Origin of the sequence: Flavobacterium sp. TR2 (assembly GCF_025252405.1) — a bacterium.
In the GTDB taxonomy this organism is placed as follows: Bacteria; Bacteroidota; Bacteroidia; order Flavobacteriales; family Flavobacteriaceae; genus Flavobacterium.
The window spans coordinates 4,728,136-4,843,478 of sequence record NZ_CP104307.1 but is presented as its reverse complement, the minus strand read 5'-3'; the positions used below and the strand labels follow the sequence as shown (position 1 = coordinate 4,843,478).

At 36.5% G+C, this 115,343-nt stretch carries 79 protein-coding genes, 1 other RNA gene and 1 riboswitch (2 of these 81 only partly in view); of the genes, 62 read left to right on the top strand and 18 right to left on the bottom strand.

Annotation, left to right across the window (positions count from 1 at the left end; all coding sequences use genetic code 11):
• From N4T20_RS20540 to N4T20_RS20490, 11 genes are all read left to right on the top strand, one after another.
• Positions 1 to 367, top strand: partial view of an RNA polymerase sigma factor gene (locus N4T20_RS20540; RefSeq protein WP_260670924.1) — the 3' portion only. The gene continues 320 nt to the left of window position 1, outside the view; the window shows 367 of its 687 coding nt (coding positions 321-687); the start codon falls outside the window, past its left edge; the stop codon is at positions 365 to 367.
• Positions 368 to 523: 156 nt separating this feature from the next.
• A complete protein-coding gene (locus N4T20_RS20535; protein ID WP_260670923.1) occupies positions 524 to 1,672 on the top strand; it encodes a FecR family protein in 1,149 nt (382 codons plus the stop codon).
• 173 nt (positions 1,673 to 1,845) lie between these two features.
• Positions 1,846 to 5,166, top strand: a complete 3,321-nt coding sequence (locus tag N4T20_RS20530) for a SusC/RagA family TonB-linked outer membrane protein (RefSeq protein ID WP_260670922.1) — start codon at positions 1,846 to 1,848, stop codon at positions 5,164 to 5,166.
• Between the two features lie 11 nt (positions 5,167 to 5,177).
• Positions 5,178 to 6,623: a RagB/SusD family nutrient uptake outer membrane protein gene (locus N4T20_RS20525; protein ID WP_260670921.1), complete on the top strand. Its 1,446-nt coding sequence runs from the start codon at positions 5,178 to 5,180 to the stop codon at positions 6,621 to 6,623.
• Positions 6,624 to 6,638: 15 nt separating this feature from the next.
• Positions 6,639 to 7,412, top strand: coding sequence for a DUF4843 domain-containing protein (locus N4T20_RS20520; RefSeq protein ID WP_260670920.1), 774 nt, complete (start codon positions 6,639 to 6,641; stop codon positions 7,410 to 7,412).
• Positions 7,413 to 7,442: 30 nt separating this feature from the next.
• On the top strand, positions 7,443 to 8,939 hold the full coding sequence (locus tag N4T20_RS20515) for a PKD-like family lipoprotein (RefSeq protein ID WP_260670919.1): 1,497 nt from the start codon (positions 7,443 to 7,445) through the stop codon (positions 8,937 to 8,939).
• A 65-nt stretch (positions 8,940 to 9,004) separates the two neighbouring features.
• Complete coding sequence (locus N4T20_RS20510; protein ID WP_260670918.1) at positions 9,005 to 9,874, top strand: thioredoxin family protein; 870 nt, start codon at positions 9,005 to 9,007, stop codon at positions 9,872 to 9,874.
• 6 nt (positions 9,875 to 9,880) lie between these two features.
• Positions 9,881 to 11,353 carry a retropepsin-like aspartic protease gene (locus tag N4T20_RS20505; protein ID WP_260670917.1) on the top strand — a complete coding sequence of 491 codons (1,473 nt, stop codon included), beginning with the start codon at positions 9,881 to 9,883 and terminating at the stop codon, positions 11,351 to 11,353.
• A 27-nt stretch (positions 11,354 to 11,380) separates the two neighbouring features.
• The gene (locus tag N4T20_RS20500; RefSeq protein ID WP_260670916.1) at positions 11,381 to 12,763 is read left to right on the top strand and encodes a TlpA disulfide reductase family protein; all 1,383 of its coding nucleotides are present in this window, start codon (positions 11,381 to 11,383) and stop codon (positions 12,761 to 12,763) included.
• Between the two features lie 181 nt (positions 12,764 to 12,944).
• Complete coding sequence (locus N4T20_RS20495) at positions 12,945 to 15,755, top strand: M16 family metallopeptidase (RefSeq protein WP_260670915.1); 2,811 nt, start codon at positions 12,945 to 12,947, stop codon at positions 15,753 to 15,755.
• Between the two features lie 144 nt (positions 15,756 to 15,899).
• Positions 15,900 to 17,942 carry a protein-disulfide reductase DsbD family protein gene (locus N4T20_RS20490; protein WP_260670914.1) on the top strand — a complete coding sequence of 681 codons (2,043 nt, stop codon included), beginning with the start codon at positions 15,900 to 15,902 and terminating at the stop codon, positions 17,940 to 17,942.
• Positions 17,943 to 18,028: 86 nt separating this feature from the next.
• Here the strand turns inward: N4T20_RS20490 and N4T20_RS20485 are convergent, their stop codons facing one another.
• Positions 18,029 to 18,487 carry a DUF1810 domain-containing protein gene (locus N4T20_RS20485; protein WP_260670913.1) on the bottom strand — a complete coding sequence of 153 codons (459 nt, stop codon included), beginning with the start codon at positions 18,485 to 18,487 and terminating at the stop codon, positions 18,029 to 18,031.
• Between the two features lie 353 nt (positions 18,488 to 18,840).
• Between N4T20_RS20485 and N4T20_RS20480 the strand changes: the two genes are divergently transcribed.
• The 22 genes from N4T20_RS20480 (at position 18,841) to N4T20_RS20375 (ending at position 50,887) form a co-directional block, all read left to right on the top strand.
• Positions 18,841 to 19,245 carry a hypothetical protein gene (locus N4T20_RS20480; RefSeq protein ID WP_260670912.1) on the top strand — a complete coding sequence of 135 codons (405 nt, stop codon included), beginning with the start codon at positions 18,841 to 18,843 and terminating at the stop codon, positions 19,243 to 19,245.
• A 102-nt stretch (positions 19,246 to 19,347) separates the two neighbouring features.
• Entirely contained in the window at positions 19,348 to 21,003 is a 1,656-nt protein-coding gene (locus N4T20_RS20475) for a peptidase domain-containing ABC transporter (protein WP_260670911.1), read from the top strand.
• A gap of 2 nt (positions 21,004 to 21,005) precedes the next feature.
• Complete coding sequence (locus N4T20_RS20470; protein ID WP_260670910.1) at positions 21,006 to 22,358, top strand: HlyD family secretion protein; 1,353 nt, start codon at positions 21,006 to 21,008, stop codon at positions 22,356 to 22,358.
• Between the two features lies 1 nt (position 22,359).
• Positions 22,360 to 23,757: a TolC family protein gene (locus N4T20_RS20465; protein WP_260670909.1), complete on the top strand. Its 1,398-nt coding sequence runs from the start codon at positions 22,360 to 22,362 to the stop codon at positions 23,755 to 23,757.
• A gap of 402 nt (positions 23,758 to 24,159) precedes the next feature.
• The gene (locus N4T20_RS20460; RefSeq protein WP_260670908.1) at positions 24,160 to 24,963 is read left to right on the top strand and encodes a DUF2490 domain-containing protein; all 804 of its coding nucleotides are present in this window, start codon (positions 24,160 to 24,162) and stop codon (positions 24,961 to 24,963) included.
• A gap of 160 nt (positions 24,964 to 25,123) precedes the next feature.
• Positions 25,124 to 26,356, top strand: a complete 1,233-nt coding sequence (locus N4T20_RS20455; protein WP_260670907.1) for an ROK family transcriptional regulator — start codon at positions 25,124 to 25,126, stop codon at positions 26,354 to 26,356.
• Positions 26,357 to 26,683: 327 nt separating this feature from the next.
• Positions 26,684 to 30,118 (top strand): SusC/RagA family TonB-linked outer membrane protein, encoded by a 3,435-nt coding sequence (locus N4T20_RS20450; RefSeq protein WP_260670906.1) that lies wholly within the window; start codon positions 26,684 to 26,686, stop codon positions 30,116 to 30,118.
• 18 nt (positions 30,119 to 30,136) lie between these two features.
• Positions 30,137 to 31,600: a RagB/SusD family nutrient uptake outer membrane protein gene (locus tag N4T20_RS20445; RefSeq protein ID WP_260670905.1), complete on the top strand. Its 1,464-nt coding sequence runs from the start codon at positions 30,137 to 30,139 to the stop codon at positions 31,598 to 31,600.
• Positions 31,601 to 31,692: 92 nt separating this feature from the next.
• Entirely contained in the window at positions 31,693 to 32,613 is a 921-nt protein-coding gene (locus tag N4T20_RS20440) for a dihydrodipicolinate synthase family protein (protein ID WP_260670904.1), read from the top strand.
• A 71-nt stretch (positions 32,614 to 32,684) separates the two neighbouring features.
• Positions 32,685 to 33,803: a galactose oxidase gene (locus N4T20_RS20435; RefSeq protein ID WP_260670903.1), complete on the top strand. Its 1,119-nt coding sequence runs from the start codon at positions 32,685 to 32,687 to the stop codon at positions 33,801 to 33,803.
• 128 nt (positions 33,804 to 33,931) lie between these two features.
• Positions 33,932 to 35,167, top strand: a complete 1,236-nt coding sequence (locus tag N4T20_RS20430) for an MFS transporter (RefSeq protein WP_260670902.1) — start codon at positions 33,932 to 33,934, stop codon at positions 35,165 to 35,167.
• Between the two features lie 122 nt (positions 35,168 to 35,289).
• Positions 35,290 to 37,395: a GDSL-type esterase/lipase family protein gene (locus N4T20_RS20425; protein ID WP_260670901.1), complete on the top strand. Its 2,106-nt coding sequence runs from the start codon at positions 35,290 to 35,292 to the stop codon at positions 37,393 to 37,395.
• A gap of 116 nt (positions 37,396 to 37,511) precedes the next feature.
• Positions 37,512 to 38,699, top strand: a complete 1,188-nt coding sequence (locus N4T20_RS20420; protein ID WP_260670900.1) for an AGE family epimerase/isomerase — start codon at positions 37,512 to 37,514, stop codon at positions 38,697 to 38,699.
• A gap of 91 nt (positions 38,700 to 38,790) precedes the next feature.
• Positions 38,791 to 41,991: a LamG-like jellyroll fold domain-containing protein gene (locus N4T20_RS20415; protein WP_260670899.1), complete on the top strand. Its 3,201-nt coding sequence runs from the start codon at positions 38,791 to 38,793 to the stop codon at positions 41,989 to 41,991.
• An 8-nt stretch (positions 41,992 to 41,999) separates the two neighbouring features.
• Positions 42,000 to 43,118, top strand: coding sequence for an N-acetylglucosamine-6-phosphate deacetylase (gene nagA / locus N4T20_RS20410; protein ID WP_260670898.1), 1,119 nt, complete (start codon positions 42,000 to 42,002; stop codon positions 43,116 to 43,118).
• A 20-nt stretch (positions 43,119 to 43,138) separates the two neighbouring features.
• On the top strand, positions 43,139 to 44,053 hold the full coding sequence (locus N4T20_RS20405) for a DMT family transporter (protein ID WP_260670897.1): 915 nt from the start codon (positions 43,139 to 43,141) through the stop codon (positions 44,051 to 44,053).
• Positions 44,054 to 44,221: 168 nt separating this feature from the next.
• Positions 44,222 to 45,436 (top strand): hypothetical protein, encoded by a 1,215-nt coding sequence (locus N4T20_RS20400; protein ID WP_260670896.1) that lies wholly within the window; start codon positions 44,222 to 44,224, stop codon positions 45,434 to 45,436.
• Positions 45,427 to 46,455, top strand: a complete 1,029-nt coding sequence (locus N4T20_RS20395) for a hypothetical protein (RefSeq protein ID WP_260670895.1) — start codon at positions 45,427 to 45,429, stop codon at positions 46,453 to 46,455. The genes N4T20_RS20400 and N4T20_RS20395 overlap by 10 nt, the downstream gene beginning before the upstream one ends.
• A gap of 469 nt (positions 46,456 to 46,924) precedes the next feature.
• Positions 46,925 to 47,956: a methionine ABC transporter ATP-binding protein MetN gene (metN, locus tag N4T20_RS20390; protein ID WP_260670894.1), complete on the top strand. Its 1,032-nt coding sequence runs from the start codon at positions 46,925 to 46,927 to the stop codon at positions 47,954 to 47,956.
• Complete coding sequence (locus N4T20_RS20385; protein ID WP_260670893.1) at positions 47,949 to 48,602, top strand: methionine ABC transporter permease MetI; 654 nt, start codon at positions 47,949 to 47,951, stop codon at positions 48,600 to 48,602. The genes metN and N4T20_RS20385 overlap by 8 nt, the downstream gene beginning before the upstream one ends.
• 106 nt (positions 48,603 to 48,708) lie before the next feature.
• Entirely contained in the window at positions 48,709 to 49,521 is an 813-nt protein-coding gene (gene metQ / locus N4T20_RS20380) for a methionine ABC transporter substrate-binding lipoprotein MetQ (protein WP_260670892.1), read from the top strand.
• A gap of 586 nt (positions 49,522 to 50,107) precedes the next feature.
• Entirely contained in the window at positions 50,108 to 50,887 is a 780-nt protein-coding gene (locus N4T20_RS20375; protein WP_260670891.1) for a Ku protein, read from the top strand.
• Here N4T20_RS20375 and ligD read toward each other — a convergent pair.
• The 10 genes from ligD to N4T20_RS20325 all read right to left on the bottom strand — a co-directional run bounded on the left by ligD (position 50,884) and on the right by N4T20_RS20325 (position 69,566).
• Positions 50,884 to 53,448 carry a DNA ligase D gene (gene ligD / locus N4T20_RS20370; protein ID WP_260670890.1) on the bottom strand — a complete coding sequence of 855 codons (2,565 nt, stop codon included), beginning with the start codon at positions 53,446 to 53,448 and terminating at the stop codon, positions 50,884 to 50,886. The genes N4T20_RS20375 and ligD overlap by 4 nt on opposite strands.
• Positions 53,435 to 53,914: a hypothetical protein gene (locus N4T20_RS20365; protein WP_260670889.1), complete on the bottom strand. Its 480-nt coding sequence runs from the start codon at positions 53,912 to 53,914 to the stop codon at positions 53,435 to 53,437. Before N4T20_RS20365 ends, ligD begins: the two co-directional genes overlap by 14 nt.
• Positions 53,915 to 54,026: 112 nt before the next feature.
• Positions 54,027 to 55,511 (bottom strand): PLP-dependent aminotransferase family protein, encoded by a 1,485-nt coding sequence (locus tag N4T20_RS20360; protein ID WP_260670888.1) that lies wholly within the window; start codon positions 55,509 to 55,511, stop codon positions 54,027 to 54,029.
• A gap of 290 nt (positions 55,512 to 55,801) precedes the next feature.
• A complete protein-coding gene (locus N4T20_RS20355; RefSeq protein WP_260670887.1) occupies positions 55,802 to 57,073 on the bottom strand; it encodes an acyltransferase family protein in 1,272 nt (423 codons plus the stop codon).
• A 134-nt stretch (positions 57,074 to 57,207) separates the two neighbouring features.
• Positions 57,208 to 60,204, bottom strand: coding sequence for a glycoside hydrolase family 3 N-terminal domain-containing protein (locus N4T20_RS20350; RefSeq protein WP_260670886.1), 2,997 nt, complete (start codon positions 60,202 to 60,204; stop codon positions 57,208 to 57,210).
• 75 nt (positions 60,205 to 60,279) lie between these two features.
• Positions 60,280 to 61,788: a sodium:solute symporter gene (locus N4T20_RS20345; RefSeq protein WP_260670885.1), complete on the bottom strand. Its 1,509-nt coding sequence runs from the start codon at positions 61,786 to 61,788 to the stop codon at positions 60,280 to 60,282.
• Between the two features lie 173 nt (positions 61,789 to 61,961).
• Positions 61,962 to 62,789 (bottom strand): N-acetylmuramic acid 6-phosphate etherase, encoded by an 828-nt coding sequence (gene murQ, locus N4T20_RS20340; RefSeq protein WP_260670884.1) that lies wholly within the window; start codon positions 62,787 to 62,789, stop codon positions 61,962 to 61,964.
• 265 nt (positions 62,790 to 63,054) lie between these two features.
• Positions 63,055 to 64,254, bottom strand: a complete 1,200-nt coding sequence (locus tag N4T20_RS20335; protein ID WP_260670883.1) for a DUF1343 domain-containing protein — start codon at positions 64,252 to 64,254, stop codon at positions 63,055 to 63,057.
• A 258-nt stretch (positions 64,255 to 64,512) separates the two neighbouring features.
• Entirely contained in the window at positions 64,513 to 66,249 is a 1,737-nt protein-coding gene (locus tag N4T20_RS20330) for a RagB/SusD family nutrient uptake outer membrane protein (protein ID WP_260670882.1), read from the bottom strand.
• A gap of 32 nt (positions 66,250 to 66,281) precedes the next feature.
• Positions 66,282 to 69,566, bottom strand: a complete 3,285-nt coding sequence (locus N4T20_RS20325) for a TonB-dependent receptor (protein ID WP_260670881.1) — start codon at positions 69,564 to 69,566, stop codon at positions 66,282 to 66,284.
• Between the two features lie 225 nt (positions 69,567 to 69,791).
• On the opposite strand from N4T20_RS20325, the gene N4T20_RS20320 reads away from it, so the two are divergent.
• The 22 genes from N4T20_RS20320 to N4T20_RS20215 all read left to right on the top strand — a co-directional run bounded on the left by N4T20_RS20320 (position 69,792) and on the right by N4T20_RS20215 (position 101,314).
• Complete coding sequence (locus tag N4T20_RS20320) at positions 69,792 to 70,565, top strand: DeoR/GlpR family DNA-binding transcription regulator (protein ID WP_313771881.1); 774 nt, start codon at positions 69,792 to 69,794, stop codon at positions 70,563 to 70,565.
• A 331-nt stretch (positions 70,566 to 70,896) separates the two neighbouring features.
• Positions 70,897 to 73,812: an FAD-binding and (Fe-S)-binding domain-containing protein gene (locus tag N4T20_RS20315; RefSeq protein WP_260670879.1), complete on the top strand. Its 2,916-nt coding sequence runs from the start codon at positions 70,897 to 70,899 to the stop codon at positions 73,810 to 73,812.
• A 53-nt stretch (positions 73,813 to 73,865) separates the two neighbouring features.
• A complete protein-coding gene (locus tag N4T20_RS20310; RefSeq protein ID WP_260670878.1) occupies positions 73,866 to 74,693 on the top strand; it encodes an alpha/beta hydrolase family protein in 828 nt (275 codons plus the stop codon).
• 230 nt (positions 74,694 to 74,923) lie between these two features.
• Positions 74,924 to 76,759, top strand: coding sequence for a PQQ-binding-like beta-propeller repeat protein (locus N4T20_RS20305; protein ID WP_260670877.1), 1,836 nt, complete (start codon positions 74,924 to 74,926; stop codon positions 76,757 to 76,759).
• 153 nt (positions 76,760 to 76,912) lie between these two features.
• On the top strand, positions 76,913 to 78,394 hold the full coding sequence (locus tag N4T20_RS20300; RefSeq protein ID WP_260670876.1) for a glycoside hydrolase family 10 protein: 1,482 nt from the start codon (positions 76,913 to 76,915) through the stop codon (positions 78,392 to 78,394).
• Positions 78,395 to 78,407: 13 nt separating this feature from the next.
• Positions 78,408 to 80,909, top strand: coding sequence for a beta-N-acetylhexosaminidase (locus tag N4T20_RS20295; protein WP_260670875.1), 2,502 nt, complete (start codon positions 78,408 to 78,410; stop codon positions 80,907 to 80,909).
• 3 nt (positions 80,910 to 80,912) lie between these two features.
• Positions 80,913 to 82,217, top strand: a complete 1,305-nt coding sequence (locus tag N4T20_RS20290; protein WP_260670874.1) for a serine hydrolase domain-containing protein — start codon at positions 80,913 to 80,915, stop codon at positions 82,215 to 82,217.
• 396 nt (positions 82,218 to 82,613) lie between these two features.
• Positions 82,614 to 84,476, top strand: coding sequence for a TonB-dependent siderophore receptor (locus N4T20_RS20285; RefSeq protein WP_260670873.1), 1,863 nt, complete (start codon positions 82,614 to 82,616; stop codon positions 84,474 to 84,476).
• 252 nt (positions 84,477 to 84,728) lie between these two features.
• Positions 84,729 to 84,989, top strand: a complete 261-nt coding sequence (locus N4T20_RS20280) for a hypothetical protein (RefSeq protein WP_260670872.1) — start codon at positions 84,729 to 84,731, stop codon at positions 84,987 to 84,989.
• Between the two features lie 251 nt (positions 84,990 to 85,240).
• Positions 85,241 to 87,910: a PAS domain S-box protein gene (locus tag N4T20_RS20275; protein WP_260670871.1), complete on the top strand. Its 2,670-nt coding sequence runs from the start codon at positions 85,241 to 85,243 to the stop codon at positions 87,908 to 87,910.
• Between the two features lie 3 nt (positions 87,911 to 87,913).
• Complete coding sequence (locus N4T20_RS20270; RefSeq protein WP_260670870.1) at positions 87,914 to 88,360, top strand: response regulator; 447 nt, start codon at positions 87,914 to 87,916, stop codon at positions 88,358 to 88,360.
• A gap of 220 nt (positions 88,361 to 88,580) precedes the next feature.
• Positions 88,581 to 88,681: riboswitch (SAM riboswitch) on the top strand.
• A 251-nt stretch (positions 88,682 to 88,932) separates the two neighbouring features.
• Entirely contained in the window at positions 88,933 to 89,922 is a 990-nt protein-coding gene (locus N4T20_RS20265) for a TlpA disulfide reductase family protein (protein ID WP_260670869.1), read from the top strand.
• A 95-nt stretch (positions 89,923 to 90,017) separates the two neighbouring features.
• A complete protein-coding gene (locus N4T20_RS20260) occupies positions 90,018 to 91,496 on the top strand; it encodes an aminotransferase class V-fold PLP-dependent enzyme (protein WP_260670868.1) in 1,479 nt (492 codons plus the stop codon).
• 95 nt (positions 91,497 to 91,591) lie between these two features.
• Entirely contained in the window at positions 91,592 to 91,753 is a 162-nt protein-coding gene (locus N4T20_RS20255) for a hypothetical protein (protein WP_260670867.1), read from the top strand.
• Positions 91,750 to 92,226 carry a cupin domain-containing protein gene (locus N4T20_RS20250; protein ID WP_260670866.1) on the top strand — a complete coding sequence of 159 codons (477 nt, stop codon included), beginning with the start codon at positions 91,750 to 91,752 and terminating at the stop codon, positions 92,224 to 92,226. The genes N4T20_RS20255 and N4T20_RS20250 overlap by 4 nt, the downstream gene beginning before the upstream one ends.
• 363 nt (positions 92,227 to 92,589) lie before the next feature.
• Complete coding sequence (locus N4T20_RS20245; RefSeq protein ID WP_260670865.1) at positions 92,590 to 93,894, top strand: TolC family protein; 1,305 nt, start codon at positions 92,590 to 92,592, stop codon at positions 93,892 to 93,894.
• An 11-nt stretch (positions 93,895 to 93,905) separates the two neighbouring features.
• Positions 93,906 to 94,970: an HlyD family secretion protein gene (locus tag N4T20_RS20240; RefSeq protein ID WP_260670864.1), complete on the top strand. Its 1,065-nt coding sequence runs from the start codon at positions 93,906 to 93,908 to the stop codon at positions 94,968 to 94,970.
• 3 nt (positions 94,971 to 94,973) lie between these two features.
• The gene (locus N4T20_RS20235) at positions 94,974 to 96,542 is read left to right on the top strand and encodes an MFS transporter (protein ID WP_260670863.1); all 1,569 of its coding nucleotides are present in this window, start codon (positions 94,974 to 94,976) and stop codon (positions 96,540 to 96,542) included.
• 153 nt (positions 96,543 to 96,695) lie between these two features.
• The gene (locus tag N4T20_RS20230) at positions 96,696 to 97,400 is read left to right on the top strand and encodes an ion channel (RefSeq protein WP_260670862.1); all 705 of its coding nucleotides are present in this window, start codon (positions 96,696 to 96,698) and stop codon (positions 97,398 to 97,400) included.
• A 178-nt stretch (positions 97,401 to 97,578) separates the two neighbouring features.
• A complete protein-coding gene (locus tag N4T20_RS20225) occupies positions 97,579 to 98,670 on the top strand; it encodes an AI-2E family transporter (protein ID WP_260670861.1) in 1,092 nt (363 codons plus the stop codon).
• Positions 98,671 to 98,869: 199 nt separating this feature from the next.
• Complete coding sequence (locus tag N4T20_RS20220) at positions 98,870 to 100,090, top strand: DUF763 domain-containing protein (RefSeq protein ID WP_260670860.1); 1,221 nt, start codon at positions 98,870 to 98,872, stop codon at positions 100,088 to 100,090.
• A 45-nt stretch (positions 100,091 to 100,135) separates the two neighbouring features.
• A complete protein-coding gene (locus tag N4T20_RS20215; RefSeq protein WP_260670859.1) occupies positions 100,136 to 101,314 on the top strand; it encodes an MFS transporter in 1,179 nt (392 codons plus the stop codon).
• Between the two features lie 29 nt (positions 101,315 to 101,343).
• Here the strand turns inward: N4T20_RS20215 and N4T20_RS20210 are convergent, their stop codons facing one another.
• From N4T20_RS20210 to N4T20_RS20195, 4 genes are all read right to left on the bottom strand, one after another.
• A complete protein-coding gene (locus N4T20_RS20210) occupies positions 101,344 to 101,802 on the bottom strand; it encodes a hypothetical protein (protein WP_260670858.1) in 459 nt (152 codons plus the stop codon).
• Between the two features lie 11 nt (positions 101,803 to 101,813).
• Complete coding sequence (locus N4T20_RS20205) at positions 101,814 to 102,098, bottom strand: hypothetical protein (RefSeq protein ID WP_260670857.1); 285 nt, start codon at positions 102,096 to 102,098, stop codon at positions 101,814 to 101,816.
• Between the two features lie 186 nt (positions 102,099 to 102,284).
• Complete coding sequence (locus N4T20_RS20200) at positions 102,285 to 102,812, bottom strand: ankyrin repeat domain-containing protein (RefSeq protein WP_260670856.1); 528 nt, start codon at positions 102,810 to 102,812, stop codon at positions 102,285 to 102,287.
• 9 nt (positions 102,813 to 102,821) lie between these two features.
• The gene (locus N4T20_RS20195; RefSeq protein ID WP_313771880.1) at positions 102,822 to 104,342 is read right to left on the bottom strand and encodes a catalase; all 1,521 of its coding nucleotides are present in this window, start codon (positions 104,340 to 104,342) and stop codon (positions 102,822 to 102,824) included.
• Positions 104,343 to 104,435: 93 nt separating this feature from the next.
• On the opposite strand from N4T20_RS20195, the gene N4T20_RS20190 reads away from it, so the two are divergent.
• From N4T20_RS20190 to N4T20_RS20165, 6 genes are all read left to right on the top strand, one after another.
• A complete protein-coding gene (locus tag N4T20_RS20190; protein ID WP_260670855.1) occupies positions 104,436 to 105,374 on the top strand; it encodes a hydrogen peroxide-inducible genes activator in 939 nt (312 codons plus the stop codon).
• Between the two features lie 423 nt (positions 105,375 to 105,797).
• Positions 105,798 to 106,577 carry a hypothetical protein gene (locus N4T20_RS20185; protein WP_260670854.1) on the top strand — a complete coding sequence of 260 codons (780 nt, stop codon included), beginning with the start codon at positions 105,798 to 105,800 and terminating at the stop codon, positions 106,575 to 106,577.
• Between the two features lie 58 nt (positions 106,578 to 106,635).
• Positions 106,636 to 107,355: a hypothetical protein gene (locus N4T20_RS20180; protein WP_260670853.1), complete on the top strand. Its 720-nt coding sequence runs from the start codon at positions 106,636 to 106,638 to the stop codon at positions 107,353 to 107,355.
• Positions 107,356 to 107,517: 162 nt separating this feature from the next.
• The gene (locus N4T20_RS20175; protein ID WP_260670852.1) at positions 107,518 to 108,822 is read left to right on the top strand and encodes a hypothetical protein; all 1,305 of its coding nucleotides are present in this window, start codon (positions 107,518 to 107,520) and stop codon (positions 108,820 to 108,822) included.
• Between the two features lie 88 nt (positions 108,823 to 108,910).
• Complete coding sequence (locus N4T20_RS20170) at positions 108,911 to 110,347, top strand: autotransporter-associated beta strand repeat-containing protein (protein WP_260670851.1); 1,437 nt, start codon at positions 108,911 to 108,913, stop codon at positions 110,345 to 110,347.
• A 45-nt stretch (positions 110,348 to 110,392) separates the two neighbouring features.
• Positions 110,393 to 111,730: a gliding motility-associated C-terminal domain-containing protein gene (locus N4T20_RS20165; RefSeq protein ID WP_260670850.1), complete on the top strand. Its 1,338-nt coding sequence runs from the start codon at positions 110,393 to 110,395 to the stop codon at positions 111,728 to 111,730.
• A 77-nt stretch (positions 111,731 to 111,807) separates the two neighbouring features.
• Here the strand turns inward: N4T20_RS20165 and ssrA are convergent.
• Both ssrA and N4T20_RS20155 read right to left on the bottom strand, forming a co-directional pair.
• Positions 111,808 to 112,205: a transfer-messenger RNA gene (gene ssrA / locus N4T20_RS20160) on the bottom strand.
• Between the two features lie 181 nt (positions 112,206 to 112,386).
• Complete coding sequence (locus tag N4T20_RS20155) at positions 112,387 to 113,589, bottom strand: serine hydrolase domain-containing protein (protein WP_260670849.1); 1,203 nt, start codon at positions 113,587 to 113,589, stop codon at positions 112,387 to 112,389.
• Positions 113,590 to 113,830: 241 nt separating this feature from the next.
• Between N4T20_RS20155 and N4T20_RS20150 the strand changes: the two genes are divergently transcribed.
• Positions 113,831 to 115,033 carry an NAD(P)-dependent oxidoreductase gene (locus N4T20_RS20150; RefSeq protein ID WP_260670848.1) on the top strand — a complete coding sequence of 401 codons (1,203 nt, stop codon included), beginning with the start codon at positions 113,831 to 113,833 and terminating at the stop codon, positions 115,031 to 115,033.
• Positions 115,034 to 115,218: 185 nt separating this feature from the next.
• Here the strand turns inward: N4T20_RS20150 and fumC are convergent, their stop codons facing one another.
• Positions 115,219 to 115,343, bottom strand: the end of a protein-coding gene (gene fumC / locus N4T20_RS20145) for a class II fumarate hydratase (RefSeq protein WP_260670847.1). Its footprint extends 1,261 nt past the window's final position; only the last 125 of its 1,386 coding nucleotides appear in the window; its start codon lies off the right edge, out of view; it ends in the stop codon at positions 115,219 to 115,221.

The following is a 115,343-nucleotide window of genomic DNA, read 5'->3' as shown; positions in this document are numbered from 1 at the left end:
TATGTATGCCTGTGCCAGATATCAGGTTTTTAACCATTTAAGAAAAAATAAAGACAAAGTTCATGTCGAACTTTTTGATGATTTAGAAAAGCGTTTTTTGTCCACTACTCCAGAGACACAGTTAATGCACGACGAGCTTGTGCAGCAGCTGAATTTAATAATTGAATCGCTTCCTGAAAAATGTCAAGCTGTATATAAACTAAGTCGTGAAGAACAGTTGAGTCATAAAGAAATTGCCGAACGGCTTAATATTTCTACAAAAACAGTCGAAAACCATATTACCAAAGCACTGCATACCATACGATTTTCGATGGGAGAAAGCATGAGTATGGCGATGATTTTATGGCTTTCAAAAAATATTTTTTAGCGAAAATAAAAATGCAGCGGTTGGATTGATGATGTGTGGTTTTTCTTCTTTTTTAATTCTTTTTCAAAAAAAATCAAAAAAAATACAATTTGGACTAGGGGGTATATTCCTTTTTGGTTACTTATCTCATATACTCCCGAAATAATACAATAAAAAATGAAAAAAGAGGATTTCTTACTGTTATTAAATAGATATCTTTCCGGTGATACCAATCTCGAGGAGAATAATAAATTATTGAATTATTACGAAAGTTTTCAGACCGATCAGGATTGGGACGAGGCTTTGGGTTCTAAAGACGAATTGGAGTTTAGGATGAGAGCCCGCCTTCAGAACGCCATTCAATCTGAAGAATCTAAAATCATATCAATTCAGCCATTTTATACCAAAACATCTTTCAAATTGATTGCCATGGCGGCATCATTATTATTGCTGATTTCAATTTCGTTAATAATAAGCAAAACAAATCCGCTTAAGATTGAAACACCGCAAGTGGCGCACAAAGAAATCTTAATCGGAAGTGATAAAGCGACTCTGACTCTAGAAGACGGTTCTGTAATTGCATTAGAAAAAGGAAAATCGTACACAAAAGGTAATGCATCTAGCAACGGAGAAAAATTGGTTTACAATTCGAATGGAAAATCTGCGGCGATTGCCAATAACCTTCTAACGATTCCGAGAGGAGGACAGTTTTTTGTGCAGCTGGCAGACAGCACCAAGGTTTGGCTGAATTCAGAATCGCAATTGAAATATCCTGTTGCTTTTGTTGATGGGCAAACCAGACAAGTAGAACTGGTTTATGGTGAAGCTTATTTTGAAGTATCGCCAAGCACCAAACATAAAGGCTCAAGATTTAAGGTTAAAACTCAAGAACAGAATGTTGAAGTTATCGGAACCGAATTTAATATTAAGGCCTATAGAGACGAAACCGCAATTTATACCACTTTGGTAGAAGGTGTTGTTGCTGTAAGCAATGCCGCCAAAAAGCAAATTTTAACTCCAAGCCAGCAGTCTAAAATAACAGAGTACAATGGAAGTATCAGTGTTTCTGAAGTCGATGTTTACAATGAAATTTCTTGGAGAAAAGGATTGTTCGTATTCAAAGGAATGCCTCTAAAAGATATTGCAAAAGTATTGTCAAGATGGTATGATGTAGATATCGTGTTTGCAGATCCAGCGCTTGGCAATGTCAAGTTTAATGGGGTTTTAAACAAAAATCAAAAATTAGAAGACATATTAACCACGATCAAGAATATCAATTTTATTAATGCCTATGAGAAAAAAGACAATAAAATTATAATCAAATAAAAAAGAAAAGGGATTAAAGTTTAGACCTCTCACCGTACTGCGCTTTATCCCTTTCTGTGTATTAACCAGTAAGTCAGTTTTATTAACCAACCAACCAATTAACATGTAAATTTATGAAATTTAAATTAACCAGTGCCTATTTCTATTTTAGAAAGCGGCTAATTATTAACATTATGAGAACTTTTATCTTCTTGTTTTGTACTACAATTTTTGGTTTTTCTCCCGTAAATCTATTTTCACAAAACACGAAAGTTGTAATTGCAGCTGATAAAACAGTATCTGTTGACGAAGTTTTTGACATTATAAAAAAACAAACCAGCTATACCTTTATTTATCAGGAAGATTTATTTAAAAATTTACCTAAAGTACATTTAAAAAAAGGAAAAATTAAAGTGAATGATTTATTGGCGGCGAGTTTTCCTGATAAAGATTTTGATTTTAGTTTGTCAAACGGAAATACCATTTTAGTTCGAAAACTGCCAAAAGAGAATGCAGTAGTTTTTCAGTCAAAATTAATTGAAATTAAAGGTATTGTTACAAATGATAAGGGAGATCCTATTCCTGGAGTAAATATAAAAGTAAAAGGTACAGGCGCAGCCACTCAAACCGATTTTGATGGAAAGTTTACCATAATGGCTCCAGAAGACGGACAGATTTTGTTTACTTATATCGGACACAAAGCACAAATTGTGGATGTTAATAAAAGAAAAGTAATTAACGTTAAACTAGTTGAACAGAGAAACGAATTGGAGGGCGTTGTGGTTAATACCGGAGTTACTGTTCGTAAAAAAGAATTGATTACTGGAGCAGTTTCAACTTTTAGAGGTGAAGAATTAAGACAGATTTCGACACAAAATGTCGTTCAGGCTTTAAAAACTTTAGATCCTTCTTTTATTGTTTTGAGTAATAATATTGCAGGCTCTAATCCGAATGTGCTGCCTGTGATCGAGGTGAGAGGACAGACGAGTTTATCTGTGAATCAGGTAGACGATCAATTTAAAGAAGACCCAAACCAGCCGCTGTTTATTTTGGATGGATTTCCAACTACGCTACAGCAGATTGTCGATTTAGATATTAATAGAATTGCGAGCGTTACTTTGCTTAAAGATGCGGCTTCTACGGCATTATACGGTTCACGTTCGGCAAATGGAGTTGTGGTTGTGGAAACCAATAAACCAATTCCAGGAAAATTGCAGCTTTCTTATGTTTATAATTCTTCTTACGAGTTAGCAGATTTGAGCGTTTATAATTTAATGAATGCGGAGCAAAAACTAGAATTCGAAAGAATTTCGGGAGCCTATATTCCTAATGTAGGAACTCCTTTGCCAACCGTTTATAAATGGGATGAAGTTTATAACCAGCGTTTGGCTGCGGTGCGTCGTGGCGTAAATACGTATTGGCTTAACGAACCGATTCAGATGGGGTTAACATCTGGACACAGTTTGACCATTGGTGGAGGGTCTGAAGAACTTCGATTTAATTTGGCCGGAAATTACAAAGCGGTTTCGGGAACCATGAAAGGTTCTGAGCACAATACTTGGGGGTATAATGTGAACGTAACCTACAAACGAAAAAGATTAAGCATCAATAATAATTTATTTGTTGCAGGAGCTGACAATCAGGAATCTCCTTATGGTGATTTTGCTACTTGGGCAAAAGTGAGTCCTTACTACGAGAAATATAATGAAAATGGAGTGGCAACACGTTATTTAGACGGTTCTTCACTGCCGCTGTCACCAAGCGAATTGGTTATTAATCAGCCGGCAAATCCGTTGTACAATGTTAAATTAAATAGTTATGATAAAACTGGCGAATTTAATTTTACAAACAACTTTGCAATTAATTATGATGTAAACCCTCATATCAAAACAACTGCGGCCATTTCTGTTACAAGAAATGACAAACAGAGAATAGCATTTATTTCGCCAGATGATACGCAGTATATCAATGATATTCCATCTGAGAAAGGGCGATATAGAAGAAGAGATTACCTGACCAATAAATGGAACGCAAATATTGGAGGCACCTATTCAAATGTTTTCAATAATGTCCACTCTGTAAACTATACCATGCGAGCTTCGGCATACGAGACCAATTATAATGCTTATGGCTCAACTTTAAGAGGATTTCCGTTAGGGGTTCCTGGCGATCCATCTTTTGCTTTTGGATTTGAAAAAAATTCTCAGCCGTATGTAGATAATGAACTAGTGCGAAGCGTCGATTTGACTAACCAGGTGAATTATGCTTACAACAGAAAGTATTTGTTTGATTTTACTCAGACCATTTCTGGAGCTACAAACTTTGGAACAAATAAAAAATACTCACCGTATTGGGGTGTTGGTGTGGGATGGAACATCAACAATGAGTTTAAAATGAACGAAGACATTGTCAATATTTTTAAAGTTCGCGCCAATTTTGGACAAACAGGAAATCAAAATCTAGTTGGATATGCATCGCATGATATTTATGCATACGATCCTAACACAAATATTTTTGGCGCAGGATTAAACATTGTGCAATTATCAAATGCCGATTTGGAGCCTCAAAAAACTGAAGATTTATCTCTAGGATTAGATCTGGCTATGTTTAGAAACAGACTTACGATGACTTTGGGAGCTTATAAGCGTCAGACTTCGCCGCAAATTGTTGCCATAGATCTTGCGGCTTCTACAGGGGTAACTGCTTATCCGTTAAACGTAGGTTACATCACAACACGCGGTTTAGAGCTAAAAGCAAATTACAATATCATTAATAATTTTAAGCAAAACATCATTTGGGGCATTGGAGTAACAGCGACTACAAATGAAAATCAATTGGGAGGTTTTAATAACGCATTGGCTTCTTTAAATGATGCTGCTAAAAAAACAACCAGTCTAACAAGATTTTACGATGGAGCAAGTACAAATGACCTTTGGGCTGTACCTTCATTAGGAATTGATCCTGCAACAGGAAGAGAAGTTTTCTTGAAGAAAAATGGAGAACGCACTTTTGTTTTAGACAAAAAAGACGAGGTGGTAACGGGGAATTCTAGAGAAATTGCTACAGGAGTGGTTTCAACAACTTTTAACTACAAGAACTTTAATTTTGGAGTCTTCATCCGTTACAGTTTTGGTGCAGATAGATTTAATACGGCACTGTATAACAAAGTTGAAAACATTACTTCAGACAATGTTTTTGACAATCAGGATGCAAGAGCATTTTCTGATCGATGGACGACACCAGGACAAATGGCTCAATTCAAGGCTATTAGTATGACGAGCGTAACTCCTATTTCTTCCCGTTTCATTCAAAAAGACGACTATTTAGCTGGAGAATCTCTTCGTATAGGATACCGAGTGACCAACAGAGAATGGCTTAGCAAATCGGGTATGGCTGGATTAGGGATAAATGCATATGCCAATGATTTTTTCAAAGTTTCGACCATAAAAGCCGAGAGAGGAATTAATTATCCTTTTTCAAGAATCTTTTCTTTAAGTCTAAACGTAACATTTTAATACCACTTAGTATGAATCAGTATTTAAATAAAATTGCATTATCAATCCTGATGGCGTTTTCGGCGGTAAGCTGCAGCAATTTCTTGGATGTGGTGCCAAAAGATAAAATTTTAGAATCTCAGATATTTGAAAATGAAGCCGGAATGCAGAACGTGCATAACGGACTTTACCTAATGCTCGCATCTGACGACCTTTATGGCAGACAGCTTACAATGGATGCCGTAGATATTTTGGGACAGCAGTACAATATGCCGGCTTCGCATACCAAAGGGAAAATGGCTATTTATGCTTATGCAGAAGCCAATCCAAAAGACGTTTTTACAAAAGTTTGGCAAAAAGCTTTTACCACAGTTTTATCTGCCAATAAATTTCTGGAAAGTTTGGACGAACATAAGGGAATTGTCTCTCAAGAAAAGGCTGATCTTTTAAAAGGAGAAACAATCGCAATACGCGCTATGCTGCATTTTGATATGCTAAGATTATTTGGACCAATTTACAAAGTAGATCCTTCAATGCCTGCAATACCGTATTATGATGCGCCTGTGACTGCAAATAATCCAATCCTGTCGGCAAAAGATGCCATGAGCAAGATATTAGCAGATATTGATAGAGCTTTGGTGCTTTTAGAAAAAGATCCAATCCAAACGTCTGGAAAATACAAAGCCACGACAGCTTACGATTCAAACCCTTATTATTCTCAAAATAGAGGCATGAGAATGAATTATCTTGCTGTAAAATGTTTAAAAGCGCGTGTACTTTTGTACGCGGGAGATAAAACGGGAGCAGCGGCCGCAGCAAACGAAGTGATAGCTTTTACAAAATCGACTCCGTTTTTCCCTTGGACTCCATTTTTGGATGCTACCAATGCTGCAAATCCAGACAGAATTTTTTCTTCAGAAAACTTCTTTGCTTTAAGCGATTACACTTTGTATAAAACACAAGAAGACCTGTTTGATTCTAAATTGGCAGATCCGATGATTTATGCTCCATTATTGAACAGATTAACTGCTGTTTTTGAATCGAATGATAATGATTACAGAAGTTTGCCGAGTTGGAAAATCCCTGTGGTGGGAGGAAAAACGCAGAAAACATTTTTTAAATACGCAGATGTGCCAGATACTCGAATGACTTTTCGTATGCAGATTCCGATGTTCAAACTTTCAGAAATGTATTTAATCGCTGCAGAAACTGCACCAGTAGCAGCAGATGGAATTGCTTTATTGAATACACTTCGCTATAACAGAGGTTTGACAAATCTAGCCTCTACAGCAGTTTTGGCAACAGAAATAACAAAAGAGTACAGAAAAGAATTTATGGGCGAGGGACAACTGTTCTTTTACTACAAAAGAAATAATACGACAGCAATTCCTAATGGTTCTGCGGCTTCAGGAAACATAACGATGGGAGCACTTCAATACGTGGTGCCTTTGCCAGATGCCGAAATCAATTTTCAATAATTTAAAAAGATGAACATGAAAAAAATAGTGATTTTAAGCTTTGCATTTTTATTCTTTTTAGGATTTACTTCATGCAACCAAGATGAAATTGATACCTATCACGATACCGATAATATTTACTTTTCGCCATCTGTTTTTACAATTCCAGTAAACGGATCATTGATAACCACAGATAGTACAGGATTTAGTTTTGCGTTAGACAAACCCGCAATTGTAGACCGCATTTACAAAATTCCAATTCGGGTGCAAGGAAAAGTAACTGATGCTGACAGAAAAGTAAAAGTTGTAATTGATCCAAAAAGCACTGCCATAGCAGGCACGCATTTTAAGCTTCCAGATAATATTGTCATGCACGCAGGCAAAGCCGTAGATACGATCGACGTAAAGGTGTATAGAACTGCTGATATGAAGACAAATTCATTTTTACTGATTTTGAATTTGGAAGAAAACGAATCGTTTACCACTAATATGAAAAGTAAAGTAATCAATTCGCTTACGGGCAAAACCATGAGCCATATTTCTTATAAGCTGACATTTGATGATAAACTGTCGCAGCCTCCAGGATGGTTTGCTGGTTTTTTAGGGGTTTTTACAGCAAAGAAATTTTTCTTAATGTGCGATTTAATGCATTTAGATCCGAGTATGTTTAATCAGAAACTTGGATCGACAGGATTGTCAATTCCAGATATTCAATATTATCAAAACTTTATGAAGCGCTATCTGGCAGATCAAAAAGCACAAGGCAATATTATTTATGAAGAAGATGGAAAAGAAATGATCTTTCCTTAAAACGCATTTATTTAAACTAAAAAATATAACATGATGTTAAAAAATATAAAAATTCATTTAGTGCTTTCGGCATTGCTTGTTTTGGTTTACAGCTGTGCAGATGATGAAGGAAATTATGACTATAGCGAAATCAACGAAGTTCATGCAACCGGAATTCTAGAATCATACACCGCTTATACAGGAGAGAAACTTACCATTAAGCCAGATTTGAATCTGACTCAGGATGACAATAGCGATCCTGACCGTTACACCTACGAATGGGCAGCCGTTAATACCGCAAAATTGGTGATGGAGTCTAAAACGGTTATTGGCACAGACAAAAATTTTGATGCAGAATTAAAGCTTCCGCCAGCCAAATATTTAGTTTATTATTTTGTAAAAGACAAAGTTACTGGTGTGACTTGGCAGCATACACCTTTTACCTTAAACGTGGTTTCTTCCATTTATGAAGGTTGGTTGGTTATTGGAGATGTAAACGGAAAGCCGCGTTTGGATATGATATCTATGCTTCCAGGTATAGAAACCCCTCGTATTATTACAGATGTACTAGACGCGACGGGCTCAAGCCTTAAGTTAACAGGAAAAGCGGTAGATGTAGAATGTTTTAACCAGCCTATATCTTCTCCTTTAATTTATGGAGTTTATGTAACCACAACAGAAAACGGAACTGCCAGATTAGATCCAGATTCTTTCGGATGGACATTAAGCCAAAATTTGGCATATGAAACTGTAGGAGGATCGCTGCCTACAAATTTTGGAGTCGATTTTATGAAATCTACTGGATTTGGAGAAAATCTAATTTACAGTAAAGGAGATATTTACTATTTCTACAGAGTATTGCAGGTAAAATATGGGTTGCCTCAAAATAAATTAGAATCTGAAACCAAAACTTTTTACGCAGCACCATTTATAGCAGAGAACGGAGGTTCGCTTGGTACGCCTGTTTTTTATGATCAGAATGCGAGACGTTTTGTAAGATACACGACCTCAAAAGGAACTTGTTCGCCAATGCCTCCTGTTGCGGCCTCAGATAACTCTTTAGATTGGAATGATACTCACGCCGACTTGGTTTACATGACTACTTCGGGGTTCAATCAAAATGAGAATTTTGCGGTTCTGAAGAGCACAATTACTGGAAAATACCACCTGCTTCGTTTCAGTAAAGCTTTGGCGCAAGTGTATTACAAAGAAATATTAAATGCGCCAGATTTTGACAAAGCCACAAAATTTGCCGTAAGCCCAGATTCTGGCTACCTGTTTTATGCAGTTGGAGGAAAACTGTACGAATATGATAACGGAACTCGATCTGCAAAATTAATGCTGGATAAAGGCAGCGAAGAAATCACGTATATCGATTGCAATTTAAGAGCCAATAAATTATACAATAAAAAATTAATTGTTGGAAGTTACGGTACAACGGGCAAATTAGAATTATATACTGTTCCTCCTGTAAACGGAGATTTGGTGCTTGACTATAGCTACTCTGGTTTGTGCAAAATTGTTGATGTTGCTTACCGAGCGAGATAATTAAAAATTGTTAAATCAAAGCCGAATGGATTCGTAAAATTCATTCGGCTAAATAACCACATTTTATGAAACGATTTATTAGAATCGCAAGCGCAGTTTTGCTGCTTGCCTGTCCATCTATTGCCTTAAAAGCACAAGCGCAATCCACTCAAGAAAGTTGGGAAAAAACCAAAAAACAGGCGCAAACAGAGAAAAAGTTAATCTTTGTCGATCTGTATTTCACAGGCTGTATGCCATGCGCGCAAATGGACAAAGAAGTATTTCCAGACCCGAAAGTAACAGCAGTTTTAAACGCCGATTTTGTCACTTTCAAATCGGATATTTTAAAAGAAGAAATCGGTAAAAAGTTATGCATGAAATATGGCGTTACCGGATTTCCGACTTTTTTATTGATGAATTCTGATGGAAAAATAATTGACATTGCAGGTGGTTTTCATGATGTAGAGCAATTTACTGCCCTGCTTCAAAATGCTAAAGAAGCGGCTAAAAAAGGAATTTTTAAAAAGTATAGTACAGAAATTCAAGAAAAAGATTATCCTGATTTTTACAAGGAAGCATATTTAAACGGAAAAAGAAATGTTCCTTTCGATGTTATAGATACGTATTTAAAATCTCCAAATGTTTCTGACGAAATTTCTTTTGTGATCATTACAGGTTTAAGAGTGGGCAAGCAATATGATGACCCATTTCTTTTTGCAAGTAAAAAATTAGCGAAAGATTACGGGACATGGAATGTGACAACTCATGTATTTGGCATTTTGCAGCGCAAGAAAAAAGAGTTCGAAAAAAAGAACGATTTAAAAGGATTTACAGAATTGGTAAATGACTCGAAAGAACTTTATACGCCAGAAGAATTTACCAAATATTCAGGCATTTTATTGAAAGATTTTGGGGTTGAAAAAGTTGTAGTGAAACCAAATGCTGCGCAAAAATAATTCGAAATGAAAAAGATAGCATTCTTTTTAATACTGATTTTTGGCTGTGCAATTCAGGCTCAAACCAGCATCCAGAAATCTATTAAAACTTTCGAAAAAGCTTTTCAGAACAAAAATTACGCTGAAATGAAAGATCTTCTGGCGCCGCAGTTTACCGTTGGCGTTGGAGATTCTTCTTCAAACGAATTTTATCTGAATAGTATTTTCAAAGCATTTCCAGCTTTAGATTCGATTCAGATTGGGAAATCTGCGGTGCTTAAAAATGAAACTTTTGTCTTGGTTGATTTTTGTTTTAACGGAAAAGAAAAAAAGCCGTCTCAAATTGTTTTCAATTCTGAAAATAAAATGCTGTATGTAACTTTTTTCGATTCTTTGTATAAAGTTGACCGACACGCGCAAGTAAAACAAGTAGCAAGCATTCCGTTTGAAATTATCGAAAACGGAATCGCCATTAAAATAAAACTGAATAAAGCAGATCGCGAGTTTTTAATGCTTTTTGATACAGGCGCAGACGGAATGGCGCTCAATCCAGACAGCGCATACAAAGCCGGAGTTGTAGTGACCAAAACCAAATCGGCGTCTGTAGTTGGCGGGAGCCAGCAAGTGCAGTATTCTGCGGATAATACCATTTATATTGGCGATCAGGTTCTGAAAAATCAAGGCTTGGTTATTTTTCCGAAACATGGTGTTTACGACGGATTGTTTGGTGCAAACCTGCTTCGAAATTATATTACCTCAGTCAATTTTGATACCATGACGATCGACTTGTACAATTTTGGAAATTTTAATTACTGGGGAAAAGCAAAGCCATTGGTTTTTGACTATAAATCGGGACTTCCGGTAGTAAAAATGAATCTGACTTTTGAAGATAAAAAAACAGTCGAAGGCAGTTTCACTTTTGATACTGGAGCAGGTTACGATCTTATTGCTTACGGACCTTTCAATCATAAAAACAATCTCGAAGCAAGCCTAAAAACCGAGTATAGCTCGACTAATTTCAGTTTAGGAAAACAAACCAAAATTGTTGGAGGCGCTATTCCAAATGTTGCCATTAACGGAAACAACTTCCCAAACGTAACAATTGCAGTGCAGGAATACGATGAGGCCAATAAAAACTGGGCTTTCGCCGACGGATCTCTAGGAATTGATTTAATCAGACGATTCAATTTTACCATCGATTTACTGCATAAAACAGTGTATCTCGAGCCTAACAAAAATTTCAAAAAAGCTTCTTCTTTCTATTTAAGCGGACTTATTTTGGAGTTTGACGAAAAACAGAATCTTCTCGTAAAGAAAATTATCGATCAGGAAAATGCAGAGTTGAAAAATGTCAAAACTGAGGCAAAAGTCACTCAAATCAATGACTTTGAAGCCAAAGATTTACTGAATCCTGAAAATCTTAAAAAACTCAAACAAACCAAAGAAAGTAAAGATTTTATCATCGAGCAAGGTGATCAATCTATGAGAATTTCAATTTAAAACTATCAACCAAAAAACAGAGAAACTATGAAAAAAAACATTTTTTATTTCATTTTAACCTTTATCACGGTTCAAATGAGTTTTGCTGCCAATCTTTCTGAATATGCAGTAATTAGAGGAACAATTTCAATTCCAGATTTCAAAGCAAAAGAAGTTACGCTTTACAATGTCGAAGATGGAAAGCCAGCCGTTGCTGCTACCGCAAAAGTCAATTCGCTGGGGGAATTTGGCTTTATGACACCAGTTTCAGCTGCTGGCTTTTATTATGTCGATTATGGACAGTTTAAAGGAAAAAAACAGTTAATTCGTTTATATCTGGAACCTAAATTGGACATCAATTTAGCAGTCAATCCAACAAATTATGTTTTAAGCGGCAAAAACATCGGACAAAATGCTTTGGTGCAAAAAGCAAACGAAATCTACAACGAATTTGCGCCTTTTGCACGTTTGGGCGAAAATGTAACCTATGTAGAGTTTTATCCCTTCATTGATAAAGGAATTGCCAAAGCAGATGAATTTTCAAAATCAATTAAAACGAAAGATGCCAATTTCAATAAACTATTAAAATTAGCTGTAGCAACAGATGTTGAAGAATTGACTTATACTTTTTTTAGAATGCCAAGAAGCGCATTTCCTGACAAAGACGATCGTCCAGCGGTAATTAAAACTTGGATGGCAGACAAGAAGTTTACAGATCCAGATTTGCTAAAATTAGCGAATGGAGTTTCTTTAATGACAAATTATTTTTTCTACGTAAGCATCAATAGTGGTGAGAAACCAAAACGTTTAGATTTAACAGAATCAATTACTCATATTACAGATCCGGCCTTAAAAGATGTTTACCTTCGTGAAGAAGTGGCAACTTCAAGAATGAAAATTGAAGAATACGAAAAAATTGCGCCAAGCATTAAACCTTTTATGATTTCTGATGCGAGTAAAGCATTTTTATTGGAATATGAAAAAGTATTGCACAAAAGTGTAGGGCAGAAAGGATTAGATTTTACCTACAATGACATAAACAACAAACCGGTTTCCTTTTCAGATTTTAAAGGTAAATTTGTATACATCGATTTATGGGCAACTTGGTGCGGACCATGTAAAGCAGAGATTCCTCACATGAAAAAAATCGAAGAAGATTACCACGGAAAAAATATTGTTTTTGTAAGTCTTTCGTTAGATAAACCAAAAGATGCACAAAAATGGAAAGATTACGTTACCAAAGAACAATTGAAGGGAATTCAGTTAATGGCTGACAAAGATTTTAGTTCTGATGTGGCGAAAAATTATGATGTAAATGCGATTCCTAGATTTTTATTGTTTGATACAAAAGGAAACATCATCAATGCAGATGCGCTTCGCCCGTCAAATCCAGAATTGAGAGTGCAGCTGGATAAATTATTGAAGAGCTAAATAAATACATAAGAATATTTTAACACATAGAATCATAGATCAAAAAATGTAGAAAAGATATTTTTTAGCATCAAGATTTTACACATAATGACTATGTTTTTTAGAATTAAGTGAAACGCCTTTTTTATAGGTAGCTAAACTATGTTTCTATGTGTTTAAGAATATTTAAAACATCAAACAAATGAAAAAAATATCTGTAGTTCTTCTGCTTCTGACTGGTTTTATAAACTTGTCGCAAGCTCAAAACTTTAAATCAAGCGACCCGATTGCAGTCAACCAAAAAATAAAAAAAGGAGTGCTGCCAAACGGAATGACGTATTATATTTATCCGACAGATGTCAATAAAAATACGGCAAGCTATTACATCATCCAAAACGTCGGTTCGATTTTAGAAAACGATCAGCAGAAAGGTCTCGCGCATTTTTTGGAGCATATGGCGTTTAACGGAACCAAGCATTTTGAAGGCAAAGGAATCTTGAACACACTTCAAAAGCAAGGAGCTGTTTTCGGCAGAAACATTAACGCTTACACAAGCACAGACGAGACCGTTTACAACTTAGACAATATTCCGTCAAAAGATGGCGGAGTTATAGATACTTGTTTATTGGTTTTGCACGACTGGTCAAATTTTCTTTCGCTGACGAATGAAGAAATCGATGCAGAGCGCGGTGTAATCACCGAAGAATGGCGTACAAGACAAAATGCGAGAGCGAGAATTTACAATCAGTTAGCATCTTATTATTACAACAACTCGCTTTATGCAGACCGTATGCCGATTGGCGATATGGAAATCATCAAAAACTTTAAATATCAGGTCTTAAAAGATTTTTATAAAGATTGGTATCGTCCAGATTTGCAGGCAATCGCAATTGTGGGAGACATAAATGCAGACGAAATTGAAGCAAAAATCAAGAAGCTTTTTGCCGATATTCCGACGCCGGTAAATCCGAAAAAGCGTTTTGAAATTGCTATTCCAGAACGAGTTGAGCCTATTTTCAAACTGGCTTTAGACAAAGAAATTTCGGCTTCAAATATTAGCTATATGATTCGCCACGTTTCAGAAAAACCAACAGGAACTTATGCCGAATTAGAGAAATCTACTCAAAGAAGCCTTGCTTTTTCTATCCTAAATAATCGTTTGGGAGAAATGGCGCAGAAACAGGAATGTCCTTTTAAAGGCGCATCAGTTGGATATCAAAACTATACTCGTTTAAATGATATTTGGATTTTGGGCGTTTCTCCAAAACCAGAAAAACAAGCCGAAGCTTTTGCAATAGTTATGAACGAATGGGTTCGCGCCTATAAATTTGGTTTTTCAAAAGGAGAAATCGAAAGAGCCGTTACAGAAACGATTTCAGGTTACGAAAATTATCTGGAAAAATTAAATGAGATTTCGCATAAAGATGTCATCGGAATGGTAAAAGGTGATTATCTAAGTCACGAAATTATTGCAGATCCTAAAGCAGAATTTGAAATGGTAAAAAACATTCTGAAAAATGTTGACACTAAAATTCTTCAGGAGCAAATCAGTAAGTTATATACAGCACAAAATCGTGTGGTAACAGTTACCGGTGTAGAAAACGAAAACAACTTAACGCAGGAAAAAGCTTTTGATATTATTCAGAAAGCCGAAAACGATGCCTCGTTACAGCCTTATGTAGATACTTTTGAAGGAAAAACACTTTTAGGAAACCTGAAAATCAATTCAGGAAAAATTGTTTCGGAGAAAAAAGAAACGGCAATCGATGCGACTACTTTCGTATTGAGCAACGGTGTAAAAGTGCATTATAAATTTGCCGATAAAAACAAAAAAGAAGTAGAGCTGAAAGCCGAAAGTTTTGGCGGAACTTCATTATACGAGCCGCAAGATCTTCCATCAATTGGGCGCGCTACAACTTTGGCCTTGATGTCTGGAGTGGGCGAACTTTCGAATGTGGATTTGGAAAAAGTTTTGAAAGGAAAAATTGCCAATTCATCTGTAAGCATCAGTTCGCTTAAAGAAACAGTTTCGGGTTCGGCAAATGTAAAGGATATCGAAACAATGATGCAGTTGGTGCATCTGCGTTTTGTGCAGCCAAGATTTGATAATCAGATGTATGCCCTGTTAAAGCAAAGATTAGAAAATTCGCTTAAAAACAGAGCAAATGATATCAATGCAAAAATGGAAGATAGTTTAACAGCTGTGGTTTACGGAAAAAATAACCCAAGAATACAGCCATTCAATCAAAAATATATCGACGATTTATCTTTTGATAAAATGAAAGCTTTTTATCTGGATCGTTTTGCAGATGTTTCAAACTTCGAATTTTATATTGTTGGAGATGTTACGCCAGAAGTTCTAAAACCTTTGTTAGAAAAATATATTGCGAGTATAAGCGGAATTAAACGAAAAGAAAAATTCAAGACAGACATTCCGAAATGGACATCAAATAAAATTGACAGAGATATTTTCATCAAAATGGAAACTCCAAAAAGTTCTGTCCGCATCGCCTTTTTAAAAGACTTTGCTTTTTCTCAAAGAAACAGAATTTTGGCTTCCTATTTAAGCGATGTCCTGACGCTGCGCTATACGGAAAGCCTTCGCGAAAAAGAAGGCGGCACTTATGGAGCAGGAGTAAAAGCGAGCATGGACAAACTTCCGATTTCAAAAGCAAATCTTCAGATTACTTTTGACTGCGATGCCGATAAAGTAGAGCATTTGCTGCCAATTGTGTATCAGGAAATCGATAAAATCAAAAAAGGAGAAATTGCCGCTGAAGATATTGAGAAAACAAGAACGAACTATTTAAAATCGAGAGAAGACAGCAAAAACTTCAACAGTTACAGCATGAACTTGATTTATAATTATTTTGAGAACGGTTACGATATGAATGATCCCAAAAATTATGTTGCCATAGTAAAAAGCATCACAGCCAAAGACATTCAGGAATTTGCAAATTCGTTTCTAGACAAAGCAGATGCTATGGAAGTCGTTTTCAAACCATTAAAATAATCTGATCCCTTTTTATTTACTAGAGTTTAATTTGTATTTCCCTATCAAATAGTATTTTGAATTAGTAAGCAATTTAGTTTGTATAGCGGATTACCAAGAGGGTTGTTTTTTGCTATTCAACCCTCTTTTTTAAGATTTTTACCCATGAAAAAAAATGTTTTTTTACTGGGCTTTTTCCTGCTGTTTTCCATATTAGTAAAGGCTCAGATATACAATCCCATAAAATGGAAAACCAGTGTCGAGAAAATTTCCGATACTGAATACGAATTGCAGGCAAAAGCCATTATCGAATCGGGCTGGCATTTATACAGTCAGGAAGTTTCAGACGGAGGTCCGATTCCGACCCATTTTAATTTTATAAAAGGAGCCGATTTCCAGCTTATTGATGCTGTAAAAGAAGAAAAAGGAAAAACGGTTAACGATCCTGTTTTCAAAATGCAGATTAAGTTTTTTGAAAAAGAAACCACCTTTAGGCAGCGCGTCAAAATATTGTCATCAAAACCTTTTAAAATCAATGCAGAGGTTGAATTTATGGTTTGCAATGATGAAAACTGTCTTCCGCCAAGTTCAGACGAATTGGAGTTTAGCATAAGCCCATCCGCGAAAGCGAAAACTCTAATAGAAGCGGCCGTAAAAGAAGAAACAAGAATAATCGCAATAGATTCTTCAAGTACTGAAGCAAAAGAAAAAACAGAACAAATTGTTACGGCAGAAGAGGTAAAAATGCCTCAAGCAGCTTTCAAAAAAAACGAGCCTAAAACAACATCTAGAAGTTTATGGACCATTTTTTTATTGTCCTTTTTCTCAGGATTTGCAGCCTTGCTGACACCTTGCGTTTTTCCGATGATTCCGATGACGGTGAGTTTTTTTACCAAACAAAGCAAGACCAAATCGCAGGGAATCAGAAAAGCCGTTTTTTACGGAATCGCTATTATTGCCATTTATATCTTCTTGGGAGCTGTTGTAACTTGGGCTTTTGGAGCAGATTCTTTAAATGCGCTTTCGACAAACGTTTGGTTTAATCTGATCTTTTTTGTGCTTTTAATGATTTTTGCTTTTTCATTTTTAGGAGCATTCGAAATCATGCTTCCAAATGCATGGGCAAACAAAGTCGATTCGCAGGCTGATAGAGGCGGAATCGTAGGCATATTGTTTATGGCTTTGGCATTGGCAATTGTGTCTTTTTCTTGCACGGGCCCCATAGTGGGCACTTTGCTGGTCGAAGCCGCTTCGCGCGGAGGAATTGCGCCTTTTGTCGGAATGTTTGGTTTTTCTCTGGCTTTGGCTTTGCCATTTACTCTTTTTGCCGCTTTTCCGGGCTGGCTGAATTCCCTTCCAAAATCAGGAGGCTGGCTGAATTCGGTTAAAGTATTCTTAGGGTTTTTAGAAATGGCGCTTGCTTTCAAATTCCTTTCTAATGCCGATTTGGTTCTGCAATTGCACTGGCTGGAAAGAGAAACATTTTTAGCAATTTGGATCGCGATTTTCGGAACATTAGCTTTTTATTTATTTGGAAAAATTCAGTTGCCGCATGACAGCCCAGTTTCAAATATAAGTGTTGGAAGGCTTGGGTTAGGCGTTTTGGTTTTGGCTTTTACCATTTATCTGATTCCCGGAATTTGGGGCGCACCGCTTAAAATGATTAGCGGTTTTCCTCCGCCAATGCATTATAGCGAAATCCCAAATGGTTTGAACAACGTTTCTTCAGACGAAATAACTCAAAACTTGCCTGAAGGGGCAGAGCTTGGACCGCATAACATCATGGCTTTTACCGACTATGATTTAGGTATGAAGTATGCCAAAAAAATAGGAAAGCCAGTTATGATTGATTTTACGGGTCATGCCTGTGTAAACTGCCGTAAAATGGAAGACAATGTTTGGTCTGACGAAAAGGTTCAGAAAGTCTTAAAAGGCGACTTGGTTTTAATTTCGCTTTATGTAGATGACAAAAGAGAACTGAATCCGAACGAACAGATTACTTCTAAATTGACAGGCAAAAAATTAAAATACATTGGGCAAAAATGGAGCGAATTCCAAACGCTGACTTACAAAACCAATGCTCAGCCTTTTTATGTTCTGGTTGATCATAACGGAGAAACGCTCAACGAAACTTCTGCTTACAATCCAGATATCGAAGAATATTTGAATTGGCTTAAAAAGGGCGTTTCTAATTTTGAAAAAAGCTAATATTTAGGACGTACCAATGAAACATTCCTACGGAATGATTACTTGGCAAAAAAAGCGGTTAACACAAAATGTGATAACCGCTTTTTTTACATATTTTCTTGTTCCGTTAGGAACATTTCATTGGTTGTAAAATTTAAAGTCAATTGATCCAAATGTCCAAAGAAAAAAGTATCTAAAATCTCCTGAAAAACAGGATGCGCATTTTCTACCTGAACAAATAGGCTCATTGACGAATGTAATTTTCGAGCATCGAGTTCGCCCAAAATACCTTCAGCAGATTTCTTTTTAAAAGTTAAAAGAAGCTTCGAGATTTCAATTAAGTGCTTAGATAAAATGGGATGATTTAGAAATTCGGTTGCTTCTTTTAAATCCGCAACAGCATAATAATCAGAAATGGCACTTTTTCCTAAACCTTTAATCTGCGGAAAAATAAACCACATCCAGTTGGTCTCTTTCTTTCCTTTTTTAATTTCAGAAAGAGCAGTCAGATAAAGCTTATTTTGAGCATCTAAAAAACGGGTCAAATCATCTTTTGCGTAGATCATCTCTAGATTAGGTATTAAAGGGTTTGTAAATTGGGTTTCTTTAATTGGTAACACGATATTATTTCTTTTACTTAAACTTTGTCGAATTTTCGATACCCAAAAGTAAAGTGCCTATACGCATAAGAGTTATAGAATTGCCATCGGTCTTTACATAATTCCGATAAGCCTGTAAGAATGCCTTGTTAATATAATTTTAAAGTTTGTAATGATTCTAAATTCTAATGTTATTTTAATGTTCTAGAAAAAAATTGGCTCTAACTTGCGCGCTCATTAAAATTGCAGTAAACGCCTTAAATCATTGAGATTTTGATTCAAAATGATGTGATTTAATTAAACTTTCAGCCTTTTAGAATATGTTGAACAAAATTAAAAATAGCTTTTTATGCAAATGCCTTCAGGCGTTACTAGTCGGCTATTTTCTAATTAGCAGTTTAAACATTTCTAATAGTGTGGGCCGAATCTTAAGCGATAACGCTGAAACGTATACTGTAAAAGGAATTACCTGCAGCTTTCTGAAGAAAATCTTTAAATGTGACGGAATTCCAGAAGAACTGGATGATTATAAGACAAAAGATACCAAAACAGCCAAATTAGCCAAAGGAATTCCCTTAATGGAATATTTAGTTTCATCAGAATCTTTGATGCCTAACTTTTATTTTTTAATGGAATCTGAAGGGAAAAAATATATCGATAATACAATCTTCTCGTTTGGTTTTCATGGCAAGATAGACATACCGCCTCCTCGGTTCAATTCATAAATACTTGTTTTTTTAAGGATTAGGGCAAAAACTTAATCTATAAATGCGGTTTTTGCCGTATATTTATTCTATGTAATAATCTTGTATTTATACTTTAAATTCATGACACCATTCAAACGATTTTACAACTTATTGCAGCTCGATAAGCGCGATGTGTATCAAATTATCTTCTATGCTGCATTTGCAGGGTTAGTCAATCTTTCCCTGCCATTGGGAATCCAAGCTATTATTAATTTTATTCAAAGCGGACAGCTGAGCGTCTCGTGGATCGTACTCGTGATTCTGGTTACGGTTGGAGTTGGTTTTGGAGGCGTGCTGACGATTTTGCAGCTGCGTATTGTTGAAAATTTGCAGCAACGAATTTTTGTGCGTTCTTCTTTTGAGTTTGCCTACAGAATGCCTTTAATTAAATTTAAAGAAATGTACTCAGAGTATGCTCCCGAAAAAGCCAATCGCTTTTTTGATACTTTGATGGTACAGAAAGGCACTGCAAAACTGCTTCTAGATTTCTGTACAGCATTCCTTCAGGTTGGTCTGGGGATTATCTTATTGGTGCTGTACCATTCTTTCTTCATGGTAATCGGGCTTTTATTTATAGTCATATTATATGTCATTTTTAAATTTTCGTACAAAGACGGTCTCGAAACCAGTTTGAACGAATCAAAATTTAAGTACAAAGTGGCAGCGTGGCTTCAGGAAATTGCTAGAAATAGAGAAAGTTTCCGCAGGAAAGGAGCTTTTGAATATGCTTTGGAAAGAAATGACGAATACGCGACCAACTACGTTAATTACCGTGAAAAACACTTTCAGGTAATGAAAAAACAATACATTCAGCTTACTATTTTTAAAGTAATTGTTACTGCTGCCTTATTATCCATCGGTGGTTTTCTGGTAATTCACCACCAAATGAACATAGGGCAGTTCGTAGCAGCTGAAATCGTAATTGTATTATTGATCAATTCGGTAGAAAAAATCATCTTCGGGTTGGAGTCTTTCTACGATGTATTGACTTCTGTTGAAAAAATTGGTCAAGTGACAGACATGGAAATTTCGTGCATTCCTCAGACTTCAGACAAAACAGAAAAAGGAATCAATATCGAGACTGAAAGTATTAGCTACAATTACCCGGAGCATAATAAGAAGTCGCTTAAGAATATTAATCTGAAAATTTCTCAAGGCGAAAAAATTATTCTAACGGGAACAAATGGTGCGGGAAAAAGTACTTTGCTGCGACTTCTTTCGGGGGTTTTAGAGCCAGAAAGCGGAGCAATGTATGTCACAGATAATTACATGAATCGCCTCAACGAAGATACGTACAGAGCACAAGCGGGTACATTCTTGCAAGGCGATACGCTTTTTGCAGGGACAATACGCGAGAATATTATTTTTGGAAATGAAAAACTAAATAGCGATGATTTAAAATGGGCTTTAGACAATGTTGGGCTGACACCGTACATTAAAACTTTTGAGAACGGACTGGAGAATCAAATCCATCCTGGCGGTCGCGAACTTTCTGCTTCTGATGTGCAAAAAATTCTTTTGGCTAGAAGCATTGTAGGGAAACCAAATATCTTATTCTTGGAAGATCCGGTTGATAAAATGGACGAAATCACTTCGAGTAAAATTGTTGATTTTTTACTTTCCGAAGAAAACGACTGGACTGTAATTGTGACTTCTAAAAATGATATCTGGAAAAGCAAATGCAGTCGTATGATTACGATTGATGACGGGAAAATTATTAACGACATAAAGCTTTAATCATGCTCAATATATCTAAAGATAATAACGTACTTATAACGCCGGGCCATTACAAATCGATTACAAGCGTTGCCCGAAGACCTCATTATAAAATTTTAAACAGAGTCATAATCGGGTTTCTGATATTTTCAGTATTATGCCTTTTTCTGCCGTGGACGCAGAATATTTCGGGAACAGGTTCTGTTACGACTTTAAAACCAGACCAAAGACCGCAAACGGTTCATAATGCCATTGCGGGCAGAATTGAAAAATGGTTTGTAAAAGAAGGCGATTATGTAAAAAAAGGAGATACCATTCTTTATATTTCGGAGATTAAAGAAGATTATCTGGATCCTAATTTGGTTGGCAATACCAAACAGCAGGTCGATGCCAAAAAAATGGCTGTAGAATCGTATAGCGATAAAGTAAATTCTCTTGATGTGCAGGCGCAATCGCTCAACACAGAAAAACAGTTGAAACTGCAGCAGGCGCAAAACAAAATCCGTCAATCTCAGCTGAAAATAAAAAGCGACAGCATGGATTTGGTTGCAGTAAAAACACAGCTTCGAATTGCAAAAACACAATTTGACCGTTCGACGGCTTTAAACAAAGAAGGACTTAAACCGCTTACCGATGTCGAGCAGAAAAGATTAAAACTGCAAGAATCGGAAGCGTACGTGATTACGCAGGAAAATAAATTGCTGAGCAGTAAAAACGAATTGATAAATGCAAAAGTAGAAATCAATAGAATTACTGCCGAGTATGCTGAGAAAATATCGAAATCAAGAAGCGATAAATTTACCGCTTTGAGCACGCAGTACGACACAGAAGCTCAGGTTAACAAACTGGAAAACCAGTATACGAATTACAGACTTAGAAATGGTTTGTACTACATTACAGCGCCACAGAGCGGTTATGTAAACCGTGCTTTATTGGCAGGTATTGGAGAAACGATAAAAGAAGGTACTCCAGTTGTAAGCATCATGCCATCTAATTATGATATTGCGGTAGAAACTTACGTAGATCCAATCGATTTGCCATTGGTTCACCGAGGCGCAAAAGTTCGAGTGTGGTTTGACGGATGGCCGAGAATCGTATTCTCGGGATGGCCAGGCTTGTCTTACGGAACTTATGGAGGAAAAGTTGTAGCGATAGAAAACTTCATTAGTCCGAACGGAAAATACAGAATTTTAGTTTCGCCAGATGGAGAAGATCGCCATTGGCCAAAAGAATTGAGCATCGGGGCTGGCGCACAAAGTATTGCATTGCTAGAAACCGTTTCGGTATGGTACGAGATTTGGCGAAACCTGAACGGATTCCCACCAAATTATTATAATTCAGGAGAAAAAGTAGAAAAAGGAAAGGAGAAAAAGTAAAATGAGAAATCTTGTAAAATTGTTTTCTTTCTTAACGTTATTTTGTTTTTCTACACTGTACAGCCAGAATTTTAATCAAGAGGAGCTTACTTTTATCGAGTATTTGGGATACGTAAAAAAATACCATCCGCTGGTAAAACAAGCCAATCTTGAAGTGACAAATGCTCAGGCAAAATTAATGGCAGCGCGTGGCGGATTTGACCCGAAAATTGAAGTAGATTACAATAAGAAAGAATTTAAAGGCACAGAATATTATTCGTTGCTAAACAGCAGTTTCAAAATTCCGACTTGGTATGGAGTTGAAATTAAAGCAGGTTTTGATGACACAAACGGTGAATATTACAATCCGCAGAACAAAACTCCAGAAGCAGGATTAACTTCGCTTGGCATTAATGTGGCTTTAGGCCAGGGAATGTTCATCAACCAGAGAATGGCAGATGTTCGCGAAGGAAAACTTAACGTGAAACTGAGCGATGCGCAGCGAAAACTGAGAGCGATTGAAATCTTGTATCAGGCAAGCGAAGCTTATTTTGAATGGAGAAAAAGCTATAATGAAGCTGAACTGTATAAAAACTATCTTGGTTTTGCCAGCACTCGTTTTGAAGGCGTCAAAAAGCTGATAGCAGCAGGAGACGCACCGGCAATTGACAGTGTAGAAGCTAAAATTACAGTGCGTAACAGAGAGCTGAATGTTGAAAACGGAAATTTAAAATTGGCAAAAGCAAAGCTTAAACTAGCCAATTTTTTATGGATTGAAGATGTTCCGGTTGAATTGGGAGATTTGGTAAAACCAGAAGAAAATCTAGCTCAGACGATCGAAGAGACACTAAAAACAGATGCCATGATGGTCGATACAGAATCATTAGATTCACACCCGAAAATTCAGTCTTTGGAAACAAAAATGGGTATTTTGGAAGTCAACCGCCAGCTGAAAGCCAATGCATTGCTTCCAAAAATAAACGTAGGGTATAATTACATTTCAGAACCGAATTATTGGAATAATTTCAACGCCGATGACTATAAGTTTAATATCGATTTCAGTTTCCCGATTTTCTTAAGAAAAGAACGCGGAAGTTTGAAAATGGCAAAGCTGAAAATTCAGGATATGCAATATGACATAGGCCAGCAGCGATTGGAATTGAAAAATAAAATAAAAGCACAGCAGACCGAAATTGCGTCATTAAGAAAACAGAAAGTCGTAATCGACAATTTGGTAAAAGATTATATGACGATGCTAAATTCAGAAGAAAAACTGTTTTCGTTTGGAGAAAGCTCGATTTTCTTAATCAATTCGAGAGAGAATAATCTGGTTAGCGCTAAGCTTTCGCAAATAAGTTTAGAGAACCAGTTTTATCTTTCAAATGCCGAACTGTACAAGATATTGGCCAATCCAGATTAATGTTATGTCGCTCCGCTGGAATTTTTGACCTTGGGGCATCGTTTTTAGCTATAAATATTTCGCTCTTCCAGAGCTTTAGAATGTTTAAAAAATGTCCCATAGGGACAAAACATTGGTAGAAAAAAAATGTATGTACGGGTTATGCAATAGCCCCGTAGGGGCGAAATATGATGCGTGCACAAAAATAACAGTCAACTTTGTACCTGTCTGCATTATTGATTTTCAGAATTTGAATTTAAAAAGCTTTAGATGTTTTTCTAAAGCTTTTTTGTTTGGGAGAAATGTTTAAAAAAGCGGTTTCATATTATAACATGAAACCGCTTTTTTAAATGATGGAGTGCTTCTTTCTTTAAATTTGATAGAGCTTTTTATTTCGCAGCCGATAATTTAATAGTGACTGATATGAATGTATTAAAAAGAAATTTTCTCTTATTCGGTTTTATAATCCTATTTCAGGTTTTGAGGGCACAGGATGCACCTTATACAATGGGTTTTATTCCAGCATCTATTGAAGAGGCAGACGTTGCTTTTCCGTTAATTGAAAAATGGCATTTGAGCGGGCAGGCAGATATGCAGCTCGTTACACAAGGCGCATACACAAACGGAAATCCTTTTGAATATACGCAGCGTAAAGTCTTTAGGCCTTGGCTTATTTATTCGGGTTTTAAAAATATGAAGCTTTGGCTAGGATACGCACACAATCAGAAATACGCGATTGAAGAAGCAGGGAATTACAAAACTTTAGAAAATAGACTTATCGTTATGGGAACTTATACTCAAGAAATGCCCAAAGGATCTCTTTTCGAACAATTGCGCTTTGAAACCAAGTTTTTTGATGACAGAAACGGCAATCACCAAACGATTCCCAGAATACGAGCTCGTTTTGGAGTAAATCATTATTTGAGACAAAGTAAAGAAAAGCCAATTTTTCTGGCACCCAACATTGGCTATTATACAGAATTGATGCTGAAGTTTGCTTCTAAAGATTATGCCGAAGAACATTTTGATATTTTCAGATTATCGGTTTATTACACAGCCGGAATCACGCCAAACATTCATTTTTTGGCAGGCGTAATCGGGCAGATGCAGTTGCGCACCAACGGAACCCAATTTGATGTTTACTACGGACCGATGGTTTCATTAAAATACAGCGTGAAACCCAAAGAGCGAGAAACTTTTGATAGCGTTGATGGCGGGGCAGATTAATTTTTTTGGCTATCTGATATCTTTCGGAACTTTATCTTCCTTTTTTAGTTCGATTTTAAAAACTTTTCTAAATATTTAAAATAATTTAATAATAAAGGCTTGATTTTTATGCTGATTTAAAAAATAAATTAAATTTGTTGTGAACCAAACTAGGAAAGCAATGAGTTTAAAAGATTTATTAGATAATAGCAAAGACAAAACTTTATCTGAACAAAAATGGCATTTGCTTAGGCAGTCGATTGTAAAACGACTATTGTCTGGCGGAAATTCGACTATTGCAGAATTGAGCACAGAACTGCAATCTAGCGTGCCTACAGTAACAAAAGCAGTCAACGAACTGCTGGCTGAAGGTTATGTGGTCGATTTAGGAAAAATAACCAATAGTGGCGGACGCAGGCCTTCGCTGTTTAGCATAAATCCTACTTGTGCCTATTTTCTAGGTGTTGAAGTTGGGCTAACCAGTATGTCTATTGGCCTTCAGAATATAAAAAACGAACTCGTAAGCATTGAGCTTGGAACTTCTTTTGCTTTAGAAAACACACAAGAATCACTTCTTAAATTCTGTAATTTAATTAATTCCTTTATTGAAGACAGCTCTGTCGAAAAGAAAATGATTGTTGGAGTCTGCATCAACTTCTCTGGCCGTATCAATTCGATGGAAGGCTTTAGCTATAATTATTTTTTCAGCGAAAATAGACCCTTGACAGAAATTATTTCAGAACAGCTAAATCTTCCTGTTCACTTAGAAAATGATACGAGAGCGATGGCTTTTGGCGAATATTGCGAAGGTGTGGTAGTCGACGAGCAAAACATCATTTTTGTCAATTACAGCTGGGGAGTGGCAATCGGGATGATTACCGATGGAAAACTCTACTACGGAAAATCTGGTTATTCGGGAGAGTTTGGGCATAGCACGATTTTTAATAATGAAATCATGTGCCAATGCGGGAAACTAGGCTGTTTGGAAACCGAAATTTCAGGCTGGTCACTAGTCAATCAATTTAAAGAAGCAATAAAAGACGGCAAGCAATCTAAAGTCGTCTTGGATGAAAACTCACCTGTTTTGCAGCATCATGCTATTATTTCTGGAGCTGTAAATTTGGAAGACACCCTTTGCGTAGACCTTGTGACACAGCAAAGTGAAAAAATGGGACGTTACTTATCTATTCTATTAAACATATTCAACCCAGATCTTTTGGTGATTGGAGGAGATTTCGCACAACTTGGCGATTATGCGCTGCTGCCGATACAATCAGCTTTAAAAAAATATTCTCTTGGTTTGGTAAACCGAGATATGAAGCTTAAAAAGTCAACATTAGGGCGACGAGCGGGGGTTATAGGCGCTTGTTGCGTCATCAAAGAAAAGCTATTATTTCCGCTCATTAATAATTAAATTAAAAAACTTAAACATAGTTATTAAATTATTTTAATAACTATTGTTATTATTTTAAAATGTTTTATATCTTTACAAAATAATAATAAATTGTTTAAATAAAGTTTACATTTAATATTTAGCGATTAGCTGTTTAAAAGAAACTTTAGAATTAAGATTTGATGTTCAAAACCAAACTAACCATTTGGATAAAAATATTGTTTTTTGATCATAAAAAAAGCCAGTCAATGCTGTGAACATTGCTGGCTTGTTCTTCATAAGAACGGTGATTTAGGAATAAATAAATTGACCTTAACAAAGTTTTATTAACCAAACCATTACAAAAGTATGAAATTATTGCCTAAAAGTAAGCCTAAAAATTTTAGGTTTACTCCTAAACACGTAAAAGTTGTTAAACTTACTTCTACGTTACTTTTAGCTTTTACTATGCAATTAGCATCTGCTAAAACAGAAAAAAGCATTGTGTTTACGGATAAAAATGTAAAAAAGAACAACCCGGTTCAGAAGAAAGTTACCGGAAAGGTGACAAATGAAAAAGGAGAATCTCTTCCAGGTGTAAATATTGTTGCCAAAGGAACAAGTGTAAGTACTCAGACCGACTTTGACGGAAATTTTGCTTTTGAGGTTCCAGACAATGCGACTACTTTAATCGTAACTTATATCGGATTGCAGGATCAGGAAGTGGCTATTACAGGCAGCCCGTTAAATATTGTCTTAAAAGAAATAGGACAGCAGATGAATGAGGTAATTGTAGTAGGATATGGAGCTCAAAACAGAAGAACTTTAAGTACAGCGGTTTCTAAATTAGATAAAAAAGTACTTGAAAATGTACCTTATTCAAACGTTACCCAATCTTTACAAGGAAGCGTTACAGGTTTGGTGGTAAAAACTTCTTCAGGTCAGCCGGGAAAAGCTTCAAATGTAATCGTTCGTGGTGGTACTTCAATCGATAATCCTTCTGGAGCAACTCCTTTATATATTGTAGATGGTGTAATCAGAAGTCAGATTGATGATATTAACTCGTTGGATATCGCTTCACTTCAGGTGCTTAAAGATGCTGCAGCGACTTCTATTTATGGTGCACGAGCTTCAAACGGTGTAATCATTGTAACGACTAATACTGGTAAATCAGGAAAACTTAAGGTGAGCTATAATGTTTCAACGCAAAACAGTAGAATTGGCAAAAAGTACAATTTTATGGATGGAGGCGATTACATTAAAATGCAGCGTCAAGGATTGTATAATGCTGCCGAACTTGCGGGACTTTCTACAACGACAGGTATTGCGCGTTTAGGGCAATTGACCGGTGCAACGCCTGCAGGTACAGGAAACAATCTGGAAAATAATACTCCGTTTGCTACTTTATTAAAATCTAATTTATCGCCAGAAACAATAAGCACGCTTCAAGCAAAAGGTTGGCAGGAAGTTGCAGATCCTTTAAACCCAAACAGTACGATTATGTACAAAAGCACCGATTGGAACGATATTTTGTTTCAAGATGCCATTACGCAAAGCCATACGCTTGGTTTTAGCGGAGGAACAGATACAGGCGTATTCGATTTAAGTTTAGGATATTTAAAAGGAGACGGTATTACGATATTTACTGGATACCAAAGGTTTACAAGTAAGTTAAACGCATCGTTAAAAGTTGCAGACAATTTTACCATTAATGGGCGAGTGTTATTTTCTAAGGCGAGCAACAATCAGGTAGTCGCAAATAGTGTTGTTTTCAACAGATATTTAGGAAACTCGCCAACTACAAAATTATATTTAGAAGATGGAACTTTAGCTCCGGGGCAAAACAACATTAACGGAAATCCATTGTACCAGATGGGGAAAGTTAAAGGGAAAAATGAAAACGACAAACTGCAAATGAGTGTAGACGGTGAATTAAGACTTGCAAAAGATTTTACTTTCACGCCAGCCATTTCGTTATACAGCGAAAACGAAAATGACAATACTTTTCAGCAGGCATTCTTAAGCGGAAGCAGCGGTTTGGTTGATAATACTAGAACAGCTACGAGATTGAGCAATCAAACGTATCAAGTGCAATACGAAGGGGTTTTTGCCTACAAAAAAGGATGGGATAATATAGGAGATTTTGATGCCAAATTGGGACTTTCAAAATACGACAGAAGCATTAAATATTTTAATGCCGCAGGAAAAGGAAGCCCTTCAGATTTAGCGCAGACCTTAGATTCATCTCCAATTCCGGTTTCTGTGTACAGCAACAATACCAAGCTGGTTTTAAATAGTGTTTTCGGACGTGTTAATTACGATTACAAAAACAGATATTTCGCAACAGCTTCATTCCGTTATGATGGTTCGTCAAGTTTAGGTCCAGACAATAGATATGGATTCTTCCCTGGAATTTCTGCCGGATGGAATATGCAGGAAGAAAAATTCTGGGCCAACACAATGCCAAAATTCTTTTCTTCTCTTAAACTTCGCGGAAGTTATGGTGTAAACGGAAACTTAGGTACTTTAGGAGATTTTCAAGCAGGAGGATTGTACGCTGGAACTACAAACGGACTTCCAAATAGTTATAATGGACAATCGGCTATTATTAATTCGCAAATTGCAAATCCTGGTTTAAAATGGGAGCAATCTGAAACAATAAATGGTGGTTTTGATATCGGATTAAACGAAGATAGAATTAGAATCATCGGAGATTTTTACAACAAATTGACATCAGACTTATTGACCAACCTGACTTTGCCTTCAAATAGCGGTTTCTCAACTGTTTTGACCAATTTAGGAGGATTAAGAAGCAAAGGTTTTGAGTTGGAAGTTCAGGCAAATGTTTACAATAAAAATGATTGGAAAGTAAATGTTGGAGCAAACGTTTCGCACAATACCAATACAGTCGAAAAACTTCCATTTAATGGAAACGGAAATAACAGAATTGGCGGAACAGAGATCTGGGATGCAAAAAGCGGTAAATATGTTTATGTGGGAGGTTTGCAGGAAGGACAGAAAATTGGAAATTTCTACGCTCACAAACAATTATACATTCTTTCTACTCAAGCAGAAGCAGATGCATACAACGCAAAAGTGCATGATACTTATGTAACGAAAACGGCTGCAAACGGTGGTAATCCTGACGGAAGAAAATTTGCTGGTGACGCAGTTTTTGAAGATACAGACAATAACGGAATCATTGACAGCCGAGACAGACAATACATGGGGAATATGTTCCCGACATTCGTAGGAGGTTTCAATTTTGATACTTCATACAAAGGATTCTCATTGACTGTTAGAACAGATTACTCATTGGGAGCAACAATTTACAACGAAGCAAGAGCACGTTTCTTAGGACAGTTTCAAGGTAACTACGGATTATTGGCAGAAAGTGCGCAAGCATGGCAGAAAGAAGGAGATATTACAGATGTTCCTCGTTACCGTTGGGCAGACCAGACAAATCAGAATAACTTATTTAGATCTGAAGCGAGTGGAGCAGCTTACAACACCAATATGTTTCAAGGTAACAGCCGTTATTACGAGAGCGGAGATTATTTATGCATAAGAGAAATTACGTTTAGCTATAATTTTCCAAAAACACTTATCGAAAAAGCAAGTTTAACATCACTTCGTCTGTATGTTACAGGAAGCAATTTATACTACTTCACAAAATACAAAGGATTAAGCCCAGAGGTGCAAGGTATTGACGGAGGATCTAGTTTAGGATTAAACGCAGCTGGTTCTACAGGAACTTACCCAGTGCCTAGAAACATTATTCTTGGTTTAAATATCAGTTTGTAAATTTTTAATTAAAAAATCATGAAAAAGAAATTTCTTTTATACACAATACTTTTTTCAAGTCTTTCTCTTTTTAATTCTTGTCAGGATGATTTAGAATTAACATCTGATAGTGTTATTACGGCCGATAGTTTCTGGAAAACAGAAGATGACGCCAAAGCAGGAGTAAACGGAATGTATGTGAGCTTTAGAATCCAGACACAGCAAAATTACTACTTGTTGGGAGGAGCAAGAAGCGCCGAAATCACAGGTGGAGTTCAGTCTCCGCTGACATTGGCAAATTATTACAACAACAATCTTACGCCCCAAAATATAGATGTAGATTGGGCTGGCTTATACACCGTAATTCATTCGGCAAACTTGGTTTTAAAATATGTGCCGCAAATTACCTTTAGTCCATCAACCGTAAAAGAGCAGAAAAGATACATCGCTCAAGCGTATACAATGCGAGCCTTATGCTACTTCATTATGGCGCGCTCTTGGGGTGGAGTGCCAATTGTAACAGAGCCGACAGAAAATACAAACCAATCGCAATACATTATTCCGCGTAATACAATCGAAGAAACATTTGCATTCATTAAGTCAGATATTGATAAGGCCATTGCCAATTTTCCAGACTCAAGCAATAACAAAACGCAATTGGCTCTTCCATCAGTTTATGCTTTAAAAGCAGATGTGAATTTATGGACAGCAAAACAATTAAACGGAGGAACAGCAGATTTAAACACAGCTTTGGCTGCAATAAATGCAATTCCGGGAACACCGACTTTAATGCCAAGTTTTAAAGATGTTTTTGCTTTTGACAAAAAAGGAAATGCCGAAGTGCTTTTTGCAGTTCGCTATTCATTAGCCGATTTGACTTCGTCATTATTAGATAACTGGAATCAGTTTATGTTTGTAGGTCCAAGTGATTTTGCGCCATTGACATCAGCACAGGCAACTGCAGTTTTTGGAACATTAGGAACAGGTTCAGGAAATGCAGGTATTTCGAGAGTGCAGCCAGATATTACCCGATTCAATTTTGCAGCTACAGATACCAGAAAAGCAGCAACCTACTTAACTTTATACAATGGTGCAACTCCTGTGGTTACTGGCTTGGTAAAATACAACGGAACTGTAGACGGAACCATCAGACGATTTGTAAGTGATATTATCATTTACCGCTGGGCAGATATTTTATTGATGAAAGCAGAAGTTAAAAATGCTTTAGGTCAGGATCCAACAGAAGAAATGAATCTCGTAATGAAAAGAGCAGATGCATCGGCTTCATTTACAAATGATACTCCAGCAGCAAATGACAATGTGATTTTAAGAGAACGTTTAAAAGAATTGGCATTTGAAGGAAAATCATGGTGGGATATTGTTCGTTTCAACAAAACAAGCCTAGTTCCGTCAATGGCAGGAAAAGAAATACTGTTTCCAATTTCTCAAAACACCATCAATTTCAATCCTAAAATTACTCAGAATCCGGGATACGTTAAATAAGAAAAACAAAAAATAAAAAAAAACTAATGTTTAAAATCAGACTGGAAATCTAAAAGCTTCCAGTCTGATAAAACGAAAAAAAAATAAAAGTCATGAAAATCGAACATTTACAAGGTCTTATTTCGGCTCCATTTACTCCATTTGACGAGAACGGAAAACTAGATGTAAGCCTGATTCCAGCTTATTATGCTTTTCTAAAAAGAAATGGCGTGACAGGAGCATTTATAATTGGTTCTACTGGCGAAGGAGTTTCTATGTCATTAGAAGAGAAAAAAACGGTTGCAAAAGCATGGGCAGACTGCTCCAATCATGATGCTGACTTTAAAGTAATGGTTTTTCTGGGCGGAACTTGTCTTACAGATTGTATCGAACTGGCAAAATATTCTTATGAAATTGGTTTGTATGCAGTATCTATTACCGCTCCGTTTTACTTTAAACCCGGAAATGTAGACACGCTTGCAGAAATCTGCATCAAAGTAGGAGAAAGTGTTCCAAATATGCCTTTGTACTATTATCATATTCCTGTTTTAACTGGCGTTAACATTCCGATGTTTGATCTGGTGAGAGCTCTAGACGGAAAACTGCCAAATTTTGCAGGAGTAAAATATACGCATGAAGATTTTATGGATTTTCAAAGCTGTATGAGTTATGCCGATGGAAAATTTGATATGCTTTGGGGACGTGATGAAAATATGCTGTCGGCATTGGTTTTAGGAGCAAAAGGCGCTGTTGGAAGCACTTTTAATTACGCAGCTCCATTGTATTACGATTTGATTGATGCTTTTAATGCTAATGATTTAGCGAAAGCTAGTAAATTGCAGCAGAAGTCAATCGATATGATTCGTTTCTTAGGAAAGTACGGCGGTATCTCAGTTGGGAAAGCCTATATGAAATTGGTTGGGCATAATTTAGGCGAATTCAGATTGCCGGTTAAAAACATGAGCGCAGCACAATTTGAATTGTTCAAAAAAGATGTTGAAGGTTTAAATTTCGACGAGTTTAAATCAAAATAATACGTTTCGTTTTCGACTAAAACAACACTATGAATCAATTTTTTTCTTTCTCAATCCTAACTATTTCAATTATGTCAGCAACAGTTGGTCTTTCGCAGCAAAAAAATATTTCAAAAATCGAATGGGAAAAAGCAGCACAGCTTCAAAATGCAGACGGCAGTCTTTCATTAGGTTTTGCAGGACCAATCAATGGCGTAAATAATAACGTTCTGATTGTTGCTGGAGGAGCCAATTTTCAAGATAAAATGCCTTGGGAAGGAGGAAAAAAGCATTATTCAAAAGAAATTCATGTTTTAGAAAAAAACGATAAAACGTTTCATTGGAACAAAAAAACGACTGCTGAATTGCCAGAACCAATTGCGTATTGCGGAAATGTTTCAACCAGTTTAGGAATCGTTTATGTTGGTGGAGAAAATGAAAACGGCTTATCCAACAAAGCGCACATTTTAAATTGGAATTTAGTTAAAAATGAAATCGAAATAAAAACATTACCCGATTTCCCAATTAAAATAACCAATATCGCCCTTGTAAATGTGAGCAATGTAGTGTACGCAATTGGAGGAGATGAAGCCTCAAAAAGTTCTGATTTGGTTTTTAGCATTGATTTAAATAAAACACAATTAGAATGGAAATCAGGACCAAAATTACCTTTTGCATTAGCAAATTCAGTAGCAGTGGTTCAGAAGGAAGTTATTTATGTTGTGGGAGGAAGAACCAAAACAGCTTCGGGAATTAGCGATTTGCACAACACAACATTGGCTTTCAATCTGAAAAAACAAATTTGGGAAACTAAAGCAGTTATAACAGACGGGAAGAAAACAACGAACTTTTCAGCAGGAGCAGGAGTCGCTTTTGGAAAACACTATATCATCATTACGGGAGGAGATAACGGAGAGACATTTCATAAAATAGAATCCTATTTAGCCCAAATTTCGAAGACAGCTTCAGAAGAAGAAAAAACAAAATTAATTGCCGAAAAAAATATCTTAAATACAACACATCAAGGATTTTACAAAGCCATTTTATTGTATGATACCTTAAAAAATAAATGGTCGAAAATTGGCGAACTGCCATTTTTGGCTCATGTAACGACAACTGCAGTGCTTTGGAACGATAAAATTGTTTTATCAAATGGAGAAATAAAACCTGGAATTCGTACGCCAGATGTTATGATTGGAACTGTAGAATAAAAAATAGAATTAATTAAGTTAAGTTGCTTGATTTGAAACCTGGCAGGTTTTTATCCCGAAGCTTTGGGACTGTCAGGTTTAATTAAGAAAGCCTAATAAAAACCAAACCAAAAATTAACCAAACCAAAATGAAAAACTCTAAATATTATCCTTGGCTCGTAGTCGCGTTACTTTGGATTGTAGCTTTACTAAACTACATGGACAGGCAGATGCTCGCAACCATGAGACCATCAATGGAAAGTGACATTCCGGAATTGGTTTCGGGTGAAAATTTTGGACGTCTGATGGCGGTTTTCCTTTGGATTTATGCTTTGATGAGTCCCGTGTCTGGAATTATCGCTGATAAATTAAATAGAAAATGGCTCATTATTGGAAGTTTGTTCGTTTGGTCTGCGGTAACGTATGCAATGGGATATGCCAAGACGTACGATGAGATTTATTGGTTAAGAGCGATTATGGGTGTGAGCGAGGCTTTATACATTCCGGCAGGATTGTCCTTAATCGCCGATTATCACCAGCAGAAGACAAGATCGCTTGCCATTGGTATTCACATGACGGGACTTTATGTTGGCTCGGCTTTGGGAGGTTTTGGAGCCACAATCGCAGCGCGCTATTCTTGGCATTCGACTTTTCATCACTTCGGAATTATTGGAGTAGTGTATTCGGTTATTTTGGTTTTCTTTTTGTACGAGAAAAAGACAAAAGTTTTTGATCCAGAGTTTAACAAAACCCATGAAAAAGCTCCTTTGCTGAAAGGTCTGGCCATATTATTTACCAATATTTCTTTTTGGGTAATTCTGTTCTATTTTGCCATTATAAGCCTACCGGGATGGGCAACTAAAAACTGGCTCCCAACGCTTTTCTCGGATAATTTAGGAATTTCAATGGATCAGGCTGGACCTTTGGCAACCATTACAATTTCATTCTCTTCCTTGCTTGGAGTTGTATTCGGTGGAATCTTATCTGATAAGTGGGTTCAGAAAAATATAAAAGGAAGAATTTATACCAGCGCGATTGGTTTAAGCTTGACCATTCCCGCACTATTATTGATCGGATTTGGGCATTCTTTGTTTCACGTGGTTGGCGCAGTTCTGTGTTTTGGTATAGGATACGGAATGTTTGATGCAAATAATATGCCCATTATCTGTCAATTTGTTTCTTCAAAATATCGGGCGACGGCCTATGGTATTTTAAATATGACGGGGGTTGGCTGTGGCGCATTGGTCACCTCCTTGTTAGGGAAATCAGCCGATGCTGGCAACTTGGGTTATGGTTTTTCTTTGATGGCCGGTATCGTCTTGATTGCCCTTATCACACAAATTAGCTTTTTGCGCCCCAAAGTAAATGATTTTGAAGGAGCTTAGGTCAAAGTAGCCTTTTTTAAAAATTAGATTGTTAGTTGCTTTTTTGGTTTTATAAGCCCGGGCGAAGCCATGCCGTTTCGCTCGGCTCATAACCCCTCAATTTTAGTACGATGTAAAGAAGAATGAGAACAAAAAAACGAAATTTACTACTGCTTATAACAGCATTTCTTTCCCTATTTCATTTGGGGGTTAATGCACAGCAGATTGCTGTAAAAGTAGCTTGTATTGGAGATTCTGTTACAGCTGGCTATCTTTTGGCCAATCCGAAATCAGAGTCATATCCTTCTCAGCTGCAGGTTTTGATGGGAAGCCAATATGAAGTGAAAAATTTTGGTTACAGCGGTGCAACTCTTTTAAAGAAAGGAAGCAGACCATATTATAAAACGAAAGAATGTGCTGATGCGATTGCCTATCAGCCTGATATTGCGATTATCCATTTGGGATTAAATGATACTGATCCGAGGAACTGGCCCAATTATAAAGATGATTTTAATGCCGATTATTCTTGGCTGATTGAGGTATTGAGAAAACAAAATCCGAATGTAAAAATCTTTATTTGCCGAATGACGCCGATTTTTAATGAACATTCTCGCTTTAAGTCGGGAACACGAGATTGGTTTTGGCAGATTCAGGAACATATCGGTGAAGTTGCAAAAGCAAATAAGGTCAATTTAATTGACCTTCACAAAAAACTATACCATCGCCCGGATCTTTTTCCAGACGCATTGCATCCGACAAAAGAAGGAGCAAAAATACTAGCCCAAACGGTTTATGAAAATGTAACTCAAGATTTTGGAGGATTAAAATTGCCTGCTGTTTTTACAGATAATATGGTTTTGCAGCGAAATCTGCCGATTGTAATTTATGGAAATGCAAATGGAGGCGAAAAAGTGGAAGTCAGTTTTAATAATCAAAAAGCAGTTGCTGTAACAAATGAATATGGAAAATGGAAAGCTGTATTTCCTGCCATGAAATCGGGAGAAATAAAACAGATTTCGATTTCCGCTTCAAATCAAAACATCGCGCTGAAAAATATTTTAATTGGAGATGTCTGGTTTTGTTCGGGACAATCAAATATGGCTTTTCCTTTGAAAAAAGCTGAAAACGGAATTTCCGAATTGAAAAAAGCTGTAGCAAATTCAAAACTCCGATTATTCAATTTTGAAGTCCTTCAAGAAACCGATGAAAAACCTTGGGATTCTATCACTTTAGAAAAAACAAATCAATTAAAATACTTCTCAGGAAACTGGAAAATTTGCGATTCGATAAGTGCCAAAGATTTTTCGGCAGTAGCGTATTATTTTGGGCAAAATATTGTACAGGAAGAAAATGTCCCGATTGGTTTAATTCAAGTTGCAGTTGGCGGTTCACCAATCGAATCTTGGATGGATCGGTACACTTTGGAACATGATGATAAAGAAGTTGATGTATTGACCAACTGGCGAAAATCTGATTTTTTAATGCCGTGGGTGCGATCGCGTGCAGACGAAAACCTAAAAAATGCTGTAAACCCAAAACAGCGCCATCCTTATGATCCTTGTTACAATTACGAAGCGGGCGTTTCGCAGTTTATCGAATTTCCAATAAAAGGATTTTTATGGTACCAAGGCGAAAGCAACGCACACAATATCGAACTGTACGAACATTCATTGCCTCAATTAGCCGAAAGCTGGCGGAAAGCATGGGGAAATTCACTGCCGTTTTATTTTGTGCAGCTGTCAAGCATAAACCGTCCTTCTTGGGCAATGTTTAGAGATGCACAAAATAGAATTCAGAAAAAGATTCCAAATAGTGCGATGGCAGTCAGTATGGATTTTGGCGACGAGACAAATGTGCACCCAATAAAAAAAGAACCCATCGGAAATCGTTTGGCATTGCTGGCTTTGAAATATTCGTACGGAAGAAAAATTACAGCAGAAGGGCCTGTACCGTTAAAAGCCATTCAAAAAGGAGATGTGGTTTTAGTTTCTTTTTCAAATTCAAAACAGCTATTTACAGCAGATAAAAAAGAGGTAATCGGATTTGAACTTGTAACCGATAAAGGCATTCGAATCGAAAGTAAAGCAGTAATCGTAAAAAATCAAGTTGAAATCGGCATTCCGAATGGCCAGAAAATAAAAGAAGTTTTATACGCTTATAAGCCTTTTACAACAGCAAATCTGGTAAACGAAGCCAATCTTCCATGTTCCACTTTTAGATTCGAACTGGATTCTGAAAACAAAAACTAGAAAGCAACTCTCATACTATTTTTTTCTTTAGATGAATTGAATTTACATCTAAAGCGATTTCACCTATCAACATAACAAAACCTGAATCGATTTCAGGCGTAAAAAACATATATAAAATGAGCTATTCAAAAACTGATTTAATAGAATTAAAAGAGTTTTATCAGAACCAATTATTAGATAATACAGTTCCATTTTGGTTTCCGCGTTCCATAGATACTGAGCATGGCGGTTACTTGCTGATGCGGAACCAAACTGGAGAATTAATAGATACCGATAAATCAGTTTGGTTTCAGGGGCGCACATCATGGCTCTTGTCTACACTTTACAACACAGTCGAACCCAAAAAAGAATGGCTTCAGGGCGCAAAATCTGGAATCGATTTTATCAACAAACATTGTTTCGATACAGATGGGCGAATGTTTTTTCACGTTACCCAAGACGGAAGTCCAATACGCAAACGACGTTATTACTTTTCTGAAACCTTTGCAGTAATCGCTCTCAGCGCTTATGCAAAAGCGAGCGGAGATGAAGCCGCAGCCGAACAGGCACGCCATCTTTTTGGAGAATGCATCAAATACACCACAACTCCAGGTTTGCTAGAACCAAAATATACCAATACAAGACCTTCAAAAGGAATTGGCTCTCCAATGATTATGATTAATACGGCACAGCAATTACGAGAAAATATCGGAGATCCGCGCTGCGATGAATGGATTATGAAATGGATTGCCGAAATAGAACACGACTTTGTAAAGCACGATATAAAATGCGTGATGGAACAAGTGGCTCCAGACGGTTCTATAATCGATCATATAGACGGAAGAACTTTAAATCCTGGGCACGCCATCGAAGGCGCGTGGTTTATTCTGCATGAAGCAAAATACAGAAACAACGATCCGCATTTAATAGAATTGGGCTGTAAGATGCTCGATTATATGTGGGAACGCGGTTGGGATAAAGAACACGGCGGAATTTTATATTTTCTTGACGTTTACGGAAATCCTGTTCAGGAATATTGGCAGGACATGAAATTCTGGTGGCCGCATAATGAAGTTATTATTGCAACCTTATTGGCTTATACCATGACGGGAAATGCGAAATATGCAGAATGGCATAAAATGATTCATGATTATGCTTACAGTAAATTTCATGATAAAGAAAACGGCGAGTGGTTTGGCTATTTGCACAGAGATGGGAGCGTAGCGCAGACAGCAAAAGGAAATCTTTATAAAGGACCGTTTCATTTGCCAAGACAAGAGTGGTATTGCACTCAAATATTACACGAATATCTAGAAAACAATTAAAATCCGTTTCTTCTGATTATCTGCCGGTCCATCAAGTTTTTAGATGCTATTTTTTGCTTATTAACCAATTTATAACCAAATATTAAAAACTATGAAAAATGTATTACTCAATTTTTGTTTGTGTTTGATGTGTTTATGCAGTATAAATATAAAAGCGCAAAGCGGTAAGGTTTTAAACCTTGATGGAACTTCGGCTTATATGACAGTAGCAGATCATCCAGATTTAGACTTTGGCTCTGGCCAGAACAAAACCATTACCTGCTGGATTAAAACGACAGCCAATACCGGAACTCCAAGAATTTTTGCCAAAAGAAATGGCACTTCTGGAAATGGTTATGAGTTTTGGACAGGAAACGGAACCAATGCCGGAAAGTTTGCCATGAATGCAAGCGGAACAGGAACTCCTGCAAATATCAGCACAGCAGGATATTCTGCCAATTCAATTGCCGATGGAACTTGGCATCATGTTGCTTTGGTCATCGATGCCTCGAGCAATCGAACGATTTACGGTTATTTGGATGGCGTTTTGGCGAATACAGGAAAAACATTTACTTCGGTCACATCTGATTTCTCCAATGCCGTAAACTTTGTAATCGGAGCAACTTCAGACGCTTCCAACAGTTACAAATGGGCAGGACAGATCGATAATGTGCGCATTTGGAACAAAGCCATGACTGCAGCAGAATTACAAGCAGATATGACTGCCGTTGTTAACGCTCCAGCAGCAGATCTTTTGGCTGCGTGGAATTTTGAAAATGTAACAGGCACTTCGGTTCCAGACGTTTCAGGAAATAACCATCCTGGAACTCTAGTGGGATCAGTAACGTTTTCAAATGCTTTTCCGATGGTTTTAAATTTAGATGGTGTAAACGATTATATGGTAGTTGCCAATCACAGCGATTTTAATTTGGCAGCAGGGCAAAATTTAACCATAACCTGCAAAATTAAAACCACTGATTTTGGGAAGCGTATTTTAAGCAAACGTCCAAACGGCTCAGGAATTGGGTATGAATTTATTAATAACACCTCGGCAGGCGGGGGACAGTTTGGAGTAAACCTCACAACAAGCGCAGGAGCGGCAGGGCCTCCGTACGGAACTTCAAATATAGCCAACAACGTTTGGCATCATTTGGCAATGGTGGTAGATGTTGCCTCAACAAGCTGTAAAATTTATGTAGATGGCGTTTTACAGCAAACTAAAACATCAGCAAATATTGGAGGAACGAACACCGTTTCTAATACTGGAGATTTATTTTTTGGAACTCTGAGCAATTTTGCCTCATACATGAATGCTCAAATCGATGATATCCGTTTTTGGAGCAAAGCCATGACCGCTGCCGAAGTTGTAACAGATAAAACGGCTGTAATTGCAGGAACAGAAACCGGTTTAATTGCAGCTTGGGATTTTGAAAACGTAAGCGGTACCAACGTGCCAGACATTACAGGAAATAACCATCCTGGGACTTTAATGAACGGAGCATCTGTAATTGCACAGACAAACGAAATGCAGATTAATTCCATTTCATTAGTGCAAACCGAACTGCCAACAGGTTTAGGCGACACAGATCAGCGAATTATTGCTGTAAAAGCCTCTGTTTCGGGCAATTTAAATCCGTTGACCGTGAGCGCTCTAAAATTTACGATGACGGGGACTACGAATATTTCAGATGTTACCAACATCAAAATTTATTCAAGCGGCAGTACATCGATTTTCAATCCGACAACGGCGACATTATTTGCAGCAGTTTCTCCGTCAAGCGGAAATCTTACGGCGAATGGCTCAAAAGCGCTGGTTTCTGGAGATAATTATTTTTGGATTACTTACGATGTTTCAGCCACCGCAACAGAAGGGAATGTATTAGATGCCACTTGCGAGTCAATAATTGCAAATGGAGTTGCCTACAATACAACGTCCAATGCAGTTTCAGGAAACAGAGTGATTTTATTGGCTAATACACTTTTGTTTACACCTGGAGATGCAGGTTCTGCAAGTTATCGTATTCCAGCAATCATCACTGCTGCCGATGGTTCGCTGGTAACAGTAACAGATAAAAGATGGAATGGTTCAGGCGATTTATCAGCAAAGATAGATCCTGTTGTGCGCAGAAGTACAGATAACGGAAAAACTTGGTCCTCTCCGCTTACAATTGCCAATTTTGGCGCAGCAACTGGCGCAGGCGATGCTGCATTGGTTTTAGACAAAACTACTGGCGAGTTATTGTGTCTAGTGTCTGCAGATAAAGGTTTTTTTGCTTCTACAAACGCAGCGCCCGCAAAAGTCTTGGTTATTCACAGCACAGATAATGGAGTAACTTGGGGAACACCGGTAGATATTACCAGCCAGATTTATGGGCCAAATCCAAATTGGAAAGGATTATTTGTAGCTTCGGGAAGAGCGCACCAATTGCGTGACGGAAAAATAGTAGCTGCAATTGCCGTTAGAGAAAATGTTTCGGGAACAGAACGCATTAGCAATTATATGATAACAAGTGCCGATCATGGTGTTACTTGGACAGCATCGACAGGAAGAGCTGAAATAGATGGCGATGAAGCAAAAGTGGTAGAATTAAATAACGGAAATATTATGATGAGCATCCGAAATCCAGGAACAAGACGTTTTAATATTTCGACAGATAAAGGCGTAACATGGGGAACGGCTTACAATCAAACAAGCATAACAGATCCAAATTGCGATGGCGATTTTATTCGTTATACTTCTACGCTTGACGGTTATGATAAAAATAGATTATTGCATTCTATTCCGTTTTCAAGCAGTCGTAAAAATGTGAGCGTGCAAATGAGTACTGACGAAGGAACAACTTGGAGCGCTCCAAAAACTATTTTTCCGGGAGCATCGGCTTATTCCAGTTTAACAATTCTGCCAGACGGAACAATCGGAATTTATTATGAAAACGGAGAGAGTTCGACCTATCAAATGTATTTTGTGCGTTTCAGTTTAAACTGGCTTACCAATGGAGCCGACACCTTTTTGCCTCCCAGTTCCTTATCAGCAAAAAAAGCAGTTCAAATAAATGAAGTTGAAAATCAAAAGTTTAGTGTTGAAGTAAGTCCGAATCCAGTAAAAGATTTTGTAAAAATTAAAGTAAATAATGCTTCAGGAACCGCCAACATTAAATTATTTGATTTATCTGGAAAATTAATCCGATCTACCTCTGTAAATTTGAACGAAAAAGAAATTTTATTTTCATTGGCAGATCAGCCACAGGGAATTTATCTTTTGAATGTAAATGATGCAAATGCTTCGATAAGCAGTAAAATAATAAAGAAATAAACTAAAAAATGAAACAAGCGATTGTAAATGCTGTTGTGCACACAGGCGACGAAATAATTGAAAATGGAACTGTAATTATTGAAAACGGAAAGATTATTTCGGTGCAGAAAGAAATTCCAAATGATATGGAACAAATTGATTTGGGAGGAAAACATCTTTCGGCAGGATTTATAGATATTCAGATCAACGGCGGAGAAAGACTTTATTTCAGCCAGACTCCAAACGAAGAGACGATTCAGGATATTTATGATGCAAGCCTCAAATACGGTACAACGCATATTTTGCCTTGTTTGATATCTTCTTCAAGAGAAACTATTTTAGAAGGAATTGAAGCGGTTCGTTCCTACATGAAAAAGCATAACAATGGCGTTATCGGAATGCATTTGGAAGGACCTTTTTTAAATCCGTTAAGACGTGGCGCACACAGTATGGATCAGGTTAGAAAACCTACCGATGAAGAACTGGATGAAATAATCGAAAAAGGAAAAGATATTATCAAAGTAATAACAATCGCTCCAGAATGTTTTACAGAAGAACAATTAAATAAACTGATCGAAAGCGGCATTACGATTTCAATTGGGCATTCGACTATTACGCACAAAGAAGCGCAGCCTTATTTTGCAAAAGGAATAAATCTGGTAACCCATTTGTTTAATGCCATGACTCAGTTTGGACACCGCGAACCCGGTTTGGTAGGAGCTGTTTTTGAAAACGAAGATGTCTACGCTCCAGTAATTTTGGATGGTGCTCATTGTGATTATGCTGCTGCAAAAGTGGCGTACAAATTAAAAAAAGACAAATTTTTTCTTATAAGCGATGCGACCTTTTTAGGGCGAAAAGTAGCCAATTTTAAATGGGATAATTTTGACGCTCATTTAGAAAATGGTTTTTACAGAAACGAAGATGGCAATCTGGCGGGAGCTACAATATCAATGGCAGAAGCAGTGCAAAATGCTTATAATCATCTGAATGTTTCTGCAGATGAAGCAATAAAAATGGCTTCTACAAGAGTCGCTTCTGCTATTGGCGTGCAAGATAGAGTTGGAAAAATTAAATCTGGTTTTCCTGCCAGTTTTGTCAAATTCAATCCTGATTTAAGCGAAATAGAAACACTTAATTTCTCTTAAACAGACTCATTCATTTTAAAATGGTTAAAGAAAAAAAGCTTCCAATTTTAAGTCAATTAAAAGAATGGAAAATCATTTTTATTGGAATTATTTTCGCTTTTTTGTGGGCATCTGCATCAACAGCCACAAAAATCGGACTTCATTCTGCACAGCCTTTCGTGATTTCTATTTTTAGATTTTTAATTGCTGGAGTTATTATGCTTGTTATTTCACATTTTATAATGGCAAAACGGCTGCCTCAAAAAAAAGAATGGATCCAGATTAGTATTTATGGTCTGCTTAATATCACTTTTTACTTGGGTCTGTATGTGATTGCCATGCAAAAAGTATCCGCAGGTTTAGGGAGTTTGGCAGTAGCAACTAATCCGGTTTTTATTGTTTTGATTTCTGCAGTTTGGTTATCTCATAAAATCAATTTTAAAAGTGTAATCAGTTTAGTGCTTTGTTTTGCAGGTGTTTTTTTAGCGGCCTATCCTTTATTGCAAAGCAGCTTTGCAACTCCCGGCGGAATACTCATTTTAATTGTCAGCATGATGGCCTATTCATTGGGAACCATTTACTATTCGACTAAAGAATGGAACGGATTACACATTCTAACCATCAATGGCTGGCAAACTATAATTGGCGCCCTATTTTTGCTTCCCGCATTAGCGCTTACATACCAATCGGATAAAAATACGTTTAATGCAGATTTTTGGTTTTCGACAGCATGGCTGGCAATTGCAGTCTCCATAGGAGCCATTCAGTTTTGGCTGTATCTTTTAAAAATCAATCCCATAAAAGCTTCGTATTGGCTTTTTCTATGTCCGATATTCGGATTTTTGATAGCTTATTTTATGGTCGATGAACCGCTGACATTGTATACGCTTTTTGGAGTTGCTTTTGTTATAATAGGCTTATACATCAGTTTGTCTTCCAAGCAAATTAAAAAATAATAAACCATGAAAAAATCTTCTCTCAAATACACAATTAAATACTTTTAATGCATAAAAACTATTTTAAATATACTTTAAAATCATACTTTCCTCTCGACAGTCTTGTTTTTAAAAATCATATTTATAGTTTTGTACGATATTTTAACCCCAAACCTACTTTACTTACTGATGAGAAAAAACACTCACTTTTTTGTATTTGCCCTATTGGCAAGTATTATTTTTGGCTGTAGCGACGATGGCGAAAACTACAAGCCCAATTACCTGCCAAGCATAGACGCTTCGGCTTTACCTGCAGAAAACAAGCCAATGACCATGTTTGAAGACAACGAAAGTCCTTCAAAAATGTATGACAAAACAGACCGATGGTTTCGAGTAAACGAGCCGTTTCAAATTATTCAGAAAGGAAAAGATTCCGTGCAAGTTTCGCTATACTCTCCAGTTGGACTTACAGATGTAAAAGTGTACGCTAAACTGCCTAACTACGATAAGAAATTTTTAATTTTTAGCTTTTCAAAAGTTCCTGCTTTTCATCGTTCGTTTCATAAAATTCCTTTAACCGAACAGAAAAATGATTATTTATTAGAAACAGGAAATACGGTAACCATCGATAAAATCGAAGGATTTTCGTCTGGCGCAATCGAGTTCTCAGTAGAATCGGAGGACCCGTTATTTAAAAAATTCAAAAAAATAAAATCCAATCATTTGGTTCAGTTTCATGATGGATACCACATTAATGAAATGGGGAAATTCCTTCCAATGAATCCCGCTCTGGCCAAAGAAGCGATTACCATGATAATCAATTACTCTTATGCGTTGAGCCATCCGCTGTACTATAGCACATTCACCAATTTCGATAAATACAAACAGGAACAGGCAGCTGCTGCAGGAACAGGTATAAATGGCGCCTTAAACTGGCACGGAAATGCAGAAGATGCTAATGGCGTTTATGATTATTATTCTAAAGAAGAAATTGAAAAAATATATTGGAATTACTTAGATAAAAGAACCGTTTGGATGGCAATGGTTGGAGGAGATTCTGCTTGGGGCGGAGGTAATCTGGCATCGCAATGGGAATCGGGTTATGTAACTGGGCATTGGGTAGGTGAAATGTCGGTTTGGTCACACGAATATTCGCATCATATCGGTTTTAGCCACAGCAGCAATCTGGCAAACAGTGGTGAGGGCGGAGGCCAGCAGGAAATGCTTACCAATTTTTATAAATACTTGATTTATTTGAATGATCTTCCGTTTACAGATCCGGAAGTTTTAAAAACGTATGCAAAAACGGCTTATGTAAAAGGAACTTATAAAAAACCAGTATTTACCATTAATCCTAAAAATCCATTTTTGCTAAAATATAAAGGTGAAGGAAAATGGAACTAAAATCTAAATTACACATGAAACATATTCTGCCCCTAATTTTAGCTCTTTGTCTGTTTACCAATTGCAGTAAAGACGATGCAGCATCTAAAGATTACACTTACTATTATCCAACAGATGAAGCTTCGATTACTAACGAAAATATTCCAGGAAGCACAGAAGCATTTGATCCAAAAGGAATCGCGATTTCAAAAGAGAAACTGTATGTTGTGAATGGGAATACTTTGGAAGTTTTTAATGCTCTGACATTGGCGCACATAAAAACAATAAAAGAATATACAAAAGGAGCTACAACAATTCCGTTGGTTAGCCTTACATCAGTTTCTGTAGACAACGGACGCATTTATGTGGGAAGCACAGAATCGAGATTATTTGTTTTTGATGAAACTACAAATGCAGGAATCAGTACGGTTGGAAATGGCCAGTGGTGGCAGACCTTCGTACACGTTTTTGGCGTTGTGGCAAAAGACGGATTGGTATTTGTAAAAGAAAAAGAAAAAAGCATCAAAGTTCTTGACGCTTCTCAAATTACAGAAACAAGCGATTGGAATTTAAAGCCAATTGCGAAATTGAATACTTTAAATGGTTATACCGAAGTGTATTCAATGGATGTCGTAGACGGAAATCTGGTTGTTGGCGGTAGAGATGCAAAAAGTTATCTGCAGTATAATATTGCTAACATTAAAGCCAATGCCGCAAATTCGCTGACAACTCCAATTGAACCAGAAAAAGTGCAATTTGTAGACATTAAGCCAATTGCAGTATCGTTTAGCAAAGATTGGGCAGTTACCTCAGAGAATGTGGGAAGTGCAAATTATTTAAAATTGTACCCAAAAGGAGAATTTATTAAAATGAATTACAAAGCAGTTTTAAGCGCTTCTGATATTTTAGGGAAAAATGCATTTGGAACAATCGTAGGAACAGCGCAGCTTGATGACCGCATTTTCTTGTCTGACAACACCAATAAAAAAATCAGAGTCATAAAAGTGAACAAATCTGTAATTGCAGAACAGAATAACTAAGAAAGTTTTTTTTTGATAAAAAGGGAGCTGTTTCAATTTTGAAACAGCTCTCTTTTTTTATGATATATATCGCTCCTCTGGAGCTTTTCTATGTTTTTTGTTTTTTACTACAAATATTCTGCTCCTCGAGAGCCTTTTTTATATCACTTTTATTTCCCGTAGCTGAAGTTTAAAAATAGAAATAACTCTAGGAGAGCGGCATATTATCTTTAAGAAGTCTATTAAATTGATAGGGAAATAAAAGTTTTGATGATTTATGCATTAAAATTGAAAATAACTATTTAAATTTGCAGTCGCTATGAATAAAGAGAACCAGAAAATGAATAATTGTTATCGTTGCAACATGATGTGTTATGCTGCTGTAATGGTGTTTGTTGATCTGGCTTAATATATAAAATGATAAAAATTTATTTCGAAAAAGCCTTTCAATTAATTTATGGAAGGCTTTTCTGTTTTTAAAACTTAAAAAATGATTGAATTAAAAAATGTAACCAAAACTTTTCATCAGAAAGATAAGATCGTTTCGGCTCTGTCTGATGTCTCGCTTAGAGTTCCTGAGGGGAAAATTTTTGGTGTAATTGGAACTTCTGGAGCAGGAAAAAGTACCCTGATTCGCTGTGTCAATTTGCTGGAAAGGCCGACTTCTGGCGAGATTATCGTTGACGGAAAAGCTTTGATGCAATTGTCAAACGCAGAATTGGCAATCGAAAGAAGACAGATTGGAATGATTTTTCAGCACTTTAATCTGCTGTCTTCCAGAACAGTTTTTGACAATGTGGCTTTTCCGTTAGAATTGGCTGGAACTGCAAAAAGCGAGATAAAAACAAGGGTTTTAGAATTATTGCAATTGGTGGGTCTTGCCGAAAAAGCAAACGATTATCCTGCAAGCCTTTCGGGCGGACAGAAACAGAGAGTGGCGATTGCAAGAACTCTAGCCAATAATCCGAAAGTGCTTTTGTCTGACGAAGCTACAAGTGCGCTAGATCCTGCCACAACTAGATCGATTTTAAATTTACTGAGAGACATTAACAAACGTCTCAATATTACCGTTTTGCTGATTACGCACCAAATGGAAGTAGTGAAATCAATTTGTGACGAGGTTGCGGTAATCAGTCATGGAAAGCTGATCGAACAGGGAAGTGTCGGCGAAATCTTTGCCGATCCGAAACATGAATTGACAAAAGAGTTTATTTCTTCGTCTTTGCATATCGATATTCCAGAAGTTTATCAGCAGAAACTGCAAAAACAGGATGATGGCAATCTAAACCCATTGCTGAAATTGGAAATGACAGGAAAGTCGGTTAATGAGCCTGTTATATCTGAAGTTTCTAGACTTTTTGATACCGATTTCAAAATTGTAAGCGCACAAATGGATCAGGCGGGAGAAGTAAATTTTGGCGTGATGCTAATTGAACTTTCAGGAAAACGCGAAAATTACGATGTGGCGATTCAATATTTTAATTCAAAACACATTAAAACAGAAATTTTAGGTTATGTCTGATTCTCTTATAGATTTATTGTTAAAAGGAACGTGGGAAACCATTGTTATGACCTTTGTATCGGGCTTTTTCGGGTTTTTATTAGGGCTTCCGACAGGAATTTTACTGTTCTTAACCCGTAAAAACCAAATTCTGGAACAGCCAGTTTTAAACAGAACATTGTCGGTTGTGGTAAATATTTTTCGTTCTATTCCATTCATTATTTTAATCGTTTGGATGATTCCATTTACACGTGCCATTGTTGGAACTTCAATTGGCGTTAGTGCGGCTTTGGTTCCGTTGAGTATTGGTGCAGCGCCATTTATTGCGCGATTGGTTGAAAATAGTTTGCTGAGCCTTCCGTCAGGATTAATCGAAGCGGCTAGAGCATTGGGAGCAACTCCTTTTCAGATTGTTTACAAAGTATTGCTGCCAGAAGCTTTGCCTTCTTTAATCAATGCGGCTTCCATTACTTTAATTACCCTTGTCGGATATTCTGCAATGGGTGGAGCCGTTGGAGCAGGAGGCCTAGGGCAAGTGGGCTATCAGTACGGATATATCGGCTACGATGCCGTGACAATGAATTCGGTTCTGGCTTTATTGGTCATTTTGGTATTCGCGATTCAGTTTGCCGGAGACAAATTATCAAAACGATTCGATCATAGATAAAAGGTTTAGTCGAAAGTCGAAAGTCGAAAGTCAAAAGTCAAAAGTCAAAAGTCGAAAGTCGAAAGTGAAATGTTAGAAGTTTAAAAATTAAGAAGATACAATTATTATGAAAAAAAATATTTTAAAAATAGCTGGAGTTTTGGCTCTGGCGCTTGTTTTATCAAACTGCGGAAAAAGTAAAAACAATGATCCCCATTTTATAAAAGTGGGTGTGGCATCAGGACCAGAATTAAAAGTGGCTGAAGCGGCTAAAAAAGTAGCAAAAGAAAAATTCGGATTGGAAGTAGAACTGGTTTCTTTCAACGATTATGTAATTCCAAACGAAGCTTTAAGCCAAGGAGATATTGATGCAAATGCTTTTCAGCACAAGCCATATTTAGACGAGCAGTCAAAACAGAGAGGCTACAAATTGGCCATTATCGGAAACACATTTGTATATCCGATTGCAGGTTATTCTAAAAAAATAAAAAGCCTTTCTGAATTGAAAAACGAAAGCACGATTATTATTCCAAATGACCCAACAAACGGAGGACGTTCTTTACTGCTTTTGCAAAAAAACGGACTATTGAAACTAAAAGAAGGTGTTGGCCTATTGCCAAAAGTAACGGACATCGTAAGCAATCCTAAAAACCTAAAAATTTTAGAATTAGAAGCGCCTCAACTGCCTCGCGCTCTAGATGATCAAAATGTTTCAATTGCCATCATCAACAATACTTTTGCTTCTGCAGCAGGATTGGTTCCTTCGCGTGACGCTTTGTTTGTTGAAGATAAAGATTCGCCTTATGTAAATTTGGTCGTAAGCCGTGAAGACAATAAAAATGAAGAAAAAGTAAAACAGTTTTTACAAGCTTTTCAATCTCCAGAAGTTGAAAAAGCAGCCGAGCAAGAATTTAAAGGCGGAGCGGTAAAAGGCTGGTAGTTTTTTGAGTTATGAATTATGAGTTATGAGTTATGAGTTTTGCTAAACTTGTAATTCATAACTCATTTTTTTTGTTCTTTATGCATATATTCAAACATAGCCCGTGGTTTCAACCACGGGAACGCGATGGCGTTCATAATTTATATTTTTTCTGTCCTATCTTCATATACATTCAAACATAACCCATGGTTTCACCGCGGGGAAATGCGATGGCGTTCATAATTCATATTTTTTCTGCTCTCTCCGCATATACATTCAAACATTACCCGTGGTTTCACCGCGGGGAAATACGATGGCGTTCATAATTTATATTTTTTCTGCCCTCTCCGCATATACATTCAAACATAGCCCGTGGTTTCAACCACGGGAACGCGATGGCGTTCATAATTCATAATTTTTCTGCCCTCTCCGCATATACATTCAAAGATAACCCGTGGTTTCAACCACGGGAACACGAGGTATTCATAACTCATAACTCATAATTCACCACTCACAATTCACAATTATATAAAACAATCCTTTGATTTTGTAAGGTTTACGTTTTTTAGTTGAATTAAATTTAATGTTCAATTTTAATACAAAAGCCATGAGATCAATTTGGACAGGTTCGGTAAGTTTTGGATTAATTAATATTCCGATAAAAATGTTTTCGGCGGTGCAGGAAAGCAGTTTGGATATGGATATGCTCGACGCGAAAGATCATGCCAATATCAAATTTAAGCGTGTCAACGAAAATACAGGCAAAGAGGTAGATTATGCCAACATCGTAAAAGGGTATAATCTGGAAGGCAAATACATTATTTTGGAAGATTCCGATTTTGAAGCCGCAGATGCCATTAAAACCAAAACAATCGATATTGAAAGTTTTGCTTTCGAAAAAGAAATTCAGAGCATTTACTACGAACAGCCCTATTATCTCGAGCCCGACAAAGGCGCCATGAATGCCTACGGACTGCTTCGCGATGCTCTAGAGGCTTCAGGAAAAGTTGGCGTTACGAGATTTGTTTTAAGAAACAAAGAAAGTCTGGCCATTTTAAAACCGTACAAAAATGTTATTGTTTTAAATAGAATTCGTTTTGAACAGGAAATTCGAAGTGCGGACGAATTAAAGCTTCCGCCAATGTCCAAAAAATCGACAAAAGAAATGGATATGGCAGAAAAATTAATCGATCAGCTGACTGAGAAATTTGATATTTCAGGTTTTAAAGATGAATATACCGCCAAGCTTTTGGACATCATTAAAAAGAAAGCCAAAGGAAAACTGCAAAAAGCAGCTCCAAAACTAAAAGTTGTGCACAAACAAAGCGATGATTTAATGGAAATGCTGAAAGCCAGTTTGGAAACCAAAAAGAAAAAATCGTCTTAACTGCTCGGACTATTTTCTAGTTTGTGAATAATCTTTTTAATATTGGCGCCTTTTGATAAAACAGGTTTCCATAAATCGCCTTTTTTCTCAAAACGCTTTAATGCATTTTTGATGGTAAATTGCGACGGATGCAGTTTTTCATTCACTTCACTCCATTCCAAAGGTGTAGAAACTGTAGCACCAGGTTTTGGGCGAACAGAATACGGCGCCGCCAAAGTTTGCCCGCGTCGGTTTTGCAAAAAATCGATATACAATTTGCTGTTTCTCTTTTTAATGCTTCTATCAACTGTAGTAATATCGGGAAGTCTAGATTGCACTTCTTTTGCAATTAATTCACCGAGAATTTTTATAGAATCATAATCGTACTGTGCACCTAGCGGAATGTAAATGTGCAGCCCCGAAGCGCCTGAAGTTTTGCACAGGCATTCGGTTTCCAATTCGTCCAAAACTTCTTTTACCATCAAAGCAGTTTTTACGACTTGTTTAAAATCATCTTTTGCAGGATCTAGATCGATTACCAGCCAATCAGGATTCTGAATATGTTTGATGGTCGAATTCCACGGATTCATTTCTATGCAGCCTAAATTTGCCATATAAAGCAAGGTCTCTTTGTTGTTGCAGATGAGATAATCGATATCGGCATTGTTGGATTCTGAGAAGATTTTTTTTGTTTTAAGCCATTTCGGAATTTTATCGACATCAACATCTTTCTGATAAAAACTGGGCGAATCAATTCCGTTCGGAAAACGGTTCATCGATTCTGGACGGTCTTTCAGATACGGAAGAATGAGTTCTGAAACTTCGTCATAATACTGAATAATATCGCCTTTTGTGATGCCGTCTTTAGGAAAATAAACCTTATTCTGATTGGTAAGATGCAATACCGTTTTGCCGATTTTCAGATCAAAATCGTTCTCTGTTTTAATCTGTGCTTTATTTTTTTGCGCTGTTGTCATTTCTTCTGGGTTTGATGGTGCTGTGCTATCATTTTTAAAAGACAAAAGAACTTCTTTCGCTTTTTTATCCATTCGTGTTCCGAGGTAAACGGGATGCCTTAAATGCTGATCTTGCGTCCACTCTGAATATTTAACCTGACAAACCACTTTTGGCTGTACCCATTGGATTTTATCCCGTATGTGGATTTTCTCCTCAAGGGGAGATTGGTCAGTAAAATAAGGTTCTAATTGTGTAAAAAGATCTTTCAAAATGGCCTCTGTAAAACCTGTTCCGCATTTGCCAATATATTCTAGTTTCTTGCCATTATATTGGCCAAGGAGAATAGCGCCGAAATATTTTCTCGAATTTTTAGGTTCTGTAATTCCGATAATTATGGCTTCTTCTTCGTTTGCGGTTTTTATTTTGAGCCAGTTGGCGCTTCTTCGGTTTATCGTATAAGTGCTGTCGGCTCTTTTGGCAATTATGCCTTCTGTTTTATTCCTAACGGCTTTTTCAAATTGTTTAATTCCGTCTCCTACCGTATGTTCAGAATAAAAAACATTGGAAAAAGGATATTTGTTAAAAAGAATTTTAAGCAGTTCTTTTCGTTCTAAGAGAGACAATTCGGTAATGAGATTTCCATCCAGATTCAACAAATCAAAAACATAATATTTCAGATTCCCGATTCCGGTTTTCATGTAGTTTTGAAGCAATTGAAAATCGGCTCTTCCAGCATCATTTTCCACTACAATTTCTCCATCGAGCACTACAGTATGATCGATCTGTTTTAATTCGTCGGCAATGGGTTTGAAATTAGCATTAAAAGAAATTTCGTTTCTGCTGAACAAATCTGCCTGCTGGGCATTGATTACAGCAATAGTTCGGTAGCCGTCATATTTGTTTTCGAAAATCCATTCGTCATCATCAAAAGGTTTTTCGCGTACGCTGGCAAGCATTGGTTTTATAAATGCAGCTATTTCAACTTTCGGATTAGGCTTTTTTTTTACTGCTTTTTTCTCAGCCGTTTTTTCTTCTGTTTTTGGAGCCAGTTTTTCAGCTTTTTCAATCAATTGTTCCAAACTTCTTTTAGAAATAACCGATTTATTTTTTTCTAAAATATCTTCATCAGAAGCATATTTGTCATTTTTTTTGATCAGCAGCCAGGCATTTTCCTGTTTTCCGTGCAGTTTGACTAATGAAAATTCGCCTTTCAGTTTTTTGCCTTTTAAAATAAAACTCAAGCGGCCTTTTGCCAGATCGGCCAGCAATTGTTTTTCGTCAGAATCAGTTTTTTCGTCAGAAGTATACGTTCCGTTGTCCCAGACAATTACATTTCCTGCGCCATAATTTCCTTCTGGAATTGTGCCTTCAAAATCTTTATAGCTGTACGGATGATCCTCGACCATCATGGCGAGACGCTTTATTTCTGGATCCATTGACGGACCTTTTGGCACTGCCCAGCTTTTTAAAACACCATCCATTTCTAACCTAAAGTCATAATGAAGGTGAGACGCGGCGTGTTTCTGCACGACAAAAATCAATTCGCTAGCCGATTTTTCGATTTTTCCTTTCGGCTCGCGAGTTTGTTTAAAATCTCTTTTCTGGTTGTATTTAGACAGTGACATAAGCTTTTAGAAGTATTAAAATGCTAAGTATAATAGAGTAAAGCGCCGTTGCAGTAATTGCAAAAATAATATGGGCAAAGAACAGCTGAATGTAATAACCTTTAAAATCAATTGGGGGTTGATGATCGGTCATTTTAAATATAAAGATCCAGCTGAGTATGCCAATTACACCACTGATAACGCCTAATATAAGCGCACTGAGTGGCGAAATTGGTAAAATATTCTTTACCCATACTATGTGATATCCCATAACAAATAGAAAACCAATACTATAATGTATCAGCCATCCCCATGTTTTCTGTAATTTTTCAGAAAGGCTGATATTTGTTTTTCTTAGAGCAAAACTCAATAGAACAGGTTCTTTATACAATTCTCTAAAGTTTTGAGACATCGCGTAACTAAACCAAGTCATGGCCGATGTAGCCCCAATGGCAACTAAAATTAATTGTATGATGATATAGATCATAAACACCTTTTTTGAATTTAAACTCTATTTCAAAGTTACTTTCAAAAAGGGTTTTCCTGTTATAGGATTAAAAGATGTAATTATATAATTATCAGTGTTATGAGTTGTGGTTTTACTGCATGATGATCTCGAGAGATTTACTCAAAATAGAAACCGATTTTTCCATTTCTTCTTTTTCCAAATGTCCAAAGCCTAAACGCGTAGCAGTAATATTTTTGGTCTGGTATAAAATGGTTTTTGGCAGAAACAGGCCATGATTGGCACATTCTTTCTGAAATTGAACCAGATTAAAATGATCCAACCATTCGACCCAAATGGCCAATCCTCGAGGCGGAATCTTAAATTTGATTTTGCCTTTCAGTTTTTCGTTTAAAAGAGAAACAAAATGATCGCGGCGTTCTTTGTAAGTCTTTTTATTTTTTTTAGACAGTCGATGCACTTCTCCTTCGGTAATCCATTCGGTTAAAACCTGCTCTTTTATGACGTCAATTCTAGGTTCAAGAATGTTCTGATGTTTTTCCAATTCTTTAATAAATTCAGCAGGAGCGGCCACAAAACCATAGCTAAAACCCGATGGGAGCGACCTTCCAAAAGAACCAATGTAAACCACTTTCTGATTGGAATCGAAAGCGGCTAAAGGCAGAACAGGATTATTGTCGTAATGAAAATCAAAATCGTAATCATCTTCTAAAATCACAAATCCGTATTGGGTGGCCAATTCCAGCACTTCGATTCTTTTTTTAGCGCTAAGCAAAATAGTGGTCGGATAATGGTAGTTGGATGTTAGGTATAAAACTCTGATGGCAGTCGTTTCGCAGATTTCTTTCAGTTTTTTAGTGTCAATTCCATCTTCATTTACAGGAATCGAAATAATTTGCGCTCCGGTATTGGTCAAGGTCATATTTGACATATAATACCCCGGAGAAGCAACAGCCACTTTGTCGCCAGGCGCGATGAGCACTTTTGTAACCAGATACAACGCAATTTCATGACTGCTTGCGGTCAGTAGATTGGAGGTCGAAATGCGGATTCCGCGAGTTAAATTCAAATAATTGGAAAAATGAGTTTTAAAGTTTAAATGCGAACGAAGTTCTATCTGTTCGTAAGTTGTTGACGTTTTTCTTCTTTTTAATTTTGAGACATACAATCTGGCCAGTACATCGGTCTGAACCAATCTCAAATCAGGCATTCCGTCATTGAACTGATATGGCAGATTACTGTTTTCTATGGGGCTTTCAAGAATAGTAGAGCGCTGAAAATTAAAACCAACAGCATCAGATGCGTTTTGTTCTTTTGAAATGGCAAGTTCAGCCTTGTTTTTTTGTTTCTGCTGCGACAGAATAAAAGTGCCTTTATTTGGAAGCGTTTCAATCCAGCCCTGCGATTCTAAATCCTGAAAGGCTTTAATTAAAGTGTTTCGGTTAACAGCTAGGACTTTGCACAAAATTCTAGTGCCGGGAAGTTTGGTGCCTTCTGGGAGAAAACCTGTTTGTATGGCTTTGATAAACTCAAAAACGAGCTGCAGATAAATAGCAGTGCTTTCTTCTGGTTTTAGCTGAATAAAGCTTTTAAAAGGAATTTCAACCGGACTATCCATAATTTATAAACTGACACTTTTTATTAGTACGGCAAGATACTGCTTTTCTCAAAATTTTTAGAAAAAAGAAAAGTGATCTTGCAGCCAGTATCAGAGCGATGACCAAATCAAACTATTAAGTCCGGCTGAAATAGAGCATATTTTATTTTTAACACATAGAAATATATTTTTTGTTTCGAAAAAAAAGAGAGGGTAAAAAAAACAAGTTTGCACAATCTATCTTATTTAAATTACTGAAACGCCTTTTTAAGCTGGCAAGACTATGTTTCTATGTGCTAAAAATTAAATGTTTACACTTTAAAAATCAGTTTCTTTTTGTAGAAAATCCATAGGATAAACGACCAGAAAACGGCATAAGACAAAGCATAAGCGAGTGATGCATTTAACGGATTTTCAAAACAAGGAACGATTCCATGATTGTAGATGTAAGCTTGGTAGCCAATTTCTTCACCTGCTTTTTCAGGATCTGCCACTTTAATGGCACTTAAGACCCTCGGAATTATTCCAGAAAAGAAAAAGACAATCATTGGGTTTACGCCCCAAATCAGGAACAATTTGCTCCATTTTTTATATCCCTTAATGTCGATTATGTAGTATAAAAGCGTTAAACAAATAGTAGCGATTCCAGCTGTATATAAAACATAAGAACTGGTCCAAAGCGACTTGTTGATCGGGAAGAAGAGGTTCCAGATTAATCCTCCAATTAATAAAACAACTCCGGCAATCGCTGTCTTTTTTACGATTTCTATTTTATCAACAGATAAGTTTAACAGCTGGCCGATGTACATTCCTAAAATTCCAGTTCCAAATGCCGGCAATGTGCTCAGGATTCCTTCTGGGTCCCAAGTTTTAGATGATGCCCATAAATGACCGTTCAAAAGTGTATCGTCTACCCAAGCCGCAAGATTGGTTCCTTTATCAAAATTGGCAGGACCAAATCCGGGAACGGGAACAAAAGCCATTAAAAGCCAATAGCCAACTAAAAGTGTGGCTAAAACTACCAGCTGTGTTTTTAAATTTGTTTTTAGATACAAAATCGAAGTAAAGAAGTACACAATCGCAATTCGCTGTAAAACGCCCGGAATTCGCGTGTCTTCAAAATGCTCCAATCCGCTGAATGAAAGAGAAATCAGAATTAGAAATACGCTTACCGCAAGAATGGTTTTTGCTTTCATCGAAAAGTTTCCTAAAAGGGCATAAGCTACTGCAAATGCAATAAGCAATCTCAATCCTAATAGCGGAATGCCTTCGAGACCAAATAAATGTATTCTGCTGAAAACGCTTAAAAATAATCCTAAACAGAAAATTCTAAGCGAACGCACTAAAATTTTGTTGAAAACACTTCCATCAAAATGTTTTACAGGCATCGCAAACGGAATCGCGGTTCCCATGATAAAAACAAAAAACGGGAAAACTAAGTCAGTAGGCGTGCATCCATGCCATTCGGCGTGTTCTAAAGGCGGATAAATAGAAGACCAGCTTCCCGGATTATTTACTATTGTCATCAGGAAGATGGTAAATCCTCTGAAGACATCGAGTGAGGTTAAACGTTCTTTTGGCATTAGCTTTGTTATTTTAGATTTTTGTTAAGATGAAAGATGTAAGAAGCAAGATTTTGGATTTTAGATTTTTTTGATGTTAGATGCAAGAAGAAAGATTTTAGAATTTGGATTTTGGAATTTGAGTTTTCAAATTTTTATTTCACAATTGCATCTTGAATTATTTGCTGAATCTCTTCTCTGATTTTTCCTTTTGCTAATTTATTTTCGTCGTTTACTATTTCCGGATAGGTTCTGTTGGAGAGGAATACGTACACAATTTCGGTTTCTGGATCTGCCCAAGCCATGTTTCCTGTAAAACCGGTGTGGCCAAAACTTGCTTCCGAAACGCAGTCGCAGGTTGGGCCGCCTTTGTGCACTCTTTTGTCAAAACCTAAGCCTCTTAAAACACCTTGGTTTTTATAATAGCAGGTATTAAATGCATCAAAAGTTTGTGGAGAAAAATATTGAATCCCGCCATAATTTCCTTTCTGTAAAAACAGCTGCATCATTTTGGCCACATCCATCGCATTAGAAAAAATTCCTGCATGACCCGCAACTCCGCCTTCCATCGCGGCAGCCATGTCGTGCACATAACCCTGAATTGTCTGATGTCTGAAATAATTGTCAATTTCAGTTGGAGCAATACTGCTTTTATCAAATCTGTCCAGCGGATTGTAAAGCGTATTGGTCATTCCGAGTGTGCTGTAGAAATTTTCTTTGCTTAAATCTTCTAACTTTTTATGTGTTTTTCTTTCTAAATATTCTTTTAAAATGATGAAAGTAAAATCGCTGTATTTGTATTCTTTTTTAACAGCCACAGGACTTTCTGCAATGATTTTCATAATCGTGTCATGATAATCGTTTCGAATGTAAAGATTGTCGGCTACTTTTGTTGTAAAACCATTTTCTGCTACTTTTCGATAATATTTTTCAGAAGGCTGATTGTTGCTGTCTAATGTTGCTTTGTAAAACGGAATCCATGCCTGAAGTCCTGCGTAATGGTTCAGCAAATCTTTAAAAGTGATGTTTTCTTTGTTGGTTTTGGCAAAAAAAGGCACCATCTCTTTTAGTTTGGTGTCAAGCGTTACTTTATTTTTATCGTACAGCTGCATTACATTTGGCAATGTCGAAATCATTTTTGAAATCGAAGCAACATCGTATAAATCGGTATCTGTGACTTTTTTTCCGTTATCGTAAGTTTGAGCTCCGTACGATTTCTGAAAAATAACGTTTCCTTTTCTAGCAACCAGCACCTGCATTCCCGGAGTCATTTTGCCGTCAATCGCTTTTTGCGCCACAGCATCAATTTTAGATAGAACAGCAGGATTCATGCCCACATTTTCCGGAGCTGTAAACGCTAGACGATTTAGTTTTTCGGTAGTCAAACCATCGTTAACATGAAAAGCATCGTTAATTGATACCGGCAATTTTCCTTTGGCTTCAATAGCGCCAAAAAGCAATTCTGCTGAAACGACCTGACTGATGTCTGAGTTTTGATAGGAAACCACTAATCCTTCAATATCATCAAAATTTGAAATGGATAAAAGGGAATAAGGTTTGGCAAAAATGTCTAAAATTACTTTGTTGTGCTTTGCAATTTCTTTCAGCCAAAGCATTTCTTGCAGGGTAAATTCTTGTTTTTCCCAAGCTTTATTTACTTTATGGTAGCTGATAATTACCTTGTCAAATTTCTTCAATTCCTTATTCAGACTGTCCAGATTGGTGTCTTTTACTTCTGTGATTTCTGTATATTTTTTTAAAGTAGAAACAAAAGTGCTGTTGGTGTCTTCACCCAATTTTATGTAAGCAATTTTTTCGCTTAAATCTTTTATCGGAAGAATTTCTTTTTCATTTTTTAAAACCGTAATGGCGTTTTCATACAATTTATAATGCAAAGCGTCATTTTGCGACGGATTCAAATCATTATATAAATTATTCAGATCAATCGGTTTGTATTTGTTCAATCCTGCTTTGTACTTATAATGCAGAATTTTTTTAACCGAATGCGCCAATCGTTCTTCTGTAATTACTTTTTCATTGTAAGCCGCTTCTAATTTCTGAAACGCAACAGGTACATTTTCTGGGCAAAGCAAGATGTCATTTCCAGCCAAAATTACTGCTATTTCCAAATCTCCGGGACCTTTAAAATTGGCTGCACCTTTCATTGCCAGACCATCGGTAAAAATCAATCCGTTGAAACCTAATTCTTTTTGAAGCAGATTGGTCACCACATTATAAGAAGCAGAAGATGGGCAGTTGGGCTGTGATTCTAAACTCGGAATATTAAGGTGCGCCACCATTACGGAAGCTAGACCTTCGTCGAATAATTTTTTGTACGGATACAATTCTACTAATTCTAAACGGTCTTTAGAGAAATTAACGGTAGGCAAGGCGTGGTGCGAATCGGTTGAGGTGTCTCCGTGTCCTGGGAAATGCTTTCCTGTGCAGAACACTCCGTTCCCTTGAATTCCTTTCATGAGCGCAATGGCTTTTTCGCTCACATTTACTTTATCTTCACCAAAAGAACGGTTTCCGATAATTGGGTTTTTCGGATTGGTATTAATATCCAAAACAGGTGCGAAGTTGAAATGGACACCGATTCTTTTGTTTTCGGCAGCCATATTTCTTCCCACATTTTCAATTAAATTTAAATCCTGAATCGCCCCCAAAGTCATGTTCCAAGGATAACGATAAGTCGAATCTAATCGCATTGCCAATCCCCACTCGGCATCGATTCCTATCATTAAAGGCACTTTTGCTTTTGACTGATACAGGTTGGTTAATTTCGCCTGACGAACTGGCCCGCCCTGAAAGAAAATAACGTTTCCTATTTTATAATCTTCAATCAGTTTGCTGATTTGATTTACGTGTACAGAATCTTTGTTGGAATAGGCAGAAACCATAAACAATTGCCCGATTTTTTCCTGCACGGTCATTTTGCTGTAAATGCTGTCAACCCAAGCCGTTTCTTGATCAGAATCTTTGAAAAATGTTTTTTTCTCTGAAATATTTTTTTGGACGTAAACAACAGTGTCTTTTGAAGGAATATCCTTTTTGTCATCTGTTGCGCCATTGTTTTTTTTGGATGCGCAATTGGTAATTAGAAATATAAAAGCGGCGTATAAACTAATTTTTATGAATGGATTTTTCATATCATTTTTTTTAAAAATCACTTTGAGTTTAAGTGCATTAAATTCAAAATTGATTCATCAATAGTAATAACTGAATTAGAAACTTATCTCTTTGTCACTGCGTGAACTGGTAATAAATAATCCTAAATAAGTAATTAATCCGTTTAGTATAATTAATTCATTATCAAAAACATATCCTGCAAATAAAACCTTAGAATATTCATTGATGAAATAGGTGAATAATGGTGAAAGCAGACAGATAAACGGAACCAGCTTATCATTTACGTGTCTTGTCTTTTGGAATAAGCCAAAAGCATATAATCCTAATAATGGGCCGTAAGTGTAAGAAGCAACCTTAAAGATCATTCCGACCACAGAACTGTCATTGATCGAGTTAAAAATTAGAATGATAAAAAAGACCAAAACCGAAAAACTGATATGTACCAAGTGTCTCATTCTTACGGTATTTTTCTTATGGCTGTTTTCGGCTTTATCCATGCCTAAAAAGTCAACGCAGAAAGAAGTCGTTAAAGCGGTTAGGGCAGAATCTGTCGTTGCAAAAGTGGCCGCAATAATTCCCAATAAAAATACGATTGCAGGTATAAGCGCCAAGTGATTTAATGCAATTTCTGGAAATAATAAATCGGTTCTTGGTTTTCCGGTAACCAAATCAGTTGGAACGGCAATTCCGTTTTTGTTTGCGTAGATGTATAAAAGCGCTCCAACACTCAAAAAGAAAATATTGATGACAACAAATATTCCTGTAAAAGTGAACATATTTTTTTGCGCTTCGCCAATGTTTTTGCAGCTTAAGTTTTTTTGCATTAAATCCTGATCGAGACCTGTCATGGCGATGGTTACGAACATTCCGCCCAGTATTTGTTTGATGAAATGGAATTTGCTCCCCATAAAATCATCAAAGAAAAAGATCTTAGAATAGTTGCTGTTTTTTACTTCTTCAAAAGCGGTGATGGCTGTTAAATCCATTCGGTCGCAAATGAAATATATTGTCAGGAAAACTGAAGTCACCAAAAAGAATGTCTGCAAAGTATCGGTAATAATAATCGTTTTTAATCCGCCTCTATAGGTGTACGAGAAGATTAAAAGCAGCGAAATAAGAACCGTAAAAGCAAACGGAACATGATAAAAATCGAACACAAAACGCTGTAAAACGATTACGACCAAATATAATCTGAATGCTGAACTGATCGTGCGGCTGATTAAGAAAATAGAAGCGGCAGTTTTATAGCTGAAAAAGCCCATTCTTTGCTCGATATAACCGTAAATTGAGGTCAGATTCATTCTGTAATACAATGGAAGCAAGAGCTTTGTTATGACGATAAATCCAAGCGCATTGCCCAATACAAACTGAAAATACTTAAACTGTTCGCCGCTTGGGGCTCCAACTTCTCCAGGAACAGATATAAAAGTTACGCCAGAAAGCGCTGTTCCAATCATTCCGAAAGCTACCAAATACCATTTTGAATTTTTATTGGCGGTAAAAAAAGCTTCGTTTCCGCTATCTTTCTTGCTTACGCGATGCGAGATATAGAATAATGTTCCGAAATAGATGATAATAAGGAGAAGGATGGTACTTGGTGTCATTTTATAGTTTTGGTGATTTTTGGTTTTTTAAAATAATTCAGATCAAGAAGATTTGTTAATAGACCTAACAGGTTTCAAAAACTTGTTAGGTCTTCGTTAAAAACTCCAAAAAATGAATTTGTCCAGTTTTTGAATTTGTATAAATCTATAAAAAGATTTTGATAGTGTGTTTTTTAGATTTCCTGGTTTTTGTTGTGAGCCAAAAGGACAGCTCTTACACTTTTGTGTTTGTGCAGTAATTCTTCGGCTACTTCATATTCTATATTCAGTTCTTCCATAATCATTTTGATGCCGCGTTTTACTAGTTTTTCATTAGAAAGCTGCATATCAACCATTTTGTTGCCTTTTACTTTTCCTAATTTGATCATAACCGAAGTAGAAATCATATTCAAGGTAAGTTTTTGAGCTGTTCCAGCCTTCATTCTCGTGCTTCCTGTTAAGAACTCAGGGCCAACGATCAATTCAATCGGATAATCGGCTTCCTGAGCGATAAGTCCGTTGCTGATGCAAGAAATGCTTCCCGTTTTGATATTGTGCTCTTTTGCTTTTTTAAGTGCTCCTAAAACATACGGTGTGTTTCCAGAAGCGGCAATTCCGATAATCATATCAAGACTTGAAATTTCAAATTTGGCTAAGTCTTTCCATGCTTGTTCCGTATCGTCTTCTGCATTTTCAACCGCTTTTCTAATCGCTGTGTCGCCGCCGGCAATAATTCCGATAATCATATCATGCGAAACGCCAAAAGTAGGAGGACATTCTGATGCATCTAAAATTCCGATTCTTCCAGAAGTTCCCGCTCCGATATAAAATAATCTCCCGCCCAGCTGCATTTTTTTGACAATGGCTTTAACCAGTTTTTCTATTTTAGGAATTTGCTCTTCAATAATATGCGGAACTTTTTTGTCTTCTGTATTAATGTTTGTAAGAAGTTCTTTCACGCTCATTTGATCCAAGTCTTTGTACAAAGATTCTTGTTCAGTTTCAGGATTTTTATTTTTCATTTTTCTTTTTTTTGTTTTTGAAACGTTATTCTTCGAATATCAGTTTCTCTATATTACATTAATAGTTTTATGTTTTTTAATCTTTTGGGTGAATTATTTCTAACACATAGAAACATAGCTTTTAGGATTTAATAAAGGCATTTCTCTTAGAATAATACACATAGCCCTATGTGTTAAAGCTTGCTTTTTCTTAAATCTTTAAAGAGAGGCAAGAACTATGTCTCTATGTGTTAAAATTAAACTTTGCTCCATTTTGCCCAATAGACTAATAAATCAGGTATTTTGTTCGCATTTTTTTGAACGCCTCTAGGTCTTTCTGCCAAGTTTTTCTGATCTCCGTTTCAGAGACACCGCTTTCAATTTGCTGCTGTAATTTTTTTGTACCTGCGAGTTTGGTAAAAAATGCATTGAAGAATTTTGTTTTATCGCTGGTATTTTGATAGGCTTTAATTAGCCATTTTAATTCTAATTGCTTCAATTTTGGATAAGCTGTCAAATCTTCCCCAAAACATTCTTTTCCGTTATACAAAGGATCTTTTGCGCCAAAGTTTGGTTTCGGCGTAAAGCTGAAATTGGTTTTGCTTAAATAAGGAGAACCATAAATTTGGAATTGTTTCTCAGTTCCGCGTCCCATACTCACATTTGTTCCTTCAAAGAGACATAAACTGGCGTACAGATTTATGGATTGATCGTTTGGAAGGTTAGGAGATGGTTTTACCAGTAAACTGTACGGCATTGTTCTGTTGTAATCTACACATGGAATGACTGTTAGTTTACATTGAACTCCATCTTTTAGCCATTTTTCTCCATTTACCATTTGTGCATATTCGCCAATGGTCATTCCGTGAAGGAGCGGAATAGGGTGCATACCGACAAAGCTTGTAAATTCTTTTTCTAAAAGCGGTCCGTCTACAATAGAACCGTTTGGGTTTGGGCGATCCAAAACAATAAGCGAAACGTTGTTTTCGGCGCAGGCTTCCATTACGTAATGCAGCGAAGAAATGTATGTATAAAACCTTGCCCCGACGTCCTGAAGGTCAAAAACCATGACATCAATTCCAGACAGCTGCGCAGGTTTTGGTTTTTTGTTGTCGCCGTAAAGCGAGATAATCGGCAAGCCTGTTTTCGGGTCTTTTCCGTCAACGACGTGTTCGCCGGCGTCGGCAGTTCCTCTAAAGCCATGTTCCGGGGCAAAAATAGTCTGAACAGCAATTTTTTTCTCCAAAAGGAAATCGACCACATGGGTTTTATTGGACAAAATTCCAGTCTGATTGGTTACAATTCCGACCTTTTTATCTTTTAAAAGAGGAAGGTATTTTTCGTAATTGTCTGCTCCCGTTTTTATGGCAACGGTATTGAATTTTGCTGAACTAGGAGTTTCAATAGGCAGAATCGATGCCGAATATGAAGGTGCGCAAAACAGAAGCGCTGCCACAAAAGCACTTTTTGCTATATTTTTTTTCATTTTAAATTACAGTTTATTAGTTAAAGACGAATTGGACTAATAAAATTAAGATTTTATCGGAGTATATGAATGTTTTGGCAGATTTGGGGAATCTAAAAACTAAGATTTAAAAGCCTGAATGATTCAGGTTGAAATTTTTTTGGTCTTCTTATCAGTCACAATGTGTTTAAAAAAGAGTATTTTAAAATACTGCCTCTAAAAATTCTCATTTCAGAGGCAGTTTATTATGGGGGCAATGATTATCTGGTTTTTACTGAATTACCAGCCTGGATTTTGTTTTAATTCTACACCTTCTGCAGCGTATAAATTGATATCATTTGTTGGAATTGCACTCAAGTAATTTTTTGGCGATACAAATAATCTTGACACACCAGCAGCATAAGGAATTACATATCCTTGCGCATTTACTTTTGTTTTAGAGTTAGTTCCGATCAAAGAAATTATTCTAGCTCCTAAAATAACATCTGGGTTTGAATTAGTATCTAAGTAATCTCCTTTTTTCCAACGCATAAGGTCTTCTTTTCTCATGCTAGTCCAAGCCATAAACTCAATTCTGCGCTCACGGCGGATCTCCCAAATAATCGGATTTACAATTCCTGAAATTTGTTCTAATGCAGTTGTTCTTTGCGGGTCATCTATCTGTACGCCATTAGCAGATGCATTTGTACCATCTGTAGTCAAAGTTGCAATTCCAGCACGTGCACGGACTTTGTTAAGTGATAAATTTAGATCGGCAGTAGTAATTGTGCCTAATTCTGCACACGCTTCGGCATAATTTAAATAAACTTCGCTTAGTGTGAAAACTGGAGCATCAATTTGATTTTGACCAATTGTGGTAACTTCTGTACCTGTTGTCGCAGGATTATTGTACAATTGGAAAACATAACCTGTTATGGATGTTAAACCGTTATAAGGTTTGTCAGAGTAAGCGTAATCTACTGTACTGAAAGCTTTAGCAAATCTTGGGTCTCTGTTGGCAAATGTATTTGCGATAGTATTATCTCCTAAATATTGAGCATTTCCAGCTTGTTTAATAGGCAATCCGTTAGTGGTTACATAACTTTCTGCGGCAAATTTTGTCAATCCGTTTTGAACAGTAGAGGTATTAGTGTATGCTTGAATTCCGTTTCCTAAAACACCTTTAATGTATCTTTTTGTCAAAATTACTTCAGTATTTCCTAATAATTCAACAGAATTATAAAGTGATTTCCAATCTGTGTTTAATTTGTAAGCGTTGTTATTCATTACAGCTAAAGAAGCGTCTTTAGCTTTCTGAAGATACACATTTCCATTTTGAGCTAAATTGTATTTTCTGTAAGTGCCTTCGCCCAAACATACTCGGCTTAATAATGCATAAGCAGTGTATTTATTTACAGTTACGTTACTATCATCAACGTTTAACAACAAAGGAATAGCTTCTTCTAAGTCTTTAATTACATTGTCTATTACTTCTGCTCTAGATAAAGCAGGTTTGTAAACATTTGCATCACTTTGTGCTAAGTACTTGTCTGTATAAGGCACATTACCAAATTGTTGAGCTAAACGAAAATAGGTGTGAGCTCTAAAAAACTTAGCAACACCTATGTAGTGATTTTTCTTTGTTTGGTCCATAGGTACATTCGGAACTCTTTCTAACATAAGATTGCAGCGGCGAATCAAAGTGTAATATTCATTCCAGTTTGAATTGGTTGCATTTGGAGCCGTTAGAAAGTTGGTGAAAACGTTCATGGCCAAGTTGTCGTCTATTAAACCTGTAGCTGAAGCATGAAAATAAAAATCTGCTGTAGTACCAGCATTATTTCCGTATCCATTAAAGGTATTATAGTTCAGCCAAGAAAATGTTTTTACGTTATTTTCTGAAGTCCAAAAATTGTTGTCTGTAAATACATCTTCAGGAGGTGTATCCAAAAAATCTGAACAGCTAGCAGTTAGACTTGCAATGGCAAGCAAGGCAACTGAAAGTTTTATCTTAGAGTTTATGATTAATTTTCTCATCTTAATTAAATTTTGATTTTTTAATACATTTATTAAAACGCAAGTTGTATACCAACCGACCATGTTTTAGAATAAGGGAAAGTTCTTCCCCACATTGATTCGCTTTCATTAATTTCTGGGTCTACCGGTAATTTACTGCTTTTCCAAGTAGCTAAGTTGAAACCTGAAACGTATGGTCTAATTTTATCAAATCCAGCTTTTTGAGAAATGCTTTTTGGGAAAGTATAACCAAGAGTCATAGATTTTAGACGTAAATAAGACATATCTAATAAATAACGAGTTTGTGCCACAAAATTGTTTGATCCAGGGGCATATGTTCCAAAAGCATTTGTAGCGTGTCCAGGGTATGGATTAGGGAAATACGCATCTGTATTAGTAGTTGTCCAGTAGTCATTCTGGTTTTCATACATAGCATCTGTTCTGTTGTAGAAAGGCAGTACTAAGTCTGAAGTTGTCCAGTAGTCACGTTTTCCAACTCCTTGGAAGAAAGCATCTATATCAAATCCATATAGAGCACCACCCAAACGAACTCCGTATTGGTAGCGAGGTGTAGTGTTACCAATTACTTTTAAATCTCCAGGTTTAAGAGCAGTTCCATCTCCTCTTGAGATTACTCCGTCTCCATCTAAATCTTTATACATTACATCTCCCGCGCCAAATTTAAACGCTCCACTTCTTATATTTTTATAATCAACACCGTTTACTATTAATCCAGTAGCATCAACTTGATCTGTTGTTTGAATTAATCGGTCTGTTTCCAATCCCCAGATTTCTCCCAATTTTTGGCCTGAGTAAAAAGACGAAGTACTGATTAACTTAGCAGAGTTGTTCCATTCTGTTACTTCTGTAGTATTGTCTGAAAGCGTAAGATCTGCGTAAACACTGATGTTTTTGTTGATTTGTTTATTAAAGTTAAGTGCAAGCTCCCAACCTCTTGTTCTTAAATTTCCAGAGTTTGTGTTGGCAGCAGCCTGACCAAATGAACCCGGAAGTGTTTTACCTGGAGCTAACATTCCTTTAGTATCACGTTGGTAGTAATCAAACGTTATACCTAACATACTAAATATTCTGATGTCGATACCAATATCTTGAGTAGTTACCTTTTCCCAAGTTAAATTCGGGTCAACGTTTGTTGGCTGATTAACAGTCGGCGGGATTGTTGTACCACTACCAATCCAATAAGGGTTAGGATTAGTAGTAACGTTAGTCATAACTGGTAAAAAGGCATTGTTAGCAATATTTTGATTTCCGATTGAACCAACAGATCCACGGATTTTCAAATCATTTAACCAGCTTCTTGTTCCTTCCATAAAACTTTCTTCCGAAATTCTATATCCAACAGAAGCAGAAGGGAAGAATCCCCATTGCTCATTAGTAGGGAATTTTGACGAACCATCATAACGTCCGTTTACCTCCAATAGATATTTACCTTTGTAATCGTAATTTACACGTGCAAAAAATCCTGCAATGGCATATCTTGATAAACCAGGATTTAGAACGTCATTAGAAACAAGAGGTGAAGTAAATTGGTCGCCAATAGCTAAGTTAAATTCTGGTTTGGTTTTGTCCAAAAGTGTGTTCCTGCGAGCATAGGTTCTTTCTTGATCGAACCATTCTGTATTCAAACCGCCTAATACTTTAAAGTTGTGGCTTTCTCCTATTGTCTTGGTGTAATTTCCAAAGATATTGGCTACATTTCTAGTGTAAGATGTTTTGGCTTGCGCAACAAAATCGTTGGCAGTTTCCATTGAAGTAGGTTTTCCGGCAACTAAGTCAGCAGCACTTGTCCACCAGTCCCAAAGCGGTACCTGACCACCATTCATTTTTAGACTTGAAAAATTGGTGTTATAACTATATTCTCCAACGATGTTAAAGTCTTTTGTAATTTGAGCAGTAAGCCTTCCGCTTATCCTCATATCATTTGACTTATTTTCATTTTGAGATGCATTTGCCATATAACCAGGTGCATGTCTAAAGTAAGTACCGTTGTAAGTACCATATGGGAAATAAGACCCCCAACGCATATAGTAGCCAAAATATCCGTTACCAGCAGTATCAATACCATTGTTGTAGTAGTTAAAAGGAGAATCATATTCTTGGAAAGTTCCCAATACTTTAAAATCTCCAGTAAGCCAGCTTGCTAGCTCAGTTGTCATACCAAGATTAAGATTGAATCTTTTGTTGGTTTCATTATTGATTTTCATTACACCATCTTGATTAGAAAGTCCTAACGAAACAATAAACGAACTTTTGTCACCCAAAGAACCTTGAGCTGATAAATTATGAAGTGTTTGTACCGCATTCTTTTTTAACATTTCATCATGCGGATTCCAAATTCTGTAGAAATATTCTTTTCCTCCAATAACATCAAAATCTTCTCCTAAGATCATGTTTTTGTCATTTGGATTTCTAGTTGCAGCATATTGTTCCTTCCACTTAATGATACCAGGCAGTAATGTTTTATAGTTCATACCAAAAGATTCTGGATTGGCATTACCAGCTCTGGCTTGAGCTTCGATCATTGCTGGAAGTTCTACAGTAGGGTCATTAAATTGAACCAAAGAAATTGGGTTGCTCCAACCTGTATTATTGCTGTAAGCGAATCGTACTTTGCCTTTAGCATTTTTACCGCTCTTAGTAGTAATTAATATAACTCCAAATGCAGCACGTGCACCGTAAATAGAAGCAGAAGCAGCATCTTTAAGCACAGACATCGATTCTACATCTTCTGCATTCAGCATCGACAATTCGCCTGGAACACCATCGACTAAAATAAGTGGTGATCCTTTAGCTTCTCCATTTATAATAGTTCCGGCACCACGAATGTTAACATTTGATCCTTTACTGATATTACCTGAATTAAAAGTAATATTAAGTCCAGGAGTGGTTCCTTGCAAACCTCTTGTGATATCAGTAATAGGAACACTTCCTAAAGCTTTTTTTACATCTACTTTAGCAACTGCTCCAGTAAGATTTGCTTTTTTCTGAGAAGCAAATCCCACGACAACTACTTCATCCAATTTTGCGGCAGTCGCTGCAAGAGAAATATTAAGCTTTTGTTGTCCTTCAACTTTAACGGTTTGAGTTTCAAAACCCATGTAGCTAAAGCTCAGGCTTCGGCCTGATGCGACGCTGATGCTGAAATTTCCATCAAAATCAGTTGTAGTTCCATTGGATGTCCCTTGAATCATTACGCTGACTCCAGGGATCGGAAATCCATCTGCTTTGTTTTTTACAGTTCCAGTAACTGTTTTTGCTTGTCCAAATGCTGTTTGAATGCACAAAAACAACACTGTAATAAAGAGTAATTTTTTCATGATTAATCTGGTTTTATATGGTTGTTGTTGAGCAAATATATTTAATTATTGCATATAAATGCGTTATTTTCTATTTTTTTTCGAAAATAAATTTGAAAAACGCAAAATAACGCAAATTTTGTCTCATAATATGGATTTGAATTATGTTCAAAATTTAACAATTGCATGATTTTGCAGTTTTAACGGTCTTTTTTACTATAAATTGAAATATTTGATATATTTGTGATGAACTTTAACTTTTATAAAAAAATGCTGAAAGCCGAAAGACATAAATATATAATGACTAAACTTATTGAAGACCAGAAAGTTGTTACAACAGATTTAGCTTTGGCTCTCGATTTGTCGGAAGATACTATAAGAAGAGATTTGAATGAATTGGACAGTAAAAAGCTGTTAGAGAAAGTATACGGCGGTGCGGTCCAAGTAAAAGAAAAGTCAGACAATGTATTTGATATTGCTATTTCTGCGGAAGAAGAAAAAAAGAAAATCGTGACAAAGGCATTATCCCTGCTTCATGACGATCAGGTTATTATAATGAGTGGAGGAAGCACCAATCTTGTTTTTGCAAAGTTAATTCCTGCCAATTTAAAAGCTACCATATATACGTACAGCCTGCCAATAGCCATGCAATTATCTCAGCATCCTAATATTGATTTGATATTTATTGGCGGAAAAATGCAAAAAAACGCAATGGTGACAATAGGAATGGACGTAATTCAGGTTGTGTCAAAAATTAAGGCTGATATTTGTTTTATCGGCGCCAGCAGCATAAGCGTAAAACAAGGCCTTACAGAAGTGGGTTATGAAATCTCTATTGTTAAAAAGGCAATGATAGAAGCTTCTGATAGAGTAGTTTCGATGTTTTCTTCAGATAAATTGAATACTAAAATGCCGCATAGCGTATGCGACCTTAAACAGCTTGATACTATTGTAACCAATTTAGATCCTGAAGATGAAAGATTGGATGAATATAGAAAATCTGGCGTTTTTATCTTATAAAACAACTTTAATTCAATTTATTTTTGCGTTTTGTTGCGTTATTTGAATTTAATTATGTTAAAAAACGCATAAAAATGTATTTGTATGCTTTTTGTATTTATATTTGTTAAAACTAATCCTTAATTAGTCAGATATATTTATAAAAGATATTCCTTCTTTGCTTGTCATTTACCAGTGCATTTGAAGAAGTTCGAAGCTTCCAAATAGGAACTTTTAGTAAATATTGACTTCTAACTAAGTTTTAGAATGTCTATTGATTTGCAGAAATGCTTTTTAGCGCACTGTAGCAATAAACATTTATTAAAGAACCAAAAGCAACAGAACCAACTCAATGTCCGATTCTCTTCAGTTACAAGAATTAGAAACTTCCCTAGAAGGAAACCTTTTTTATGATGACCTTCATAAAAGAATATATGCCACAGATGCCTCTGCTTACAGAATTATGCCGCTTGCCGTGGCCATTCCAAAATCAGAAAATGATATTATAAATATTATTCGGTTTGCTTCAAAAAATAAAATTTCAATAACGCCAAGAACGGCAGGGACTTCTTTGGCGGGTCAGACCGTGGGAAGCGGAATCATTGTGGATGTTTCGAAGCATTTCAATAAAATTGTAGCTTTTGATCCTAAGAATAAAACCATAACCGTGCAGCCGGGCGTAATTCGCGATGAGCTGAATTTATATTTAAAACCGCACGGATTGTTTTTTGCGCCAACGACATCAACTACAAATAGGTGTATGATTGGCGGAATGGTTGGAAATAATTCATCAGGAACAACTTCCATCCGTTACGGTGTTACCCGAGATAAAATTGTAGAAATAAAAGCCGTTTTAAGCGACGGAACTAATGCGGTATTCAAAGATTTAACTTCTGAAGAATTTATTGAGAAGACAAAAGGAGACTCTTTAGAAGGTAAAATTTACAAAACGATTTTCGACGAACTTTCGAACAAAGAAAATCAGGAAGAAATCCTAAAAGAATTTCCAAAACCAGAAATTCACAGACGAAATACAGGTTACGCAATTGATGTTCTTTTAAAGTCGAAACTTTTTTCAGGAACAGAAGACACGGTTAATTTAGGAAAACTGCTCTGCGGAAGCGAAGGAACCTTAGCTTTTACCACAGAAGTCACCTTAAAAGTTGACGATCTGCCTCCAACAAACAATATCATGGTGGTGGCTCATTTCCATACCATTCAAGAAAGTTTGGAAGCCGTAGTGACCGCAATGAAACATCATTTGTACACTTGCGAAATGATGGACGACACCATATTAGATTGCACCAAAACCAATAGGGAACAAGCCAAAAACAGGTTTTTTATTGTAGGCGAACCAAAAGCCGTTATCATGCTGGAAGTAGGTTCTCATATCAGTATGGAAGATGCCGAACAGCAGGCTGATGCTTTAATTAAAGATTTAGAAAATAATGGTTTTGGATACGCTTTGCCTAAAATTTACGGAGAAGATATTGACAAGGTAAATGAGGTGAGAAAAGCGGGTCTTGGACTTTTAGGAAGTATTGTAGGAGACGACAAAGCAGCCGATTCTATTGAAGATACTGCCGTAGAACTAAGCGACCTTCCTAATTATATTGCCGACTTTGCTGCAATGATGGAAAGACATGGACAAAGTGCAATTTATTATGCGCACGCGGGAGCGGGCGAGCTGCATTTGCGCCCGAAGATAAATTTGAAAACCACAGAAGGATTGCATCAGTTTAGAAACTTATCTACTGAAGTGGCTCATTTGGTGAAAAAATATCGAGGTTCGTTAAGCGGCGAACATGGCGACGGAATTTTACGCGGAGAATTTCTGCCTTTTATGATTGGCGACAAAAACTACGAACTGCTGAAACGAATCAAAAAAGCATTTGATCCCGATACGATTTTGAATGTCGGTAAAATCGTAAATGCTTCTAAAATGGATGAAAACCTGCGTTTTGAAGCTGGAAGAGTAGAACCCGAAATAAAAACCATTCAGGATTTCTCTGATAGTTTAGGGGTTTTGCGAGCTGCTGAAAAATGCAACGGTTCTGGCGATTGTCGAAAAATGCCATCGGCGGGCGGAACTTTATGTCCGAGTTATCGAGCTACACGAAACGAAAAAGATACTACGCGCGCACGTGCCAACGCTTTGAGAGAATACCTTACGAATTCGGAAAAAGAAAATAAATTCGATCATGAAGAATTGTACAAGGTTTTTGAATTGTGCGTGAGCTGTAAAGCCTGCGCTAGCGAATGTCCGAGCAATGTAGATGTCGCGACCTTAAAAGCGGAGTTTTTATACCAATATCAGAAAGCAAACGGGTTTTCGTTTCGAAACAAAATATTCGCTTTCAATTCAAAATTAAATGAACTAGGCAGCATTACGCCAGCTGTGACCAATTGGGTTTCCAATCTTTCATTTGTTAAGAAGCGCATGGGAATTGCATCTGAACGCCAAGTGCCTTTATTGGCATCTAAAACCTTTAGAAAATGGCATCAGACAAACAAAAAAAGGTATGCAGAAAATTCTTTTGAGAACGGCAGCGTTTATCTTTTTTGTGATGAATTTACCAATTATTACGATGTTTCGGTCGGAATTGATGCCTACGAATTGCTGACGAAATTAGGCTACAACGTCATTGTTGTTGATCACGAAGAAAGCGGAAGAGCTTTTATCTCAAAAGGCTTTCTGGAACAAGCGCAGGAAATTGCCAATAAAAATGTCAATACCTTTAAAAATATCATTTCTGAAAATACGCCTTTGATCGGAATCGAGCCTTCTGCAATATTGACTTTTAGGGACGAATACATCCGATTGGCAGCAGATAAAGAAAGTGCTGAAAAATTAGCCAAAAATACCTTGACGATTGAAGAATTTTTCAAAAGAGAAATTTCAAATGGAAAAATTCATGAAGGACAATTTTCTGAAAAAGAGAAAAATATAAAAATTCATGGGCATTGCCATCAAAAATCATTAAGCTCAGTTGAAGCTTCTTTTGCGATGCTCAATGTTCCAAAAAATAATACGGTTACCATTTATAATTCAGGCTGCTGCGGAATGGCGGGTTCTTTTGGATATGAAAAAGAGCATTACGAAATCAGTATGAAGATGGGAGAGGATACGTTGTTTCCAAAAATCAGAGCCACAGAATCGACAACCGAAATTGCAGCTGCAGGAACCAGCTGCCGCCATCAGATTTTTGATGGAACCAGCAGGAAAGCCCTGCATCCAGTAACCATTTTAAAAGATTGTTTGAAATAATTTTTGCGTTTTACCTGAACTTTTAAGAAATACTATTTTAAAAAATATCAGTTATGAAAAAAACAATTTACTCAATCGTGCTGCTTCTTTTAATTTTTACAGCTAGAGCGGCAAAGGTTGATACATTACAGGTTTTTAGTCCTTCGATGCAGAAGAATATCAAAACTTGTGTAGTTGTTCCAGATAATTACAAAAAGAGTAAAAAAGCATTTCCGGTTGTTTACCTGTTGCATGGTTATAGCGGAAATTATGCCTCTTGGGTTAAAAGTTTTAAGGAATTAGGAAAACAGGTAGATCAATATGGTTTTATTGTAGTCGGTGTCGACGGAAATTATTCGAGCTGGTATTTTGATAGTCCAGTAGACCCGAGTTTTAAATATGAGACTTATGTCGTAAAAGAATTGGTTCCTTTTATCGATAAGCAATACAAAACTATTGCAGATCGCAAAGCAAGAGCCATTTCGGGTTTGAGCATGGGCGGACACGGCGCTTTGTATCTTTCATTCAGGCATCAGGATGTATTTGGCGCGGCAGGAAGCATGAGCGGTGGAGTCGATTTTCGTCCGTTTCCAGAAAACTGGGACATCAAAAAACGATTGGGGCCAATTACGGAATATCCAGAAAACTGGAATCAGAATACGGTTACCAATATGCTCGATCTGGTAAAAGACAACAAATTAAAACTGATTATCGACTGCGGAGTCGACGATTTCTTTATGACGGTAAACAGAGAGCTTCATGCAAAAATGCTGGCTCAAAAAATAAATCACGATTATATAGAACGCCCGGGAGAACACAATTTGAAATACTGGGAGAATTCATTAAAATATCAGCTTCTGTTTTTTTACAATTATTTCAACGATTCTGAAAAAACGAAGTAACGCATTGTTTGTTGTGCTATATCAAATTAGCACGCATATATTTTGTTTGGTTGGTTATCCTAACAGGTTAAAAAAACCTGTTAGGTATTTTTTTAGCCAATGATTAAATTTTTAAAATAGAAAACAATTTGCATTTTCTGCAAGATTTGAGAGGCATAGTATGGAGTCTAACACGACATAACCGCCATATGATTCTAAATAAATTATAGTTTAATAAAATTAAAATACCAATGAAAAATCTATTTTCCAGAATACTGCTACTTTTTGTAATTACAACAAGTTTTGCTCAAAATATAGAAAAATCAGAACAGATCAAATTTGTGCAGCTCACAGATTTGCACGTTTCAGTAGGAAATGAGAATGATTTTTTATTGCAAGATATTGTAAAAGAAATCAATAATTCAGATTTTGAATTTGCGGTTGTAACCGGAGATTTAACCAATAGAGGCGCCGATGACGAGTTAAAACAAGTTCATTCTATCCTTTCTAAATTGAAAATTCCGTATTATGTAATTTCAGGAAATCACGAAACCAACTGGAGCGAGAGTGCCGGCTTGACTTATAAAAAAATATTTGGCGAAGACAGGTTTGTGTTTTCAAAAGGCGATTATCTTTTTATTGGCTTTCCTTGCGGACCATATATGAAGATGGGAGATGGTTTTGTAAAACACGAAGATGTGCTTTGGCTTGATAAAACTTTAAAAGAAAGCCTTAAAAATAGCAATAAAAAAGTGTTGAATTTTGCCCATTATCCTTTAGATAACAGCGTGAGCAATTATAAAGAAGTGCTTTCTGTTTTAGAAAAATATCCAACTGTTGCCACTTTTTGCGGTCATGGACATACTTTAAAAAAATATGATTTTTCTGGTTTGAGCGGTATAATGGGAACTTCGATAACTTCTTTGGATGGAAAAACAAAAAGTTATAACCAAGTAATTATTAGCAAAGACAGTATCAGTATCTATCAAAAAGAAATTGATAAGGCTGGCGTTTTTAAATTTTCAGTTCCGTCAAAACCTTCCAAAATTGTAATTCCGAAAGATAGTTTGGCAATGCAATCTCCTTATGTAAAAGATATTGCCTCAATTTACAGCCTACCAGCATTTGACAAAAAGAGCCTTTATTTTACAAATTCTATTGGCGAAATAAAATCGGTGAGTCTGAAAAGCAAAAGTGTTAACTGGAAAACGGAAACAGGAAATTCAATTTATTTTTCGCCAATAATTATAAAAAATAATTTAGTTATAGGCACAATAGAAGGAAACTTATTAGGATTTGACACTCAATCTGGAAAGCAAAAATGGACAATTCCTGTGGGCGGAGTTCTAGTAGGTTCGCCAATTGCAGAAAACAATAAAATGTATACAGCCAGTTCTACAGCATTTGTTTGCGTAGATGCAGTGAGCGGTAAAGTGCTTTGGCAGAATAATTTGCCAATGTCTTATTCGCAAGGGACCCCGCTGATACAAGGAGACAAAATTATCTTTGGTGTTTGGGATTCGTATGTGTATTGTTTAGATAAAAATACAGGAAAATTGATCTGGAAGTGGAACAATGGAAATGATAAACAAATCTTGTATTCTGCTGGAAATGTAAATATGGTTTCAACAAAAAACAGACTTTATTTTGTTACTCCACAACGTTTTTTGACCATTTTAGATATTGAAACAGGAAAAACGCTTTTAAGAACTCAGAAATGGAAAATTAGAGAATCAATGGGGAAAAGTCAGGATGGAAAATGGTTTTATGGCAAAACAATGGATGGTTTGCTTTTAAGATTGCCACTTGCTGATGATCTTGAACTTACTGAAGAAAATTTGATAAATCAGAGCAAAGTTTTGGATTTGAAATTGGGTTATGAGCACAACCCGGCAGGAATCTTAGAAAACAAAAATAAAATATATGTTGGAAGCCGAAAAGGCGAAGTTTTGATTATAGATGCCGCTAAATTTGAAATTATAAAGCAAATCAATCTAGGAAGTTCGAGCGTAAACGGTTTTGTAATTGATGATAAAGGACAAGTTTGGGCATCGCTTATAGAAGGAGGAATTTATTTGTTGGAATAGTTTTCAGCCACCTCCGATAACGCTCAGGATAAAGGATTTAAATGATTTTTTTGCCACTAATTTCACAAATTCCCACAAATTAAATCTGCAAAATCTGCAAGAGAAAAAGGTTAAATTATTCAACAACAATTAGCTAACCAAAAATACAATCTTATGAAAAGCCTAAAATTACTAATCCTAATTTTACTGTTTCAAACGAAACTTTTCAGTCAGCAGTCACCAAAAAGAGAAATGCGTGCCGCTTGGATTTCTACCGTAGAAAATATCGACTGGCCGTCTAAACCGGGTCTATCAGACAAAGAAATGAAGAATGAAATGATTGCTATTTTGGATAATCTCCGTTCTTATAATCTAAACACAGTCATTTTTCAAATCCGCCCAACAGCCGATGCGTATTACAAATCGACAAAAGAACCAGCATCGCACTGGATAACAGGAACCCAAGGTGTTGCTCCGGGCTTTGACCCATTGCAGATGATGATTGATGAAGCAGGAAAACGCGGCATGAATGTTCATGTCTGGCTGAATCCGTACCGTGTGCAGAAAGATACGGTAAGAGATGTGCTTTCAAAAAATCATCTGTACTTTAAAAGACCTGACCTTTTCCTGACTTATGGAAAAACGAGATACTTTAACCCGGGTTTGCAAGAAACTAGAAACTTCGTTGCTTCTGTAGTGGGCGAAATTGTTCGCAAATACGATATTCAGGCAGTTCATATGGACGATTATTTTTATCCGTATAAAATTGCGGGCCAAGAGTTTCCAGATGCTAAAGCATTTGCAAAAGAACCGCGCCAGTTTAAAGATAAAGATGATTGGAGAAGAGATAATGTCGATTTGATCATCAAACAAATCAGAGATACGATCATTGCCAATAAGCCAGAAGTCGAATTCGGAATTTCGCCTTTTGGAGTTTGGAGAAATATTGATAAAGACTCTGAAGGCTCTAAAACTAGTGCAGGAGCTACCAATTATGATGATTTGTATGCGAATATCTTAAAATGGCAAAAAGAAAACTGGATCGATTATGTCACGCCTCAGCTATATTGGCATATTGGTTTTGACCGCGCCAATTTTGAAGTTTTGGCAAAATGGTGGGCAGAACACAAATATGGAGCAAATGTTTACGTAGGCCACGGCGATTATAAAATTTCGACTTCGGCAAAAGAACCAGAATGGAGAAGTCCGGATCAAATTGTGAAGCAAATTGAAATGATTCGCAAAATGCCTCAAATTGATGGTTCGATGCATTTTACAGCGTCGAACTTTCTGAAAAAAGGAGATACTTTGAGAAAACCTCTTCTCCAAAAAGAATACAAATACATTGCCTTAACTCCCGAAGCGAACAGAATTACAAGATTAAAACCAGAACCGCCAACAAATGCCGTAATTGCCAAAAAAGGCAATCATGCTGTTTTGACTTGGAAAGCAGCTTTAAACGATAAGAAATATGTGATTTACAGATTTCGAAAAGGAAAAATAACCGATTTCTCAAATCCTGAAAACATTTATTATGTAACAGCAGCTCCAAAACTAGAAGTGCCAAATGCCGATTTGGAAAACTACGTTTATGCGCTCACCGCTTTGAGTCAGACCCAGACAGAAAGCAGCCCGATAGAATTTTCAGTAAAATAAAAACATAAAAAAGATGAGAAAAAGTATTCTTCTACTAGCCATATTCCTAAGCTCGCTTAGTTTTGTACAAGCCCAAAAACTAGACATAATTCCAAAACCCGTATCGGTTCAGCAAAGTGCAGGACAGTTTGATTTGCCTTCACCTCTAAAAATTGTTATCGATAAAAAACTTAAAAATAGTGCCGATTATATCACGGCAAGCATTTCAAAAAATACAGGAATAAGCCCAATTGTTTCCATCGGAAAAAAACATGGGAAAAATACAGTTTCATTTTTAGTAGATAAAAAAATGAATCTTCCAGATGAAGGCTATCAGTTAGAGATAAACCAAAAAGGAATTTTCGTAAAAGGAAAAACGGATAAAGGGGTTTTGAACGGATTTCAGACCTTCATGCAGATTTGTTCTGCAAAAGAAGTTAAAAAAGGAACCCTTCCGTTTGTACAAATTGAAGATTATCCGCGTTTTGACTGGCGTGGTATGATGCTCGATTGCTCAAGACAATTTTTTGACAAACAAACCGTAAAAAATTATATCGATTGGCTGGCTGCTCATAAAATGAATGTTTTTCATTGGCATTTGACAGATGATAACGGCTGGAGAATCGAAATCAAGTCGTTGCCAGATTTAACTTTGAAAGGCGCTTGGAGAGGCCCCGGCGAAGTTTTACTGCCATCTTACGGTTCTGGAGACAAACGTTACGGAGGCTTTTATACGCAAGAAGACATTAAAGAAGTCGTGGCTTACGCTGCAAATCGCGGAATCTCGGTTATGCCAGAAATCGAAATTCCGGGACACTCGCGTGCGGTTACAGCTTCGTATCCAGAAGTGGGTTGCGTTATAACGCAGGAACTTAAAAGTGTTCAGGGCGAAGTGAAAAATGTCTGGTGCGTGGGACGCGAAGAAAACTATGATCTTCTAGATTCGATTATCAGAGAAGTTTCTGGACTATTTCCTTTTGAATATATTCACATTGCAGGAGACGAAGTCAATCGCGCCAATTGGGAGCATTGCCCAAAATGCCAAGCTTTGATGGCAAAAGAAGGTTTTACAGATAGTTTTCAGCTTCAGAATTATTTCTTTAAAAGAGTTCAAGCAATTGTAGACAAATACCATAAAAAAACAGACGGCTGGAATGAAATACTGAAAGGCGGAGAAATCAATCCAAACACGCTGATTTCTGCTTGGCAAGGAATAAGCTACGGAATTGAGTCGGCTAAAAAAGGATATAAAACGATTATGATGCCGGGACAATTTACGTATTATGATATGGCACAGTCAGAAACAGAACGAGGCCACCGCTGGGCAGCAATTACCGATACTAAAAGAGCCTATTCGTTTGAACCAATTCCCGATGCAGATTTAACGCCAGAAGAGCAAAAAAAGATAATCGGAGTTCAAGGCGCTTTGTGGAGCGAATACCTAGATCGCCCTGCAAGAATAATGGAATATCAAAGTTATCCGCGAATTAGTGCGCTGTCTGAAATTGGCTGGTCTAAAAAAGAAGACAAAAACTGGGATGATTTTTATGGAAGATTAACCAACAGCCATTTAAAAAGACTGGCAGATATGGGAATTGCTTTTAGAGATTTCCCTCCGACAGCGATTTACAAAAACGGAACGATTACCGTAACTCCGCCTTATGAAGGTGCTGTCGTACGCTTTGATAAGGAAGGAAATGAGCCAACAAGACAATCGCCTTTGTATACAGAACCAATTCAAACCAATGATTACGAACGCTATATGTTCAGAGTATTTTTTAATGAATATTCGGCCAGTCCAGCGGTAAAAGCAGAGAAATTGCCTGTTGCCAATTGGAATACCTCGAAAGCGGAAGTTTTGGCTATTTCTGAAAATATCTCACAGCATATCGACAAAAAAGGCATTTGGTATCTGGCATTTAATCCGTCAGATGATGGAGCAAATGGAACAATTAAAAATGTCTCGCTTTTTGAAAATGATAAATTAATTCAGACTTATGCAGACGAAAAAGCTTTAAAAACAAAGCCTCGCCTGCGATTTTTGATTGATAATTACAACCCGAAAAATACATACAGATTAGATTTTACGGTAGAAAATAAAGAAGAGAAAAAGTCTGCGGCAAATGTAAAATTCAACTGTTCGCCATATCAGGAACCAGAAGTAAAAGTGACTTCTTCGATGGCAGAAAATCCAAAGTTCCCAATTTCGAACCTGCAGGATTATAACGAAGAATCGTATCTGCGCACCGATGTGGCGTGTAAAGACGGAGACTGGATTTTGTACACTTTTACCAATCCTATAACATCCTCTAAAATTGATGTTTTAACTGGAATTCCGCATCACCCGAGATTTATAATAAACAATGGTTATGTTGAGTTTTCATACGATGGAACCGATTTTATAAAAGGCGATAATTTTGATTACGGGAACGCATCAATTTTTCCGAAACAGCCTGTAAAAGCAGTTAGAATACAAATTACAGGAACTAATAACGAGCCTTTGATGGCGGGACAGGACTTAAAAATTAATCCGTAAATCATGAAAAAGATAATATTTAGCATCACCATTATTTCTTTTGTTTTTTTGGGAATGAGTTTTCATTCGCCTAAAAAAATAAATAGTGACGGCAACAATAAAGAAAATGAAGCCTACATTGATTCGATGATGCAGAATGCGCTTAAAAACGGCTTTTTTCCGGGAGCGCAAATTATTGTCGGCACAGGAGATTTTAACTTGATTTCCAAAAACTACGGTTATCATGATTATACCAAAAAGCAATCGGTAAAAACGGAAGATGTTTTTGATTTGGCTTCGATGTCTAAAGTTTTAGGAGCAACACTAGTTACCATGCGTTTGGTTGGGAATAACAAACTGAAACTCACAGACCAAGTTGGCCAGATTGTTCCAATGTATAAAAATACAGCTATTGCCAATTTAACGCTTTTAGAGCTCTTAACGCATACTTCTGGATTAACGCCAAGCATTACTTTTTATCAGGCACTGCTTTCTACGCCAGACAACTCGCCTCTGTTGAGCAATCAAAAATCGGAGCAATATCCTGAGCAGTTTGATAATATGTTTGTGAATAAAAACATTATTTACGATTCTAAATATCTGGTTTTTGAACCAAAGGAAAATTGGATTCAGATTTATAAAAATATGTGGCTCAATCCAGAATTTTATCCTTCGGTTTATGAAAGGATTGCGAAAGCGAATACAAATCCGAGAGGAAAATATTTGTATAGCGATTTGAACCTGCTTTTGGTGAAACAGATGATTGAAACCAAAACAGGAAAAAAACTCGATCAGTTTACAAATGAAATATATACAGAACTAGGCATTTCAAAAATTGGATATAATCCGTTAAAATGGACTTCGGCAGAAAATGTAATGCCAACTGAAGTGGATCATTTTTTCAGAAAAGATACTGTAAAAGGTTATGTGCACGATGAAGCGGCGGCTATTTTTGGAGGTGTTTCAGGAAATGCAGGTTTGTTTGCCAACGCAGAATCGATTGCCGTAATCTGCAAAATGTTAATGAACAATGGAAATTATAAAGGAAAACAAATTCTAAAAGCAAATGTTGTAAAAGAGTTTACAGATTCACCGCTTGCAAAAGAGGGCATCTATCGCGGTTTGGGCTTTGACAAAAGAAAACCAGACGAGTTTTTTACAAAAGACGATTTTGGGCACACAGGTTTTACTGGAACTTTTTTCTTTATGAACAGAAAAACAAATCGATTTTTAATCATTCTGACCAATCGTGTAAATCCAACTCGAACAAACAGATTAATGTACAAAGACGATTTTAGCGCCAAAATCTGGAGACAAATCAATAAGTGATTTTTTTGTTAGCCACGAATTGCTTTACCTGTTCGTTGTCGCTTGAATCATGAATTATTGTGGGAAAATGGAGCAAATGCAAGGCGTTTATTAGCCACGAATTCACGAATTTTTCTTTTACAATCTGTGTATTAAAAAGGCGCGATGAATTACTTCAATGATTTGAAATAATTCGTGAATTGCTTCGTCAGTTCGCTATCGCTCGGGTCGTGGCTAATAAAAAATAACTCAAAAAAGGATAGTTAAATATTTGATTTATAAGTAATATCTTTCAGTATTGCTTAGATTTAGGCAAAATAGAACAGAAATTCATCCGGACTAGTTATAATTATAAAACTGGTATGCTTTATTGGTACGGTAAGCAACTACTTTTGCCAAAAAAATAAGTAAACCAAAATGAAAAAAATCTATTTTGCTGTTTTTACAGTAATTTGTACCAATTTTTACGCGCAGACAAAAAAAGACTCCATTAACCAAATGGATGAAGTGATTATTAACGAAGGCCGTTTTAACACGCCTATTTCTAAACAAAACCGAAATGTATATGTAATTTCGAGTGAGACAATTAAAAAATTGCCAGGAAGAACATTACAGGAAGTACTGCAATATGCCAACGGAGTAGACATTAGACAAAGAGGTCCATTTGGAACTCAAGCAGACATAAGCGTTGATGGAGGAAGTTTTGAGCAGACGGTTGTTTTATTAAATGGAGCAAAAGTAATTGATTCGCAAACGGCTCATAATATGCTAAACCTGCCTCTTCCGGTTGAAGCAATCGAAAGAATTGAAGTGGTTCGTGGTCCGGCAGCAAGAATTTACGGAATCAATAGTTTAACTGGAGCAATCAATATTATCACGAAAAAACCAACCGATTCTGGATTTCTAGTGAGCACGTATGCGGGATCTAATTTCGAAAAAGATACTCAGGATACAGGAGATACTTTCTACGGAACAGGAGTACAGGCTGGAGCAGTTTTAGGCAAAGAAAAACAGCAGCACTTGCTTTTTGCTTCGCACGATAAAAGCAACGGTTACCGTTACAATACAGCATTCGAAAACAATAAAATTTTCTATCAGGGAAATGTGCAGATCAATGATAAAAATGAAATCTTAGGTTCTGCTGGTTATATCAAAAACGGATTTGGCGCAAACGGATTTTACGCTGCGCCTGGAGACAAAAATTCTACAGAAATTGTTCAGACTACATTTGCCAATATTCAGTCCAATCATCAAATTACTGATAGCTGGAAAATTATGCCGAGAATTACCTACCGATACAATTATGACGATTATCGTTATTTAGGAAATTCAAATCTAGCTGTTGGAAGAAGCCAGCATTACACCAACTCGATTGCAGGAGAATTGAACTCTACAGTTAAATTGTCAAAAGGAGAAATTGGTTTTGGAGCCGAGTTTAGAAACGAAAACATTCATTCGACAAACATTGGAGATCACGATCGCGAAAATGTTGGACTTTATGCAGAATATAGAAGAAGTTTTACTGAAAAATTGGATGTCAATATCGGGACATATTTAAACTACAACTCAGATTATAAATGGCAGATTTATCCGGGAATTGATGCAAGTTATGCCATTACTGATGCATTTAAAATTATAGGAAATGTGGGAACCAGCCAAAGAATTCCGTCTTTTACAGATTTGTATTTGAAACAGACAGGAAATATAGGAAATCCAGATTTAGAATCTGAAAATGCTTTTCAGAGCGAAGTTGGGTTTAAATTCAACAAAAAAGCTTTGAGCTTAAATGCCAATTATTTCTACAGAAAAATAGACAATTATATCGACTGGATGCGTAATGCTACAAATGTGCCTTGGCAAAGCCAGAATAAAGGAGATTTGAATACAAACGGAATCAATTTACGCGGAACTTACAGATTTGATTTCTCTAAAGATTCTAGATTGAGCATTCTTTTAGCCTACACTTATTTAGATTCAGAGTTCAAGACAGATCGTACAGAAACGTACTCAAAATATGCAATTTCTTCATTGAAGCATCAAATTACCAATACAATAGATTATCAGTTTAAAAACTTATCTGTAATGTTTGCAACTCGTTTTAACGAAAGAATTACAGGACCATCTTATTGGGTAAACGACTTTAGAGTAAGTCAGGCAATTAATAAGTTTACCATTTTCTTAGACGGGCAAAACATTTTTAATGCAACTTATTATGAAGTAGGGGCAGTGCCGCTGCCATCTCGCTGGTTTACTTTGGGAGTTAAACTGGTAACTTTTTAAGAGAATTTTTTTCAGAACTTTAGATTGTTAGAAACAGCCTGTAAGCCTTGTGTTTGCAGGCTGTTTTGTTTTTCAGCTTAACCAAAAAATATAGTTAAATCAGCAGTTAATATTTTTTAAGATTATAAAATCATATAAACTTTTTTTAAAATGATATAACAGATGTTCTGTTTAATTTGTTGAATTTTACCTTTTTATGAAATGGGGCAATAATCAGGCTTTCAATTTTTGAGGGTGTAAAATAATAGAAAGATGGATACAAAAAACGAACAAGACGATTTATTCCAAGATGGCATCGATCGCACTCAGGAATCAAATTGGGATCCAATTTTAGGATACCATATGTATTTTCCCAATGATGAAAATATAGACCAGCATATAAACGAAAATCCAATCTCTAAACCCAATACGGGAGATTGGGGCGATGACAAAGATTATGAAGAGCTGAGACATAAAAATCATTCGACTATGGATATTAGCACTTTTGGGAACGAAGAAACAAAAACAGATTAATTGTAAACGAGCGGAAAGTTTTCCGCTCTTTTTGCATATTAGAGCGATACCACTATTATTTATTTGAATTAAAAAGCTGATTCTTAAATTTAAGTAAGAGAATTAATATAAGATTGGTCGGGATAGTGAATTTCGGATGAAATCGTTTTGAATAATGTTTAACATAATAGTGTTTTTATTTATATTTGAGAAAGAATTTAACAAAATTATATGTTAAACGGCACAAGAAAATACTCTTATTAAATATCATAATGGAGCTGATACACAATTTAGAACTTTTTCAGACCATTTTTAATTCTGCGCCAAACGGTATAGCGGTTTTACAGCCTTTGTACAATAAGGAAGGCAAAGCAGAAGATTTTTTGATATTGCTGTTTAATAACTACTTAATAAACTGGATCGGCAATTCAGATTATAATGGAAAAAGATACAGTGAAATCTTTTCTAATGTAAAAGAAACAAACATTCTCGAAAAGTTTATTGAAACTTTAGAAACCGGTATTCCAGCTAATTTTGAGCATTGGTACCGCCATGAATCCGAGAAGCATTGTTTTAGATTTACTGCCGTGAATCAAGGCCAGCTGTTGGTGATCACAATGGAGGATATCACCGAAAAAAAGCAAGCAGAAACAGCTTTGAACGAAGCATTGATTGAGACCGAAAAGCAAAAAAGACTTTACGATTCCATAATAAACAGCACCCCCGATTTGGTGTATGCATTTGATCTCGATTATAAATTCACTTACGCAAACAAAGCCCTACTGACAATGTGGGGAAAATCGGCAGAGGATGCCATAGGACGCGGATTAAGAGAAAATGGCTATGAAGACTGGCACGCCGAAATGCACGAAGCGGAAATAGATGCTGTTGTTGCCGAAAAAAAGCCCATTCGAGGAACAGTTTCTTTCCCGCACGCAGAACTGGGAAGAAGAATTTACGACTATATTTTTGTTCCAGTTTTTAATGAAAGAGGAGAAGTAGAGCTTGTAGTTGGAACTACGAGAGATATTACAGAAAGCAAGCAAGCCGAAGGAAAACTTCAGCAAAGCGAGAATCGTTTTCGTAAAATGATCCATCAGACGCCCGCTCCAACCTTAGTGCTTAGGGGCGATGATCTAGTCATTGAGCAAATCAACAAGCATATGCTGCAAATGATTGGCCGCGGAGAAGAAATTATCGGTATGCGATTGATAGACGTACTGCCAGAACTTGAAGGGCAGTATGTGTGGGAACAGGTTCTTAAAGTGTACAATGAAGGAATTCCTTTTGACCAAAGCGAAGTTCTCGTACCGCATAATCGCACAGGAGAAGTAAAAAACTACTATTACAATTTGGCCTATCGTCCATTAATTGAAGACGGAGAAATAACAGGAATGATTCAGGTTGCAGTCGAAGTGACGCAGCAAGTAGAAGCGCGCCAAAAAATGGAAGAAAGTGAAAGCCGTTTTCGAGCTTTAGTCAACGCGTCATCCGATCTCGTTTACCGCATGGATGCCGACTGGATGATTATGCATGATCTCGAAGGCGAACGGCTTTCTAGCACTGGAGGACACGGAATCAATTGGCTGGATAAATTTGTCCATCCCAGCGATTTAAAGCAGGCGGTTCATCTTATTTCAAAATCGATAGTAGAAAAAAGCATTTTTGAAATGGAGCACCGAATCATAAATGCCGATGATTCTGTCAAATGGGTCTTTTCAAGAGTGGTTCCAATATTAGATGAGAAGCAAAAGATTGTAGAATGGTTTGGTGCCGCAAGTGATATTACTTCGCAAAAAGAACTTCAAAATGTAATTGCAGAAAGCGAAGAAAAATTCAGACAGCTTGCAGATCTGGTTCCGCAAATTATCTGGACAGCACATCCAGACGGATTCATAGATTATTATAATAGACGTTGGTATGAATATACAGGTTTTAACGAACACGAATTTGGCGATTCCAGCTGGGTTCCGACACTTCACCCAGATGATGTTTCTCGGGTTCTAAAAACGTGGTACCAAAGTGTTCATGCAGGCTCTTCGTATCAGATTGAATTTCGTTTAAAAAATGGAAATACAGGAGAATACCGCTGGTTTTTGAGCAAGGCGCTTCCTATTAGAGATAAAGAAGGCATCATTACCAATTGGTTTGGCACCTGCACCGATATACATGAGCAAAAATCTACGACCGAAAAACTGGAGATTCTGGTGGCAGACCGAACCAAAGAGCTGCAGCGTTCTAACGATGACTTACAGCAGTTTGCCCATGTTGCTTCGCACGATTTGAAAGAACCCGTGAGAAAAATAAAAACATTTGTAAGCCGTCTGGAGGACCATTTGGAAGGACATCTTGACGAGTCGTCAACGAGATATATTGAAAGAATTCATGTCGCGGCAGACCGTATGTTTACTATGATTGACGGTGTGCTTGCTTATTCTAAAATCAATGCCGATTTGCAAAAAACGACAATGGTCGATTTAAATGAAGTCATTAAGAATATTGAAACCGATCTTGAAATAGCGCTTCAAAATACAGGCGGTAAAATTTACTATGAGGAGCTTCCAATTCTAGAAGGAGCTTCTGTATTGCTGTATCAGCTGTTTTATAACCTGATAAATAATTCTATAAAATTTGCTAAAGAAAATGTGCCTCCGCTAATTACCATTAAAGCACAAGAGCAAAACGAAGACGGTAAACGAACAGCCGTAATTACTGTTGAAGATAACGGAATTGGATTTGATCTTGATCATACCGGACGCATTTTTGAAACTTTTACCCGTCTAAATTCTAAAGACCGCTATGAAGGAACAGGTTTAGGACTGTCTCTTTGTAAAAAAATAACCGAAAGGCACGGTGGAAGTATTACGGCAACTGGAGTTTCTAATGAAGGGGCTGTTTTTAGCATTACGCTGCCAATTGAACAAAAAGAAAAAGATATCTAAATTATGAGCCAAAAAATAATTTTATTAGCCGATGATGATAAAGATGACGCAGAAATGTTTTGCGAAGCATGGGCAGATATAGATGAAAGTATTGTTTGCCATTGTGCAGAAAATGGCGATGAAGCATTAAAAATACTGCAGAGTCAAGACAAAATTCCTGAGGTTGTCTTTCTAGATTTAAATATGCCCATTATGAATGGCTGGGAATGTTTAAAGCAATTAAAATTGGATGATCGCTATAAAGAGATTCCGGTAATCATGATTTCTACTTCCTCTTATAAAAATGATATGGATGCTGCTGCTAACCTTGGAGCTGTGTGCTATTTTGTAAAACCAAATAATTTTAATGACTTAAAACAAGTGCTGCGCTCGATTGCCTTAAATCTTGATAACGGATTAAAAGAGCCGATTTCAGATCTGGAAAATAAATACCTGCACATTTTTCTTTAAAACATAAAAACATATTTTGAGCGGAAGGCTTAAAATGTATGAATTTCTTCTATTGATAAAGCGTTTTAAAAACTCTTATTTTGTTTTTAAAATTTTGATTATTAGTGTTTTGGGTCTTTTTAAAAACCGCTTTTTAATAAATTTGAAAAAAAATCAATTTAAACTTTACTAATTCGGTAGAATTACTATATATTTGTATCGCAGAAAAGTTATATCATGATACTTATCCAGAAAGACTGAGGGAATAGGCCCAATGAAGTCTTAGCAACCTGTTGCCGAATAAGGTGCTAAATCCTTCCGCTGAATGCGGGCAGATAAGAAGATTTCATCCGTAAATCTGTTTAAGATCATAAATGTTAAATCTTTATTTTTTTTAAATGAAAGCAGAATCAATTTTATATGCCGGTTATGAGTTTTTGAATTCAATTTTTGAAGAAAACAGTTTTGCTTTTTTTTGAAGGCAAAAACTCTAGCTTATCCCACACATTTCTTTTTAAAAAATAGCAACAATTGCTGATGGCATTTTCCATTGGCCTGAAATTCTTTTGTCTAATCTTAAAATCAAAATAAAAATGAAAAAAATACTATTAGCTTTTGCCTTGTTTCTTGGAGCTGCTCAAACGCAGGCGCAAGAAAATAATTTGCAGTTAAAAGGTACTGTTGCAGATACAGTGGCACAATACGTTTACTTGCAGAAGTTTCACAATAAAATGTTTACCACGATCGATTCGGCAAAAGTAAAAGACGGGAATTTTAGTTTTAAAACAAAAGTAAAAATGCCAGATCTATACGGATTAAGCGTAAATACAGAAAGCTCGCCATTGTATGTTTTTCTAGAAAAAGAACCGATTACAGTAAAACTGAGTCCGAAGAAATATTATACAGCATCTGTGGTTGAAGGTTCTGCTTCTCAGGATTTGTTTGAAACCTACAAAAAGGCCAAAGATGTTGAAATCAGCAAATTTATAACCGAAAATCCAAAATCTATTGTTTCTGCTTATGTATTGTACAGAAACTGGTCGTACAGATTATCTCCAGAACAGATCACGCAAAATATCGCTTTGCTAGACAAGAGCCTTCAAAATACCACTTACGTGAAAGAGCTAAAAGAACTGGCTATTGTTTTAGACGGATTGGCAGTTGGTAAAAAAGCCCCAGATTTTACAGCCAATGATCCTAACGGAAAGCCAGTTCGTCTATATGACAATTTAAAAGGCTACACTTTAATCGATTTTTGGGCTTCGTGGTGCGGACCGTGCCGAAAAGAGAATCCGAATATTGTAGCGGCTTATAAAGAATTTCATGATAAAGGATTCAATATCGTGGCAATTTCTCTGGACAAAAAGAAAGAAAATTGGATTAAAGGAATTCAGGATGATAATTTAACATGGACGCACGTTTCTGATTTGCTTTTTTGGAACAGCGCAGTAGCTAAGCTGTATGGCGTAAGAGCTATTCCGGGAAATTATTTAGTGGATTCAAAAGGGACAATTGTTGCCAAGAACCTGCACGGAGAAGAATTGCAAGCTACATTAAAAAGACTTTTAGAAAATAAAATCTAAGAAAGAAATAGGCAATCCTGTCTTCCTGATGAATGATAAGATTGAAAAGAAATACAAATAATTGCACTATTAGTTAATTTTAAAATGACAAGGATATGAATGCTATTGAGCCAACAACAAAACCAACAGAGCCTGAGTGTTACTTCTCTAAATTTAGAGAAAACACAGTAGGAATAGATCATACTTTCGAATCGGTTTACGGAGAACAGAACCTAGTTTATGCAGACTGGGTTGCCAGCGGAAGACTATACGCCCCGATCGAGGATATAATGCTCAATAAAATTGGTCCTATGATTGCCAATACGCATTCACTTTCAAGTCAGACAGGAAAAACATCTACTTATGCCTATCAGTATGCGAGAGAAATAATAAAAAAATCGGTTAATGCCAATGAATCTGATGTTTTGGTAACGACGGGAAGCGGAATGACAGCTGCCTTATCAAAACTGCAGCGCATTATTGGCGTGAGAAAAAATTACGAAACAGAAACTGATAAGCCCGTAGTTTTTATCACACACATGGAGCATCATTCCAATCAGGTTCCGTGGTACGAAATTAATGCCGACGTTGTAATTCTTCAGCCTGATGAGAATAATTTAGTCAATCCGAAAGCTCTTGGTGATGCCATTGCAAAATATGCCGACAGAAGCTTAAAAATCGGTTCATTTACGGCTTGCTCAAATGTTACGGGTATTATTACGCCATATCACGAATTGGCCAAGATTATGCATCAAAACAAAGGACTTTGTTTTGTAGATTTTGCGGCTTCGGCACCTTATGTCAAAATTGATATGCACCCTAGCGATCCAGAAGAACAATTGGATGCAATTTTCTTTTCGCCCCATAAATTTTTAGGAGGTCCCGGAACCTGCGGGATTCTGGTTTTTAATGAAAAATTATACCAATCTGATTTTCCTGATAATCCAGGGGGAGGAAATGTAAGATGGACCAATCCGTTGGGAAAATATTGCTACAGCGATAGTATAGAAGTGAGAGAAGATGGCGGAACTCCTGGATTTTTGCAGGTTATTAGAACCGCATTGGCTTTAGAATTGAAAGAGCAGATGGGAATAGAGAAAATTAAAGAAAGAGAAAAAGAACTGCTTGATCTCTGCTTTTCGAGACTTCAAAAAATACAGGGTTTATCGATTTTAGGAGATTTAACCACTGAACGAATTGGCTGTGTATCGTTTGTAATTGAAGACATTCATTACAATCTGATCGTTAGGCTTTTAAATGACCGTTTCGGAATTCAGGTGCGCGGAGGCTGGTCGTGTGCAAGCACTTATGCGCATTATTTGTTCAATATCAGCGAAAAGAAATCGGCAGAAATTACAAACGAATTATTGCAGCGAAATCAGACCAATAAACCCGGCTGGGTTCGTTTGTCGCTTCATCCCATTACAACCAATGAAGAGCTTTTGTATATCTGCGACGCAATTGAAAAAGTGGCTTTGAATTATAAAAAATGGAAAAAAGATTATGAGTATAATTCGGTTTCAAATGAATTTGAAAATCCGAAAATTAAAGATAATATTGAAAGAGAAGTGAAGCAATGGTTTAAGTTAGATTAGTATTAGTTAGTAGCAAACCTAACAGGTTTTTAAAACCTGTTAGGTTTATAAATGAAATTTTTAAACAGATACAATATGATTACTACAAAAACGGATTGACGGAATTAAGCCATTTGATAGAAAACGAAATAATCAGTCCGCCAAATATTAATGTAATTGGAGAATTGAATAAAGAAACGGTTGATACAGCACTTGCACTCCTAAGAGAAAATAAAACGAATGGCAGAAAACTAATCATGAAGATTCATAAAGAATGAGAACAATACCAAGGAGAATCGTAACAGGCTTGCGAAACGGAAAATCGATTATAGAGCAGGATGAAATTGTTTCGAATGTATCGGAGCATTTTCCGGGATTAATTATTTCAGATATCTGGTCGACAGATTCGACACCAGCAAAATTTGAAGAAAAGGTTATAGAAAATAATGCTTTTCCAAATACTCCAAAAAACGGAAGCTATTTTCGCTACGTTCAGATTCCGCCCGATAAAGATTTGGGTGTGATAGCCTTAGAAGGAAAACCGCATCCGCTAATGCATCAGACCGATACTTTAGATTATATAATCATTATTTCGGGTGAAATTTACCTGATTGTAGACGAAGAAGAAACCTTGCTTCAAGCTGGGGATATTGTAATTCAACGCGGAACGAACCATGCTTGGAGCAACCGATCAAATTCGCCTTGTATCCAATTGGCCGTTTTATTGGATGCCGTTAAAGCTGAAAAATAATATATATACGCCGATAATTACATTTTGATTTCTTTCTAAAATTGCAGTGATTTGTTTGATTACTGCAATTTTTTTTCCTTTAAAATAAGTCTTGAAGCCTTAAAAATTGTTCCAATTTATAAAATGAAACAATTTTGAGTATTCGTTTTCTAAAGTGTTGAATAATAATTGTTTAAATTTATGTCAAAATAATTATATCAAAATCCCAATTTCAGAATGTACGCCGTGATTTTTTTAAGGTAAATTTCAATTTTTACCGAAAGTTTTGTTGAATAATATTGATTGCAAATTCCCAAAAATGAAAAATCAAATCAATAAAATCGGATGTGTTATTGGCAATTTAGAGTTTTAAATTTAAAACTTTTGATTCTTTTCCTATTGTGCTGCTGCAAGTTAGGTTTTGCACAGCAAGATACCGTCAGTCTTAAATCTGCAAAAAAAATAAGACTTGACGAAGCTATTTTATTGGGCATTAAAAACAACAGGCAGCTAAAACTGGCAAATGCCGATTTGGCCATTGCTAATGAAAATGTCGGTCAAGCTAAAATTGCAAAAGCGCCAAGAATAAGCCTAAACGGCGGATACAATTATATTGGAGATCCTAAGCTGTATGAAGGATTTTATCAAAGCCAGATTACGGTAGATTATTACAACCATCAGGCATTTGCCAATATTATTTCAACACTGCCTATTTACGCTGGAAACGCGATTAATAACAGAATCAATCAGCAGGAATTAATCAGTCAGATGCAGAAATCTGCCGTGAGAATGACCGAAGCTGATGTGAAGAATGCCATTACAGAACAATATTTCACACTCGAAAAATTATACCGTCAGATTGAGGTTACGAAACAAAATATCATTAATACCGATATTCGAATAAACCAATTAAAATCGCGTGTAAAGAACGGACAAAACCTCACAAGCGACCTTTTGAGAACCGAATTGCAGCAGTCTAATTTTAAGGTTTCAGTTTTTAGAAGCACCAACACGATTGAGCTGATAAGCAATTATTTGGATATATTAATTGGTTTTCCAACCAATACGATTCTGAAGCCCGAAGTGGCAGAAAGTATGATTCCGACAGAAAATATGAACTTGGAGGAAAGTTTAGAAGAAGCTTTTCAGAACAGAGAAGAAATAAAACGGGCGGCTGTAAAAATTAAGCTTTCAGAATCATCATTGAGTTTGACCAAAAGCGGATTTAAGCCTAACGTAAATGCAAATCTTATTTTAAATACAGAATATCCTGCGCAATGGCCCAACTATGTCAATTTGCTTAATTACTGGGCGGCGGGACTTTCTTTAAACTGGGATATTTCTAGTCTTTATAATCTCAAACATCGCATTAGCGGCGACAAACTGGAAATTGATAAGAGTAATATAGCGCTGGAAGTTACCAAAGACCAGATTTCTACAGAAGTCAAAAATGCATACGTCAGATATGCAGAAAGCAAAGAAAATATCAAAACCTACAAAAAAGATGTAGAGCTGTCAATGAGCAATTATAAAATTGTAAAAAGCCGTTATGATAACGATTTTGCCTTAATTAGTGAGATTGTAGATGCCGAATTACAGCTAAATAATTCCCGAATATCCTTAGTAAATGCCAATCTAGATTTGATTATTCAATATTACTCACTTCAATATGCAATGGGCAAACTTTAATATTTCTTGTTATGAGCGAAGCAGATACACAAAACGGAGCAGTTCAGAAAAGTGAAAAAAAGAGAAACAGCATTCTCACGGTATTGTCTTTTGCTTTTTTAATCGCAGGCGGATTGTGGATTTTAAGTTTATTCTTTGATTTCAGTTCTTATGAAACCACCAATAACGCTCAGGTAGAAGCATATATCAATAATGTTGCTGCGCGCGCTACGGGGCATATTAAGGAAATAAAATTTGAAGCCAATCAGCTGGTGCATAAAGGAGATACTCTAGTTGTTTTAGACGATTCAGAATACATCATTAAAGTCAAACAGGCAGAAGCAGATCTGGCTATAGCCGAAGGAAACCTGCATTCGCTGCAGCAAAATATAACTACTTCGGTTTCCAATCAGGCCTCGGGAAAAGAGAAGTTGGCGGGCGATTTGGCCAGTTTAGAAAAAGCTCAAAAAGATTATCAGCGTTTTAAGAATATGTATGCCGATTCGGCCGTGACACGAAATCAGTACGATCAGGTTATTTCCAAATTAAAATCAGAAGAGGCTTATGTCAAAGCAGGACAAAAAAGTCTGGAAGCAAGCAGTTCAATCACAAAACAAAGTTCGATTAATCTGGAAGCAGCCACAGCTACAGTTGCAAGAAAGAAAGCAGATCTTGATGCGGCAAAATTACAGCTGTCATATACCGTTGTATTGGCTCCTGCTGATGGTTTTGTGGGAGAGCGAAATTTATCTATTGGGGAATTGATCAATGCCAATCAGACTATTGCGACAATCGTACTGACTGAAAAATTATGGGTTTCGGCGAATTTTAAAGAAACTCAGATAGAGAAAATAAAACAAGGACAGGAAGTCACCATTACGATTGACGCTTTGGACGGAAAAGAATTTAAAGGAAAAGTAGCCGGTTTTTCTCCTGCCACTGGAGCCAAATTTTCAATGGTAGAACCCGATAATTCGACTGGAAATTTTGTAAAAATAACGCAGAGAATCCCAGTTAAAATTGAATTTGAAACTCCAGCAAAAGAGCTGCAGGAAGTAAGACCGGGAATGAATGTAACTGTTGAAGTAAAAAAATAAAAGATGTTTGCAGGAAAAAAAAGGAGCGTTTTTACACTGGCAGGATTGTATATCCTGACGATTCCTTTTTTTAATGGGCTCAATGTCACAACTTACGATAATTCGCAGATATTAGGGCATTTTGGACCTTCGACAACGGCTTTTAGTTATGCAGTTTACATTCCCATTTTTGCGATGCTGGCTTTTCTGCCTTTAGGGTTAAAATTAGGAAAACAGATTAAGGTTCGCACCATGATTTTATCAGTTTCGTTTTTATCGCTGCTTTTTAATACGGCTTCATTGTTTGCGCCAACTATTGCTTGGTTTGTTTTGTGCCGTTCGCTATTGGCCATTGTTTCCATTATCGGAATATTTGCTTCGATGGTGCCTATTTTGCTCAAATATAATCCAGCTTTCAATATGGCTTTGATGTATGGCATTTTTCAGTTTATTCAAAAAGGGAGCCAGCATCTGTATCAATATTTAGGGACACATTTTGTAAGCTTTCACAATTGGACGTTTGGAATTTATTTTCTGAACGTCAATTTTTTAATCTGCATTTTACTGGCTTGGTATTTTTATAGAGCCGATGTTGCGCCTCTGAAAACCAAATTTCAATTTGATTGGAGAGGCTGGATCATCCTGATTTTGTTTTTTGCCATTATTCTTTTTTTATGTGCCGAAGGACAGACCAGAAACTGGTTTAGCGATCCTAAAGTGACGCTCGCTTCAGCATTTTTATTGATCACAATTGGCATCTATCTGCTTCATGTTCGTTTTACGGCAGAACCATTGATTAATCCTGATGTCTACAAATTTAAAAATGTTATTCCAGGAGCATTTCTAATGTTTTGTATTGGTGTAATAAACGGAACTGGAAGTGTCGTAACAGGCTATATGACCAATGTTTTAGGATTTGATCCTGTTCTTGGAGCTGTCACGCATCTTTCATTGCTCATAGGGTTATGCATCTCAATTCCGCTTTCAACTTATCTTTTATACAAACGCATTTATCTTGCCACCATTTGGGTGATTGGTTTTGCTTGCTACGGAATGTACCACATGATACTTTTTTTTAGGTTCTATCCCGGAATCGATGCTTCTGATTTTTATCTGCCTTTAATTTTTAAAGGATTAGGAATGGGGTTTCTTTTTCCTGTTTCGCTCCTATATATTTCTGAGGGAATTCCTCCGCTTCTGAGCACATCGCGCATGATGACGGGAATTATTGCTCAGGCTGTTTTTGCTTCTTTATTGGGAAGCGCTGTTTTAGGAACTTTTATTTCTAATATGAATGTACAGCACAAAACGGGTCTGAGCCAGCAATTGAGTCCGATTAATAAACAAGCCGAAAATCAGCTCGAAAATTCGAAAAGAAATTTTTTAGCCATGGGATTGTCAGACACCGAGGCACAGAAAAAAGCAGAAAAAAGCCTTTCCAATCAGACCTCGCAAGCTTCTATATTATTGGCTTACAAAGATATTTACCTCGTAATGTCGGCGGTGAGTTTCCTGCCCATTTTCATTATACTGCTTTTCAAACTTTGGCGCAGACCAATAGGAAGGGTAGAAGTAGAGCCGATACCGATTTGAGGGTGATGGAGTGAGAAGTAAGAGTAAAGAAGTAAGAGTAAAGAAGTAAGAGTAAAGAAGTAAGAGTAAAGAAGTAAGAGTAAAGAAGTAAGAGGCAAGAGTATAGAATTCCTTAGGCTTCAGGATTGAAATTTAACATTTGGAATTTATATTATGATAGTAAAAAAAGATCATTTCTTATATAGCTTTTGGACTCAAGAAAAAGGGCTTAGCGGTATGCTGATATTGCTGTGTATCACGCATTTTATTGTCATTCCTTTTTTTGGCAGCTATAACCGTCTTATGGTGGCTGTCAATATATTTTGGATGCTGTTTCTTTTTGCCGGAATTGTGGCTTTATCAAAACATAAAAAACAGGCTATCAGTATTTCGATCATTCCTATTTTATTTTTAATCATACAGTACATTAATTATTTAAATCACAATGTCTTCATCCTTTTTGCAGACCTTATTTTTTCTGTTGCCATAATGCTGCTTATGATTTCACTGGTTTTGATAAAAGTCTTAGAGCCAGGTCCCGTAACCACTTACCGTATCGTAGGGTCTATCGTTGTGTATATGCTCTTAGTTCATTTCTGGTCAACACTCTATTTGTTTCTTTTTGAACATATTGAAGGCTCGTTTCAAATAACCAAAACCAAATTTTCTAGCGACAGTGATCGGGCTAGTTTTATATATTTCAGCTACATCTGCATTACCTCGACAGGTTTTGGAGAAATACTGCCCCTTCATCCTTTGGCGCGTTCTTTAGTTCAGATTGAAGTGCTCACAGGCGTTTTATATCCCGTCATCTTAATTGGAAGACTGGTTTCAGATGCGAATTTTGCTTTTCCGAAAAGAGGCAAGAGGCAAGAATGAAAATTGTTTTCTGAAAGGAGGCAAGAATCAAGAAAAAAGATTGTCAAGTTTTGCTTTTCTGAAAGGAGGCAAGAGGTTAGAAGAAAGATTGTCAAGTTTTGCTTTTGAAAGGAGGCAAGAATGAAGAAGAAAGATTAACAATTCACCATCCATAACTCACCATTTAAACACGATAACCATGAAAACAACCAATTCGAATAAAAAGAAAGAACTCTTTGATACCATTTTGCAGTTATTTTTCATATTTCTCCTTGTCGGATTTTGTCTCAAATTGCTGTTGCCTTTTTTTATGCCTATTCTTTGGGCTGTAATATTGTCTGTTGTATTTTACCCCTTTTTTAATTCGCTGCAGCGAATACTAAAAGGGCGAAAAGCATTGGCATCGGTTGTTATTACCGTTTTGATTATTGCTATTATGGTGTTGCCATTAATTTATTTTTTGAAAGCCGCAACGGGAAATTTCTTGGAACTGAAAAATAGTTTTGAAGCGGGAACACTTAAAATTACTCCGCCAGGAGCTTCTATAAAAGAATGGCCCATAATTGGCAAACCGCTCTATGAATTTTTATTGTCTTTGTCAACAGATTTAGAGCAGAGTGTTGTTAAATATCAAGATCAGATAAGAGAATTGTCGTCTAAAATTATGGCTAGTATTTTGAGTTCGGGAGCTGCATTTCTTCAGTTTATCTTATCGGTTATTATTGCGGGTGTTTTATTAGTATCTCCGGGAGGTAAAGCTTTCTTTATGAAATTCCTTAAAAAAATAGCAGGAAATGAGGCCGAAGAAATTATGAAGATTTCTGTTTCAACTATTTATCAGGTAGTAAAAGGTATTTTGGGTGTTGCAGTTATTCAGACTATCATTCAAGCAATTGGATTATTTATGGCAGATATTCCGTATGCAGGAATCCTAACTTTGATCTGTCTGATATTTTCTATTCTGCAGATTGGACCAATTATAATTAATATCGGAGTAATTATTTATCTTTTTTCGACAGGTGATTCTGGCTATGCAATTTTTTGGACAGTATTTTTCATCATCAGCGGACTTTCAGATAATGTGCTAAAACCGCTTTTATTAGGTAAAGGGGCGCTAGTGCCAATGCTTGTGATTTTTCTGGGTGTAATTGGCGGTTTTATCATGTCTGGTTTCATCGGATTGTTTGTGGGGCCAATTGTGTTTTCGATAGGTTACAAATTGTTTGTGGCATGGCTGGATGACAACGCAGAACCAATTGAAGAACCAGCAGAAGATATTGAAATTGTTTAAATTGTGAATTGTGAAATGTGAAATGTGAGGTGTAAGATGTAAGATTTAAGATGTGAGATGTGAGTGTCATTTTACTTTTCACATTTCACATCTTAAATCTTACATTTCATACCTTAAACTTTTTACATTTGAATTAACAATTCACACTTTATAATTCACAATTAAAAGAAGTATTTTTGCAGGATTAAAATTCCAGCAGATGAAACGTTCAGGCACGGCAGATCTTCCTTTACATTACGGGCACGTTCCGTTATGGCTTGCTGAACGAATGTCTAAACTTGGTTTTGCGATTGTTGAGACCATTGCTATGGAATTTTCAACTTCAGAAGTTATAAGCAAATTAAGCAATCCGTTTTGGTTTCAAAGTTTTGGAGCTGTTATGGGAATGGATTGGCATTCGTCTGGAATTACGACTTCGGTGCTTGGAGCATTAAAGAAATCGGTTAATCCACATTCAAAAGAACTCGGAATTTATATCTGCGGAGGTAAAGGGAAACATTCTATGGCAACGCCTCAGGAACTTCTATTTGTGGGAGAAAAAACAGGTCTTGACGGAAATAATCTTGCCGACTGCAGCCGACTTACAGCAAAAGTTGACAATACTGCCATTCAGGACGGTTTTCAATTGTATCAGCATAATTTTATTGTTGATAGCAAAGGGCAATGGGCCGTTATACAGCAGGGAATGAATCCGAATTCTCGAACTGCCAGAAGATACCATTGGCATTCGCAAGATTTAAAATCTTTTATAAATGAACCGCACACTTTTATTTATGGCGAAAATCAAGGTTCTATTTTAAACCTTACTGCAAACGCTGCAACGAAATCTCGTGAAGGCATTTTAGAATTGGTAAAAGAATCGCCAGTCAAAATCATAAAAGAAATGCAGCATCTTGCTATGCCCGCGCATCATGATGTGAGAATGGAAGATGTTAATATGAAGCGGCTTGGCGCAATGCTTTGGGCCACTCACGAAAACAAACCTGAAGATTTTGAAGAACTGCTGCTTTTGAAGGGAATGGGGCCAAGAGCCTTGCAATCGCTTGCATTGGTAAGCGAAATCATTTATGGAACTCCAACGCGATTTGAAGATCCGGCCCGTTTTTCATTTGCTCATGGAGGAAAAGACGGCCATCCGTTTCCTGTTCCAGTTAAAATTTATGATGAAACCATAGATACGCTTCAAAGAGCTATCAATCGTGCCAAAATCGGAAATAGCGATAAGCTCAGCGCCATTCAGAAACTATCTGAGATTTCTAGGAAAGCAGAAGAAAGTTTTACGCCAAACTCCAATTTTGATGCACTCATTCAAAGAGAAAGAGAGGAATCGTATAAATATGGAGGAAAAACTGTTTTTGGAGATGCAAAACCTCCTAAAAAGAAACCTATAAACCCAAACAATCAGCTGGAATTATTTTAAAAACCATAATTTTCTATCTGCCTTTAGTTATATAAAAATCCAATAATGTCACAAAACGAAAAATCAATTTATACCCTACAATTCATTTTACTTTGCTTGAGTTCTTTACTGTTTTCATCAAGTTTTAATATGATGATACCTGAACTTCCTAATTATTTAAGCAGTCTTGGAGGAGCAGAATACAAAGGGCTTATCATTTCATTATTTACATTGACGGCTGCAATTTCCCGTCCATTCAGCGGAAAACTGACAGACAAATGGGGACGCGTTCCTGTTATGGCTATAGGATCTTCGGTTTGTGTGGTCTGCGGATTTTTGTATCCTATTTTGAGCTCTGTTTCGGGGTTCCTATTGCTGCGTTTGGTTCATGGTTTTTCAACGGGTTTTAAACCTACTTCGACATCGGCTTATGTGGCAGATATTATTCCGCAGCACAGATGGGGAGAAGCACTTGGAATGCACGGATTGTGTTTTAGTATTGGAGGAGCTTTAGGGCCGGCATTGGGCAGTATGATTGTTAACAATTACGGAATTAACGTAATGTTTTACTGTTCGTCGTTTCTTGCTTTCTTTTCCATTATTATAGTAATGAATATGAAAGAGACCCTTGCAACAAAAGAGAAATTGAACAGATCGATGTTTATTATTGGCCGAAAAGATATTGTAGATAAGAATGTATTTCCTGCAGGGATTATCACTTTTCTTTCGTACACGGCATTCGGACTTATTTTGACTTTAATTCCAGATTGGAGTGAGCATTTGGGAGCAGCAAATAAAGGTATATTTTTTACGGCCTTTACAGTAGCTTCGGTTATGGTTCGTTTTGGAGCAGGAAAAGTTTCAGATAGGCATGGACGGCCAAAAGTTATCATGGCTGGATTGATCATAACATCGATTGCACTATTTATAATAAGTGCAGGAAGAGATATTGAGATGTTATTGGTAGGAGCTGGAATTTATGGAGTGGGGACAGGTATTTTATCGCCTGCGATTAGTGCTTGGACTATTGATATGAGTAATCCTGAACATAGAGGAAAAGCAGTTGCAACGATGTATATTTCGATGGAACTTGGAATTGGTTCTGGCGCTCTTTTAGGAGGAACTTACTACAATGATCAAATCAACCGCATACCGCAAATCATCAGATTTGATATATTGGTGCTAATTCTGGGAATTGTATATCTTACTTATTGGGCTCGAAACAAAAAAAGAATTAAAACCTAAAGATTTATCGCCTTGATTTAATTCATGATTTATTCTTTTTGAATGTCCAATTGGACTTTAAATTTTCCATAAAAAGGATTATCAGCCATTAGAGAGTGTCCAATTATCAGAAAATAATCTCCTTTTTGTTCCAGATGAATTTTTAGTTCTTTTGAAAAAGGCCCATCTGAAGTCTTATCAGGGAATATAATTTGATTGAAACGAATGTTTCCCTCAGCTTTAATGTTTGCTGTTAAATCTCCCGTCTTGTCATTTCTAAATTTGACATAAATTTTGGAACGAATAGAATCCAATGAAGTTTCTGCGGTGTAAAGACCTTTTTCATTAGTGAAATTCATAAGAATCGTATCGCCAATTTGTTGATTCACTTCAACTTTTTTTTGCACTGCAATTGAATCTGAAGCCGTAGAACTTACATTGTTTTTAGGGGCTCTTTGCTGGCACGAAAAAAAGAAAATTGAAATGAGAAGCACAGATAAATTTTTCATAACATTATTTTTTAGCCGATCATTTCAAAGCTTCCCGGCTTTTCTTCATTTTCATCATATTCGCCGCCAAGATTTTCATTGTAATCTTCTTCTTCCCAGTCATTTTCATCATATTCCGATTCGAAATCATATTCAAGATTATCTTCCAATTCTCCAAGCTCCAGATTATAATGATTAGAGGCCGTGAGCCTATTGGTATAATCGCCTTCTAGAAAATCGTCGTAATTTAGTAGCTGTTTCCCAAAAGAGTTCATTTCAGATGCAAATTCTTCAGATATATAATTTCCCGATCTCATAGTAGTTCTTTTTTAGATTATCCTAAAATACACCATAGTTATTTTAATTATTTTATATAATTTTCTTCGATTATTGTCAAATTTTCATCTGACGCAATCTGAGCAAGTATAAATTGGCTGTAATAAAAAAAGGATTCAACTTTTTTAAGTCAAATCCTTTTAAGTTACAAGCATTTTTTCTGTCCTTTAGTTTGCCAGAAGTTTTATAGTTTCTTCATTTTCCTGAAGAATAGCATAATCAAGTGCTGTTTTATTATACTTATCTTTTATAGTCTTGTCAGCGCCTTTATTAATCAGCATTGGTATAATGGAATCAGCGCCAAAAGTGGCCGCAAAAATTAATGCTGTTGCTCCGTTGTAATTCTGCAAATTGACATCTGTTTTATATTGCAAAAGCAGTTGCGCTATTTGATCATCACGTTTAAAGCACAATCCCATCAAAGCTGTGTTGCCCATACGATCCTGAATGTTTGGATCTGCTCCGTTTTCAAGAAGCAGTTTTGTGGCTTCATAATTTCCGTTATAACTCGCAATAATCAAAGCCGAACTTCCTCTTTCATCGGCACTATTTATTTCAATATTTTTTGACAGCAGATCCCGCAGCAATTCAATATCATTGTTACGGGCCGCTGTAAAAATAGTGCCTTGGGCAAAAGAGTAGGAAGTTGAAAATAAGACAATAATGCAGATTATAATAATCCTTATTCTGGTCATCTTCAGGTATTATTTTGCGAACATTTTTTCAACTTCTTCACGAGAAAGATTTAAAGCTTTTGCTAAACGTTTTCCGTAATCGCTGTCGGCCATGTAAAAATATCCAACCATTTTGCGTACCACATCTTTGTTTTGAACAACCATTAAATCACCAGAAAGATTTTTAATCAAATTTTGCTTGTCTTTTTCTGATAATGAACGATAAAATTCTCCTGCTTGTTTGAAATCGTTTGGTTTAGAAATTTTTTGTTGTGCTGTCGTTACATTGGTAAATGCCGATTTTGAATATTTATATTTTTCATTGTCTGCAAAACCATTTTGAGTTGCACTTGGCTGATAGTTAATATCTCCATTTGTTTTTCTGTTGGCAAAAGCACCATTTTGGTTGTTTGTGTTAACGGCTGCTTTTGGTGCATTTACAGGCAATTGCTGAAAATTGCTGCCAATTCTATAACGTTGTGTGTCAAAATAAGAAAATAAACGACCTTGTAATAGTTTGTCTTCAGACGGCTCAATTCCAGGAACTAATGTGCCAGGCGCAAACGCAGATTGTTCTACTTCTTGGAAAAAATTATCTGGTATTTTATTCAAAGTCATTTTTCCAACCAATTGTAATGGCGCCATTTCTGCAGGCCAGATTTTTGTTGGGTCTAACGGATTAAAATCCATTTTATCAAAATCAGAAGGTTTTAACATCTGTACATATAATTCCCAAGAAGGATAATTTCCTTTTTTGATATTATCATACAAGTCAACAGTAGCGTGCTGAAAGTCCTGAGCTTGAAGAGCATTTGCTTCTTCTTGAGTCAAATTTCTCTCTCCCTGCATCGATTTCCATGTGTATTTCACGTAAGTAACTTCGCCAGTTGCATTAACCCACTTAAAAGCGTGTACTCCAGAACCATTCATTTCTCTGTAATTTGCAGGAATTCCGTAATCTGAATATACTCTCGTCAACATATGAGTTCCTTCGGGAATATTGCTGAAAAAGTCAAAAACCCTGTTTGGATCCTGTTTGTTGTAGATAGGAGATGGCTTAAAGGCGTGAACCATGTCTGGGAATTTAATCGCATCGCGAATAAAGAAAACAGGCAGATTGTTTCCTACCAAATCATAATTGCCTTCATCTGTATAAAATTTAGTGGCAAAACCTCTTGGATCTCTTAATGTTTCAGGAGATCCTGATGGATGTACTACAGTGGAGAAACGAACAAATACAGGGGTAGTTTTTCCTTTTTTAAAAACCGACGCTTTGGTGAATTTGCTAAAATCTCCTGAAGCTGTAAATTCGCCATAGGCTCCTGTGCCTCGTGCGTGCACAACTCTTTCAGGGATTCGCTCTCTGTCAAATGAGGCTAATTTTTCAATTAAATGGATGTCTTCTAACAAAACTTGTCCATCCTGTCCAATCGTTTTTGAATTCTGATTATCACCAACAGGCGCGCCTGTATTTGTTGTGATTTGTTTCTGCTGTGCAAATGCCATGCTTGCAAAAAGTAAAAAATAACTTACAGATAAATTCTTTTTCATGATAATTTTTATTTAATTTTGAACAAAAATATCTCTGTGCCCTAACAGATTCAAACTGATTTTTTGTATGAATATATTGATAAAATCTAACACATGAATATTCAGCAACTTGAGTACGTTTTAGCGGTTGATAAACACCGACATTTTTTAAAGGCCTCAGAATCATGCTTTATTACTCAAGCCACACTGAGTGCCATGATAAAAAAGCTCGAAGAAGAACTTAATGTAATTTTATTTGATCGAAACAAACATCCCGTTGAGCCTACTGCTATTGGAAAGAAAATTATAGAGCAGGCAAAAAAATCTTTGCGCGAGATTTATCGAATTCAGGATATTATTAATGAAGAGAAAGACGAAGTTAAAGGAGAACTTCGAATAGGGATTATTCCGTCTCTGGCGCCATATTTATTGCCTCTATTTATAAAACAATTTCTAGATACTTATCAGGACGTCGCGCTTACTATAAATGAGTACACCACAAGCGAAATACAGGAAAAGTTGTTGGAAGGATCTTTAGATGTCGGAATTTTGGCAATACCGCTTTTAAATAATGACCTGAAAGAATCGACATTGTTTTATGAAGAATTCTTCTATTACAGCAATACCGATGTACTTTCCAAATCAAAACAACACATTTTACCTAAAGATGTAAATCCTAACAATTTACTTTTATTAGAGGAAGGTCATTGCTTTAGAAATCAAGTTTTTAATCTATGTGAATTGAGAAAGAAAGATTTTACCAGTTTAAAATTAAATTATCAGTCAGGAAGCATAGAAACCATCCGAAAAATGGTCGATCTGAATATGGGATGTACGATTTTGCCTGAATTGACCCTTTCAATGCTTACAACAGAACAAAAACAGAAACTAAGCAGATTTGAAAAACCATCACCTGTTAGAGAAATTGGCCTGGTAACACATAGGCATTTTATAAAAGAAAAATTAATTAAGGTATTGAATAACTGTATTTTAGATGCTATTCCGCAGTCGATGTTGGATAAAAGCTGTAAAACGATTATTCCACTGCAATAAGAATCAATCAAAAAAATTCAACCCGTACTCTATTACCTTTAGGAAATCGGGGAAAACAATCAACTGCAAATAATTTAATTTCACCCCGGAAATTAAGGTTTTTCGCCTGTTGCAGCGTTACTATTTCCTCCCTAAATCTTTCCTCTGCTTTTAGCTTAAGTGTCTAAAATTGTACCTAATTCGTTCCTAAAATTCAAGAAAACGTAAGCGATATTGTGTCTTATGTTTACTTTTTTATGTCCGATACTGACGTTCGGCTGATAATCATGAACTTATCTTTGCCCCGTTATTTGAAAGAAATAATTGAGGAACAAAAATACTGTAATAAATACGAACAGTATAGCCTCTTATTCTGATTATTAGAAATGTTTACTGGCGATTTTAAAGAGTAAATCAAGCAAATATTATTTAAAAAGATTGAAAATGGCAATAAGATTGGTTGTAATGGATGAATGTGTAAATAAGACGTTTAAATTCTTATTGATGGTATGTTTTATTTCTTTCCTATCATCAAAAGTTGGTGCTCAGACTAAAATAGGAGGAGCGCCAAGAGCATCTAATCCAAACGCTTATCTTGAATTGGGAGATGCAAATGCTACAAAGGGGTTTTTGATGCCTCGGGTAGCTTTATCATCTACAAAAGAGGCTACGCCTTTAATGGCTCACGTTGCAGGAATGCAGGTTTATAATACCACTACTGTAAATGATGTAACTCCCGGAGTATATTATAATGACGGAACAAAATGGATATTGTTTTCATCACAAATAGGACAAAGCTCCTTTGATGCTGGTAACGGATTAACAAAATCCGGTCAAACGTTAAAACTGGGTGGGAATCTTACAGAACCAGTCACGATAGGCACAACAGATAGTAACACGTTGGCGCTGTCCGGGCTACAAGAGGCAAAAACAGCAGACCATATTTTGGCGATTGATCCGGCAACCGGAGTTATCCGGCAAATTAGTTCAAATAACTTAAGTAACAAGATGTTGCAACAGAAAATTGTAGCAACAAATGGGCAAATAATTTTTACGACTCCATCAGTAATAAATTCTTTAGACAAAATACAGGTTTTCAGAAACGGAGCGGAGATAGAATTTACAGCCAAAAAGGGAGAGAATCAAATTTCGCTGGTCTTGTACCCTGATACTAACGGTGGCTGTCTGGCCGGAGATGAAGTAAAAATTTACCAGTGGGAATAACTGGGTAATACAATTAATAATAAATAACTATAAATTTTAAATCAAAATGAAAATGGAAATGAATGGAACACTAAAAAAGACAATTTTTAAAACGAGTATAGTTTTTTCACTGCTTTTAGCAGGATATGGAGCTCAGGCACAGGAAAAAGCAGCTACAATTGCGAAGCAGGCGCCTACAACTTTAGGTCAGATAGGAGACGGAACAGCTGCAACTCAGGGCTCAGTGAGAGTAGTTGATAACAAGGGAACAATCAAATATTTGCAAGTAAAAAATGGTATTACTCAAGTTACAAGTACGGCTCCGGCTGGCGGAATTATTACGACCTGGCAATTAGGAGGAGCATTGACAGATGATACTTATATTGATGCGGCAGGAAAAGTTTTTGCATTGGATGGAATTGAGTTGATCAAATCGACTGATTTAGCTTCTACAGATGCAACTGATAAATCTAAACATGGTACAGGAACTGGTTTTACACTTTTGGTACGTGATGAAGCAACAGGAACTACTAAGAAAATGCTGATGTCAGATTTAGTAAATGGTGGCGAAACATTAAAAACAGCAACAGCAGGTGCTGATGTAGTTTTTGCAGACGCAACTTTACCTACAAGCGTACAAAAAGTTTGGGTGTATCGTAATGGTGTAAAACTTATTGCTGGTACTGACTATACATTGGCAGCTGGTACAGGAGTTACAGTTAAAAATGTAGGAGGTACTGATCCGGACGATTACGCTTTTATTACTGGTGATAAAATTGAAATTCACTGGATTAAATAATAGTTTTTATGAGCAGTTTGCAAACCAGGTATTTTTGTAAACTGCTTATTATTAGATTGTTGGTTTCTTTTTTTAATTTAAAAAGATTAAATTTATTTAATTTTTTTAGAACGTAATAGTATTGTAAATATAATTGTCAGATTATCTTTAAACTAAACTCAGATGAATAAATACGCAATAATTTTATGGATATTCTTACTCCCTTTGATGCTTTTTTCACAGAAGAAAGTAAGGGTTGTTGATAATAAAGGTACTGTAACATATGTAGATTCTAGTAAATGGTTTAAAGTAGGTGATAATATATTCAATAAAAATAAAAATTTTAGTGTAGGTATCGGGGTAGATACCACCGCAATATTGGCAGCACGTTTGGTTGTTAAAGGAGAGGGGATATCTCCATTAGTTTTACAGGATCTTCTTCAGGGAACTTCTACAGATAAATTACTTACTTGGGATTCGGCAACTGGTGCAGTGAGGCAAACTGATGCTGGTCAATTTGCATGGCTGACAAAAGGAAATGCCGGAACAACTCCCGGAACTAACTTTTTAGGAACTACAGATGCAAAGGATTTAGTTATAAAGACCAATGCCACCGAAGCAATACGTATAAATGCTTCACAAAATGTAGGTATTGGTACTGCTGCTCCTAATAATAAACTGGAAATCAGTCAGGGTACAGCAGGAAATAGCGGGTTAAGATTAACTAATTTGACAAATGCTGTGGCTCCGACTGTGGCTTCAAGTAAATTTCTTACCGTAGATGCAAATGGAGATGTGGTATTACGAAATGTAGGCGAAAATATTGTTGATTTTAATACTGCAAATCCGAATTCAGGAGGTCCCGTTTTTGTTCCTAATGACTTACAAAATCCAGATGTTACCTATCTATCAACAATTGATAACTCTACTTGGGCATGGTCAGTTGGTCAAAATAAATATGTGCCTGCAACACCTTCGTCAACCGCATGGCTGCAGGGAGGTAATACAATGGCCGGACAACAAGCTATTGGGACAAAAAACAATTACGATCTTCCTATTATAACAAATAATATAGAAGCAATGCGTATAGATGCCTCTCAAAAAGTAGGTATCGGAACGGCTACTCCGACCGAAAAATTAGAAGTGAAAGGCACTGTAAGCGCAAACAATTACACGACTCCTGTACAGGCAACGGCTACAGGTGCTGCTTATACTTGGGACTTAAGTAAAGGTGCTACAGCCAAATGGACATTATCGGGAGGGAATAATACACTTACCGTTTCTAACGCAAAAGCGGGAATGTATGGTACTATTATCGTGACCAATTCAGGCACTAGTACTTTAATTTTTGCTGCTGGGTCAAATAAAGTTATAAATGGCGGAGGAGGTATTGTGACACTTACACCTTTGGCTGGTGCTGTAGATATTTTATCGTTTATGTATGATGGTACCACTTTTTGGTGGACGGTAGGTAATAATTACAATTAATCTATTTTCTATGCAAAGGTTATTCTCATTTTATCAATGTCTGTGGTATAAAACTATGGGAGTTTTGTTGTTGATTAATAGTTTTTACATGCAGTCACAAGTTCCAACACAGCAATTTTGGCTTAATAATCAATCAATAAATAGTTTGATATGGGACAATATTGCTTCTAATGGTAAAATAGATAATGGTTCAGGAAATTGGGATACAAACACAGCTAATTGGTTGCACAGTCAAACAATTGTGCAAGGAACAAATAACACAAAGTGGCTTGTTTTTCCAAAATGTTCTGAAGCAGTTTTTGGAGGTAATCCGGGAATAGGAAATGCAGGAACAATAACTTTGACAGAACCTATTACAAGTGTTAAATCGCTTTCTTTTAGACCTGCTGCAGGTGGTAATTTTACATTAACAGGTGGAACTCTATCACCTTGCGCAACAAGATTTAATATTTTTACGGAAAATGCTTTAAATGTAACTATTGCTTGCCCTATAATTGGTACAACGGGAATTATAAAGACCGGAAAGGGGACACTTAATTTAACAGGAGTCAGTTCTTTTGCAGAACCTAGTTTTGTTAAGGAGGGAATTGTAAATCTACCTAATGGGATAGGATTTGGTGCAGGTGGTAATATAGTTAACAATGCAATTGTTCGATACGACTGTAGTCAATATGTACAAAATGTAACAAATAATTATGCAACAGCAAATGGTAGCACTACTGGGAGTATTTCATCAGCCACTATAGAGGCATATGCTCCAGGACAAAGTGGATATGTCGCAGCTGGGACACTAAAACTTACAGGAAATATAACACAATACGGTATAAACGGTTACGGTTGCTCAACAATTTCTATATCTTCTGGAAATATTCATGTGGCATACATTAGTACAGGTAAAGGTAATAGTTATGGTGCAGCGGGGTATTTGGTGGTTGATAATGCTACACTTACTGTTGATAATTATATAACAAGTGGAGAAGCATCTGGTTCAGGTGTAAATGGAGGAGCTGTACAAGCTACTTTTAACTCTGGAGCTGTGGTACGTGCAAAAGGATTTTATGCCAATAACGCCAATTACGGCGGAGATTCCCGTATTACTGTAAATCAGGGAGCAACATTTTTAACAGGGGCTGCTAACATTGGTGTTCGCACTTATAATTTGCCTATTGTTTTAAGCGGTGGCACTGTAGGTTGCTGGAATGAAAATTCTAATATGGGAGGAACGGGTTGTTCTTTAACTGCAGGCACCAGCTCATCAGTTGATACTTATGGTTATATTTATACAATAGGGGCTGTTGTAAGTGGTGATGGAAGTTTGGTTAAAAAGAGTGCCGGTACATTGGTCTTAAATGGGAATAATACTTTTACAGGCGGTGTTACTATTAATGGTGGTATAGTTAAGGCTGGTAACGTAAATGCTTTTGGAACGGGAATCATTACCATTAACGCAGGTGCTACTTTAAATAAAAATGGTTTTGCCATTGCCAACACAATTGTAAATAACGGAGGTACCATAATTCCTTAAATGTTTTTTAGGATTCAAAAAGTGCAATGTAAAATAATAGGAAGAATGTTTAAAAAATATATTTTAGGGCTTTTGATTTTACTACCTGCGATATCCTGCATAGCACAAAGTGATGCCGTTTATATAGATGGTCCCTATCATGTGGCTGCTGGAGAATCGGAGCAATGGTATGGTGACGTTACACTGGGGCCAAATGCAAAGCTGTACATAGAAGACGATGCTAAAATATTGTTTTATGGCGCTAATTTTAAAATGGAACCTGGAGCACAGATTTACGGAACAGATAAAACATGGCTGTCATTTGAGCAAGGTGTGGGTATGGGTACTGTTGCTTTTCAGCAGCCAAATCCTAACAATGGTTTTACGATAAAACAAATGTTAGATGGTGGTAATGATGGAAATTCTGGTAATTCAAATACCTTTACAAGTATAGAAATCAATAACTCAAAAGGTGTGATGCTGGCAAACAGCAATACTCGCTTAGGTACTGATATGATTTTTTCTTCTGGAAATTTGTATGCAGATACTCATGATCTTGTATTAGACAAGGATGCGACGCTTACGGGTTATGATGCATCAAAATTTGTGGTAACCAATGATAGTGGCCATCTCGTAAAAGAAAATTATACAGGCGCATTTGAATTTCCAGTAGGTATGGCTGAAAATGATTATACACCCGCAAAAGTCAATCCGACAAAAGCGAATACAATTCATGTAAATGTTACCAATTATGATACTTCGGCATCAGTAGAAGATGGGATTGAGGGTATTGACCGCACCTGGAATATTTATGGAAGTGCTAATACGGGTGCTATAATTGCATTGCAACATAATAGTGATACAAACAATTCCGGTTTTAAATCAAATAGTAGTTTTATTACCCAATACGGTAGTTCGCCTAACAGTACAGGAGACAAAACCTCAAAGAATGGCTGGCAATCTAATAATCCAACAACAGCAACCATTTCAAATGGTATCGAAATAAGCAGTAGGGCATATATTGCGCTTTCAACGATTTCATCAGAAGATCAGTCCTTTTTTACCAAAGAGAGCTCCGTTACCAATAACAATGTCGAAAGTGATATTCAGGTCTTTAATGCTATAAGTCCAAATGGCGATGGGAGAAATGATAAAATGATTATTGAAGGACTTGATAATTATCAGTACAATACATTAGAGATTTTTAATCGTTGGGGAGTAAAAGTTTATTCTACAGAAAACTATGGGCAAAATGGCAATTATTTTATTGGTATTTCTGAGGGAAGAGCCACAATCAATCAAGACTCAAAATTGCCAACAGGAACATACTTTTATGTGTTAAAATATGTAGATGCTAATGGAAATGCGAAAGAGAAAGCAGGTTATTTATATCTCGTTAGATAAATCTCCTCTAAAAAAAAATCAGTTAAATTGTTAACTAAAAAACAAAAAGCCTGTAAACAAAGAGTTTACAGGCTTTTTTGTGGAGTCGCCGGGAATCGAACCCGGGTCCAAACAAGCAACTAAAGAGCTTTCTACACGCTTATTTCCTGATTGAATTTTCGATGTTGAGCTAGGCCAGAAACAACCACCCAACACTTATCTTCTTAAATTTCGAAATCCACCCGAAGCTCATGGAAATCTAGGTTTATTTTTACGGTTCCCCTTGACGGAACGCCACAAACCAAGGCTTTCCAGGAGAATCCAGCTTCCCTACCTTGTAGAGACGTGGCGTAATCTTACTATGATTCGGATTATGCAGCTAAAGCGTAATTATTTTCGCCGTGTAAAAGTTCGAGATCTTATATTTACGAGCAAGGTCTCAATGCTCGACGTGCTTACTGTTCAATTCGACTTGCTGTCAAAACCAGTCGACCCCAAAAATAAGTCTGCAAATTTATACTATTTGAAATTACTTTCTGCTAAAATTTTTAAAAAAAAGTCATAAAGTCGAAAGTCAAAAGTCCAAAGTCGAAAGTCGAAAGTCAAAATTCGAAAGTCAAGATTGGGAGTTGTTTTAAGACTTTCTGACTTTTGACTTTCGACTTTATGACTATATTTTACTCTTCGTCTTTAAAATTAAAAGGATAATCTCCAAAAATTGGAGCTAGTTTGCGAACTGCATAAGTATTTCTAGTCATCTTGTTAGATAACGCAATTATCGTAACTCCTTCTTTCATCAAAGTAATGTAAGATGAGGTGTTTCCGTGCCACCAGCCATTATGAAAATAGAAATTCTGTCCCGTTTCCCAATTAATCATTCTAATTCCTAGACCATAATTTTTTGTCCCTTTACGCTCGTTGCTGTAGCCCGTGTATACTTGTTTCAATAATTCAGGTTTTAAGAAATCTGGCGATTGTCTGGCGCGATCAAATTTTAAAAGATCTCGTGCTGTCGAAAATACATTTTTGTCCCCATAAACATTATCCAAATAATCAAAGCCAATTTCTACACCATTACCTTTATAAGAAGGAACAATTTTTTTTCTGTCTTTGTCGTCATCAAAAACGTAAGTATGAGTCATTCCAAGAGGCTTAAAAATCATTTCAGACATTGCTTCTTTATAGCTTAAACCCGTAATTTTTTCGATAATAAGAGCCAGCATTGCATAATTGGTATTGCAATAGCTAAAACGAGTTCCAGTTCTAGATTCTAAACCAATATCTTTTGTAGCAAGAATATCTAAAATGTCTTTATTAGTCAATTGGTTATGTCTATCCCAAATCGATTTGTCACGATCTGTAAAATAAGCATAATTGCGCATTCCAGTGCGATGATCCAATAGCATTCTGATGGTGCATTCTTCGTAAGGGAACGTTTTTAATATAGTATTTACTTTCTGATCTAAGTCAATTTTACCTGCGTTTACCAATTTTAAAACTGCTGTCGCAGTCAGAACTTTACTTACAGAGGCAATTTGTACAGGTGTTTCAGGCGTTATTTTGGTTCCTTCATTTTTATTGGCAAAACCATTATATTTTTCAAATAAAATTTGTCCATTTTTGGCCACTAAGAAGCTTCCGTTCATAGTATTATTTGGCCAGTTTTTATTATAAAAGTGATTTATTCTGCCGACAACCGAGTTTTTATACGCCTGAGAAACTTTTGGTTCTGGGCCTAACGGCTTCATTTTAGGTAATGTATCTTCGACTGTCTGAGTAGTATCTGTTGCTGTTTTTTTGTTTTGACCACAAGAACTTAAAACAAGTATTGAAAAAAGTATTTGTGGTATCTTTGTTTTTTTAAGGAAAATCATTTGCATCGTTCTTTAAAAACAAATATATCGAATTCAATTTTGTTGTATTCTTGGTTCTGAGGCTTAAATTTGTGTTTTTTAACATATTTTTAAGAAAACTAAATTTTAGATAATTGTTTTTCAGCTTCTAACGGTTTTTAAACATTCTAAATAGAATTTTTGAAACAAAATTTTAACTAAATTTGTTATATTTGAAACAAATATGTTTTAAAAAGTTATATTATTTAATATTAAAAAATCAGTTTAAATGAAATTTGGAATCATAAAAGAGAGAAAAAACCCACCAGATAAAAGAGTTGTGTTTTCTCCAAATGAATTGACTAAGCTAAAACAGCTTTATCACGATGCATCTGTAAAAGTTGAAAGTTCTGATATAAGAATTTTTTCTGATGACGATTATAAAAATATGGGAATTACTGTCGCAGATACTGTTTCTGATTGCAATGTTTTATTTGGCGTAAAAGAAGTTCCTGTAGAAAATTTGATTCCAAATAAGGCCTATTTCTTTTTTTCTCATACAATTAAAAAACAGCCTCATAATAGAAAATTGCTTCAAGCGATTTTGGAGAAAAATATTGATTTATATGATCACGAAACGATTGTAGATGAGCATGACCGCCGTTTAATTGGTTTCGGAAAATATGCCGGAATGGTTGGGGTTTATAACGGCATTAGAGCTTTCGGAATTAAATTCGAATTGTTCAAACTTCCAAAAGCTGAAACACTTTCTGGAAAAGAAGATTTGATAAAGCATTTGAAACGCATTACCATGCCAGCTCTAAAATTTGTTGTTACAGGAACAGGAAAGGTGGGGAGTGGAGCAAAAGAAATTCTAGATGCTATAAAAGTAAAAGAAATTACGATTGATAATTATTTGACTAAAAAATATGCTCAGGCTGTTTATGTGCAACTTGATGTTTTGGAGTACAATAGAAGGAAAGATGGTCAGGTGTTAGATTTTGTAGATTTTGTAAATCACCCAGAAGAGTACGAGTCCGATTTTGAAAGGTTTACAAAAGTATCTGATATTTATTTTGCAGGACATTTTTATGCAAGCAATGCACCAATGATTTTAACAAAAGAAATGTTGAATGCAAGCGATTGCAAATTGAAAGTTGTAGCCGATATTTCTTGCGATGTTAATGGGCCAATTGCCTGCACGGTGCGTTCGTCAACAATAGAAGAACCTTTATATGGTTATTTTCCGTTAGAAGATCGCGAAGTAGATTTCTTTCATCCAGCTGCGGTTGCAGTAATGGCAGTTGATAATTTGCCTTGCGAAATTCCAAAAGATGCCAGTGAAGGCTTTGGTGAGCAATTTATGGAACACGTTATTCCAGCTTTCTTCAACGGTGATAAAGACGGAATACTAAAACGCGCCAAAATCACTGAAAATGGAAAATTGACAGAAAGATTTAGTTATTTGCAGGATTATGTTGATGGGAAATAATTGTGAATTGTGAATTATAAATTGAAAAGCCTGAAATTGATATTTCAGGCTTTTGTTTTGTCGCCCTGAGCGAAGTCGAAGTCTTCTTACGTCTGAAGCCCTTCGACTTCGCTCAGTCTGGCAACGGATCATTTTTTTCATAATGGAGATAATTAATAATTAACCATTCACAATTTACAATTAAATCAAACCATATCTTCAGGCTTTACCCAAGCATCAAAATCTTCTGGGGTTACATAACCGAGACGAACAGCTTCTGCTTTTAAAGTAGTTCCGTTTTTGTGAGCGGTTTGGGCAATTTCTGCGGCTT

Bases quoted from the DNA above. Each gene is read 5' to 3' on its own strand.
- N4T20_RS20535 (WP_260670923.1), top strand. From the start codon at position 524: ATGAAAAAAGAGGATTTCTTACTGTTATTAAATAGATATCTTTCCGGT.
- N4T20_RS20530 (WP_260670922.1), top strand. From the start codon at position 1,846: ATGAGAACTTTTATCTTCTTGTTTTGTACTACAATTTTTGGTTTTTCT.
- N4T20_RS20525 (WP_260670921.1), top strand. From the start codon at position 5,178: ATGAATCAGTATTTAAATAAAATTGCATTATCAATCCTGATGGCGTTT.
- N4T20_RS20520 (WP_260670920.1), top strand. From the start codon at position 6,639: ATGAAAAAAATAGTGATTTTAAGCTTTGCATTTTTATTCTTTTTAGGA.
- N4T20_RS20515 (WP_260670919.1), top strand. From the start codon at position 7,443: ATGATGTTAAAAAATATAAAAATTCATTTAGTGCTTTCGGCATTGCTT.
- N4T20_RS20510 (WP_260670918.1), top strand. From the start codon at position 9,005: ATGAAACGATTTATTAGAATCGCAAGCGCAGTTTTGCTGCTTGCCTGT.
- N4T20_RS20505 (WP_260670917.1), top strand. From the start codon at position 9,881: ATGAAAAAGATAGCATTCTTTTTAATACTGATTTTTGGCTGTGCAATT.
- N4T20_RS20500 (WP_260670916.1), top strand. From the start codon at position 11,381: ATGAAAAAAAACATTTTTTATTTCATTTTAACCTTTATCACGGTTCAA.
- N4T20_RS20495 (WP_260670915.1), top strand. From the start codon at position 12,945: ATGAAAAAAATATCTGTAGTTCTTCTGCTTCTGACTGGTTTTATAAAC.
- N4T20_RS20490 (WP_260670914.1), top strand. From the start codon at position 15,900: ATGAAAAAAAATGTTTTTTTACTGGGCTTTTTCCTGCTGTTTTCCATA.
- N4T20_RS20485 (WP_260670913.1), bottom strand. From the start codon at position 18,487: ATGATCTACGCAAAAGATGATTTGACCCGTTTTTTAGATGCTCAAAAT.
- N4T20_RS20480 (WP_260670912.1), top strand. From the start codon at position 18,841: ATGTTGAACAAAATTAAAAATAGCTTTTTATGCAAATGCCTTCAGGCG.
- N4T20_RS20475 (WP_260670911.1), top strand. From the start codon at position 19,348: ATGACACCATTCAAACGATTTTACAACTTATTGCAGCTCGATAAGCGC.
- N4T20_RS20470 (WP_260670910.1), top strand. From the start codon at position 21,006: ATGCTCAATATATCTAAAGATAATAACGTACTTATAACGCCGGGCCAT.
- N4T20_RS20465 (WP_260670909.1), top strand. From the start codon at position 22,360: ATGAGAAATCTTGTAAAATTGTTTTCTTTCTTAACGTTATTTTGTTTT.
- N4T20_RS20460 (WP_260670908.1), top strand. From the start codon at position 24,160: ATGAATGTATTAAAAAGAAATTTTCTCTTATTCGGTTTTATAATCCTA.
- N4T20_RS20455 (WP_260670907.1), top strand. From the start codon at position 25,124: ATGAGTTTAAAAGATTTATTAGATAATAGCAAAGACAAAACTTTATCT.
- N4T20_RS20450 (WP_260670906.1), top strand. From the start codon at position 26,684: ATGAAATTATTGCCTAAAAGTAAGCCTAAAAATTTTAGGTTTACTCCT.
- N4T20_RS20445 (WP_260670905.1), top strand. From the start codon at position 30,137: ATGAAAAAGAAATTTCTTTTATACACAATACTTTTTTCAAGTCTTTCT.
- N4T20_RS20440 (WP_260670904.1), top strand. From the start codon at position 31,693: ATGAAAATCGAACATTTACAAGGTCTTATTTCGGCTCCATTTACTCCA.
- N4T20_RS20435 (WP_260670903.1), top strand. From the start codon at position 32,685: ATGTCAGCAACAGTTGGTCTTTCGCAGCAAAAAAATATTTCAAAAATC.
- N4T20_RS20430 (WP_260670902.1), top strand. From the start codon at position 33,932: ATGAAAAACTCTAAATATTATCCTTGGCTCGTAGTCGCGTTACTTTGG.
- N4T20_RS20425 (WP_260670901.1), top strand. From the start codon at position 35,290: ATGAGAACAAAAAAACGAAATTTACTACTGCTTATAACAGCATTTCTT.
- N4T20_RS20420 (WP_260670900.1), top strand. From the start codon at position 37,512: ATGAGCTATTCAAAAACTGATTTAATAGAATTAAAAGAGTTTTATCAG.
- N4T20_RS20415 (WP_260670899.1), top strand. From the start codon at position 38,791: ATGAAAAATGTATTACTCAATTTTTGTTTGTGTTTGATGTGTTTATGC.
- nagA (WP_260670898.1), top strand. From the start codon at position 42,000: ATGAAACAAGCGATTGTAAATGCTGTTGTGCACACAGGCGACGAAATA.
- N4T20_RS20405 (WP_260670897.1), top strand. From the start codon at position 43,139: ATGGTTAAAGAAAAAAAGCTTCCAATTTTAAGTCAATTAAAAGAATGG.
- N4T20_RS20400 (WP_260670896.1), top strand. From the start codon at position 44,222: ATGAGAAAAAACACTCACTTTTTTGTATTTGCCCTATTGGCAAGTATT.
- N4T20_RS20395 (WP_260670895.1), top strand. From the start codon at position 45,427: ATGGAACTAAAATCTAAATTACACATGAAACATATTCTGCCCCTAATT.
- metN (WP_260670894.1), top strand. From the start codon at position 46,925: ATGATTGAATTAAAAAATGTAACCAAAACTTTTCATCAGAAAGATAAG.
- N4T20_RS20385 (WP_260670893.1), top strand. From the start codon at position 47,949: ATGTCTGATTCTCTTATAGATTTATTGTTAAAAGGAACGTGGGAAACC.
- metQ (WP_260670892.1), top strand. From the start codon at position 48,709: ATGAAAAAAAATATTTTAAAAATAGCTGGAGTTTTGGCTCTGGCGCTT.
- N4T20_RS20375 (WP_260670891.1), top strand. From the start codon at position 50,108: ATGAGATCAATTTGGACAGGTTCGGTAAGTTTTGGATTAATTAATATT.
- ligD (WP_260670890.1), bottom strand. From the start codon at position 53,448: ATGTCACTGTCTAAATACAACCAGAAAAGAGATTTTAAACAAACTCGC.
- N4T20_RS20365 (WP_260670889.1), bottom strand. From the start codon at position 53,914: ATGATCTATATCATCATACAATTAATTTTAGTTGCCATTGGGGCTACA.
- N4T20_RS20360 (WP_260670888.1), bottom strand. From the start codon at position 55,511: ATGGATAGTCCGGTTGAAATTCCTTTTAAAAGCTTTATTCAGCTAAAA.
- N4T20_RS20355 (WP_260670887.1), bottom strand. From the start codon at position 57,073: ATGCCAAAAGAACGTTTAACCTCACTCGATGTCTTCAGAGGATTTACC.
- N4T20_RS20350 (WP_260670886.1), bottom strand. From the start codon at position 60,204: ATGAAAAATCCATTCATAAAAATTAGTTTATACGCCGCTTTTATATTT.
- N4T20_RS20345 (WP_260670885.1), bottom strand. From the start codon at position 61,788: ATGACACCAAGTACCATCCTTCTCCTTATTATCATCTATTTCGGAACA.
- murQ (WP_260670884.1), bottom strand. From the start codon at position 62,789: ATGAAAAATAAAAATCCTGAAACTGAACAAGAATCTTTGTACAAAGAC.
- N4T20_RS20335 (WP_260670883.1), bottom strand. From the start codon at position 64,254: ATGAAAAAAAATATAGCAAAAAGTGCTTTTGTGGCAGCGCTTCTGTTT.
- N4T20_RS20330 (WP_260670882.1), bottom strand. From the start codon at position 66,249: ATGAGAAAATTAATCATAAACTCTAAGATAAAACTTTCAGTTGCCTTG.
- N4T20_RS20325 (WP_260670881.1), bottom strand. From the start codon at position 69,566: ATGAAAAAATTACTCTTTATTACAGTGTTGTTTTTGTGCATTCAAACA.
- N4T20_RS20320 (WP_313771881.1), top strand. From the start codon at position 69,792: ATGAACTTTAACTTTTATAAAAAAATGCTGAAAGCCGAAAGACATAAA.
- N4T20_RS20315 (WP_260670879.1), top strand. From the start codon at position 70,897: ATGTCCGATTCTCTTCAGTTACAAGAATTAGAAACTTCCCTAGAAGGA.
- N4T20_RS20310 (WP_260670878.1), top strand. From the start codon at position 73,866: ATGAAAAAAACAATTTACTCAATCGTGCTGCTTCTTTTAATTTTTACA.
- N4T20_RS20305 (WP_260670877.1), top strand. From the start codon at position 74,924: ATGAAAAATCTATTTTCCAGAATACTGCTACTTTTTGTAATTACAACA.
- N4T20_RS20300 (WP_260670876.1), top strand. From the start codon at position 76,913: ATGAAAAGCCTAAAATTACTAATCCTAATTTTACTGTTTCAAACGAAA.
- N4T20_RS20295 (WP_260670875.1), top strand. From the start codon at position 78,408: ATGAGAAAAAGTATTCTTCTACTAGCCATATTCCTAAGCTCGCTTAGT.
- N4T20_RS20290 (WP_260670874.1), top strand. From the start codon at position 80,913: ATGAAAAAGATAATATTTAGCATCACCATTATTTCTTTTGTTTTTTTG.
- N4T20_RS20285 (WP_260670873.1), top strand. From the start codon at position 82,614: ATGAAAAAAATCTATTTTGCTGTTTTTACAGTAATTTGTACCAATTTT.
- N4T20_RS20280 (WP_260670872.1), top strand. From the start codon at position 84,729: ATGGATACAAAAAACGAACAAGACGATTTATTCCAAGATGGCATCGAT.
- N4T20_RS20275 (WP_260670871.1), top strand. From the start codon at position 85,241: ATGGAGCTGATACACAATTTAGAACTTTTTCAGACCATTTTTAATTCT.
- N4T20_RS20270 (WP_260670870.1), top strand. From the start codon at position 87,914: ATGAGCCAAAAAATAATTTTATTAGCCGATGATGATAAAGATGACGCA.
- N4T20_RS20265 (WP_260670869.1), top strand. From the start codon at position 88,933: ATGAAAAAAATACTATTAGCTTTTGCCTTGTTTCTTGGAGCTGCTCAA.
- N4T20_RS20260 (WP_260670868.1), top strand. From the start codon at position 90,018: ATGAATGCTATTGAGCCAACAACAAAACCAACAGAGCCTGAGTGTTAC.
- N4T20_RS20250 (WP_260670866.1), top strand. From the start codon at position 91,750: ATGAGAACAATACCAAGGAGAATCGTAACAGGCTTGCGAAACGGAAAA.
- N4T20_RS20240 (WP_260670864.1), top strand. From the start codon at position 93,906: ATGAGCGAAGCAGATACACAAAACGGAGCAGTTCAGAAAAGTGAAAAA.
- N4T20_RS20235 (WP_260670863.1), top strand. From the start codon at position 94,974: ATGTTTGCAGGAAAAAAAAGGAGCGTTTTTACACTGGCAGGATTGTAT.
- N4T20_RS20230 (WP_260670862.1), top strand. From the start codon at position 96,696: ATGATAGTAAAAAAAGATCATTTCTTATATAGCTTTTGGACTCAAGAA.
- N4T20_RS20225 (WP_260670861.1), top strand. From the start codon at position 97,579: ATGAAAACAACCAATTCGAATAAAAAGAAAGAACTCTTTGATACCATT.
- N4T20_RS20220 (WP_260670860.1), top strand. From the start codon at position 98,870: ATGAAACGTTCAGGCACGGCAGATCTTCCTTTACATTACGGGCACGTT.
- N4T20_RS20215 (WP_260670859.1), top strand. From the start codon at position 100,136: ATGTCACAAAACGAAAAATCAATTTATACCCTACAATTCATTTTACTT.
- N4T20_RS20210 (WP_260670858.1), bottom strand. From the start codon at position 101,802: ATGAAAAATTTATCTGTGCTTCTCATTTCAATTTTCTTTTTTTCGTGC.
- N4T20_RS20205 (WP_260670857.1), bottom strand. From the start codon at position 102,098: ATGAGATCGGGAAATTATATATCTGAAGAATTTGCATCTGAAATGAAC.
- N4T20_RS20200 (WP_260670856.1), bottom strand. From the start codon at position 102,812: ATGACCAGAATAAGGATTATTATAATCTGCATTATTGTCTTATTTTCA.
- N4T20_RS20195 (WP_313771880.1), bottom strand. From the start codon at position 104,342: ATGAAAAAGAATTTATCTGTAAGTTATTTTTTACTTTTTGCAAGCATG.
- N4T20_RS20190 (WP_260670855.1), top strand. From the start codon at position 104,436: ATGAATATTCAGCAACTTGAGTACGTTTTAGCGGTTGATAAACACCGA.
- N4T20_RS20185 (WP_260670854.1), top strand. From the start codon at position 105,798: ATGGCAATAAGATTGGTTGTAATGGATGAATGTGTAAATAAGACGTTT.
- N4T20_RS20180 (WP_260670853.1), top strand. From the start codon at position 106,636: ATGAATGGAACACTAAAAAAGACAATTTTTAAAACGAGTATAGTTTTT.
- N4T20_RS20175 (WP_260670852.1), top strand. From the start codon at position 107,518: ATGAATAAATACGCAATAATTTTATGGATATTCTTACTCCCTTTGATG.
- N4T20_RS20170 (WP_260670851.1), top strand. From the start codon at position 108,911: ATGCAGTCACAAGTTCCAACACAGCAATTTTGGCTTAATAATCAATCA.
- N4T20_RS20165 (WP_260670850.1), top strand. From the start codon at position 110,393: ATGTTTAAAAAATATATTTTAGGGCTTTTGATTTTACTACCTGCGATA.
- N4T20_RS20155 (WP_260670849.1), bottom strand. From the start codon at position 113,589: ATGCAAATGATTTTCCTTAAAAAAACAAAGATACCACAAATACTTTTT.
- N4T20_RS20150 (WP_260670848.1), top strand. From the start codon at position 113,831: ATGAAATTTGGAATCATAAAAGAGAGAAAAAACCCACCAGATAAAAGA.